General features: G+C 58.4%; 81 protein-coding genes and 1 tRNA gene (1 of these 82 only partly in view). 26 read left to right on the plus strand and 56 right to left on the minus strand.

The window, feature by feature from the left end; genetic code table 11:
- Positions 1–534: the 3' portion of a UDP-N-acetylglucosamine acyltransferase gene (locus E8K88_RS09785; RefSeq protein WP_136406487.1), read on the plus strand. 18 nt of this gene lie to the left of the window's left edge; only the last 534 of its 552 coding nucleotides appear in the window; the start codon falls outside the window, past its left edge; it ends in the stop codon at positions 532–534.
- 367 nt (positions 535–901) lie between these two features.
- Here the strand turns inward: E8K88_RS09785 and E8K88_RS09790 are convergent, their stop codons facing one another.
- The 8 genes from E8K88_RS09790 to E8K88_RS09825 form a co-directional block, all read right to left on the minus strand.
- Positions 902–1,666 (minus strand): IclR family transcriptional regulator, encoded by a 765-nt coding sequence (locus E8K88_RS09790; protein ID WP_136406488.1) that lies wholly within the window; start codon positions 1,664–1,666, stop codon positions 902–904.
- A 287-nt stretch (positions 1,667–1,953) separates the two neighbouring features.
- Positions 1,954–2,919 (minus strand): porin, encoded by a 966-nt coding sequence (locus E8K88_RS09795; protein ID WP_168797298.1) that lies wholly within the window; start codon positions 2,917–2,919, stop codon positions 1,954–1,956.
- Positions 2,920–3,062: 143 nt separating this feature from the next.
- Complete coding sequence (locus tag E8K88_RS09800; protein ID WP_136406490.1) at positions 3,063–4,676, minus strand: GMC family oxidoreductase; 1,614 nt, start codon at positions 4,674–4,676, stop codon at positions 3,063–3,065.
- Between the two features lie 6 nt (positions 4,677–4,682).
- Complete coding sequence (locus E8K88_RS09805) at positions 4,683–5,933, minus strand: mandelate racemase/muconate lactonizing enzyme family protein (RefSeq protein WP_136406491.1); 1,251 nt, start codon at positions 5,931–5,933, stop codon at positions 4,683–4,685.
- Between the two features lie 73 nt (positions 5,934–6,006).
- A complete protein-coding gene (locus E8K88_RS09810) occupies positions 6,007–7,032 on the minus strand; it encodes an MFS transporter (RefSeq protein ID WP_338092873.1) in 1,026 nt (341 codons plus the stop codon).
- Positions 6,954–7,304: a hypothetical protein gene (locus E8K88_RS18330; RefSeq protein ID WP_240754439.1), complete on the minus strand. Its 351-nt coding sequence runs from the start codon at positions 7,302–7,304 to the stop codon at positions 6,954–6,956. The genes E8K88_RS09810 and E8K88_RS18330 overlap by 79 nt, the downstream gene beginning before the upstream one ends.
- A 135-nt stretch (positions 7,305–7,439) precedes the next feature.
- Positions 7,440–8,864 (minus strand): aldehyde dehydrogenase, encoded by a 1,425-nt coding sequence (aldA, locus tag E8K88_RS09815; protein WP_136406492.1) that lies wholly within the window; start codon positions 8,862–8,864, stop codon positions 7,440–7,442.
- A 1,088-nt stretch (positions 8,865–9,952) separates the two neighbouring features.
- Positions 9,953–10,029: transfer RNA gene (locus E8K88_RS09825), tRNA-Ile, on the minus strand.
- A 217-nt stretch (positions 10,030–10,246) separates the two neighbouring features.
- On the opposite strand from E8K88_RS09825, the gene E8K88_RS09830 reads away from it, so the two are divergent.
- Entirely contained in the window at positions 10,247–10,414 is a 168-nt protein-coding gene (locus E8K88_RS09830) for a hypothetical protein (protein WP_205880056.1), read from the plus strand.
- Between the two features lie 241 nt (positions 10,415–10,655).
- Positions 10,656–12,212, plus strand: coding sequence for a fumarate hydratase (locus E8K88_RS09835; protein ID WP_136406493.1), 1,557 nt, complete (start codon positions 10,656–10,658; stop codon positions 12,210–12,212).
- Positions 12,213–12,303: 91 nt separating this feature from the next.
- Here E8K88_RS09835 and E8K88_RS09840 read toward each other — a convergent pair whose 3' ends face one another.
- From E8K88_RS09840 to E8K88_RS09850, 3 genes are all read right to left on the minus strand, one after another.
- Positions 12,304–13,086, minus strand: coding sequence for a hypothetical protein (locus E8K88_RS09840; RefSeq protein ID WP_136406494.1), 783 nt, complete (start codon positions 13,084–13,086; stop codon positions 12,304–12,306).
- 143 nt (positions 13,087–13,229) lie between these two features.
- Positions 13,230–14,726, minus strand: coding sequence for an alkaline phosphatase (locus E8K88_RS09845; protein ID WP_136406495.1), 1,497 nt, complete (start codon positions 14,724–14,726; stop codon positions 13,230–13,232).
- Between the two features lie 28 nt (positions 14,727–14,754).
- Positions 14,755–16,191 carry an alkaline phosphatase gene (locus E8K88_RS09850; protein ID WP_136406496.1) on the minus strand — a complete coding sequence of 479 codons (1,437 nt, stop codon included), beginning with the start codon at positions 16,189–16,191 and terminating at the stop codon, positions 14,755–14,757.
- 377 nt (positions 16,192–16,568) lie between these two features.
- On the opposite strand from E8K88_RS09850, the gene E8K88_RS09855 reads away from it, so the two are divergent.
- On the plus strand, positions 16,569–17,204 hold the full coding sequence (locus tag E8K88_RS09855; RefSeq protein ID WP_168797299.1) for a transglycosylase SLT domain-containing protein: 636 nt from the start codon (positions 16,569–16,571) through the stop codon (positions 17,202–17,204).
- Positions 17,205–17,256: 52 nt separating this feature from the next.
- On the opposite strand, the gene E8K88_RS09860 is transcribed toward E8K88_RS09855, so the two are convergent.
- The 13 genes from E8K88_RS09860 to rplC all read right to left on the minus strand — a co-directional run bounded on the left by E8K88_RS09860 (position 17,257) and on the right by rplC (position 25,510).
- Positions 17,257–18,003 (minus strand): sulfite exporter TauE/SafE family protein, encoded by a 747-nt coding sequence (locus E8K88_RS09860; RefSeq protein WP_136406497.1) that lies wholly within the window; start codon positions 18,001–18,003, stop codon positions 17,257–17,259.
- A 65-nt stretch (positions 18,004–18,068) separates the two neighbouring features.
- Entirely contained in the window at positions 18,069–19,430 is a 1,362-nt protein-coding gene (gene xseA / locus E8K88_RS09865; RefSeq protein WP_136406498.1) for an exodeoxyribonuclease VII large subunit, read from the minus strand.
- Positions 19,431–19,473: 43 nt separating this feature from the next.
- Complete coding sequence (locus E8K88_RS09870; protein WP_136406499.1) at positions 19,474–20,400, minus strand: DMT family transporter; 927 nt, start codon at positions 20,398–20,400, stop codon at positions 19,474–19,476.
- Between the two features lie 219 nt (positions 20,401–20,619).
- On the minus strand, positions 20,620–20,889 hold the full coding sequence (gene rpsQ, locus E8K88_RS09875) for a 30S ribosomal protein S17 (RefSeq protein ID WP_136406500.1): 270 nt from the start codon (positions 20,887–20,889) through the stop codon (positions 20,620–20,622).
- Positions 20,890–20,898: 9 nt separating this feature from the next.
- Positions 20,899–21,135, minus strand: coding sequence for a 50S ribosomal protein L29 (gene rpmC / locus E8K88_RS09880; RefSeq protein ID WP_136406501.1), 237 nt, complete (start codon positions 21,133–21,135; stop codon positions 20,899–20,901).
- 15 nt (positions 21,136–21,150) lie between these two features.
- Positions 21,151–21,567: a 50S ribosomal protein L16 gene (gene rplP, locus E8K88_RS09885; protein ID WP_136406502.1), complete on the minus strand. Its 417-nt coding sequence runs from the start codon at positions 21,565–21,567 to the stop codon at positions 21,151–21,153.
- Positions 21,568–21,569: 2 nt separating this feature from the next.
- Entirely contained in the window at positions 21,570–22,424 is an 855-nt protein-coding gene (gene rpsC / locus E8K88_RS09890; RefSeq protein WP_136406503.1) for a 30S ribosomal protein S3, read from the minus strand.
- Between the two features lie 14 nt (positions 22,425–22,438).
- Complete coding sequence (rplV, locus tag E8K88_RS09895) at positions 22,439–22,771, minus strand: 50S ribosomal protein L22 (RefSeq protein WP_136406504.1); 333 nt, start codon at positions 22,769–22,771, stop codon at positions 22,439–22,441.
- Positions 22,772–22,782: 11 nt separating this feature from the next.
- Entirely contained in the window at positions 22,783–23,058 is a 276-nt protein-coding gene (rpsS, locus tag E8K88_RS09900; RefSeq protein WP_136406505.1) for a 30S ribosomal protein S19, read from the minus strand.
- Positions 23,059–23,070: 12 nt separating this feature from the next.
- The gene (rplB, locus tag E8K88_RS09905; RefSeq protein ID WP_136406506.1) at positions 23,071–23,898 is read right to left on the minus strand and encodes a 50S ribosomal protein L2; all 828 of its coding nucleotides are present in this window, start codon (positions 23,896–23,898) and stop codon (positions 23,071–23,073) included.
- 3 nt (positions 23,899–23,901) lie between these two features.
- Entirely contained in the window at positions 23,902–24,237 is a 336-nt protein-coding gene (rplW, locus tag E8K88_RS09910; RefSeq protein ID WP_136406507.1) for a 50S ribosomal protein L23, read from the minus strand.
- Positions 24,234–24,851 (minus strand): 50S ribosomal protein L4, encoded by a 618-nt coding sequence (gene rplD, locus E8K88_RS09915; RefSeq protein WP_136406508.1) that lies wholly within the window; start codon positions 24,849–24,851, stop codon positions 24,234–24,236. Before rplD ends, rplW begins: the two co-directional genes overlap by 4 nt.
- Positions 24,851–25,510 (minus strand): 50S ribosomal protein L3, encoded by a 660-nt coding sequence (rplC, locus tag E8K88_RS09920; protein WP_136406509.1) that lies wholly within the window; start codon positions 25,508–25,510, stop codon positions 24,851–24,853. Before rplC ends, rplD begins: the two co-directional genes overlap by 1 nt.
- 1,218 nt (positions 25,511–26,728) lie before the next feature.
- Here rplC and E8K88_RS09925 point away from each other — a divergent pair.
- On the plus strand, positions 26,729–27,940 hold the full coding sequence (locus tag E8K88_RS09925) for a FecR family protein (RefSeq protein WP_136406510.1): 1,212 nt from the start codon (positions 26,729–26,731) through the stop codon (positions 27,938–27,940).
- 328 nt (positions 27,941–28,268) lie between these two features.
- Here the strand turns inward: E8K88_RS09925 and dbpA are convergent, their stop codons facing one another.
- The 3 genes from dbpA to E8K88_RS09935 form a co-directional block, all read right to left on the minus strand.
- Positions 28,269–29,681 carry an ATP-dependent RNA helicase DbpA gene (gene dbpA, locus E8K88_RS09930; RefSeq protein WP_136406511.1) on the minus strand — a complete coding sequence of 471 codons (1,413 nt, stop codon included), beginning with the start codon at positions 29,679–29,681 and terminating at the stop codon, positions 28,269–28,271.
- A gap of 149 nt (positions 29,682–29,830) precedes the next feature.
- On the minus strand, positions 29,831–29,992 hold the full coding sequence (locus E8K88_RS18015) for a hypothetical protein (RefSeq protein ID WP_168797300.1): 162 nt from the start codon (positions 29,990–29,992) through the stop codon (positions 29,831–29,833).
- Positions 29,993–30,082: 90 nt separating this feature from the next.
- Positions 30,083–33,259 (minus strand): glycerophosphodiester phosphodiesterase family protein, encoded by a 3,177-nt coding sequence (locus tag E8K88_RS09935; protein WP_136406512.1) that lies wholly within the window; start codon positions 33,257–33,259, stop codon positions 30,083–30,085.
- Between the two features lie 372 nt (positions 33,260–33,631).
- On the opposite strand from E8K88_RS09935, the gene E8K88_RS09940 reads away from it, so the two are divergent.
- Complete coding sequence (locus E8K88_RS09940) at positions 33,632–34,258, plus strand: DNA-3-methyladenine glycosylase I (RefSeq protein ID WP_136406513.1); 627 nt, start codon at positions 33,632–33,634, stop codon at positions 34,256–34,258.
- A 7-nt stretch (positions 34,259–34,265) separates the two neighbouring features.
- Positions 34,266–34,880 (plus strand): hypothetical protein, encoded by a 615-nt coding sequence (locus tag E8K88_RS09945; protein WP_136406514.1) that lies wholly within the window; start codon positions 34,266–34,268, stop codon positions 34,878–34,880.
- On the opposite strand, the gene E8K88_RS09950 is transcribed toward E8K88_RS09945, so the two are convergent.
- The 8 genes from E8K88_RS09950 to cyoA form a co-directional block, all read right to left on the minus strand.
- Positions 34,877–35,884 (minus strand): LLM class flavin-dependent oxidoreductase, encoded by a 1,008-nt coding sequence (locus E8K88_RS09950; RefSeq protein ID WP_136406515.1) that lies wholly within the window; start codon positions 35,882–35,884, stop codon positions 34,877–34,879. The genes E8K88_RS09945 and E8K88_RS09950 overlap by 4 nt on opposite strands.
- Before the next feature lie 180 nt (positions 35,885–36,064).
- On the minus strand, positions 36,065–37,657 hold the full coding sequence (locus tag E8K88_RS09955) for a gamma-glutamyltransferase family protein (RefSeq protein WP_136406516.1): 1,593 nt from the start codon (positions 37,655–37,657) through the stop codon (positions 36,065–36,067).
- Positions 37,658–37,829: 172 nt separating this feature from the next.
- Positions 37,830–38,327 (minus strand): SCO family protein, encoded by a 498-nt coding sequence (locus E8K88_RS09960; protein WP_240754440.1) that lies wholly within the window; start codon positions 38,325–38,327, stop codon positions 37,830–37,832.
- Positions 38,328–38,502: 175 nt separating this feature from the next.
- Positions 38,503–39,426: a heme o synthase gene (cyoE, locus tag E8K88_RS09965; protein ID WP_136406558.1), complete on the minus strand. Its 924-nt coding sequence runs from the start codon at positions 39,424–39,426 to the stop codon at positions 38,503–38,505.
- A gap of 83 nt (positions 39,427–39,509) precedes the next feature.
- Positions 39,510–39,851, minus strand: coding sequence for a cytochrome o ubiquinol oxidase subunit IV (cyoD, locus tag E8K88_RS09970; RefSeq protein WP_136406517.1), 342 nt, complete (start codon positions 39,849–39,851; stop codon positions 39,510–39,512).
- A 2-nt stretch (positions 39,852–39,853) separates the two neighbouring features.
- A complete protein-coding gene (gene cyoC, locus E8K88_RS09975; protein WP_136406518.1) occupies positions 39,854–40,486 on the minus strand; it encodes a cytochrome o ubiquinol oxidase subunit III in 633 nt (210 codons plus the stop codon).
- Between the two features lie 69 nt (positions 40,487–40,555).
- Positions 40,556–42,553: a cytochrome o ubiquinol oxidase subunit I gene (cyoB, locus tag E8K88_RS09980; protein WP_136406519.1), complete on the minus strand. Its 1,998-nt coding sequence runs from the start codon at positions 42,551–42,553 to the stop codon at positions 40,556–40,558.
- A 2-nt stretch (positions 42,554–42,555) separates the two neighbouring features.
- Positions 42,556–43,479, minus strand: coding sequence for a ubiquinol oxidase subunit II (cyoA, locus tag E8K88_RS09985; protein WP_136406520.1), 924 nt, complete (start codon positions 43,477–43,479; stop codon positions 42,556–42,558).
- 119 nt (positions 43,480–43,598) lie between these two features.
- Between cyoA and E8K88_RS09990 the strand changes: the two genes are divergently transcribed.
- Positions 43,599–45,041, plus strand: coding sequence for an aminotransferase-like domain-containing protein (locus E8K88_RS09990; protein WP_240754442.1), 1,443 nt, complete (start codon positions 43,599–43,601; stop codon positions 45,039–45,041).
- Positions 45,042–45,087: 46 nt separating this feature from the next.
- Here E8K88_RS09990 and E8K88_RS09995 read toward each other — a convergent pair whose 3' ends face one another.
- Complete coding sequence (locus E8K88_RS09995) at positions 45,088–45,321, minus strand: hypothetical protein (RefSeq protein WP_205880057.1); 234 nt, start codon at positions 45,319–45,321, stop codon at positions 45,088–45,090.
- Positions 45,322–45,407: 86 nt separating this feature from the next.
- Here E8K88_RS09995 and E8K88_RS10000 point away from each other — a divergent pair, with 86 nt between their 5' ends.
- The gene (locus E8K88_RS10000; protein WP_136406522.1) at positions 45,408–45,695 is read left to right on the plus strand and encodes a hypothetical protein; all 288 of its coding nucleotides are present in this window, start codon (positions 45,408–45,410) and stop codon (positions 45,693–45,695) included.
- A 2-nt stretch (positions 45,696–45,697) separates the two neighbouring features.
- Entirely contained in the window at positions 45,698–46,306 is a 609-nt protein-coding gene (locus tag E8K88_RS10005) for a DUF6436 domain-containing protein (RefSeq protein WP_205880058.1), read from the plus strand.
- A 130-nt stretch (positions 46,307–46,436) separates the two neighbouring features.
- On the opposite strand, the gene E8K88_RS10010 is transcribed toward E8K88_RS10005, so the two are convergent.
- From E8K88_RS10010 to E8K88_RS10025, 4 genes are all read right to left on the minus strand, one after another.
- On the minus strand, positions 46,437–47,318 hold the full coding sequence (locus tag E8K88_RS10010; protein WP_136406523.1) for an SDR family oxidoreductase: 882 nt from the start codon (positions 47,316–47,318) through the stop codon (positions 46,437–46,439).
- 84 nt (positions 47,319–47,402) lie between these two features.
- Positions 47,403–48,710, minus strand: coding sequence for a TRAP transporter large permease (locus E8K88_RS10015; protein ID WP_136406524.1), 1,308 nt, complete (start codon positions 48,708–48,710; stop codon positions 47,403–47,405).
- 13 nt (positions 48,711–48,723) lie between these two features.
- Positions 48,724–49,269, minus strand: coding sequence for a TRAP transporter small permease (locus E8K88_RS10020; RefSeq protein ID WP_136406525.1), 546 nt, complete (start codon positions 49,267–49,269; stop codon positions 48,724–48,726).
- A gap of 54 nt (positions 49,270–49,323) precedes the next feature.
- Entirely contained in the window at positions 49,324–50,487 is a 1,164-nt protein-coding gene (locus tag E8K88_RS10025) for a C4-dicarboxylate TRAP transporter substrate-binding protein (RefSeq protein ID WP_136406526.1), read from the minus strand.
- Positions 50,488–50,886: 399 nt separating this feature from the next.
- On the opposite strand from E8K88_RS10025, the gene E8K88_RS10030 reads away from it, so the two are divergent.
- The gene (locus tag E8K88_RS10030) at positions 50,887–52,071 is read left to right on the plus strand and encodes an acetyl-CoA C-acyltransferase (protein WP_136406527.1); all 1,185 of its coding nucleotides are present in this window, start codon (positions 50,887–50,889) and stop codon (positions 52,069–52,071) included.
- 305 nt (positions 52,072–52,376) lie between these two features.
- Here the strand turns inward: E8K88_RS10030 and E8K88_RS10035 are convergent, their stop codons facing one another.
- The 9 genes from E8K88_RS10035 to bioD all read right to left on the minus strand — a co-directional run bounded on the left by E8K88_RS10035 (position 52,377) and on the right by bioD (position 63,443).
- Entirely contained in the window at positions 52,377–53,954 is a 1,578-nt protein-coding gene (locus tag E8K88_RS10035; RefSeq protein WP_205880059.1) for an acyl-CoA synthetase, read from the minus strand.
- Positions 53,955–54,012: 58 nt separating this feature from the next.
- A complete protein-coding gene (locus tag E8K88_RS10040) occupies positions 54,013–54,792 on the minus strand; it encodes an enoyl-CoA hydratase/isomerase family protein (protein ID WP_136406528.1) in 780 nt (259 codons plus the stop codon).
- A 25-nt stretch (positions 54,793–54,817) separates the two neighbouring features.
- On the minus strand, positions 54,818–56,794 hold the full coding sequence (locus E8K88_RS10045) for an acetyl-CoA carboxylase biotin carboxylase subunit (protein WP_136406529.1): 1,977 nt from the start codon (positions 56,792–56,794) through the stop codon (positions 54,818–54,820).
- Between the two features lie 5 nt (positions 56,795–56,799).
- Positions 56,800–57,957, minus strand: coding sequence for an acyl-CoA dehydrogenase family protein (locus tag E8K88_RS10050; RefSeq protein ID WP_136406530.1), 1,158 nt, complete (start codon positions 57,955–57,957; stop codon positions 56,800–56,802).
- Positions 57,958–57,978: 21 nt separating this feature from the next.
- On the minus strand, positions 57,979–59,598 hold the full coding sequence (locus tag E8K88_RS10055; RefSeq protein ID WP_136406531.1) for an acyl-CoA carboxylase subunit beta: 1,620 nt from the start codon (positions 59,596–59,598) through the stop codon (positions 57,979–57,981).
- Between the two features lie 160 nt (positions 59,599–59,758).
- Positions 59,759–60,622 carry a phosphatidylglycerol lysyltransferase domain-containing protein gene (locus E8K88_RS10060; RefSeq protein ID WP_205880060.1) on the minus strand — a complete coding sequence of 288 codons (864 nt, stop codon included), beginning with the start codon at positions 60,620–60,622 and terminating at the stop codon, positions 59,759–59,761.
- A gap of 45 nt (positions 60,623–60,667) precedes the next feature.
- On the minus strand, positions 60,668–61,465 hold the full coding sequence (locus E8K88_RS10065) for a TIGR03084 family metal-binding protein (RefSeq protein WP_136406533.1): 798 nt from the start codon (positions 61,463–61,465) through the stop codon (positions 60,668–60,670).
- Positions 61,466–61,494: 29 nt separating this feature from the next.
- Positions 61,495–62,667: an acyl-CoA dehydrogenase family protein gene (locus E8K88_RS10070; RefSeq protein WP_136406562.1), complete on the minus strand. Its 1,173-nt coding sequence runs from the start codon at positions 62,665–62,667 to the stop codon at positions 61,495–61,497.
- 80 nt (positions 62,668–62,747) lie between these two features.
- Positions 62,748–63,443: an ATP-dependent dethiobiotin synthetase BioD gene (gene bioD, locus E8K88_RS10075; protein ID WP_168797301.1), complete on the minus strand. Its 696-nt coding sequence runs from the start codon at positions 63,441–63,443 to the stop codon at positions 62,748–62,750.
- 216 nt (positions 63,444–63,659) lie between these two features.
- Here bioD and E8K88_RS10080 point away from each other — a divergent pair, with 216 nt between their 5' ends.
- Positions 63,660–65,456, plus strand: coding sequence for an acyclic terpene utilization AtuA family protein (locus E8K88_RS10080; RefSeq protein WP_136406535.1), 1,797 nt, complete (start codon positions 63,660–63,662; stop codon positions 65,454–65,456).
- A 111-nt stretch (positions 65,457–65,567) separates the two neighbouring features.
- Here the strand turns inward: E8K88_RS10080 and E8K88_RS10085 are convergent, their stop codons facing one another.
- From E8K88_RS10085 to E8K88_RS10095, 3 genes are all read right to left on the minus strand, one after another.
- Complete coding sequence (locus E8K88_RS10085) at positions 65,568–66,416, minus strand: helix-turn-helix domain-containing protein (RefSeq protein ID WP_240754443.1); 849 nt, start codon at positions 66,414–66,416, stop codon at positions 65,568–65,570.
- Positions 66,417–66,647: 231 nt separating this feature from the next.
- A complete protein-coding gene (locus tag E8K88_RS10090) occupies positions 66,648–67,853 on the minus strand; it encodes an acyl-CoA dehydrogenase family protein (protein WP_136406536.1) in 1,206 nt (401 codons plus the stop codon).
- Between the two features lie 246 nt (positions 67,854–68,099).
- On the minus strand, positions 68,100–69,707 hold the full coding sequence (locus tag E8K88_RS10095; protein WP_136406537.1) for an AMP-binding protein: 1,608 nt from the start codon (positions 69,705–69,707) through the stop codon (positions 68,100–68,102).
- Between the two features lie 248 nt (positions 69,708–69,955).
- Between E8K88_RS10095 and E8K88_RS10100 the strand changes: the two genes are divergently transcribed.
- The 11 genes from E8K88_RS10100 (at position 69,956) to E8K88_RS10150 (ending at position 83,115) form a co-directional block, all read left to right on the plus strand.
- Positions 69,956–70,750 carry an enoyl-CoA hydratase/isomerase family protein gene (locus E8K88_RS10100; protein ID WP_136406538.1) on the plus strand — a complete coding sequence of 265 codons (795 nt, stop codon included), beginning with the start codon at positions 69,956–69,958 and terminating at the stop codon, positions 70,748–70,750.
- Positions 70,751–72,094: a C4-dicarboxylate TRAP transporter substrate-binding protein gene (locus tag E8K88_RS10105; RefSeq protein WP_205880061.1), complete on the plus strand. Its 1,344-nt coding sequence runs from the start codon at positions 70,751–70,753 to the stop codon at positions 72,092–72,094.
- Between the two features lie 31 nt (positions 72,095–72,125).
- Positions 72,126–73,787 carry a class I adenylate-forming enzyme family protein gene (locus E8K88_RS10110; protein WP_136406539.1) on the plus strand — a complete coding sequence of 554 codons (1,662 nt, stop codon included), beginning with the start codon at positions 72,126–72,128 and terminating at the stop codon, positions 73,785–73,787.
- Positions 73,788–74,045: 258 nt separating this feature from the next.
- Positions 74,046–75,530 (plus strand): metal-dependent hydrolase family protein, encoded by a 1,485-nt coding sequence (locus E8K88_RS10115; RefSeq protein ID WP_205880062.1) that lies wholly within the window; start codon positions 74,046–74,048, stop codon positions 75,528–75,530.
- A 131-nt stretch (positions 75,531–75,661) separates the two neighbouring features.
- Entirely contained in the window at positions 75,662–76,438 is a 777-nt protein-coding gene (locus tag E8K88_RS10120) for a TSUP family transporter (protein WP_136406540.1), read from the plus strand.
- A 760-nt stretch (positions 76,439–77,198) separates the two neighbouring features.
- On the plus strand, positions 77,199–78,056 hold the full coding sequence (locus E8K88_RS10125; protein ID WP_136406541.1) for an IclR family transcriptional regulator: 858 nt from the start codon (positions 77,199–77,201) through the stop codon (positions 78,054–78,056).
- Complete coding sequence (locus E8K88_RS10130) at positions 78,053–79,204, plus strand: thiolase family protein (RefSeq protein ID WP_136406542.1); 1,152 nt, start codon at positions 78,053–78,055, stop codon at positions 79,202–79,204. The genes E8K88_RS10125 and E8K88_RS10130 overlap by 4 nt, the downstream gene beginning before the upstream one ends.
- A gap of 3 nt (positions 79,205–79,207) precedes the next feature.
- Positions 79,208–79,609: a Zn-ribbon domain-containing OB-fold protein gene (locus tag E8K88_RS10135; RefSeq protein WP_136406543.1), complete on the plus strand. Its 402-nt coding sequence runs from the start codon at positions 79,208–79,210 to the stop codon at positions 79,607–79,609.
- A gap of 55 nt (positions 79,610–79,664) precedes the next feature.
- Positions 79,665–80,651: a Bug family tripartite tricarboxylate transporter substrate binding protein gene (locus E8K88_RS10140; protein WP_136406544.1), complete on the plus strand. Its 987-nt coding sequence runs from the start codon at positions 79,665–79,667 to the stop codon at positions 80,649–80,651.
- A gap of 83 nt (positions 80,652–80,734) precedes the next feature.
- A complete protein-coding gene (locus tag E8K88_RS10145) occupies positions 80,735–82,828 on the plus strand; it encodes an acetate--CoA ligase family protein (RefSeq protein WP_136406545.1) in 2,094 nt (697 codons plus the stop codon).
- 86 nt (positions 82,829–82,914) lie between these two features.
- On the plus strand, positions 82,915–83,115 hold the full coding sequence (locus E8K88_RS10150; RefSeq protein WP_168797302.1) for a transposase: 201 nt from the start codon (positions 82,915–82,917) through the stop codon (positions 83,113–83,115).
- Between the two features lie 463 nt (positions 83,116–83,578).
- Here the strand turns inward: E8K88_RS10150 and E8K88_RS10155 are convergent, their stop codons facing one another.
- The 4 genes from E8K88_RS10155 to E8K88_RS10170 form a co-directional block, all read right to left on the minus strand.
- Positions 83,579–83,839, minus strand: coding sequence for a hypothetical protein (locus E8K88_RS10155; RefSeq protein ID WP_136406547.1), 261 nt, complete (start codon positions 83,837–83,839; stop codon positions 83,579–83,581).
- 41 nt (positions 83,840–83,880) lie between these two features.
- Positions 83,881–84,405 carry an ATPase gene (locus tag E8K88_RS10160; RefSeq protein WP_136406548.1) on the minus strand — a complete coding sequence of 175 codons (525 nt, stop codon included), beginning with the start codon at positions 84,403–84,405 and terminating at the stop codon, positions 83,881–83,883.
- Positions 84,402–85,193, minus strand: a complete 792-nt coding sequence (locus tag E8K88_RS10165) for a type IIL restriction-modification enzyme MmeI (protein WP_338092874.1) — start codon at positions 85,191–85,193, stop codon at positions 84,402–84,404. The genes E8K88_RS10160 and E8K88_RS10165 overlap by 4 nt, the downstream gene beginning before the upstream one ends.
- Positions 85,194–85,825: 632 nt before the next feature.
- Positions 85,826–86,482, minus strand: a complete 657-nt coding sequence (locus tag E8K88_RS10170) for a hypothetical protein (RefSeq protein WP_136406549.1) — start codon at positions 86,480–86,482, stop codon at positions 85,826–85,828.
- A 466-nt stretch (positions 86,483–86,948) separates the two neighbouring features.
- On the opposite strand from E8K88_RS10170, the gene E8K88_RS10175 reads away from it, so the two are divergent.
- The 3 genes from E8K88_RS10175 (at position 86,949) to E8K88_RS10185 (ending at position 88,228) form a co-directional block, all read left to right on the plus strand.
- Positions 86,949–87,221 carry a helix-turn-helix domain-containing protein gene (locus E8K88_RS10175; RefSeq protein WP_136406566.1) on the plus strand — a complete coding sequence of 91 codons (273 nt, stop codon included), beginning with the start codon at positions 86,949–86,951 and terminating at the stop codon, positions 87,219–87,221.
- 433 nt (positions 87,222–87,654) lie between these two features.
- The gene (locus tag E8K88_RS18595; RefSeq protein WP_136406550.1) at positions 87,655–87,894 is read left to right on the plus strand and encodes a type VI secretion system tube protein Hcp; all 240 of its coding nucleotides are present in this window, start codon (positions 87,655–87,657) and stop codon (positions 87,892–87,894) included.
- A complete protein-coding gene (locus E8K88_RS10185) occupies positions 87,818–88,228 on the plus strand; it encodes an Hcp family type VI secretion system effector (RefSeq protein ID WP_136406551.1) in 411 nt (136 codons plus the stop codon). The genes E8K88_RS18595 and E8K88_RS10185 overlap by 77 nt, the downstream gene beginning before the upstream one ends.
- Positions 88,229–88,595 lie beyond the last annotated feature (367 nt).

The following is an 88,595-nucleotide window of genomic DNA, read 5'->3' on the forward strand; positions in this document are numbered from 1 at the left end:
GCTGCACTTTCGCTGGCCATTGGTTTGGCTGGCTGCCAATCCCCCTCAGCCTACGACTTTGCAGTCACCGATGTTCATACAAGCACGCAGAAAATAGATGCGCAACTGGGCACAGTCACTGTCACAATGGACAGCTCAGACAAGCGCGCAGACTTGCCCAAAAGATACCAAGGCGTGGACAGGTACTGGCAAGAATCGCTGCAGGAAGCACTCAAGCGCAGCGCTATTTTTAAAGCAACAGCAGGCCACACCGCCGATCTTCAAGTGACCATTCTTGCGGTTGAATTTCCCTCTTTAGCCGTCGACTTCAAAACCCAGACAATCGCCCGCTATGCGCTGGTTGACAAACGCAGCGGCGCCGTGCTCTTTAGCAAAGAGGTACAGGCCGAAGGCGAAGTGCCATCTGACTACGCATTTATTGGACGCACACGGGCCAGAGAATCGATCAACCGATCTGCGCAAAACAATATCAAGCAGTTCTTGCAGCAGCTAGAAGCCGTAGATATCCGTATGCCTGCAGCGCCCGCGAAATAAAGAAGTTGGTATTTGCCATCGCAGCGACCTGCCTGCATCAATGAGGCAGGCCACAGCCGAAGGCAACACCAGGCTTTTGCGCTGCCATGCGTAGTGCAGTGCCGAACGCGATTGACGTCAGGCACGAACAAATCCAACGTCAGACAGCCAAGCGTAACGCGGCTTTCCTCTGGAGATTCTGCAGTGCAGGACGGCAGTTTCAGAGTGCCGATGAGCCAATCACTTCGTCCCCCTCAGAGACTGGGCTTGGGGTAAAAAGCCAAGCTCAGCTTGGCACCATCCAGCTGTGTTAAATACATGCATCAGGCAATGAGGCGTTGAGTTGCTTGATTGCTACTGCATCGTGCAGCTGCGCGTCATCTCGTCCTCACCCCAAACGCGCTGAAAGCTGCCAGCACGCCTGCACCAGCGGCGTCACATGTGGACGAACGTCCTTGTTGTTAGCGAAAGACACGCTCATGGCCGCTAGCGGCTCGCCACGGCGATTGAGCACTGCGGTGGCCAGCGTATAAAAACCAGGTGCGCCTTCGGTTTGGGTCAGTGCATAACCAACCCGTTTGATGGCAGCCAGCTCTTGCTGCCATGCTTCCAAGCTCAAACCGGCGCTGGTGCCAGGGTGAATGAATTCATCCCAATACAGCTTTTGAACAAACGCCGGTTGCATGCTCATGATGGCTTTGCCCGAGGCGTCTTCATGCAGCATGGAGGTTTGCCCTACGTAGCGCCCATATGCATCTGAAAAAGGCCACACCACGTTGGCCACCACGAGTGCCTTGGAGCCCGCCAGCACACTGAGATTGACGGCCTCGTGCAATTCGTTTTTCAGCACATCGGCAATGGAGTGGAACATCGAGACCACCGGCTGCTGGAAGTACGCAGTCGATGCCATCTGAAACAGCCGCGCCCCGATGCAATACGATTTTTTGCGCTGCAGATCGCGCACCACCAACTCGCGCCTGAGCAAGGTTCCGACAATGCGGTGGCAGGTCGCAGGCGGCATGCCAACGCGGCTGGAAATCTCTGACAGGGTCAAAGGCAGTGTCGATTGCGTTAGTGCTTCCAAAATATCCAGTGCGCCGTCTACTGCGGGCGCTTTGGACTTGTCATCTGGCAATGGGGCAATAGCATTCATCAAGGGATCAGGGTTGCATCGGCCTGGACCGAATCGACGATCTCGAGCAACCCTCACCTACATCAGGATTGCGATCGCAGGGCCATGGACAGTAGTCAGTGGAGCCATAGAACGTGTTGGCACGCCCCAACGCGGTCTGCGCGGAGATCGTCAGCACGTTCTTGGCTGCAACGCAGTTGCAGCCAAGGGTGGCTGGCATGCTAACACGTGAATCTCCATGCTGTGGCATTCATTCACACAACTGCACGGCCGCCTCACCACACCAATGGCAACACAGCCCTATTCCGTCAGAAACTATGGGCCAAGCCTACGCCATAGGCTGTTTTACTGCTGTCGCGGCCCCACAGGTTTTTGCCCTGGTTGCCGACGCTCAAGTACACATTGGTACGCTTGGAGAACGCGTGCACCGCGCTGGCACCAAAGAAGTTCGCTTTGTAATCTTGCTGCCGCCCATAACCGAGCTTGTAGCTCATGCTGCCTACGGTGTACTGTCCGCTCAAGGTGTAGGAGCGGTTTTTATCGCCTTGGGGCAGTTTTTCATGGTCATACGCGGCCATCACCTGCCATGGGCCTATGGCGTATTTGGCCGCCACAAAGGTCACGCGCTTGTCTTCCGGTGTGCGCTCCATGGCTGCCAGCAAGGAGAGCTGGTCGTAGGCATAGCGCAAAGCAACCGACAGGCTGCGGTGTTTGTCATCGACCTGTTTTTGCAGGCCCGCAGACACATAGCCTGTAAAGCCACCGATGGTCGGCGCTTCGTAGTAAATGCCGTTGTTCAAACGTGAGAAACTCACCCCATCCGAGCTGTAGTTTGGATCGGCTGCGGAATTGCCATGCCAGAGATACCATGCCGGAGACGCAATGCCGTCGTAGTTGTACCAAGGGTCAAAATGCCAATCGTTTTGCCACAAGGCCGTCATGGCGCGTCCAAGGCGCACATGGCCAAAGCTGCCCTTTAAACCCACGGTTGATTCAGCACCAAAATAAGACTTGGGGTCTTCGATCTGCCCGTCCTGCAGCTTGAAACGCGAGGCCAATTTAAAGGTCGCAGACAAGCCACCCCCTAAATCTTCCACGCCACTGAAAGCAAACATGCTGCGGCTGATACCGCCCACCTGTGTGCCGCCTTGATAGCCCTTAAAAACGCCGATATCCAAACTGCCCGAGAGCGTCACGCTGGACTGCGCTTGTGCGCTGGCAGCCAGCACCGAAACGCAGGCCAGCAGTGCGATTTTGCTTGCTGTGGTTGTCACAAATGTCTCCTTATTGGTTGTATGTTGTCTTCTTGTGCGCTTTTGCGGCAAAGCGCTGCCCTAGCAGTCATAGACCAGCTATTCAATTGCAATTCGGCTGAGAAAAAAGCGGTCCATGTGTTGACCGCTCAATGGCAACGCAGCTACAGGGCGGAGCTGGCCAACACCATGTCTGCTGCCTTTTCTGCCACCATCATCGTGGGCGCATTGGTATTGCCCGAGGTGATGTTGGGGAACACCGATGCATCGACCACGCGCAACGCCTGCACGCCATGCACCCGCAACTGGCTGTCGACCACGGAATGCTGCGGATCGCTGCCCATCGCGCAAGAGCCGCACAGGTGGTAGATCGAGCCGCTTTGCTCCCGAAAGAATTGCAGCATGCTGGCATCGTCGCTCACGCTGCTGCCAGGACTGGTTTCTTCAGCCGTGACCTGTTGCATGCTGGCAGTCGACATGATGCTGCGCACCAGCTTGCTGCCGGCAATGGCTTCGCTCTGGTCGTGGGCGGTGGCCAAATAGTTCGGGTCGATTGCGGGCGCCTCTTGCACATCCCGGCTTAGCAGTGTGATGCTGCCACGGCTGGTAGGGCGGCTGGGCGCAAAGAAAATCGTGAAGCCCGAATACGGCTGCACACGCGGTGCGCCACCAGACTCCGGCAGCACATAGCTTAGCGAGTTGAAGTACAGCTGCATATTCGGATGCGCAACCGCCTCGCTGGTGCGCACAAAGCCCCCTGCTTTGGCCGTCGTGGCAAACACGCCTTTCTTCTGAAACAAATACTGCAACATGGCCCGCACTTGCTGTGGGCGACTGCGGATATCGTCATTGCTGGTGCTGCGGCTAGCACGGTAATAGTAAGAAGCGCAAAGATGGTCCTGCAAATTCTGACCCACCGCCGGAGCGTGTTGCAGCACCGGAATCTCGTACTGTTGCAACAGCTTGGCATCCCCCACGCCAGACAGCTGCAGCAGCTTCGGTGTTTCCACTGCGCCAGCGCACAGAATCACCTCGCGGCCTGCACGGAATGTTTGGCGGCGGCCATGCACCAGTACCTCCACCCCTACCGCACGCTTATGCGCATCAAACAGCACCCGCTCTGCCAATGCATGGGTTTGCACCACCAGATTGGGGCGTTTTCTCGCAGGGCGCAAATACGCCACACCCGACGAGTCACGCTGGCCGTTGCGGGTGTTGATATCGTAGATGCCCACTCCTTCCATTTGCGGGCCATTGAAGTCGTTGTTGCGCACAAAACCGCGCTCTTCGCAGGCCGCAAAGAAGTTGTCGCAAATGGGGTGCACCGCATCGCGGGTAATGCGAATACGGCCTTTGGCACCATGCCATTGTGTCTCGCCAGCCCAGTGCGACTCCAGCCGTTTAAAGACCGGCAACACATCGCTCCAGCCCCAGCCCGAGTTGCCTGCTGCTGCCCAGTCGTCAAAATCCTGCTGGTGGCCGCGCACATACACCATGGCATTGATGGCGCCAGAGCCTCCCACCACTTTGCCACGCGGCGTGTACACGCGTTGGTTGGCCAGCTCTTTCTGCGCCGTCGTGCGATAGCGCCAGTTGTACTTGGGGTGGTAGAACAGCTGGGCAAAGCCCAAAGGCATACGCAACCAGAAGGAGGTGTCATCAGCACCAGCCTCCAGCAACAGCACGCGGTGCTTGCCAGAAGCACTCAGACGCTCGGCCATAATGCAACCGGCCGAGCCCGCCCCCACGATGATGTAGTCGAACTGTGAAGCGCTCATCTCAACTCACTCTTTATCCGTTGCGTAGCGTGCTTTCCAGCTGTCCGATGGGCCGGCCTTCACATCAAAGGGCTGGCTGGAGACCGTCAAATGCAGGCGGTTGCTGGTGTAGGGCGTATGGGCCTTGACCACATCCATATTCAGCTCCACGCCCAAACCTGGCTCGTTGGAAGGAATGATGTAGCCGTCTTCCCACTGAATAGGTTTTTTGAGAATTTCAGCGTGGAACCCGTCCCAGCGCATGATGCTTTCTTGGATCAGGAAGTTAGGCGATGCCACGCCCACCTGAATGCTGGCAGCCGCGCCAATCGGGCCGTTATAGAGGTGCGGCGCGATTTGCGCATAGTGCACTTCGGCCAGGCTGGCAATTTTCTTGGCTTCCAAAATCCCGCCCACGCGGCCTAAGTTCATCTGCAAAATCGAGGCCGCATTGTTGCGCAGCACGTCAAAGAATTCGTACTTGGTCGTCAAACGCTCACCTGCCGCAACCGGGATGCTGGTGCGTGCAGCCACGCGCGCCATGGCCTCGTTCTGGCCTGGCGGCACGGGCTCTTCAAACCACAGCGGATCGTAAGGTTCGATATAGCGGGCCAAACGAATCGCCGATGAAGGCGTCATCTGGCCATGCGTGCCAAAAATCAGATCGCACTGGGAGCCGACGGCTTCGCGCAAGCGCTTGCAAAACGTCACCGACAGCTCCATCAAGTCCAAACTCAGCTGGTGGCCGCAATATGCGGTGTACGGACCTGCAGGATCGAACTTGATCGCCGTAAAGCCTTGCTTGACATACTCTTGTGCACAGGCGACCGAAATTTCTATGTCTTCGTAATCGTGGCTGTATTCACCGTCGGCTGTTTTAGGGTAGAGGTAGGTGTAGGAGCGCAGGCGCTCATTGACCTTGCCCCCAATGAGTTGGTAGACCGGCTGGTTAGCCGCTTTGCCAATAATGTCCCAGCACGCCATCTCCAAGCCGCTGACCACGCCCATCATGCTCAGATCTGGGCGCTGCGTGAAACCACTCGAGTACGCCTCACGGAAGAATCGCTCGATATGGTGTGGATCGTGGTTTTCCAAATAGCGCTGGTACACATCACTAATTGCCGCCTCCATCACGCTAGGGTGAAAAGATGCTGCATACACCTCGCCAACCCCTTCAATACCGCAGTCGGTTTTGAGCTTCACGAAGATCCAGTAGCGGCCACCAATATAAGGAGGCGGTACGGCAACAACATAGGTTTCAAGAGAGGTAATTTTCATGGCTTTGGCTCGGTGGTATCAGGACAGGGACCACACCCTGTCCGCATTGTTAGACATAGTGCAGCGCTCAGGCTCACTGGCCGGGGAAACGGTAGTTCTCAGTGCGTTTGTGGTAGATCCACACCAACAGACTGCCCAGCAAACAGCAGACGGCGATGTAGACAAAATAAATCTGCGTGCCCAATTGACCTGGGTATCGGTGCGAGATCGCAGAGTGAATCATTGGCAGGAAAATATCGGGCGAGAGACCAATCATCGAGATGATGCCCATGGCCAATCCGGTCACACGTGCAGGCACCTGGCTGCGGTCAATAATGGCCCAGTACAAGCCGTGTACGGAGTAAGTCAGCAAGCCCAGTATCACAATGCATGCTGCCAAAAACCAGGTAGGCACTGAAGAAGGCACCGCAACAAACACGATCCAAACGATGGCAGCTATGACCATGCCCCAGCCCAGCACCTTGGTATTGCCCAAGCGGTCACCCAAAAATCCGCCGCCTATCGCACCAATGGGGCGCATCCACAGCTTGATCAAAGTCAGTTGTCCCGCTACCACCGCCGATGCCGAGAAATGCTCTTGGATATAGCTGGAGAACGAGTAGGTTGCCCACAGCAATTGGTAGCCTGCCAGCACGATCAGGCTGATGAGCCAAATCTCAGGAATTGTGAGCAGCAAGACCACATCCCTCCAGAAGGATGACTTCACACTGGTCGTGCTTTTTTCTTCGGCACTGCTGGCCGAATCGTTAGGCAGCAAGAACGTACAGATCACGCCCAGCGCCAAACAGGTGTACACATAGAAGTTAATCACCGGCCCCAAAGAGCCTTGCGGTGGGCGGCTGGCGTAGTAGGCAAAAATCGCCACCGCCGCCGATGCCAGCACCGCCTCGGTTAAGCCCCGCCCCCCATCAAGAATGCCGAAGAAGCGGCCTTGCTCACGCTCAGTGGCCAGCAGTTTCACCGCCCGCAAAATCGCAGACCAGAAGGTCAGGCCGCCTGCAATGCCCCAGCCAATAAAGATCAGTTGTAAAGAGCCAAAGTCAGGAAAAGTCGCAAACCACATGCCCAACAAGCCCACTGCCCCCAAAGAGAAGCCCACCAACCAGCGCGAGCTGACACGGTCGGCCAGCCACTGGGGATGTAGGTGATCACATAAACAATGCCCAAAATGGTGTATAGCTCGCCCAGCTGGTCGGCAGAAATACCAAACGCCTGCAGCAAGGTCACTTCAAAGTTTTGGCGCAAATACAGCAATGGATACAAAGCGCCCGCAGCCAGCGTGAGCAGGCCCAATTGAAAATAGCGCTGCCATGCACTGGACTGGCTTGGCGCCTGGACACCTTGGTGCCCTTTAGAAATGGTCACTGACATATGTCTCCTGCTTTTCAAAAGCTTGTTGTGCGAAAAATTCTGGCGGCGCGCATCACAGGCGCAGCATCGCCCCACGCGTGCAGTCAGCTGCACGCGTTATGTGTTGTCTTGTCAAGAAAAAACTGCGTAGGTGGCTCAGTAAGAGCCCACCACCAGCCGTGTCTGCGTGAACGCCAGCATGCCGTGCATGCCATCGTCACCGCCTATGCCAGAGCGCTTCCAACCCGCATGAAAGCCTTGGTAAGGGTCATCGGGAATGCGGTTGACATAGCACTCCCCAGCTTCGATTTCGTTGGTCACACGCATGATCGTGCGGTAGTTCTCGCTGTACACCATGGAGGCCAAACCAAACTGGTGGTCGTTGACCATGTCCATGGCCTCATCCAGTGTTTGGTATGTCACCACAGCCAGCACAGGACCAAAAGTTTCTTCCTGCACAATTTCCATGTCTTGACGGCAGTTGGTCAGCAGTGTGGGCGGGTAGAAGAAGCCTTTGCCCTCTGGCACCACACCGCCGCACTCCAAGGTCGCACCATCGTCAATGGCGCGCTCGACCATGCGGTGAATATGCAGACGCGCATTGTTGTGAATCAGCGGTCCCATCCAATCGTGGTTTTTGCTGCGATCGCCCCATTGGCGATTGCGCATGGCCTCGCTCAGCATGGCAATAAACTGCGGCGCCACCGACTCCTGCACGTACACGCGCTCAGCGGCAGTACACAGCTGGCCACAGTTAGATGTTTTGGAGCGCACGATGTCGGCAACCGCCTTGGCAAGATCCGCATCGGGCTCGACGATAACGGGTGTTTTACCGCCCAGCTCCAGCGCGGCCTTGGCAATATTTACTTGCGAATACTCCAGCACCTTGCGCCCTGCCCCCACACTGCCCGTCAACGTAATCATGCCAACCGCAGAGTGCGTGCACACCTGCTCTGCCACTTGGTGGTTCATGGCCACGATATTGATCACCCCGGCGGGAATGCCCGCATCCGCCACCGCCTGCGCAATTTCCAGTGCCGAGCACGGTGTGTAGCTGCTGGGGCGCACAATCACGGTATTGCCAGTAATCAGTGCGGGCGCCAGTTTGCGCATCAAGGTGTACACCGGTGAGTTGAATGGGATCAGGCAAACCACCACCCCAATCGGCTCACGGTAGAGCAGCAAATTTTCGTTGGCGTTGTCACTTGGCACGATCTCACCGGTAATGCGGCGCGCCCACTCGGCGTGGTAGCGCGTCACCTCCGCGGCATACACCACTTCACCGCGTGCATGTTCGGGGCTTTTGCCCGATTCCAAAGCCAGCGCCTTGCCAATGCTGTCGGCACGTGCCACTAGCGCATCAGCCAGTTTGTGCAGGTACTTGCCACGCTCGACAGCAGGCAATTTGCGCCAGAGTTTTTGCGCACCTGCCGCCGCTTGCGTGGCCAGCAATGCATCTTCTGGCGTCACACAATCGACTGTCGCAACCAGCGCTTCCGTGGCTGGATTGAGCACCTCCAAGCGTGACGCTCCTTCGGAAGGTCTGAACTGGTTGTTGATGAAATTTTGATAATGCCGCACTCGTTATTCCTTGTCTGGCTCGCTGATCGAGCTCACTGATCGAAACACGAGTGAATCTTAGGTGTCAATTCCACATTCAGTCAATAAATTTCAAATATATTATTTATATTCCATATATGAAATTAAATAGCGAGAACATCTATAAAAATCAGTGAGAAATTCCCTATCACCTGCAGGACAAAAAACACGCCAACAATCCCCTCGCCAGTCCTTTCATGCTGGCAACAAAGAAAAATCAATCGCATGCTCAAGAAAAAAACGCTAAGCCAATGCATTCATTGGAATTTTTCAGTTTGTCTCTTGTATACCGCATTGAAGACTACACAGAAAAGCAAACCAAGCAGTACGGCATGCCACCTTGGCAACGCATCCAAACGGCGCCAAGCTCTTCCATATATGGAATGATTTGGCAGACAATCGAGCGCTATGGCAGCCAACACGCCAGAACAGCCCTTCACGCAACTAATAGGTGTTTTCCCTTGTTTATGCGTTTTTCGCACAATTGCCCGCTTAAAAAGAGCTGTGGCCATTAAAAAGTCACCTGCTCAGACAATGCCATGCAGTTAAGACCGGTCTGTATTTTTTCTTTGCAAACGCTGGAGATGGCCGCATTCACAATGCGCAGGGCATGACAAAACGGTCATAGCCTGCCGACTTGCGCTTGCAGCAAACAGGCGCCCGGATGAAGTGCTCGGGTTTGAGCGCCGGAATATGGATTTGAAAAAGACAACCGCATGGCTGCACGCCGGCAGAAGTAAAGATGGCCAAGCCCACGTACGTGCGGCAAGCGGGTCAGGCTATTGGCAAACGCACTCTTGGTGCGGCGTGCAAGAACATCGGCATCAAGCAAATACGCCTTCATGACTTGCGCCTCGCCTGGGCCATTTGGCATGCTCAAAATGCCCACAGCTTGTTCTCAAGAAATTGGGCGGCAGGAGTGAGTTCTTAATGGTGAAGAAGCATGCCAACCGAGCACCCTCCCACTTGCCCGGTGACGCAAACACGGTCAAGAATTGGGCAAATTTCGATACGCCAGGTTCTGAAAAGAAAAAAGCGGCCATGTAAGCCGCTGATTTCATTTGTGATTTTGGTAGGCCCAGCAGGGCTCGAACCTGCGACCAAAGGATTATGAGTCCTCTGCTCTAACCAACTGAGCTATAGGCCCAAACTAAGCTGGCAATTATTGCACATGAAACCTGCATCCAATTGTCTTTGCACTACAGTTTCGAAGTCGCAATTGTTTCTTTTTCAAAAACGATCCATTCAAACCTGATGGCTTTATCGGCCCAGCCTGCTTTCCTAGAATGGACTCACACTGCTAGCGCCGCAATGCATTCACTTGTGCGTGCGTCGTTTCCCAAGGACGTGTATACGCGAAGGCCTTGGCCGGTTTTGGCCTGCCCGAAGGTTTGGCTGCGGCAATTGCGTCATGGGATGTCGGTGCAGCGCAAGGCGCGTTGTATTCCGATGACCGCACGCTCTCGCGCTTGATTGGTCGCCCCACTACACCTCTCAAGCAAGCCGTGGCAGACGCGCTGCAAGCGCTATAAACTACCCGCCAGAGCCGCATGAGCCTCGGCTCTTTTCTCCAGGGCGCCATCGGCGCCCTTGTCGGCGCCCTATTGCACACTTGCGGGTTTTGGCGCGCATTGCCTGAGACAAAGGCGCATAACGGCGATAATTGCGCTGCGCTCCGAGTTGTGGCATCGCCAGATGCTTGGGAGTGCAGAGACAGTGTATTAACATGAAGGCACGGCCACTGGCCTGACCCTCACAACAAATCCCCACGCCATGACTACTACTTCCATTCGTCAGGATGACCTGATCGAGTCGATTGCGGCTGCCCTGCAATACATCAGCTACTACCACCCGAGTGACTATATTGAGCATTTGGCCCGTGCCTATGAATGGGAGCAAAGTCCTGCGGCCAAGGATGCGATGGCGCAGATTCTCACCAACTCCAAAATGAGTGCCACTGGCCACCGCCCAATTTGCCAGGACACCGGCATCGTCAACGTGTTCCTCAAAGTGGGCATGGATGTGAAGTGGGACGGCTTCACCATGGGCCTGGAAGACGCGATCAACGAGGGCGTGCGCCGCGGCTACAACAACGCCGACAACCAGTTGCGCGCCTCGGTCGTGAGCGATCCGCAGTTTGCCCGCAAGAACACCAAGGACAACACACCTGCGGTGATTTCGGTGCAAATCGTGCCGGGCAATACCGTTGATGTGACGGTAGCGGCCAAAGGCGGCGGCTCCGAGAACAAATCCAAAATGATCATGATGAATCCCAGCGACAACCTGGTCGACTGGGTGCTCAAAACCGTGCCGACCATGGGCGCGGGCTGGTGCCCGCCAGGCATGTTGGGCATTGGCATTGGCGGCACGGCTGAGAAAGCCGTCTTGCTGGCCAAGGAAAGCCTGATGGAAGACCTGAACATGTACGAGCTGCAGCAAAAATCGGCGCGCGGCGAAAAACTCGACCAAGTCGAAGAGCTGCGCCTGGAGCTCTACCAAAAAGTCAACGCGCTGGGCATTGGCGCGCAAGGCCTGGGCGGCCTGACCACGGTGCTGGATGTGAAGATCAAGATGTACCCAACCCACGCGGCGTCCAAGCCGGTGGCAATGATTCCGAACTGCGCCGCCACGCGCCATGCGCACTTCGTACTCAAGGGCGAAGGCGCGGTGTATTTGGATGCACCATCGCTGGATCTGTGGCCCAAAATCGACTGGGAGCCAGACTACAACAAGAGCAAGAAGGTCAACCTCGACACCCTGACCAAAGAAGAAGTGGCGAGCTGGAAACCGGGCGACACCTTGCTGCTCAACGGCAAGATGCTGACTGGTCGCGATGCCGCGCACAAGCGTATTCAAGACATGCTGGCCAAAGGTGAATCCTTGCCAGTGGACTTTACCAACCGCGTAATTTACTACGTTGGCCCGGTCGACCCGGTGCGTGACGAAGCCGTCGGCCCTGCCGGCCCCACAACGGCGACCCGCATGGACAAGTTCACCGACATGATGTTGGAGCAAACGGGTTTGATCGCCATGGTGGGCAAGGCCGAACGCGGCCCAGTGGCAATCGAAAGCATCAAAAACCACCAAAGCGCCTATTTGATGGCTGTGGGTGGAGCGGCCTACCTGGTCTCCAAAGCGATCAAGACTGCCAAAGTCGTGGGCTTTGAGGATTTGGGCATGGAAGCCATTTACGAGTTTGATGTGGTCGACATGCCAGTGACCGTCGCTGTGGATGCAGGGGGCACCAGCGCCCACATCACCGGCCCTGCGATTTGGCAAGAGAAAATTGCCAAGGGCGAAGCCAAAGTGATGATGCTGACAGAAGTCTGATCAAACACCCTAGGGCTCGTCCCTTAAAGCCCAAAAGCAGCACAGCGCTCCCCAGCCTTGTGCTGCTTTTTTATTGGCCGACTGGCTGAGCTCAATCGAGCAAGTCGGAATAATCGCCTGTTTTGTAATGGCTTAACAAGGTCCAAGGCATCACTTCAGGAGCGTCAATCTCTTCAGCGGTCAGTTGGTAGAACGTGGTGTCATGGGGGCCGCGTTTGAGCACCCGCCGCGGATACTGTTTCTCGATATCCCACGCGACTTCGGTCATGCTTTCATCGGCAAACTTGCGGTAGAGCTGAATTCCATCGCGCGGTTGGCCTACCGGCTGCAAGGCGGTGAGTGAAGACGGCGGAATCACCCAATAGGTCGCCTCCCACGAACCGTTGTAGCCGACATTGCCTTGGTGGGCGGGCTCGACGCTGATGAGCTGCTCCATCTCCTTGATGATCACTTGCACCTCGACCTCGCCAGTGTCGCTACGCTGCACCATGATTGGAGCCTCTTGCGCCAGCGTGTGGGCGTGACCTGCATGCGGGCCCGTATTGGTCGTTCCGCCGTGGCCGTGCGCCAGGCTATCGCGCAAGGCCTGCGGCTGGTCTTTCTCAATCCAAATGCGCTGGCCTTCACGGTACATGATTTTGGTGTAGCTGGCTTCGCGCTGCACGCCATCGCTGCCAATATTCATGGTGCGGTAATTGAGCCGCAGTTGCACATCGGGGGCTGCTTGCAGCGCAGCTTCAGCCTGTGCAGCAGTGGCTGCCGCAGATGCTGCCACCGGTGCATGGCCCCACCATATGGGCATCAGCAAGGCCGCGGCAACAGCGGCTTGCAACACATTAGCGGGGATACGCCAGGGCTGAGTCGCGTTGGTCATGTTCATTTCTCTCATCGGTTCACGGTGGCTGTGCAAACTCTATCAAGAGCTGCGTACAAAGCACAAAAGAGGTGGGCTGCCATAGGCAACCCGCCTCTGTGTTGATTCACACTGAATGTGCCAATATCAATGTGCTGGCATGTTTACAGTCCAGCGGCTGCACGCACTTTCTCAAACACTTTGGTGTTGTCGTAGGTTCCGCGGAAATGTGAGGCACCCGCACCGCCGGCAAACAACATCACGTCACCGCCGCCGTGGGTCTCAGCACCGGGCGCGCCCAAAGGAATACCGACTTCTTGCAGGAAGTTGTCAGCTGTGGTGTCCACATTGGTCAAGTCCTGACGCGATGCTGCGCGGGGCGGTGAAATGAAGGCTTCGCCATCTTCAGCCATAGCGCCTACACCGGCACGACCGCCGTTACCGAACACCAAGGTGGTGTAAGGCTTGCCATCAGCGGCCTTGACCACTTCGCCTGTGCTGTAGTCCTGCACCAAGCCCAAAATCGGATTGCCAATCTTGGTGTAGCCGTTGAACGCGATTGCATGGTCATGGTCGGCAGTGACGACAATCAGCGTATTGGCCAGGCCAGGGTCTTTTTGCTCCATCACGCGCAATGCAGCTTGCACTGCTTCGTCCAGGGCCAGTGTGTCTTCCAGCGCGCGCTTGGCGTTGGTGCCGTGCAAAGCATGGTCGATACGGCCGCCTTCGACCATCAGAAAGAAGCCCTTGTCGTTGCGACTCAAGACATCGAGCGCCTTGGTCGTCATTTCAGACAGGCTTGGCTCATCCAGTCCCATTTTGACGCGGTCAAGCTCATAGGCCATTTCGCTGTTCGCAAACAGGCCCAGCAGCTTGCTGGTGTTGCGCGTATCCAGCGCATTCAATGCCGTGCCAGAGTTCACGTAGGTATAACCATTGCTTTGCATGTCAGCCACCAGGTTGCGTTCATCGCTGCGGCGGCTGTTGGGGTAGACCGACCTGGGCAGGTAATTGCGCCAGCCCCCGCCCAGCATCACATCAATGCCAGCGCCTAAACGGGTGTTGTACTCTGGGTACCCCGGCACAGACTGCTCGGCAATCGTGTTGTAGGCATTGCGGTTGCACACGTGCGCATAAGTTGCCGCAGGCGTGGCATGTCCTACACGGGTGTTGGAGACCACGCCTGTAGAACGGCCCTGACCAATGGCCAGCTCCAGCAGCGTTTCAGCAGCCTGGCCATTGTCCACTGGGCACGTGGAGTCTTCGCCGTTGATGTACTGCGAGCCATCTGGCGCGTAGGCCTGGGTATCGGCTGACATCGAGATGACTTCGTTATTCATCTTCACGCCGGTCATATACGCGGCCATGGAAGGCGCGCTGTCGGTCGTTTGGCCATCGAGCGAGAAAGTTTTGATGCGGCCGGCATAACCCAAGGTTTGCAGTGCCAGTGCAGCGCGCTCGGAAGACTCCAACTTCGCACCAGCGGCAATTTCTTTCTCACCTTTGTAAATGCGTGCGGCAGTGACAGTCACAGGGCCCATGCCATCGCCCAAGAAGAAAATCACGTTCTTGGCAGTTTGCGCGCTGGCTACGCCTGTGGCTGCCAACAAGCCTGCGCCCAGCGCCAAGGCCATGGCTGTTTTATGAAATGGTGTAGTCATGATCGGTATCCTTTGTTGCTGGGGCAGCTCAATTCATTGCAATGGCTTTTTTGATCAGGCCAAACACTTCGTTATTGGTCAAGGTGCCACGGAAGTTCTCGGCACCCATGCCTTTTGCGCCCAGGAAGACGTCGCCACCACCGTGGGTTTCAGAGCCTGACATCGGCACCACAGCTTCTTGCAGGTAGTTCGGGTCTTCCAGCATTTCTGCCGTGATCACGCCGCGCTGGTCCAAACGCTTCAAGCCGTTGCCAAAGCCCAGGATCGTGTAGTTGTTGCCATCAACATCGGTGGAAGCTTTGCCATCGGTGTAGTTGTTCACCAGGCCCAGCACCCCAGGTTTTCCTGGCTCGGTCTTGCCGGTGCGTGCGGCGTAGCCGTTCATTTGCAGCGTGTGGTCGTGGTCAGCGGTTACCACCACCAAGGTATTTTTCAGACCGGGGTCGATCGCTTCGAGTTTGTCCAACGCCAGCTTGACAGCATTGTCAAAAGCGATGGTGTCTTGCAAGGCACGGCGCGCGTTGGTGGCATGCAGAGCATGGTCGATGCGACCGCCTTCAACCATCAGGAAGAAGCCTTTTTTCTGTGCGGCCAGCGCATCAATCGCTTTGCCTGTCATCTCTGCCAATGATGGCTCTTTGGCTGGGTCACGGTCGAGGTCATAGCTCATATCACCGGACGTCATCAACGCCACAATCTTGCTGCCGTCAGTGGGCAGGCTGTCGAATTCGGCACGTGTGGCGGCAAATTTGTAGTTGGCCTTGACCAACTCAGCGGTCAGGTCACGGCCATCGGTGCGGCGACCGCCTTTGTCACTAGGCAGGAAGTTTCGGATACCGCCGCCAATCACGACGTCTACGCCATCCCCCAAGCGGCTATTAAAGCCGGCACCGCCAGGCACCAAAGCGGCAGCGATGGTGTTGTAGGCATCTCGGTGGCAAACGTGGGCGTACGTGGTCGCTGGCGTCGCATGGGTCACACGTGTGGTTGTGACCACACCTGTGCCATAACCTTGGTCTTTCATCAGCTCCAAGATCGTATCCACAGGCGTGCCATTGCCAGTTGGGCATGTTGAATTTTCGTTTTGCACGTAAGCATTGCCTTGCGCGTCTGTGGCACGGGTCTCCGCAGACATCGAGATGACTTCGTTGTTCATCTTCACACCGGTCATGTACGCAGCCATCGAAGGCGCGCTGTCGGTGACCTGGCCATCACGCGAGTAGGTGTGGATGAAAGCAGTCTCCGGCAGCGTATCCATGGTCAACTCACCCTCTTCACCCACAGCGTAAATACGCGCGGCAGTCATGGTCGTGATGCCCATGCCATCCCCCAAAAAGAACACAACGTTCTTCTGTGGCGCAGGCATTGGCACGACAGGAGTCGAGCTATCGTCGTTGCTGCCCCCGCACGCGGCCAAGAAAGCCACTACTCCAGCCATCACTGGATACAATAATTTATGAGTCATGGGTTCTCCAAAAGTTAGCGCTGCCCACACATGCCAACGCCTCGGTGGCGAAGTGTAGAAACTACTTTTGACAGGATCGTGACAAGAAATAAAAACTGCTGGCAGCAGCCTGATGCCTTGCGCGAACTGGCTCTACTGGGCGCAATCAAGCCGCCTGCCACCGTGCGCGTGCAAAAAACCGAGCACCCTCACCAGTTCCAGGCACCAGCGATCTGGCAACACACAAAGAGACACCCACAACGTCAGGGAAGCTTTGCAGGCTCAAAGCCACCGTTTGAGAGTCTGTTTTCCCAGCTGCGCTACACTTTGGCAGCCTGTCTGGGCACCCTCCTGATCACCTCCAACTGCGAACCGGTCACCGGTCTCTTGCTTTGACCATGCCCAACACCAGGCTTTCCACTTCCCCCCAGCGTACGCCACTTCTCTGGCTACTGCTTTGCCTGGCCGCGCTTCTCAGCGGCTGCAGTACAGCGCCGCCGCGCAATCCAGAGGATGTCTGCGCTATTTTTCAGCAATACCCCAGCTGGCACCAAGCTGCCTTGAAAACCCAAATCGAATGGGGTGCGCCGGTGCAGGTGCCAATGGCCATCATCTACCAAGAATCGTCTTTTCGTTCGGATGCCGTGCCGCCCAAGCGCTATCTGCTGGGCTTTATTCCCTGGGGCCGTATCAGCACCGCTTATGGTTATTCGCAGGCCCTGGACAGCACCTGGGGGCAGTACAAGCAAGAGACCGGCAAAAGCTTTGTCAAACGCAGCGATTTTGCCGACTCCATCGATTTCATTGGCTGGTATATGAGCAAGAGTCGCCAGGTCAATGGCACGGCCATGTCAGATGCCTATGGCCAGTATTTGAATTACCACGAAGGCTGGACCGGCTATCGACGCCAGAGTTATCTGAGCAAATCTTGGTTACCGCCCGTTGCCAGAAAAGTCCAAGAAAGGTCCCAGCGCTACGCACAGCAATATGCGCAGTGCCGCGATTCCTTGCCCAAACGTGGCTGGTTCTGGTAGCCGATCAAGCGCAACGCAAGGCAGGCCCAGGTGCGCGTGCACTGCCCCCTTGTCAGTGCAACAGCAAAGGCCACACAGCCGCAATCAACATGGTGATGCCCGATGCGGTCAAAAGCCCCAGCACACATTGCTTGAAACGGCGCTCGCTCAGACCTTTATACAGTTTGCCGCCCATTAGACTGGGAATCAGAATGGCAGGTGCGACCATCGCATACGTCAACCAGACCTCGGCGGTCACCAGGCCCGTTGCGATATAGCTGGCAGTCGTTACCAGCAACAAACTCAGGTTGAAGTTTTGCAATACAGCGCGTTGCGCATCTTTTTCCATGCCAGTCAGCGTGCACCACAGCGAAGGCAAAACGCCCGTCATGCCGCCTAAACCGCCCATCACCCCGCCGAACAAACCGACCAAGGCATCAGCCCAACGCGGCCGGTAGGTGATGCGCGGCAGCAGGGCGGAAAACATCATCAGCGGGCAGACCACCACTAAAAACAGCCCCAGCAGCAGCTTGAACCATTGCATATCTAGCTGTGGCAGCAGATAAATACCCAAAGGCAAACCGAGCAATCCACCCAAGATGAAAGGCGCCAGTGCGCAGGCATTGAAACCACGGCGCACCGTGACTGCGGCAATCAATTGGCCTTGCACTGCCCCCAACACCGCCAAGGCGGCGGCGGCCTGCGGCTCAAGTATCCAGACCCAAAAAGACATCGCGACCATGCCAAAACCAAAGCCCGCGATGCCTTGCACCAGGCCTGCGGCCATTGCTCCCAAGACCACAATCCACCACGCATCCATTTGTTGGCCTCCTGCCTATCGGCGCCCATCGTAGCAGGCTTGGGTCGATCGCACTGCAGCGAATCTCACTCCTTGACATCGAGTACTTGCACACGCAGGCTACCCTTGGCCAGCCGCACATGCAAAGGCTCTATCGGCATCGCCTGCAAGGCATCTCGTACGACTTCGCCAGCCGGGTTGGTGACGATTGCGTAGCCGCGCTCCAATACACGCTGGGGATCGAGCATGCGCAAACGCAACTCGGCTTGTGCCAATTGCTGGCTGTGTTGCTGCACACTTTTTTGCACGCTGCGCGGCGTATTGAGCTGCAGTTGGTCCAGCCTGAATGCTGTGCGCTGTAACTGGCTTTGGGCCGCCAAACGCATGGCATGGGCGTATTGGTCCAAGCGCGATCCATGCCGTGCCAATAAGGCCGAAGGCCTGGACAAGGCCTGCGCTATGCGTTGCAGGCGCTGCTCCTGGCCCAGCAGCTGCCGGTCCATCACCTGCGCCAAACGGTCTTGCCTGTGCGACAACTGCTGGCCCAATTGCTGGGCAGAGGCAGCGACCAACTCGGCCGCAGCCGTGGGCGTGGGCGCTCGCACATCGGCACACCAATCAGCAATCGTCACATCGGTTTCGTGGCCAATGCCTGCAACCAGCGGCACTGGACTTTGCACAATCAAACGGGCCAATTGCGGGTCGTTGAATGCCCATAAATCCTCAATCGAGCCGCCGCCACGGGCCAGCACAATCGTGTCGATCTGCCAATGCGAGCCATCGGCGCGCCGCAGCGTGCCTTGCTCAATGCCTTGGTAGAGTTTCTGTAAGGCTTGGCGCAGCGACGCGGGTGCTTCCTGCCCCTGCACCAAGGCAGGCACAAGCAGCACGGGAACGTGCGGTGCTCTGCGGCGAAAGGCCGTCATGATGTCGTGCCATGCCGCCGCATTCACAGATGTCACCACGGCCACGCCAGCTGGAATGGCTGCCAACGGACGCTTGCGGGCAGAGTCAAACAAGCCCTCTTGCTCCAGCTGTGCTTTAAGACGCAAGAACTGCTCGTACAAATTGCCCTGTCCGGCCAGGCGCAAGGACTCGACCACCAACTGTAAATCGCCTCGCGGCTCATACACCGTCACACGTGCCTGGGCCTGCACCCGATCCCCTTCTTGAATTGGCAGATTGACCAGCGAGGCAGCGCGGCGAAACATCGCACAGCGCAATTGCCCACTGGCGTCTTTGAGTGAGAAATACCAATGTCCGCTTGAGGCCTTGGTCAGTCCACTGATCTCACCCTCAACCGTTACGGTATGAAAACGCGCTTGCAATGCATCGCTGATAGCCAGGCACAAAGCGCCTACAGGCCAGATTTTGGGCGCAATACGTGCGCTAGGCGCAGGCGCTGCCAAGCCCCATGGGCTGGAATTGTTGTTGTCGTGCGAATCCATTGGCTCGGTCATCTTTCGGCGTCTGAGTTACCACCAGCGCACACTATAACGGCAGACCAATCAAGACAATCGCCCCTGCCACCAAGGCAATGCCCCATTTCTCCGGCAGACGCAAACGCTCATGCAGCAGCTTGCGAGAGACCAGATAACCAAACAAGACCTCCACCATGCCCAGTGCACGCACGGCTGCCGCAGTTTGCATCGCATAGGCAGAAAACCACAACAGCGAGGCCATGGCCCCCATCGCCCCTGCCAGCATCGACACCCGCCAACTGCGAAAGCAGGCCATCAGTCCTGCCCGGTCATGCCAGGCCAGCCAGGCCGACATGACTACGCTTTGCAGACTTTGGGCAAACACCACGCCCCATGCGGCAGAAATCCAGGGGCTGACACCCTCCAGATTCACAGCTGCAGCGCGAAAGCCCAAAGTGGCCAATGCAAAGCAGGCACCGCAAACCAAACCGTACAATGATGCCCGCGTCAATGCTTGACGACCTGTCCCTGCCAGCTTATTGGGCGCAGGCCACGCCAGCAGCACGACACCCAAGGTCGCCACCACAGCCGCGACCATGTGGTGCATCACAGGTACCTCGGCCAAGACCACGCTGCTAAAGAGCATCAGCTGCAAGACTTCGGTTTTCGAGAACGTGATAGAGACTGCGAAATTGCCCGCCTGCATCGCCAATAGCAACGCAGCAGTTGCCCCGACTTGGAATACGGCGCCAAACACAATCCAGCCCACATACACGCCACTGAAATGCGGCACGATGGGAGTTGTCTCAGGCACCCAATACAACAGCCCCAAACACAGCAATGCCACGGGCAAACCATACAAAAACCGCACCAGCGTCGCTGGCCAGGTGCCCAAGCCACCGCTGAGGGCGCGCTGCGCCGTATTGCGAATGGTCTGGGCAGCAGCTGCCATGACGACCACAGGAATCCAAATCCACGAAGCACTGAGCCAATCCATTCTCGTCCTTACAAGCACACAACAAGCCAATCTGACAGCTTAACGGGCTTTGTGGAGCTCGGCAGCGCCCATTGAAGCGGGCTGCGCACTCCAATACCGATGACAGCGCTTGGCGGCCAAACCTGCACTGCTCGCACTGCGCCGCCAAAGAGCCCGTGCGGCATCGCCATAAAAAAAAGCCCTGCATAGCAGGGCTTTTTTCAAACTGGCAGGTGTGAATTACACCAGAACAGCTTTTTGTACCAAGCGGGTAGCAACCCAGTTCTTGGTTTTGGAGAGCGGACGGCTCTCGGTGATTTCGATGGTGTCACCCAGCTTGTACTCACCATTCTCATCATGAGCGTGGTATTTGCTGGAGCGCATTACGATCTTGCCGTAGATTGGGTGCTTAACGCGACGCTCAACCAGAACGGTCACAGTTTTCGCACGTTTATCACTGACCACCTTGCCAACCAAGGTGCGCTTGAGGGATTTCTTTTCTTCCGTCATATCGGCCTCTTAGTTGGATTTGCCAGCTTCTTCAGCTTGCTTCTGGGTCAAAATGGTCTTCGCACGAGCGATGTCGCGGCGAGTAGTGCGCAGCACGTTGGTGTTATTCAACTGCTGAGTTGCTACTTGCATGCGCAGACCAAAGTGGGCCTTTTGCAAAGACTTCACTTCATCCTTCAGACCAGCAACGTCTTTGCCACGCAGAACTTCTGCTTTGGATTGCTTTTCAGTCGATTTTTTAGCCATGTGTATCTCCTGAAATTAAGCGCCCAATTGGCGAGCAACGAAAGTGGTGCGCAAAGGCAGTTTGGCAGCAGCCAAACGGAACGCTTCACGAGCCAGTTCTTCAGGCACACCAGTGATTTCATAAATCACTTTACCTGGCTGAATTTCAGCAACGTAGTAGTCTGGGTTACCTTTACCGTTACCCATACGCACTTCAGCTGGTTTTGTGGAAATTGGCTTGTCTGGGAACACACGGATCCAGATACGGCCACCACGCTTGACGTGACGGGTAATAGCACGACGGGCAGACTCGATTTGACGAGCTGTCAGGCGTCCGCGATCAGTAGACTTCAGGCCGTACTCACCGAACGCAACCGTGTTGCCACGGGTTGCGATACCGGTGTTGCGACCTTTTTGCTCTTTGCGGAACTTGCGACGAGCAGGTTGCAGCATGGTTATTCTCCTTGTCCGTCCGCAGCTGTCGCGGGCGCGCTGTCTGCGCGCTTAACGGCGGTAGATGCAGAAGTGGCTTCTGCGGGTTTGTCGCTTCCATCAGCCGGAGCTGCGTTGGAGCCGCGACCACGACGGTCACCACGGCGGTCATCACGACCACCGGCTGGACGACGGCCACGTGGACGACGCTCTTCTTCGCGCGGCTCTGGAGCTGCTGGCAAATCATTGCGACCCAGTGTGTCACCCTTGTAAACCCAGACCTTGACACCAATGATGCCGTAAGTCGTGGAAGCTTCGGATGTTGCGTAGTCGATATCAGCACGCAGAGTGTGCAAAGGCACACGGCCTTCACGGTACCACTCGGTACGGGCAATTTCGATACCGTTCAAACGACCAGCAGACATGATCTTGATACCTTGAGCACCCAGACGCATGGCGTTCTGCATCGCGCGTTTCATCGCGCGGCGGAACATGATGCGTTTTTCCAGCTGCTGGGTGATGCTGTCAGCGATCAGTTGAGCGTCGATTTCAGGCTTGCGCACTTCTTCGATGTTCACTGCCACTGGCACGCCCAAGCGTTTGGTCAGCTCTTTTTTCAGGTTCTCGATGTCTTCGCCTTTTTTGCCGATCACGACACCCGGACGAGCCGAGTAAATGGTGATGCGGGCATTTTTAGCTGGACGCTCGATCAACACGCGGGAGACCTGCGCGTTTTTCAGTTTCTTTTTGAGGTAGCTACGCACCTCAATGTCTTCAGCCAGCATACCGGCGAAGTCACGGTTGTTGGCGTACCAACGGCTGGACCAGTCACGGCTCACCGCCAGGCGGAAACCGGTTGGGTTGATTTTCTGTCCCATAGTTGTCCTCTGGATTAGTTGCCTACGACCACATAAATGTGGGCGGTAGGCTTGCTGATACGGTTACCACGGCCTTTTGCGCGTGCAGTGAAGCGCTTCAGAGTGGTACCTTGCTCGACGTAAATGGTTTTAACACGCAATTCGTCGATATCAGCGCCGTCATTGTGTTCAGCATTGGCAATCGCCGATTCCAGAACTTTCTTGATGATGCCAGCCGCTTTTTTCGGCGTGAATGTCAAGATGTTCAAAGCTTGATCGACTTTTTTGCCACGGATCAGGTCAGCTACCAAGCGGCCTTTGTCTGCGGACAGACGAACGCCACGGAGTACAGCACGAGTTTCAGACATCGGTTTACTCCTTATTTCTTGGCTTTTTTGTCAGCCGGGTGACCTTTGAAGGTGCGAGTCAATGCGAACTCACCCAGCTTGTGGCCAACCATTTGATCAGTTACGTAAACAGGCACATGCTGTTTGCCGTTGTGTACAGCGATCGTCAGACCGATGAAGTCAGGCAACACCATGGAGCGGCGCGACCAGGTTTTCACTGGACGCTTGTCCTTACCAGCCACAGCCTTTTCGACTTTGGCGAGCAGGTGGTGATCCACAAATGGACCTTTTTTGAGTGAACGTGTCATGGCGCCCTACCCTTATTTCTTACGACGCGACACAATGAATGTTTGTGTACGCTTGTTATTACGGGTCCTGTAACCCTTAGTCAGGTTACCCCATGGATCGACTGGGTGACGGCCTTCGCCAGTCTTACCTTCACCACCACCGTGCGGGTGGTCAACCGGGTTCATTACCACACCGCGAACGGTTGGACGGATACCCATGTTGCGTTTCACACCGGCCTTACCCAAACGGCGCAGGCTGTGCTCTTCGTTGGCGACTTCACCAATCGTAGCGCGGCACTCAATGTGCACACGACGCACTTCACCAGAGCGCAGGCGAACCTGAGCGTACACGCCTTCACGTGCCAGCAAAGTAGCCGAAGTACCAGCGGAGCGGGCGATTTGCGCGCCAGCGCCTGCTTGCAATTCGATTGCGTGGATGGTCGAACCCACTGGGATGTTGCGGATTGGCAGTGTGTTGCCGGCTTTGATCGGAGCTTCCGAGCCAGACACGACTGTTGCGCCCACTTCCAGACCACGTGGAGCGATGATGTAGCGACGCTCACCGTCTGCGTAAACCACCAGAGCCAAGTGGGCCGAGCGGTTTGGATCGTATTCGATGCGTTCGATTTTCGCAGCAATACCATCTTTGTCGTTGCGACGGAAGTCAACTACGCGGTAGTGGTGCTTATGACCACCGCCTTTGTGGCGTGTTGTGATGTGGCCGTTGTTGTTACGACCGGCTTTCTGGAATTGTGGCTCCAGCAGAGGGGCGTAACCAGCACCTTTGTGCAGGTGAGCACGGGAAATCTTTACCGCACCACGCTGACCAGGAGTTGTTGGCTTGAGTTTAATGATAGTCATGGTTTACGCAGCCTCCCCAGACAGGTTCAGCTCTTGACCTTCTTTCAGTCGCACATAAGCCTTGCGAACGTGGTCGCGGCGGCCAATGGTGCGGCCAAAACGCTTGGTCTTGCCTTTGACGTTAACAACGGAGACACCGGTCACTTCCACTTTGAACAGCAGTTCAACAGCGGCTTTGATCTCAGCTTTAGTAGCATCGCGCAGGACTTTGAAAGTCACAGCGTTGGATTGCTCGGCCGCAAATGTGGCCTTCTCCGAAACAATTGGAGCTACCAGCACTTGGTACAGACGACCTTCGCTGAATTGACGCTCTTTGGGAGTCGGGTTCACGCGGCTCATGCAAACATCTCCTTGAGCTGTTCAACGGCACCCTTAGTCACCAGCACTTTTTTGAAGTGAACCAGCGACAGCGGATCCACGTAACGTGGCTCGATGACATACACATTTGGCAGGTTGCGCGAGGCCAAGTACAGGTTCTCGTCGATCGTATCAGCGATCACCAGCGCAGATTCCACCTTCATATTTTTCAGAGCTGCAGCAAAACCTTTGGTTTTTGGGCTGTCCAGCTTGATGTCTTCCACGAAAGACAGACGGCCATCAGCCACCAGTTTCGAGAAGATCGAAGCCATACCAACGCGGTACTGCTTCTTGTTGATTTTTTGCGAGAAGTTTTCTTCAGGCAAGTTCGGGAATGCACGACCGCCCCCACGCCAGATTGGCGAGGAAGTCATACCAGCACGGGCGTTGCCTGTACCTTTTTGCTTGAACGGCTTTTTCGTGGAGTGCTTAACTTGCTGACGATCTTTCTGGGCACGTGTGCCTTGGCGAGCGTTGGCCTGATAAGCCACCACCAGCTGATGGATCAGCGATTCGTTGAAGTCACGACCGAACAGTTCTTCAGGAGCGTCAAATGCCGCAGCCTGGCCTTGTTCATTCAGGAGCTCGACTTGCATTATTTCGCTCCCTTCACAGCAGGACGCACAGTCACAAAACCACCTTTAGAGCCTGGAACAGCACCTTTGATCAGCAACAGCTGACGGGCTTCGTCCACGCGAACGATGTCCAGGTTTTGGCTCGTCACAGTCACATCACCCATGTGGCCAGTCATACGCTTGCCAGGGAAAACACGACCAGGATCTTGCGCCATACCGATAGAGCCAGGCACATTGTGCGAGCGGCTGTTACCGTGGGAGGCACGTTGCGAGCTGAAGTTGTGGCGCTTGATGGTGCCGGCGTAGCCTTTACCGATCGAAGTACCTTGCACGTCCACTTTTTGACCAGCTGCGAACAGACCGGCCACTGGAACAGCTGCACCAGCAGCGTATTGGCCAGCAGTTTCTTCAGTCACGCGGAATTCGCGAACGATTTCACCAGCTTCAACACCGGCTTTGGCCAAGTGACCAGCTTGCGGCTTGGTCACACGGGAAGCCTTACGGGAACCAAAAGTTACCTGCAATGCAGTGTAACCATCGTTCTCTTGGGTTTTGACTTGGGTCACGCGGTTGTTAGACACATCCACCACTGTGACAGGAACCGATTCCCCGTCATCAGTAAAGAGGCGCATCATGCCAACTTTACGGCCCAGCAACCCCAGGGAGTTACTCAGACTCATGTTATTACTCCAAAACTCTACACCGCAACCACTGCAATTGGCAGCTGCGTTACCGCACACCCATCCATATTAGCCAGGCACCAGCATGAGAGAAGGTTGATAAAATTTTCTCCGCACACGTGCAGCATGCACACGAGCGAAGCCGGTCATTATCACACATATCCAATGCGCGACGCAAGGCGTCTCTGTGGCATAACCGAGGCTAGTGCTCTGAATTGCCCACAAAATGGCCAAAATAACCAAAAAAAGACACTTCCAATCTGCTTGATGGACACACCAAGCCCCCTCAGCGCTTGCTTTGATTGTCTTTTTCGCCGCTCAACAATCCCTGCGCGCCAACTGGCACTGCAGTGCGCAGCCATTACATCCAAGCCCATCCACATTTAACGTTCACAACTCTGTGGATAACTTGTGGTGGAGCAGAGGATCGCCTTAGCAGCCCCAATGCCATGCTTAAAAAACAAGCACCAGCTTATTCGTAGGCAAGAACTGCGATTTTTCGCGACCTCCTTACCGTGTTGATAAGGAATCCCCGTACAATATAAAACTGAATCTCATTATCGTTTGCACTGCTTTGACGGACAAAGCGCTACACCAGTGTGGCCAGCAAGCGCCCTTGCATTGACAACTTATCAATTGGATCTTGCTGTGATGACTGCCACAACACCGAGCGCATACAGTACGACCGTAAACGCTTGCACTTCTGCCTGCGCCAAGTCATGCACTCAGCCCTTGCAGAAGTGATGGCGCAAGCTAGCAGCACCCGGATGCTGGCGATGGGGCAATATGACCAGCAGAGCGGGAACTGACAATGAACGCCAAGCCGTTGCACGCGCTGCGGATCTACTGCCTGCGATACAGGAAACGATCTGGCACGAGTGGTCTGCGCCCCTACAGCCCCAACGCATTTGCGCGGCCACCCAAATCAGAAATGGCTCAGAAATGGCTCGGCTCGAAACCATGGGTATTGTGTCGCCCAAATGCTAAAAATTGCTCCCTACACCTGTTTGATGGACGGGCCCATGACAAGGTTAACGAGCGCCTAGGGTTATCGGTCACTATGGTCAAACAAAACACTCTGCATGGCAATATGGTGTGTGCCAAACGCCGCCGCTTGATGGATGAACCAATTCGCGTGGTCCTGCATCCACGCAAGCAGTGAACGATTGCCCCATTTCAAAGTCCATTTCGCTTCAGCCTTCGTCGCATTTCCATCCAATGAACCATTCCAAGCAGCCCGATCGGACCGGCTCTGCCAGCCTCGAGGAGCAGGAACGCGTGCAGCGCGAGCTGAACTTGGTACTCGCTCAAGAAAGCCAGGTTGATCTTGCCGCGGCTGACTGGCATAAGCGCCACGTCGCAGGCCTTAGTGCGCAAGAGGCACAGGACTTTGCCCAATGGCGCGCGCAAAGCCCAGCGCATGCAGCCGCCTATGACGACATGGTGCACAGCTACCAGTTACAGCGTGACTTGTCACAGGAAGATACGCCTCGATTGCAAAGCAGCGATGCCCATGCATGGGCGCGCTTTGTGCATGCCTGGCCACCTGAACTGGACACGGACCACGACGCAGCGCAAGCTCCAAGCCACGCATCCAAACCCCGCGCATCGCACCGCAGTGCAACTCCGCAAGGAGCCAGCCGTGGTCGGTACGGCTGGGGCTTGAGGCAGCGCCATGTGCTGGCAGCGGGAGTCTGCAGCGCCCTGTTTGCCCTCGTGGCTTGGCTAGCTTGGCAGGCCTGGAATGCGCCCAGTTACCAGGCCAGCTATGCCACCGTGCAAGACCAACGCCAGGAAATTGCACTGAAAGACGGCAGCCAACTCGTGCTCGACTCCAACACCCACGTCAACGTGGCGCTTTACCGTAACCGGCGTGAACTCCAGTTGCTTGATGGCCAAATACTGCTCGATGTGGCGCCCAATACCCAGCGCCCTTGGCAAGTCCAGGCCGGCTCAGCCACGCTGCGGGTCTTAGGCACCCGTTTTTCTGTACGGCATCGGGCACAAGGAGAAGGCGCAGGCGAGGTCAATGTGCAAGTCGAAGCGGGCATTGTCGAGGTGCATGCGCAGTCAGCGGGCAACGCCACACCAACCACTACCAGGCGCATTTTGCACGCCAAGCAAGGCCTGCAAGTGAGCCCCGCTGGCGTAATGGGCGCAGTGACAGCCTTGCCTGCTGGCGATATTGCGCCTTGGCGCAGCGGCTTGATTCGCTTTAGCAATACGCCGCTGGCACAAGCCCTGGTGGAACTAGAGCGCTATGGCCCCACCAAACTGGCGATCACCGATCCCAAGGTCGCGGCGCTGCCCATTGACGGAATGTACGAGGCCAACCGGCCCGACCGTTTTGCCAAATTACTCACCAACTTGCACCCGGTCCAACTGGTGCCACGCGAAGACGGCCAAATAGAAATTCAGCTGCGCCGCTGAGTCACTGCACGCTTGCACTTTTTACGCGGCCAAATGCTACGCGCCCAAATGCTGCGCATCGGCTGAACCGAATTGCCGACTGCAACCAAACGCCACCGCTGGTGGCCGCATCGTCCGCGATCCGGCTGCCGACGAGCTGCGCGTCTCGGAGCCTGCTCCACACCCAGTGCACCAACCAGGCATTGCAGTTTTTACAGCAGATTCAAGCGACTTGAATGGTCTGGCGCACGCACTGGTAGGTGCAGGTGTTGCTGAGCTGAGTCGAATCGGCTTGAATCGGCTTGGATCGGCTTGGATCGGCAAGCTTGTCGTCCAGCAAGCCTGGGCTTTACAGCAAACGCGCTCGGACGGTTTTGCCTTTGACGCGGCCGTTATTGAGCTTTGTGAGCACTTTGTTCGCAATGGAGCGAGACACCGCCACGTAAGTGGAAAAGTCATTGACGCTGATTTTGCCAACTTGCTCTTTGGCAAAACCAAAATCCCGTGTCATCGCACCCAGCACATCGCCGGCGCGAATCTTCTCTTTACGCCCACCCATGATCTGGATTGTGCGCATTGCGGGCACCAGTGGCTCGCTGGAAGCCGGCGTCAACTCGCTCACTGGATGCCACTCGGACTCGCGGCCTTGCAGCAGCTCAATGCGGCCTACCGAGCCCATCTCCTCCATGCTGGCCAGGCTCAGAGCCAGACCGTCAGCATCACCGCGGCCAGTGCGGCCAATGCGGTGGATATGGACTTCAGGATCGGGCGTGGTGTCGACGTTGATCACCGCCTCCAGATTCGCAATATCCAGGCCGCGCGCAGCAACATCGGTGGCCACCAGCACGCTGCAACTGCGGTTGGAGAACTGCACCAGCACCTCATCGCGCTCACGCTGCTCCAGCTCGCCAAACAAGACCAATGCGCTAAAACCCTGGGCTTGCAACACCTCGGCCAAATCGCGGCATTGCTGTTTGGTATTGCAAAACGCAATGGAAGACTCAGGGCGGAAATGCGCCAGCATTTGCGCCACCACATGCAGGCGCTCGTTTTCCGCGACCTCATACCAGCGCTGCTCAATCTTGTGCGTATTGTGCTGGGCAGCGACTTTGACCAGTTGCGGCTCGCGCATGAACCGCTGTGCCAGCTGTGCAATGCCATCGGGGTAGGTCGCCGAGAACAACAGGGTTTGTCGCTCAGGCGGGCATTGGCTGGCCACTTGGTCGATGTCGGCATAGAACCCCATGTCCAGCATGCGATCGGCTTCGTCGAGCACAAAGGTATTGAGGGCCGACAAATCAATCGCGCCACGCTCCATCAAGTCCATCACGCGTCCGGGCGTGCCCACAATGATGTGGGCGCCATTCTCCAGGCTGGCAATCTGGTTGCGTGCTGGCACGCCACCATACACCGTGACCACTTTGATGTTTTCCTCAGCGCGTGCAAGACGGCGAATCTCTGTGGCAACCTGGTCGGCCAACTCACGCGTCGGGCACAGAACCAGGCTTTGCACAGCAAACCAGCGCGGGTTCAGGCGCGCCAGCAACGCCAGACCAAACGCTGCCGTTTTACCGCTGCCGGTACTGGCCTGGGCAATCACATCCTTGCCCTGCAACGCCAATGGCAGGCTGGCGGCCTGAATAGGGGTCATCTGCAGATAGCCCAGTTTGTGCAAGTTGTCTTGCATGGCCGCGCCAAGCATCAGTTGGCTGAAAGAAGTCGGATCTGCCTTGTTGGCAGCATCAATAGTGGGTGCATTCATACCGCCATTATCTCCTGAGCCGCTCAGCAAGCAACGCCCACTGCCAGTGAATCGCCAGTCGAGCGGCGACCAGCGCCCGCGCAGCAAGGAACAAGAATCACAAGGCGAGGTCGTGGCCACTGCACACAAGCTCCCCAATAGACAGGTTTTTAAAACTCTAATAATCCCCTGCCCCGGCGTTGCTGATGCGTGTGTTGCTGCTGCCCGCTGGCAGCGCCATCGTGCCAATGCGCAGCTGCGGCCTCGACGGCACCCGCATTGACACGCACGGCAATCGCGCGCGCAACAACCAGATCAGTGCCATTTCGCATCAGCCACAATGCCACAGCATCGGCACCCCACAAGCGCACAGCCCCTCTTGGCGCTCACCAAGAGGGGCTGTGCTTATTGCCTACTGAATGTTAAGCGCGCTTGGCAGCCTTCGCGCCTGCAGCATGGCGACGCTGGCGAATGCCCAATGCAGCCAGGGCGGCCGACAGACCCAGCAAGCCCATGACGCCAGTCGTTGGCACTGGTGTGGCGTTGCTAGGCGCAACGGCAGCAGCCACGCCCACACCACCCGGATCACGAATCACGCCATTGGCCAGTAAGTCGTTATCGCCCATCTGACCGTCTTGCAGGCTCAGGCGCACGGTATTGCCCGAAATGCTGGCTCCCGCAAACACATACCAGTGTGGCTCGGCCTGCTCTGGCGTTGGGCCAAACTTGTAGTACTGCGCGCCAGCTGGCAGCGCCGCAGGGTAAGTCAGCACCACATCGGCTGCAGCGCCTTCAGCGCCATCAACCAAGGCAAAACTGACCACACCATAAGGCATGCTCACGCCTTCTGGCAGGCTGCTTGGCTGTTGCAGGGCTGGCGCCTGGGCCGTGTCAAAGCGCCACAAACCGTCGCCGCCACCGCTGGCGCCCAACACCAATTGACCAGTTTGGCCAACTGCGCTCAGATCCAGCGCCACTGGTGCTGCCTCAAACGTGAATTCAATGCGGCAGTTGGCATCCACTGAGTCCAAGGTGTAGCTGCTGAAAGTCGCATCCCACTGGCCAGCAGCGCAAGTGCCGCCTGGCTGCGTTGGCACAATGCGGTAGCCTGGCTGGGCTGTCACACTGCACACCGCGCTATTGGCTTGTTCGCCCGCCACACAGCCCACTTCGCCGCCTTGCGGTGTCGTCACCTCCACATCGACCACAGGGACTGCAGCACCCACTTGCACAGTCAGCGGCGCGCCAAAAATCACATAGTTGTGCTCGCCACTCATCTGGTGGCGGTAGCCTGGCAACAGCGTTGCACTGCCATTGCTGCTAAAGCTCAGGCTGCCATCCTGGCCCACGCTAGGCTCAGTTGTGCCTGACAAATAGACCCAGGTATTGGCGCTGCTCTGGCTGATATTGCCAATCTGCGTGCGCAACTCGACCGGCACGCTGGTGGCGGTGTTCAATGCAATTGGTGCATCCAAAGGCGTGGTCGTCACACTGACCGGAAAGTCCTTGGCCCAGTGCGCATCATCGGTGGTGATACCGTGCATGCCCCAGCTGTAGAGCTGGTAGAAATCATCCTGTTTTCTGAGCGTCCATGGCCAGAAGGTCGTGCCGCGGTGTTTGGCCGCCTCAATAGTGGCGCGCTGCAAACCGCCGTAGTTGGGGTTAAAGGTCGAGGAGTAGCGCTGCGTATCGCTCAAGATGGCATCCAGATCTTGCTCGGGATTGCCAGTATTGGGCGAGCTGGTAAGAAAACCACCAGTAATACCAGGCAACTCAACGCGACCACGGTTGAGCTGGTCGCCCAGGAAGGAAATCATGCCAGACTGGGCCTCTACACCCTGTTCTTCAATCAGCTTTTTAAGGGCCGGCACAATCTTGGGATTGCCACTCTTGAGTTCGATGAAGTGGGTAATCGGCTGGTCTTTGAACTCTTCAAAAAACTCTTGCAGAGTCGGCACTTCATAGCCACTGTCAGTGCGCAGCGCCTTCACTTGCGCCAAGCTCATGCTCTCAATAGGGCCGACGCCATTGGTGGTGCGATCGACTGTGGTGTCATGCATCACCACCAACACATCATCGGTGGTGATGTAGATGTCGTTTTCAATCGCATCTGCGCCAACAGCGGCGGCGGCACGGGCACCTTCCAAGGTGTTCTCATCGGTCGTGCCGGGCATGCCACGGTGGCCCACCACAATCGGTTTGCGCAGCAGAGTGTTTTGCGGCAGCTTGGCCAACACCTCAGCAAACACCGTGCCGTTGGCCGAGACCACACCATTGACGCCGGTCAGCAAGACTTGCGCCGCCTCCACTGGCGTGCTGGCGGCGCTGTCGGCCCAGACAGTCACCAGCAAACGCTGCAGGTGTGCGACTCTGGCCTTGTTCAAAATGCCTTCAGGCAAGATGGCAATCTTGGCGCCAGCCTTGTTGGTCTGGCTGGCTACCTGCAAGACATCGGCATCGGTCTCAAGGCTGCTCAGGGACGGGAAATGCATCGCTGTTCGCGCCGCTGGCAGCGCGCTGCGCGCTGCTTGCAACACCGCGATATCGCTGGAGATCAGCGTCATATCTTTGAGCTCCAGCTTCTCACGCTCAGCCAGTTGCTTCATGGCTGTAATGGTCGCCAGGTCATCCACATACAGCGCGGGAATCGTCACACGGCTCTCGTCGCGCAGAAAAGCCAGCAAAGTGCCTGCGTCTGTGCCAAAGGCATCGCTCAGCTGCAACTCTGGCGTAATGGTGAAGTAGGCATTGCTGGCACGGCTGAGTTGTGCGCCAGCGGCACCGCCCAAGTCCACCAGTGTCGGTGCCATTGAAGCCTGGGTGGGCGGCTCTTGCGCGGCCACCACCGGAATAATCGGCTCAGGCAGCGCCGCAGTTTGCTCTGTCACGGTAATGCGGTCTACACGCATCGTCAGACCTGCCGTTTGCAGGCCAATGCCGCCCTTCGGGTATTGCTCGGACAGGGTGACGTCATGCAGCAGCTCACCATTCAAAAATTGCTGGACACGTTTGCCATGCACAATCACGGTCGCATGGTAGGTCTTGTCAGCACTGATGGCTTCGCTAAAGGGCGTCTTATTCAACACATTCCAGGCTCCGCCATTGCGAAAAGCGAACTCGGTGCCCGATGCCGCTGTTGCATCCCGGCGAATCGCAAACTGGTGGTAAGGCTCACCAGGCAGACTGTTGTCTGCCGCAGATGTGCGGTACATGATGCTGCCCCAGCGGCCATTGTCATTGGACTGGGTAAAGGTGAACTGCACATCAATGCGGTAATTGTCCCGCTCCAGCAAATGTTGCGGCAGCGACACACCGGTCATGCTGTACGAATCGGCCGAGCCATTGATGACCAAAGCGCCGTTTTGCACTGCCACCGAGCCTTTGTTGTTCGCATGAACCACCCAGCCTTGTGGCAGTGCAGTCAAATCGGCAAAGCTCTGGTCCAAGATCACGGCAGCACTTTCTGCCGCCTTGAGCGCAAACACACTGCCAGAAGTACGCACGGCATCGGAGGCACCAAAAGCGTGTGAGAGCGTGGGAGTCACAAAAGCCAGCGCCAGTGTCGCAGCGATGGCAAGAGGGGTTCTGAGCAAAGTCATACAGCGTACCTAGTTGGAAAAGGCCGCAGTATTACCAATTAGCTTTTCAATTTATTGACAGTCTTATGATTAATCCAAGACAGTTTTACGCAGTCAGGCAAGCTCTGCAAATCACCGTCGCTGAGATACTGCGGTGTCAGGATGGGCCGCAAGGCGTCATTTGCAGGCCATAGCCGTCGCCATGGACAAAAAAAAGACCACGCAGCAGATCGCCACAGACCTGTTCATCATCTCCACCCAGCCGCGTTGAAATCTATAAGGATGCAATGCGCGGCAAAAATCGCCTCAGGGCTATTTGCCCGGCGAAGTTTTTTAACAAAGCAGTGTGCCTTTTGGGCTTCAACCCAGAGGGCAAGGCACAATGCCTGCCCAATGACTTATACAGCTGACCCTGCATCCTCTGCCCCACTGCAGCGCTGCGCCTGGTGCGAAAGCGACGCGGCAATGCGCGACTACCATGACCATGAATGGGGCTTTGCAACGCTCGATGACACGGCCTTGTTCGAAAAACTCTGCCTGGAGAGCTTTCAGTCAGGCCTGAGCTGGCGCACGATTTTGAACAAACGCGCTGGCTTTCGTGCGGCCTTCGCCGATTTTGACTTTGCCCAAATAGCCCAATTCACCGCCGCCGATACCGAGCGGCTACTGGCCGATGCGGCGATTGTGCGCCACCGTGGCAAGATCGAGGCCACGCTGAACAACGCCCGGCGTGCTCAAGACATCGTGGCCGAATACGGCAGCCTGGCAGCATTTTTCTGGCCGTTTGCGCCGCGTACAGCCAAGCAGGACAGCACCATCCCATCCGTGACAGCAGAATCCACCGCGCTGTCCAAAGCCTTGAAGCAACGCGGCTGGGCATTCTTTGGGCCAACCACCGCCTACGCGTTCATGCAAGCCAGTGGCATGGTCAATGACCACGCCCCGCATTGCCATGTGCATGCCCAAGCCGAAGCTACCCGCGTGCAAGCACTGGCGCAACAAAGCTGGGCAGCGCGCTGAGACACCGATGCCCGCGCCCACTTCAGCCACCAAAATCCGCCCTGCATCGCCAAACACCTGGCGTACTTGGCGCCTGGCTGCTGCACTACTGGCCCTGCTGCTGGGCACCAGACTGATCGCCGCATTTGCGCAATGGCCTTGGCTGTATTGGCTGCTCGCCTGGCCTGGCACTGTGCAGCATGAAGCCAGCCATTGGCTGGTAGCCTGGGCACTGCAAGGCTCCCCCAGCCAATTCCATGTCTGGCCCGACTGGGGCGCGCTGTGGCGCCACAGCCAAGGCGGCGTGGGCGGCAGCTTTTCTTTGGGGAGCGTGCAGTTCATTCCGAATTGGTACAACAGCGCCAGCGTGGCTTTGGCACCGCTGCTGCTGTGGCCGATCAGCTTGCTGTGGCTCAGCCTGGCCCTACGCGCCCAGCTCTGGGGTCCCCGGCTGCTGTGGCTGTACCTGGCAGCCAGCAGTATCAGCAGTGCCTGGCCTTCGTCAGTCGACTGGCAACTGGCCTGGCAAGCGCCCGGCTCGTGGCCGTTGGCCTTGGGCTTGATCGCCCTTGTGAGCGGCGTGCTGTGGCTATGGTTGCGCCACTGGTGGCAGCGCAGGCCGCCACCCAAGAGCCTGGTTTAAAGCGCAGCGACAGCCTCAGCGGTCAAGCGCAAAGAATGCAAGCGCGCATCCAGCTCAAACACATCGGTGACCACCATCAGCTCATCGGCTTCGGTCTTGGCCATCAATTGCTGCAAGCCTTGCTGCAGCTTCTCTGGCCCGCCAATCACGCCAATGGCCAAAAAGTCCAAAATCGCACGGCGCGAAGGCAAGTCCAGGCTGTCCATAAAGCCTTCAACGGGCGGCTGCATCAGGCCGCGCTGGTTGGTCAAAATACCCAAAATACGCTGGTACGTACTGCTGGCCAAAAACTCGGCTTCTTCATCGGTGGCAGCGGCCACAATCGGCACGCCAATCATCACATGGGGCTTGTCCAAAAACTGCGAGGGTTTGAACAAATCGCGGTACATCTGGATCGCCTGAAGCAAGAAACGCGGCGCAAAATGCGAGGCAAACGCATAAGGCAAGCCCATGTGCGCCGCAAGCTGGGCAGAGTACAGGCTCGAACCCAACAGCCAAATTGGCACATGGCTGCCCGCGCCTGGCGTGGCAATCAAAGGCTGGCCCGGCTTGGGCTCGCCCAGCAGCAGCTGCAATTGCTGCACGTCACGGGGGAAATCCTCTTCGGTCTCAAGCCGGCCACGGCGCAAGGCACGCATCGTCGGCTGGTCGGTCCCTGGCGCGCGGCCCAAGCCCAAATCGATGCGCCCTGGGTAGAGCGCCTCCAAAGTCCCAAAGGCTTCTGCAACCACCAGCGGCGCATGGTTGGGCAGCATGATGCCGCCAGAACCGACGCGAATGTGCTGGGTCTGCCCGGCGACGTGGCCAATCAGCACCGCTGTGGACGAGCTGGCAATGCCGGGCATATTGTGGTGCTCGGCCATCCAGTAGCGCCCAAAGCCCAGTTGCTCGACATGCTGGGCCGTGCGCACCGCTGTTTGAATGGCCTCGGCCACCGTCTGGCCCTGGCGGACGGTGACCAGATCCAGCATCGAGAGTTGGGGTTGTGCAGAGTGTAGGGACATAGGGCGTTGGAGTTATGAATGTCTGAATAAGGGCCTAGCTGCAGCGAGGTGGATGGCACACATCCAGCAGGGCTTGTGCAGGCAGCGTGCTTGAAGGCGTCAATTGAAGCAGAAAAACAAAAAGGCCGCTGTCACGGCCTTTTTGTTTTTGATGTAGGCAATACGCCCCACCGCATGCAATCAATAGGCCACCGCCTGGCCATCGCGGCGATGGTCAGAGCCTGCAACATAGGCCGCTGAGCCGTCCGCCGTCTGCAAACGCTCGACCAGTTGCGCACTGCCAAAATCCAGGTTGTCTTCTGGCATCGTACGCGGCGTGTGGCCCATCGCTTGCAAACCCGCAGCGATCTCGGGCGCCACGCTCGGCTCCAGAATCAACTGGGCGGCATCGTCGATGCGCCAGCGCGGCGCGTCAGAGCAGGCTTGTGGATTCCATTGCTCGACCACCTTGCGCAACACCATTTGCGTATGGCCCTGCGCCTGCATATTGCCGCCCATCACGCCAAAGGCCATCACTGGCTGGCCGTCTTTGCTGAGAAAACCCGGAATGATCGAATGCAAGGGCCGCTTTGCACCCGCCACTTGGTTGACATGGCCGGGCGTGGTGACAAAGCCCGAGCCCCGGTTATGCAGCGCAATGCCGGTGCCCGGTACGACCACGCCCGATCCAAAGCCCCGGTAATTGGACTGGATGAAAGACACCATACGCCCTTCGGCGTCTGCCGCGCACAAGTACACCGTGCCACCCGATTTGGGCGTGCCTGCGACATGCTGGCCAGCGCGCTGTGGATTGATGCTGCGGGCGCGCTCGCGCAGATAGCTCGGATCGAGCAAGTCACTGGCACTGCAACGCATGTGCGCGCCATCGCCCACATGCGTATGCAGGTCGGCAAACGCCAGGCGCATGGCTTCAATTTCCAGGTGCATGCGCTGGGCCGAACCCATTGGCGCGTCTTCATACGGCAGGTTTTCTAATAATCCCAGTGCGATCAAAGCCGCCACGCCCACGCCATTGGGCGGGATTTCATGCACTTGGTGGCCACGGAATGTGGTGGAGATCGGCTGCACCCATTCGCTCTGGTGGGCCGCCAGATCGGCCGCAGTCAGGGCCGCACCATGCTGGGCGGCATGGTCAGCAATCGCCTGGGCCAGGCGGCCTCGGTAGAAAGACTCGCCTTTGCTCAGAGCAATCTCTTCCAAGGTTCTGGCCTGGTCGGCCAACGACCAAATTTCCCCTGCCACTGGCGCGCGGCCATGGGGCATAAAGGCCTCAAAGCCGGGGTGCATGTACAGGTCTTTGGCTGCTTGCTGCCACTGCCTGGCAATGATGGGGCTGACCGGAAAGCCATCACGGGCATGGCGAATCGCGTCAACAAACAAATCCTCAAAGGGCAGCCTGCCGAGTTTTTCAGACAAGGCCGCCCAGGCTGCGACCTGGCCTGGCACGGTGACACTGTCCCAGCCGCGCAGTGGCATCGTCTCCATGCCGGCAAAGCGCGCGCTATGCCATGCCGCGGGCGAGCGGCCTGAGCTGTTCAAGCCATGCAATTGCCCGCCATCCCAGACCAGCGCAAAGGCATCACCACCAATGCCATTCATCACTGGCTCAACCACCGTGAGCGTAATCGCTGCGGCCAGCGCCGCATCAATCGCATTGCCGCCACGTGCAAAAACGGCAGCACCAGCCTGGGCAGCCAATGGCTGGCTGGTTGCGACAATATTGCGGCCCAGCACAGGCGCGCGGCGGGAGGGGAAAGGAAGAGTCCAATGCATCAGGGGTCTGGCTTTCGTGAATAAAAGCGGTGCGTACCGCTTGGGCGATGGCGCCCTCCATGGCATGCGCCATTGGCACCATCTGCGCGAAGCCCCACATCATGCCAAAGTACCCGCGTGTTGTGAATACAACACGTCCATGCCAGCACAGTCGCGGCCCTCAAACATGCCATCACTCACTGAGCAGCTGCCGCACATCGGCAGCCAAATCCTCGACTGCCGCACCATATGGTGAATACAGGCGCAGCTTGCCGTGGCGGTCATAGACATAACCGCCGGCTGAATGGTCCATCGTGTAGTACGCGTCGCTGCCCTCGGCCCCCTCAGAGCCTGCAGTCGCAGGCAGCTCAAGCGGTACTTTCTGGTAGAACACTTTGAACTCGCGCGCCATGCTGCTCAATTGCTCTGGCGAGCCAACCAGGCCGATGGCGCTGGTATCAAAGCTGTCCAGATAAGCGCGCAGAATCTCTGGTGTGTCCCGCTCAGGATCCACAGTGACAAAGATGGCCTGGAAATGCGAGCCCTCAGCGCCCAGCAACTCTTTGACTTGCGCCAGCTCCAGCATCGTCGTCGGACAGACCTCCGGGCATTGCGTAAAACCAAAAAACACATAGCTGACTGGGCCTTGCAAGAGGCTTTGGTCACGCATCACACCAGCCGTATCTGGCATGCGCCAATCGCGGCCATAGCTGGCGCCTGTCACTTCATGGGAGTGGAAGCGGCTAGCTGCAGAAGTCTGTTCACGACAGCCCTGTAGTGCCAGCGCCAACGCAGCCATGCACAAGAGCGCGCTACAGCGCATCCACCTCTGCCAAAGCATCGCAGCACGCATTGTGTGGCCTTTGCTAAATGAGTAGTCCATAGTGGTCCAGCATGAGCGCTGCGAACAAGGCTGTCAAATGCCACAACGACCAGCGGAATGTGCGCTTGGCCAAGGCATCGCTGTAGTGCTGGTGCAAGCGCCAGGCATAAGCACAAAACACTGCGCCGCAAACGCATGCAACGAGGCCATAGCCCAGGCCACTCATGCCTTGCAGCAGTGGCAGCAGGCTGATCGCCCACAGTGCCACGGTGTAAATCAGCACATGGCGGGTCGTATAAGCGCGCCCGTGTGTAACGGGCAGCATTGGCAGTCCAGCGCGGCGGTAGTCTTCCACCCGGTACAGGGCCAGCGCCCAAAAGTGCGGCGGGGTCCAGATGAAGATGATCAGGAACATCAACCAGGCCTCAGGCCCCACCGTGCCCTGCATCGCCGCCCAGCCCAACACCGGCGGCATCGCCCCCGAAGCGCCACCAATCACAATATTTTGCTCTGTCGCACGCTTGAGCCACACGGTATACACCACTGAATAGCCCAGCAAAGTAGCCAACGTCAAGCACGCCGTCAGCGGGTTGATGCACAACCACAGCAAGAGCCCACCTGCTGCTGCCATCAGCAGGCCCACAGTGATGGCCAAACCGCTGGCGACCGTGCCCTGCGCGGTGGGCCGCGCGGCGGTGCGCTGCATGCGCGCATCAATCTGCCGCTCTATCACGCAGTTGAATACCGCCGCCGCAGAAGCGAGCAGCCAGATCCCCCCGGCGGCTATCGCAATCCGCGCCCACTGCTGGGCATTGGGCCAGGCAGGCAGGGCCAGCAGCATGCCGATCAGGGCACAAAACACAATCAATTGCACAACACGGGGCTTGGTGAGCACCCACAAACCGCGCAGTAAGGCGCGCCCGCTCAAATGGCCTGACGCAGGCGTTGGTGCGGCGCGCGCGGGCATAGTTGCAGCGGGTGCGCGGTAGAGTTTGGGCGAATTCATGGCTTGCTTTTAAGATCCTGTGCGGCGGCAGCGGCGCAGCGTGATCACTGGCTCATCATGTGAAAGTGCATGCTCCAGATGATCCAGATCGACAGTGCAACGACGATGAACAAAATCACCAAAGTAAACACAAAGCTGGCCAAGTTCCAGCCGCCTTCAGAGCTGCGGTTCATATGCAGGAAGTACACCAGTTGCACCACAATTTGCGCCACGGCAAAGCCCACCAAAATCAACAAGGTCGTGGGCCTGGGCAGCATAGGCTGCATCACCAGGAAAAACGGAATCACAGTCAAGATGGCGCACAGCACAAAGCCCACCAGATACGACTGGGAGCTGCCATGGCTTTGGCCTGCACGGCTGGTAGCGGTTGAATCGGAAGCTGCCATGGTTAAAACGCTCCAAACAAATACACGAAGGTGAACACACAAATCCAGACCAAATCCAGAAAGTGCCAGAACAGGCTCAAGCACGAGATGCGCGTAATCGCCACGCTCGTGAGCCCTTTGCGGCTGATCTGGTGCATCACCACCGCCATCCACAGCAAACCCACCAGCACATGCAAGCCGTGCGTGCCCACGAGCGCAAAGAACGCCGACAAATACGCACTGCGCGTAGGCCCAGCTCCCACCGACACCAGGTGCTGGAACTCATAGACCTCCATGCCAATAAATACCGCGCCAAATGCAAAGGTGATGCCGAGCCAGCGCAGCACCCCGGCTTTGTCCAGCCGGTGCATGGCCTGCATCGCAAAGCCATAGGTGATGCTGGAGAACAGCAACATGAAGGTCGCAGCCAGAATCAGCGGCAGATTGAACAGCTCCGCGCCGGTCGGCCCGCCCGCATAGGCATTGCTGAGCACCGCGTACGAAGCAAACAAGGTGCCAAACAGCACGCAGTCGGACATCAGGTAAATCCACATGCCCAGCACCTTCATCGAGCCTTGGTCGTGGGCATGGTCGTGGTCGCCATGCGCATCGGCATGCGCTGACGGGTGCTGCGCAGAGTGCGCCAAAGTAGTCATGGTTTTTTCTCCTGGTGCGGGCAGGCGCTGGCCCAAGGCTGCGCCTGCCTGCGTTCTTAAGGCTGGACGTTAATGGCTGTGGGCGAGCTCGGCGGCACGGGCTTTGCGCTCGGCACTGGCCTGCTCGATGCGTGCGACTTCAGCAGCGGGCACGTAGTAATCGACATCTTCGTTATAGGAGCGCACGATGAAAGTCACGATCACGGCCAGCAAGCTGGCAGCAGCCAACCACCAGATATGCCAGATCAAGGCAAAGCACAAGGCCAGAATCCACACATTCACAATGAACGGCACGCCTGTATTGGAGGGCATATGAATCGGTGCGTAATGCTTGGGCGCTGCAGGCAGGCCGTGTTTTTTCGCTTCGTAGAACGCATCCAGACCATCGACCTTGGGCAGCACGGCAAAGTTGTAGAACGGCGGCGGCGAGGCGGTGGCCCACTCCAAGGTGCGGCCATCCCATGGGTCACCGGTCAAGTCCTGGTTGGCCAATTGCTTGCGATTGCGAATGCTGACGGCGATTTGCAGCAGCATCAGCACAATGCCGGCAAAAACAAACAAGGCTCCGACAAACGCCACGTACAAATACGGCTCCCAGGCAGGGTTGTCGTGCTGGTTCAAGCGGCGTGTCATGCCCATGAAACCCAGCATGTACAGCGGCATAAAGGCCAGGTAAAACCCGATCACCCAGCACCAGAACGAATACTTGCCCAGGCGCTCATTGAGCTTGAAGCCAAACACTTTGGGGAACCAGTACACCATGCCGGCGATATAGCCAAACAAGGCGCCACCAATGATGGTGTTGTGAAAGTGCGCAACCAGAAACAGGCTGTTGTGCAGCAAGAAGTCCGCACCTGGAATGGCCAGCAAAACGCCAGTCATGCCGCCAATCGTGAAAGTGACCAAAAAGGCAATCGTCCACAGCATCGGTACGCTGAACTCGACCCGCCCGCCATACATCGTGAACAGCCAAGTGAAAATTTTCACGCCGGTCGGGATGGCAATAATCATCGTCATGATGCCAAAGAAGGCATTGACGCTGGCGCCCGAGCCCATCGTGAAGAAGTGGTGCAACCAGACAATGAAGGACAGCACACCAATGGCCAGGGTCGCGCCCACCATTGACTTGTAGCCAAACAGCTTTTTACGCGAAAAGGTTGCGGTGATTTCAGAGAAAATCCCGAACGCCGGCAGCACCAAGATGTACACCTCAGGATGGCCCCAGGCCCACACCAGGTTCACATACATCATCGGGTTTCCGCCCAAGGTATTGGTGTAGAAATTGAAGTCCAGATAGCGGTCAAGACTCAAAGCACCCAAGGCCACGGTCAGAATCGGGAAGGCTGCAATGATGATGATGCTGGTGACAAACACCGTCCAGGTGAACACCGGCATGCGCATCAAAGTCATACCAGGTGTGCGCATACGCAAGATCGTGACAAACAGGTTGACACCCGTGAGCAAAGTCCCCAAGCCCGAGGCCTGCAGAGCCCAGATGTAGTAATCGACCCCGACCCCAGGACTGAACTCAATACCCGACAGCGGCGGATAGGCCACCCAGCCTGTCATCGCAAACTCACCCACAGCCAAAGACAGCATCATCAGCACTGCGCCGACCACGAAAATCCAGAAGCTGAAGGCATTCAGAAATGGGTACGCCATGTCGCGCGCGCCAATTTGCAGCGGCACGATGATGTTCATCAAACCCACGACAAACGGCGTGGCGACAAAAAAGATCATGATCACACCATGGGCGGTGAAAATCTGGTCGTAATGCTCAGGCGGCAAAAAGCCAGCATTGCCTGGCCCAGCTACCGCCAGCTGCGCGCGCATCATCAAAGCGTCGGCAAAGCCGCGCACCAGCATCACCAATGCAACGACGATGTACATGATGCCGATTTTTTTATGGTCTACGGTCGTGCACCAGTCTCGCCACAGTGGTCCCCACCATTTGAAATAGCTCACAAGCCCAACCAGGGCAATCCCGCCCAAGACCATGGCGATCAACGTCACCACGATGATCGGGTCGTGCGTTGGGATGGCCTCCCACGTCAACTTTCCAAACATGCTTACTCCTTGTGTGCTGCAATGGCCGCAACGGGTGCATTAGGCGCTGGGGCCTGCACGGTCTCGGCCGAGCGCGTGTTCTCACCCACGCCAATAAACTGGTCAATCACGCTTTTGAACAAGTTGGACTGCACGCCACCAAAATGCACGACTGCATGGCCCTGCGAAGGCTGCGCGACTTTCTTGAAGGTCTCGAAATCCAAGCTGATTGGTGCTGTGCGTACCTGGCTGACCCAGCGCTGAAAATCCTGCTCGCTGGTCGCCTTGGCGATGAAATTCATCTGCGAAAAACCATGCCCGCTGTAATTGCCCGACATGCCACGGAACTCACCCTCTTCATTGGCGATCAAGTGCAGCTTGGTGCGCATGCCGGCCATCGCGTAAATCTGCCCACCCAGCTGTGGGATGAAGAACGTATTCATTGTCGAGTTAGAGGTGATGTCAAACACCAGCTGGCGCCCAGCCGGGAAATTCAGCTGGTTCACCGTGGCAATGCCGTAGTCCGGATAGACGAACAACCATTTCCAATCAGTCGCAATCACTTGCACATGCAACGGCTCACCCGCTACATCGAGCGGCCGGTATGGATCGAGCTCATGGGTGGACTTCCAGACAATCGTGGCCAGCGCAATGACGATGAGCAGCGGCACGCCCCAGACCACCACCTCGACCTTGGTCGAGTGGGCCCAATCAGGCCGGTACTCTTCCTTGGTGTTGCTGGCACGAAAACGCCACGGAAACCACAGCGCCATGACAATCGCCGGCACCACCACAATCAGCATCAGGCCAATACAAATAAAAATCAGGTCACGCTGGGCGATGCCCACCGCGCCTTTGGAGTCAAACAACACCCAGTCGCAGCCAGCCAATGCGGCAGCCAGCGCAGCCAGCCCCCCCCAGCGCAGGCCATTCCAGATTGATTTCATCGCGAAGCCTTGTCGAAAAAGAGATCAAATAACAGGTAAGATGGAATGCAGAAAACCATACAAACAAAACCAAAACCATACAAACTGTATCACGATTTCAGACTTGTATGTTTTTTTTAATGCGTACAAAAATCATTGAAACACCTGCATCCATGCCGTTAGACCGCAAACTCAAAAAAGCCAATCACGCCTGGATACGTCCACTGCAAGCCAAAGGCGGCGCCAGATACATACAAATTTCCCAGCAAATCATGGCCGCCATCGACGATGCCGTTTTGCTGCCAGGCGACCGCCTGCCACCGCAGCGCGACTTGGCGCAGCTGTTTGGCGTGGACCTGACCACCGTCACGCGCGCCTTGACCGAGGTGCGCAACGCGGGCTTGCTCGATGCGCATGGCGCAGGCGGCACCTTCATCACCACCAGCAGTGCCAAAGACAATCGCACGGTGGATCTGAGCATGAACATCCCACCGCTGCTGCACGGCAGTGCCTTTGCACAAGCCATGGCACAAGGCCTGCAAGCGACGGTGCCGTTGCTGGGCCAAGGCGACCTGATGAGCTACCACGTCGGCCCCGGCACCAAGGCCGACCGCGAAGCTGCGGCGCTGTGGCTGCGGCCCATGCTGGGTGCGATCGACAGCGACCGCATCGTGATTTGTCCAGGCACGCAGTCGGCGCTAGCCGCATGGTTATTGGCCTATACCGAGCCTGACGACAGCATCGTTGTCGATACGTTGACCTACCCCGGCATGCTGGCCGCCGCCCGTTTGATGCAGCGCAACATCGTGCCGGTAGAAGCCGATGCGCAAGGCATGTGCCCCGATGCTTTGGAGGCGGCCTGCAAAAACCACGCTCCAGCGATGGTGTATCTGGTGCCTACCATCCACAACCCGACCACAGTCACGCTGCCCCAAGAGCGCCGCCAGGCTTTGCTGGCCGTGGCCAGCCGCTACCAGATCCCGATTCTCGAAGACGATCCATACTGGCTGCTTGCAGGCGACGCCCCACCCCCGCTGGCGACCATGCAAAGCGCCAGCAGCAGCCCGGTGTACTACGCATCGACCCTGTCCAAGTATTTGGCACCAGGGCTGCGCACCTCATACATGGTCGTGCCGGCCGCTCAGCCAATTGAGCCTTTGCTGGATGCGCTGCGCTCGATCACGCTGATGGCCCCACAGCCACTGGTTGCGCTGGCCAGCCACTGGATTCGCAGTGGTCTGGCGCAGGAGCTGTTTGAGAAAGCCCGCCAAGAGCTGGTCAAACGCCAGGCGATTGCGCACAGCATCTTGCCCCAGCCGCTGTGGGCACACCCCGGCGGCCTGCATGCGTGGCTGCCGCTATCGACCAAGATCGACCTCTACCGCATCATCCAGACCGCGCAAGAGCAAGGCCTGGGCGTAGCCAATGCCGAAGCCTTTTCCCAGGCCGACACACCGCCCAGCGGCATTCGCATCTCGCTGGGCGGCGCGCCCGATGCGCGTGGCCTGCAAACAGCACTGGAAAAACTCACAGCGATCCTGCGCGACCAACAAGCCCCGCGCGCACCACAAGCGATTGTGTGATCGCAGCTGGCAACTTCACGGCCGCCTGCCGCGGCCAGCTGCGTGATCAGGGCTGATTCGCAGCTTCCTCACACAGCTGCAGTTGCTGGCCGGTTGCCAGCACCAGCAAGGCATTGCCTGTGCGCAATGCATGAGAATTGTCGTAGCGGTAGCGCAGCACGGTCTCGACTGAGCCGTCGACGCGCTGCATGCGGGTAGTCTGGCACTCCACTGATACACAGTCACCCGCTTCGGTGCGCGCCACCACCCAGGTATTGTGCAATTGCATCTGAAATGGCATCGTGCTTTCGGCGCTCCATTTTTGAATATAAACATACAAAACCATTTTGTATGGATTTAATTCTCATTGTATGTGAAAATAATTCCATGCACACTGCTTCTTTCCCCCGCCCTGCGTCTAAAGCCCGCTTCCATACGGTCATGCTGGCCTGCCTGGGCTTCACCATCGCGATGACCGCTGCACTGGTGTATGTCGTCTCACGTCCCCAAACGCCACAAGTCCAAAGCGCCGAACAGCATGCAATCACCATGTGCAGGCAGCGCAGCGAAGACCCTGCGCGCACCGCCATCTACCGCAGCACACACGGCCAGGCCTGCCAGGAAATGGAAAAACAGTACCGGCTGAAATTCGGCCAAGCCCCCGAGGCCTCCTGAGCATGCGGCCCAAGCAAGGCAAGCGGCAGCGGCTGTTTGTGTGCCTGTGCGCACTGGTGATGCTGGCAACCGCTACGGCGCTGTGGCAGTACTTCGGTTTTGGCAACCAAAGCAGCTGGGGCGAGCGGGCCATGGTGTTTGAAGACAGTGCGCTGCAACTGCCGCCTGAGCTGGCAGGCGCCACCGGGCGCATTCGCCTGGTGCATTTCTGGGACCCTGAATGCGCAGGCTGCAACCGCGAAACCAGCGCGCACCTGAGCTACCTGATCAGCATGTACCGGCGTGAGGACATCGACTTCTTCAGCGTGCAAAAGCCCGGCACCAAAGGTCAGCTGCCGGCCTTTTTGCAAGGCAAGCTCACACCACTGGCCCACATCGACGGCATGGCGCACATTCCAGCCAGCCCGTTTGTGGCCATTTGGGACGGCCAAGGCCAACTCGCTTACGCTGGTCCATACAGCCTGGGCATGGTCTGCACTTCCGCCAATAGTTTTGTCGAGCCATTGCTGGAGCGGCTATTCAAGGGCGAAAGCCTGACGCCAACGGGCATTCTGGCAGTGGGCTGCTACTGCCCTTGGGCTGAGCCGCAGACCAGCCAAGCCGGCCATTAAAGCCAGGCCGCAATCAACGCCAACACTTGAGCCGGTTGCTCGCGGTGCGGCACATGCGCGACACTGCCTAGCCCGCCATGAGCGCAGCTAGCCGTGCCAATGCGCCAAGCTCGCCTGCCAGCGCTGCACCTCAGGCCATTGCCGCGTAGCTGGCGCCTGCTGGCATAGGACTGTCTGGATCGACAAAAATATCAACCATCAGCGCGCTGCCTGGATCATTGCGGTAGATATCAAAATGTGTCACCCCCTCCTGCGCTAACACCTCGTCATCCAACACAAACTGGCCGGTGAATTCCTTGGCCGGGCGCTGCAAGATCGCATAGGCGGCATCGGCCATGATCTCGGGCTTGCGCGATTGGCGCAGCATCGCCTCACCACCGAGCGCGAACTCCACGGCGGCGGTGGCCACCGTCGTGCGCGGCCACAACGCATTGCAGGCAATGCCTGCACCGCGCAGCTCCTCAGCCAGCCCCAGCATCACCATCGACATGCCGTATTTCGACATCGTGTAAGGCAAATGCTGGGCAAACCAGTCGGCACGCATCGTCAACGGTGGCGACAGCGCCAAAATGTGCGGATTGGCGCTCCCCCGCAAATACGGAATGCACGCACGCGACGTCACAAAGGTGCCTCGCATATTGATTTGCTGAATCAGGTCAAAGCGCTTGAGGTCAATGTCTTCGGTCGTTGCCAAATGGATCGCCGAAGCATTGTTGATACAAGCATCAATACCGCCAAAGTGCTGCGCGGCCTGAGCAACTGCCGCCAGCACTTGCGCCTCGTCGCGCACATCGACCACCAGCGGCAAGGCCTTGCCGCCGGCCTCCTCAATCGCCTCGGCTGCGGTGTAAATCGTGCCAGCCAATTTGGCGTGTGGCTCGGTGGTCTTGGCGGCAATCACGATATTGGCTCCATCGCGTGCGGCGCGCAGCGCAATCGCCAGGCCAATGCCACGGCTTGCGCCAGTAATGAACAAGGTTTTCCCAGCCAAGGGTGGGTGCTGATCCGTCATTTTTTTCCTATCTATCCATCTCAAAGTCATTGAATCCGAGCACTAGGCACGCTCTGCAAATTTCCCTAAGCGCCTGTTCAAAAGCTATTTGCCCCAGTTCGGCAAAAACAACACCAGATCGGGAAAGAACATCATCAGCGCAAGCAGCACAAAATCGGCCACAATGAACCACACCACGCCTTTGAAAATGCCAGTGGTAGAGATCAGATTACCGACCACGCCCTTGATGACAAACACATTCATGCCTACGGGCGGCGTGATCATGCTGATCTCCAGCAACTTGGTCAGCACCACGCCAAACCAGACCAGGCTCAAATCCGCCGAGCTGATGATTGGCAAGACAATCGGCAAGGTCAGCAACATGCAACCGATCGGCTCAAGAAACAGGCCCAGCAGCAGGTAGATCAACACGATGCCCAGCAGCACCCAGAACATGTCGGCGCTTTGGCCAATGATCAGATCCGACACGTATTCACCAGCGCCCGACAGTGCCAAAAAGCGCTGCAACAGGCTCGCGCCAATGCCGATGATCAGCAAAGCCGTAGTCGTCAGCAAAGTTTCCAAAATCGCATGCTTGAACCGCTGCCAGCTCAAGGAGCCCGCGACAAAGGCGACGACACAAGCCAGAAATGCGCCGATTGCACCGGCTTCGGTGGGCGTGAAAAAACCGCTGAACAGACCACCAAAAATCCCCACCATCACCAGCACAATGGGCCAAATCTCTTTCAATGCCTTGAGCTTGTCTGCCGTCGCAACCTGCTCGCTCACCGATGGGGCCAAAGCTGGATTGAGTTTGACTCGCACGACAATCACAGCGATGTAGCCGACCATGGTCAGCAAGCCAATCGTCACGCCGCCCAAAAACAGCTCTGTGATCGAAGTTTGCGCAATGATGCCGTAAAGAATCATGATGATCGAAGGCGGTATCAGTGCGCCAATGGTGCCACCAGCAGCGACAGTGCCAGTGGCCAACTCGGCACTGTAGCGCTGCTTCATCATCTCCGGCACAGCAATGCGGCCCATCGCTGCCGAGCATGCCACCGACGAGCCGCAAACCGACGAAAAACCCGCGCAACCCAAAACACCAGCGATCGCCAGGCCACCGGGAATACCTGCCAACCACAAACGCGCTGCGCGAAACAGCCCTTCAGTCAGTTGCGCGTGGTAGCAAATAAAACCCAGCAGCAAAAACATGGGCACCGAGCTCAGCACCCAATTGGTCGAGAACTGGTAGGGAATCACGCCCAGCGCCCCCCAGGCGACGTTCCAGCCCATCAAATACCACAGCCCGGTAAACGACACGGTGATCATGCTGACCCCAATCGGCACACGCAGGCCAATCAAGACCAGCAGCAAGCCAATGCCTGTCAAACCCACTTGTACGTCTGTCATGTGTGCAATGTCCTTAAAGAGTCTCAGCTGGTGTGCTGTCGGCGCGCTTGCGCTCGCTGTCCAGACCTGAGGTTTGGCCCGTCAGGTACACGACAAACTTGTAGAGCACAACGACAAACATCAGCAGACAGCCCACTGGCAAAAAGAAGTAGGTCGGCCACACTGCCAGGCTGTCCTCGCCTTGCACGACCGAGGCCTTGATGCCGTATTTGCCCATGGCCTCTTGCCAGGAGCGCACAGCCATCAGCCCAAACACCGCAGCCGACAAGAGCAACATCCAGCCGGCCAGATGTTTTTGCACCAAAGGCGGCAGCCGCTCGGTCAGCACTTCGACCGAGATATGGGCCGACTTTTGCTCGGCAAATGCCAGCGGCATGAACGCGGCAATCGCCATGTAGTAGTAGGAGACGATGGTGATCGTGCCAGGCAGCGGGTAGTTGAAGGCATTGCGGGCAACCACATCCAAGGTGATGTGCAGCATCATGAACGCAATGGCCAGCCCGGCAATGACGGTGACCGAATCGATCAAACGAGACAGCAATCGGCCTATGGCTTGCATGGCGAATCCTTCATAGAAAAAAAGCGCTGGCGGGCAGCCAGCAGGCATTGAACATCACAGGCCATAAGAGCCGGCATCGACTTTGGAGAACACCTCATTCCAGTAGACCTCAGCCAACTCCTCGCGGCTGCCCACGTCCTGCACCAGCAGTACCCATTTCTCCAGTACTGGGCGAAACTGCGCAAGCATTTCGTCGCCGCGTTGCACGCCATGGGTTTTGGCGAAATACTCGACAATGGTTTGCATGTCCTGCCGGGCAAAATCGCGGGTTTTTTGCAACAGCGCAGGATCGGCCTCGTGCACCTTGCCGCCGCGCTGGCGCACTTGCTCAAGGATTTCTTTCTCTCGCTGGTGGTAGACGAACGGGATATAGGCTGGCATCACCGTACCGGCGCGCAGCAACACCTGGCGCTGCTCGGTGCTCAAGCCCTTCCAGACCTTGCTATTGACCTGTGTCACGCCAGTGCCGGCAAAAATGCCTCCCGGCACATCGACAGTGACATCAGACACCGCCTCAATCAGGCCCAAATTGGTCAGCTCAGGAATCGACACCACCACGCAATCGACCACGCCTTGTTTGAGCGCCTCCAAGGCCTCGTTCGAAGACATGGTCACCGGCTGCGCGCCCATTGCCCTGGCCCAGCGCGACCAATGGGAGCCGGCCACACGCAGGCGTTTGCCTTTGAGCTCTTGTTCATTGCGCACCGGCTTATTGCAGTTGAGGTAGTACGGTGAGCTGGCCGCAGGCCCGGTGAAGACCTGATTTTGCTGGGCGAATTCGGCCTGGCATTCAGGGCACTTGGTGAATACGAACTCCGATAGCGCGCCCACATAGGCCATGCCTTCGCGCCCGCGTACGCGCTCATCCATCGTCAACAGCTGCATTGAGGACTCAGCCAGCAAATTGAAGTGCGGATACTCGGCCGGAAAATACGGTGCCAGCAAATAGCCCATATCGGCCATGCCATCGCGCAGCCCGGCAGAGGTCTCGGCAAAATTCAGCAAGGACAGCGGATAGACCCGCACCTTCAAATCGCCCTTGCTCAAGTCTTTCACCGCCGCTGCATACGCCTGCCCGGCCTTGTCCGAATCCGAGCCCGATGGAAAGCCCATCGCATAGCGCAGGTCACGTGCCTCGGCAACACCTGCGCCTAGCAGCAACGCGCCCACTACCGCGCAGGCCGTCAGCCCTTGCCACACCCTTCTGATCAGTTGCATTGCAGTCTCCACAGTGGTTTGGCAGCGGTCGCGCTACCGGTACAGAAATGCGGTGCAAACCCGGTTCAAAGGCCTGCATTTGCCACCCCGCAATGGTTGGGCAGCAGCCGCTGTTTGGTCTTGTGTTTATTAGCTGGCCATGGACGGGTTTTCCCACATCAGCCCATTGCTGCGGCAGGCGGCAACTGGCAACTGAGGGCAAGCGCTTAGAGCATGTTCAAAGTCTCGACGCAGTCGCGCAAGGCACAAAAAAGAGGCAATACAAGACGCCCGCAGTCACCCATGGGACGGGTGAAGAGGCCCGGCGGGGAGATCATGCACACAGACAAAACACCTGTTACAGGGTGCACGCTATCTGCGCCACTCGCCGCTTAAACCCGCCCATTCCTAGGAGTTGCCATGAGAGAAGCCGTCATCGTATCCACTGCCCGCACGCCAATTGGCCGGGCCTATAAGGGCGCGTTCAACCACATCAAATCGCCCAGCCTGATGGCGCATGCGATCGAGCATGCAGTCAGCCGCGCCGGCATTGATGGCGCCGAAATTGACGACGCCGTGATTGGCTCGGTACTGACAGCCGGCACGGCCGGCATGAACCTGGCGCGCAATGCGCTGCTGGCTGCCGGCGTGCCGCAAACCGTGGCTGGCCAAACCATTGACCGCCAATGCGCATCAGGTTTGATGGCGATTGCCACCGCGGCCAAACAAATTGTCTGCGATGGCATGGAGGTAGTGTTGGCTGGTGGCCAGGAAAATATTTCTGCGGTGCAAAACGCGTATATGCAGTGGGTTGCCAAAGAGGCCGATCCCGCCGTGATCGCCAAGGCCCCGCATGCCTATATGCCGATGCTGCAAACAGCCGAGTTTGTGGCCAAAAAATACGGCATCAGCCGCGATGCGCAGGACGAATACGCCCTGCAGTCGCAGCTGCGCACGGCTGCTGCGCAGCAAGCAGGCCGCCTGGATGCAGAAATCGTCGCCATCACCACGCAAATGGCTGTGACCGACAAGGCCAGCGGAGACGTCAGCTTGCAGGAAGTCACGCTCAGCCGTGACGAAGGCAATCGCCCAGATACCACACTGGCCGGCCTGCAAAGCCTCAAGCCGGTACTCGAAGGCGGCGTAATCACCGCCGGCAATGCCAGCCAACTCTCTGATGGCGCCAGCGCCAGCGTGCTGATGGAGCGTGCGCTGGCCGAGAAACGCGGTCTGACACCATTGGGCCTGTACCGCGGCATGGCCGTGGCAGGCTGCGCACCAGAAGAAATGGGCATTGGCCCGGTCTATGCGATCCCTAAGCTGCTCAAACAGCACGGCCTGGGCGTGCAGGACATTGGCCTGTGGGAGTTGAACGAAGCCTTTGCCTGCCAGGCGCTGTACTGCCGCGACCATCTGGGCATTGACCCGGAGCGCTACAACGTCAATGGTGGCGGCATCTCGATTGGCCACCCCTATGGCATGACTGGTGCACGCCTGGTGGGCCATGCACTGATCGAGGGCAAGCGCCGGGGCGTGCAATACGTGGTCGTGACGATGTGCATTGGCGGCGGCATGGGCGCAGCTGGCCTGTTTGAAGTGCTGTAAACACGTATTCTGGTGCTGCAGATAAATCGGTTGCTGCCGGTCGAGCGGCCTTGGCTCAAGCCTTGATCAGCCGCTTGGCGGCGTTCGGCCAGGCATTGGAGCAGGCACTGTTTTGGCCCAGTACTTTGTCAAGCAAGCACCGTGAAGCAGTGGCGCAGTTGCAAGCCGTAAGGCGAGTTAAAACGCAGCGTAACCCGCCATTGTTGATGAAGCAGCCAGCTTGCTTTGTTGCACAAACCGGCAGGTCTCGACCCGCACTACGTCACCAGATCACGTTCAAATGGCAAAGGGCTGCTGGCAGGCCCTCAGCCCTCTCGCAGCTTGTATTTGAGGATTTTGCCCGTGGCATTGCGCGGCAGCGCGTCAACAATGCGCAAGTGCTTGGGAATTTTGTAACGCGCCAAATGCAAGCTGGCAAACTCGCGCAATGCTTCCAACTCCAGTTCAGCACCGGGCTTGAGTGCGACCACGGCCACCACGGCCTCGCCCCATTGCGGATCGGGCACGCCAATCACCGCCACTTCGGACACCGCAGGGTGGCCAAACAGCACACTCTCAACTTCCGCCGGGTAGACGTTTTCGCCGCCGGTGATGACCATGTCTTTGACGCGGTCGCAAATGTAGTAGAAGCCCTGCTCGTCAAAATAGCCGACATCGCCGGTGCGAAACCAGTGCTGGCCATCAATCGCTGCCTGCGTCGCCTCGGCCTGGTTCCAGTAGCCACGCGTGATATTCATGCCGCGCACACAGACCTCACCGCGCTCCTGGGCCACGGTCACCGGCTGCCCTGCACTGTCCATGATGCAGACTTCGGTCAACAGCGGAGGCACACCAACCGAGCCGATCTTGCGGCTCGACCATTCATTGGACAAGGCGGTGGCCATCGCCGCCGTTTCGGTCAGGCCATAGCCTTGCTGCACCAAAATGCCGCGCTCGGCCAGCAAATGCAGCAAGGGCTCTGGGCACGGTGCGCCACCGCACATCACATAGCGCAGCGTGCTGGTATCTGCAGCGGCAAAATCGGCGTGCTGGGTCATGAACAACAGCATCGCCGGCACGGCAAACAAGGTGGTGACGCGGTACTGCGCAATATCACGCAAAGCCGCAGCCGGATCGAAGCTGCGGTGCAAGACCATGTGCGCGCCCTTGAGGAAATTCGTCAGCGCCAGCACATTCAGAGCCCCGATGTGGAACACCGGCGCGCTGGTCAGCAAAACGTCGTCAGGCCGCACGTCCAGCATCACCAATTCGTTCACATGGTTCCACCAGAAGTTGCCCACAGTCAGCATCGCGCCCTTGGGCTTGCCGGTCGTGCCCGAGGTGTACATGATGGCGGCCACATCGTCCTGGTGCAGCGCCACCGCCTGCGCCACCGGTGTGCTGCAGGCCATGGCCTGCGCCAGATCAGGCCAGCGTGCCGCATCACTGGTCTGGCCATGCGCGCACCAATAGCGCTGGCAGACCAGACGCTCGCGCACCGGGTCCAGCACAGCCAGGTGCTCGGCATCGGCCAGCAGCGTGTGCACGCCCGCATCGTTCAGGATGTACTCGAATTCCGGCCCAGTAAGGCGAAAATTCAAAGGCACAAAAATCGCACCCAGTTTGGAGCAGGCAAACAAAGCCACGAAAAACATCGGGTGGTTAAACCCCAGATAGGCCACACGGCTGCCTTTGCCAATGCCACCGGATTGCAAGACCCCCGCCAGCTGGTCGATCTGCAGCAGCATGTCGGCGTAGCTCAAGGTGTGCCCGGCAAAGGTGATGGCCGGGCGCTGGCCATCGCGCGCAGCGCGTTCGGTAAACCATTGGCCCATGCTGATTCTGGGCGCAGGCGCGCCCACGCCCCCAAACCCATCGGCTGGCAGCGACTGTGTGGTGCTCATGTCTTGTCTCCTGTTTTTTTGTAGGCTCCAACCTGCGAGGTTGGCTGTGCTTTAACGCTTAACGGCCAGTCCAGACGGGCTTGCGCCGCTCGTTGAATGCCGCCAGTCCCTCCTTGGCATCCTCGGTCATCGCCAGCAAGGCGATCTGGCTCTCGGTGTAGGCAATCGCCTGGTCAAATGACATGGCCTCGATTGCTCGCATCGCGTATTTGCCGCGCCGAATGGCTGTTGGCGACTTGTCACTCAAGCGGCCGAGCAACCAGTCGACTTTGGCATCCAGCGCGTCGGCTGGCACAACGTGGTTGAGCAAGCCCCACTGCAAGGCCTCTTGCGCGCTCAAAGGCTCGCCGGTCAGCGCCCATTCGCGCATGATGCGCCGGGGCACCAGCTCTTGCAGCAGGCTCAGGACCTGCATCGGAAACACCCCGACCTTGACCTCAGGCAGGCCCAGCACGACATGCTCGGCCGCCACGGCCAGATCGGCCATGCACAGCAAGCCCATGCCACCGGCCATGCACGCGCCATTGAGCCGCGCCACAATAGGCAAAGTGGCGTTGTGCGCATCGCGCATCAGATCCGCATAATCCACGCTGGGTTTGGCAAAGTCAAAACTGAACCCCTTGCCGGGCTGCAAATCGCCGCCGGCGCAAAATGCTTTATCGCCAGCGCCGGTCAACACAATGGCACGAACCTCGTGGTCGGCATGGGCCTGGCGCAAGCCCTCGCGCATCAGCGCGATCACACCAGCGTGCAAGGCATTGCGCTTGTCAGGGCGGTTGATGGTGATCCAGAATGCGCTGCCGCGCTTGTCCAACAAGACTTCAGGGGTATCGCTCATCAGGTGTCTCCTTATAGGGATGCGGTCAACTGACAGCCGCGGCCTCAATCTCGGCCAGCACACGGCGGGCCGTGACCTGCTCACCCACGCCCACGCTGAGGGTGGCGACGCGGCCCGCAACAGCAGCCAGGTGCACATGCTCCATCTTCATGGCCTCCAAGGTGACCAGCGGCTGGCCAGCCTCGACCTGCTCGCCCTCGGCCACCAGCACGGCCACCACGCGGCCATTCATCGACGCACGCACCTTGCCGTCGCCAGCGCTCTCACCCGCACGCTCGGTGGCGCTTCGGGTCAAATCACGCACCGCCAGTGGCTGGCCGGCATAGTGCAGGTACAGCTGCTGGCCTTGGCGCGCGTAGGCCGCGCGCTCGACCACGCCATCGAGCAAGACCCGCACGCCATGCGGGGCCAGCTCCAGCCACTCAATCTGGTGCTGCTGGCCTTGCGACACGACCGTATAGCGCTGTGCGGCCGTTTGGGTCAACTGCACGGTCTGGCGCTGGCCACCGGCCTCCAAGACCAAGCTCACTGGCAGGCGGTGGGCCAGGCGGCGCAGCAAGGGCGCCACCGGCTCGACGGCCGTGGTTTCAAACAGCAAGGCCGCTGCCAATGCCAGCGCACGCTGCTGGGCGGCCTCATCGCGCTGCAGCAGGCTGGCCAACTGCTCGCCCACAAACGCGGTGCTCGCCTGGCCTGCGGCAAACACCGAATCACGCAGGCAAGCACTCAAAAACACCTGATTGGTCGTCACCCCCAGGGCCACGGTCTCACGCAAGCCTTGCAACAAACGGCGCCTGGCCTCGTCGCGGTTGGTGCCGTGGGCAATGATTTTGGCCACCATCGAGTCGTAAAACGGCGGGATCTCTGCGCCGCTGAACAGCGCGTGTTCGACCCGCACCCCACCCGGCTCACGCCACAGTTGCAGGCGGCCGCTTTGCGGCATAAAACCGGCATCGACGTCTTCCGCGCACAGGCGCACTTCAATCGCATGGCCGTGAAAACGCACATCGGCTTGCTGCAGCGGCAAGGGCTCACCAGCGGCCACGCGCAGCTGCAACTCCACCAGATCCAGGCCAGTGATGGCCTCGGTCACCGGGTGCTCAACCTGCAAGCGGGTGTTCATCTCCATGAAGTAGTACTGGCCTTGGCTGTCGAGCAAAAACTCCAAGGTACCTGCGCCTTCGTAGCCAATCGCTTTGACCGCGGCCACGGCGGTGGCGCCCATGCGCTCGCGCAAGGCCGCATCCACGGCTGGCGACGGTGCCTCTTCGACCACTTTTTGGTGGCGGCGCTGCACCGAGCAATCGCGCTCGCCCAGGTGGATGGCATGGCCGTAACGGTCGGCAAAGACCTGGATTTCAATATGGCGCGGCTGTACTATGGCCCGCTCCAGAATCACCTCGGCATCGCCAAAAGCGTTCAGCGCCTCGGACTGCGCGCTGCGCAGCAAGTCGGGGAATTCGCTGGCGCTGCTCACCAGGCGCATGCCGCGCCCGCCGCCGCCTGCTGTGGCCTTGATCATCACCGGAAAGCCAATGCGCTCGGCCTCAGCCAGCAAGCGCTGCGCGCTTTGGTCTGCACCCTGGTAGCCGGGGATGCAGGGCACGCCCGCATCCATCATCAGTTGCTTGGCGCCGGCCTTGTGGCCCATTGCAACAATCGACTCTGGTGAGGGGCCGATAAAAACCAGCCCGGCATCGCGGCAAGCGCGGGCAAAGTCCTGGTTTTCGGCCAGGAAGCCATAGCCTGGGTGGATGGCATCGGCACCGACTTGGCGCGCCGCGTCAATCACCGCGTCAATGCACAAATAGCTTTGCGCTGGCAAAGGCTCGCCAATGCAGACGGCCTGGTCGGCCTCTTGCACATGGCGCGCATGCTGGTCAGCCGTCGAGTACACGGCCACTGTCTGGTAGCCCAGCGCCCGGGCTGAACGGATCACGCGCAGCGCAATCTCACCCCGGTTGGCGATCAGAATTTTGGTAAATGGTGTGGCTTGGGTCATGGTGCTCAAGGGGTGTTCTTAGGGAAGATGCCCATGTTTTTGGACAGGATTTGCAGCATCACTTCGTCCGCGCCGCCGCCAATCGAAGTCAGACGCATGTCGCGGTACAGGCGCGAGATCAGGCTGTCTTTGACATAGCCCATGCCGCCCCAATACTGCAGGCAGCTGTCGGTCACCAGGCGCGCCAAGCGTCCGACTTTGAACTTCGCCACCGTGGCCAGATAGGTTGCATCTTCGCCGCGCACCACCATCTCCACGCCCTTCCAGTTCAGCGCGCGCACGGCCTCGACCTCGGCTTGCAACTCGGCGAGCTTGAAATACACGACTTGCTGGTCCAGTAGCGGCTTGCCAAACACTTGCCTCTCTCGCGTGTAGCCGATGGTGATGTCGATCGCGCGTTGGGCAAACGCGCAGGTGTTCAGCGCCCCCCATAGGCGCTCAAGCTGAAACTGCTCCATCTGGTAGATAAAGCCATGGCCCTCTTGGCCAATGCGGTAGCGCTGCGGCACGCGCACATCGTCAAAGAACAACTGCGCTGTGTCCGAGCTGTCCATGCCAATCTTGCGCAGCTTTTTGGCCACTTCTACGCCCTTGGTTTTCATCGGCACCACAATCAGCGACTTGTTCTTGTGCGCACTGCCTTCGGAGGTATTGGCCAGCACGCAACAAAAATCAGCCTGCGTGCCATTGGTGGTCCACATTTTTCCGCCGTTGATGATGTAGTCGTCGCCGTCTTTGCGCGCCGTCGTGCGGATCGAGGCCACATCCGAACCACTGCCCACCTCGGACACCCCCAGGCAGCCGACGTACTCGCCCGCAATCGCAGGCGCTAAAAATTCAGCGCGCAGCTCGGCGCTGCCGCGATGCGCCAAGGCAGGTGTGCACATATCGGTTTGCACGCCAATGGCCATCGGAATGCCGCCGCAATTGATCTGCGCCAGCTCTTCGGCCAGCACGGCTGCATACGAGTAGTCAAGCCCCATGCCGCCGTCTTCAACAGGCTTATTCAAGCCCAGCAAACCCAGCTGGCCCATTTGCGCAAAGACCTGGTGGGCGGGAAAGATTTCAGCCTCTTCCCACTCATCCACAAAAGGGTTGATTTGTTCGGCAATCCAACGGCGAATGGTCGCGCGCAGTTGTTCATGTTCAGTGGTTAATTGCATAAAAAGAGTCTCCTTGAGGATTTAAGGACGTGCGACCGAGAACTGCATCGCTTGCGGCGTGCGAGCCGCTTCTTCACGACAGATTGCCAGCACATTGGCCAGCACGGCGCGTGTATCACGCGGGTCAATGACGCCGTCATCGAGCAACTGGGCGCTGGTTGTGAACACGCTCATCTGGCTGTCAAAGCGTTCGATGATGTTGCGCTTGAGTGCCTCGATCTTGGCCTCATCGACCTCGCCTTTGCGGCGCATTGCCGCCTCGGTGACGATGGCCATGGTCTGTGCGGCCTGCTCGCCCCCCATCACCGCCGTTTTGGCGTTGGGCCACGAGAAGCAAAAGCGCGGATGAAAGCCTCTCCCGCACATGCCATAGTTGCCCGCACCGAACGAGGCACCGCAATAAATCGTGATCTGCGGCACCGTGGCGTTGGTGACGGCCTGGATCATCTTCGAGCCATGTTTGATGATGCCGCCCTCTTCATAGGCGCGCCCCACCATGAAGCCGGTGGTGTTGTTCAAATACAGAATCGGTGTGCGCGACTGGCAGCAGGCCTGGATGAAATGCGTGGCCTTGGTCGCGCCAGCCGGGTCAATCGGGCCGTTGTTGGTGATCACGCCGACCGGCCAGCCTTCAATTTTCAGGTGGCCGCAGACCGTGGCGCTGCCGTAGTTTTCGCCAAACTCCAGAAATTCGGAGTCATCGGCAATGCGCGCGATCACCTCTTTCATATCGACTGGGCGCTTGTGGTCGCTGGGCATGATGCCCAGCAGCTCTTCGGCGTCATAGCGCGGCGGTAAAAAATGGCGCGGTGCGGTGCTGGCCGACTCACGGCCCCAGTCGATCTGCGCCAGCACCTCGCGGGCAATGCGCAAGGCATCGCGGTCATCCTCGGCCAAATAGTCACCCAGGCCAGAAATGCTCGCATGCATGGCCGCCCCGCCAAGCTCTTCCTCGGTCGCGATCTCGCCGGTTGCAGCTTTGAGCAACGGCGGGCCAGCCAGAAAGGCCCGCGAGCGCCCACGCACCAAGATAATGTAGTCCGACAAACCAGTCTGGTAGGCGCCTCCGGCAGTGGATGAGCCATGCGTGACTGTCACCACCGGCAGCCCTGCAGCCGAGAGGCGCGCGAGGTTGCGAAACGAACTGCCACCATGCACAAAGTCTTCAACACGGTAGGCCATCAGGTTCGCGCCTGCGCTCTCGACCAGTTGCACATAAGGCAGCTTGTTCTCCAGTGCCAGCTCCTGTGCGCGCAGAATTTTGTTCAGGCCCATCGGCTGCAGTGCGCCAGCATCAATGCCCGAATCCGAGGCCAGCACCATGCAGCGCACGCCTGAGACGCAGCCAATGCCAGCGATCACGCCGCCTCCGGGCACGCTTTTGTCCAGATCCGGATTGTCCAGCCCCAGCCCCGCCAGGGTTGACAGCTCCATGAACGGTGCGCCCGGATCAAGCAGCAGCGACAAGCGCTCACGCGGCAGCATTTGCCCGCGTTTTTCAAAACGTTCGCGCGAGGCGGCTGATTTTTGCTGGGTGCGCTCCTCGTACATGCGCACGCGTGCCAGCAAGGCTTGCATGCTGTCACGGTTGCCCTGGAAGGCCTCGCTACTAACCGACAGGTTGGACTCGATGTATGTCATAAGTAAATCGCTGTATGGCTCTGTGTGGCTCTGTGTGGCTCTGTGTGGCTTCTTGAGCCGCACACGCAAGCGCGTTGTGCGGCGGCATGCAGGGCATCGTAGGTCAGGGCTTTGTGCCAGTCTTGCGACAATTGGCTGTGCGCAGCCTGTCCGCCCTGGCTCAGCGGCGGAACAAGCGCCACTTATCGAGCAGCGCGCAAGGCTGGTAGGACTGTTTGGTCTGGCGGAAATTGGCCAGGCCCAGGTCCTGCTCAAAATTGAGCCAGGCCAGATCGGCCGGACCGTGCAGACACAGATGCTGGAACATGTATTGCGCCAGGCCTTTGTAGCGGCTGCGGCTCTTGGCAAAGCGCACGGCGTACACACCAGCGGCCAGCGACTCGGCCAGCACAAAACCGACCGGCTCGCCTTCAATGCAATAACCATAGCCCCAGAGGCCTAAAGCCTGTGCCTGCTGCAAGGCTTCCAAGCAAGGCTGCTCGTCGGCAGCGCCTGCGGCTTTGCCTTTGTCCTGCATCCAGCCAGCCAGCACGGCCTGTGCCTGGCCTGCCCAGTGCGCGCTGTAAGGCACGGCCTCTACGGCATGCTGGCGCAGCAGCTGCCGCACCAGATTGCGCTTTTTGCCCAGGACGCTGCCACGGTAATAGCGAAACTGGTCTGCCGGATACAGGTAGTCAGAATCGTCCCGCTGGGCACGCCAGTGGTACTTGTTGGCATCGAGCTGCTGCACGAGCTGTGCTGGCAGCGGGTACAGGCATTGGTGTTCATCCAGCAAGGCATCTATGACGCCTGGCGGTGCCTGGCTGAGCCGGAACAAGGGCATGGCATGGCGCTGGCCATCGTAGGTCAAGCCGCTGACCACGGGCCATGCGCCGGCTCGGTAGCGGTACGCATGCTCACGCCGAAACAGCCACAAATTGGCGAATGTGTATTCGGCCAGGCACTGCACCCCCCAATCGGCTGTGACAGCCGCGATCAGCTTTCTCAGCTCAGCTGCGTGCGCCAGCACCAATGTCTGGGGCAAGGTCTGAGAAAGCGCTGCGGCGCGCCTGTGAGCCACACAGGCCTTTCAGGCGCGCTTGCGCACACCGGGCGCCGGTCCATCCACGGGTGGGCCGGCAAAACACTGGGCCATGCTGCTCCAGGCCTGGGCCGCTGCGCCCTGCCACTGCAAGCCGGTATCATCGCGGTGGCGGCGCTGCGTGACCAGCAGGCAAAAGTCCTGCGCACTGCCGCGCAACCAATCGGTCTCAGAGGGCTCTCCCCAAGTCCACAGCGTGCCATCCGGTGCTTGCAATTCGATGTACGGCACGGTTTCAGGGACTGGCAATTTCCGGTTCACAAAGGTCCAGCCAAAGGTGCTGACGCCGATGTGCGCAATCGCCCGCAGACGGTGGCTGGCAGGGCGATCTAACTGCATCACATCCCAGATGTCCTGACCGTGCGCCCAGGTCTCCATCAAGCGCGCCGTGGCAAATGACTTCGCGCTCATACTGGGCCCGTACCAGTTCAAGCGCGCTTTGGGATCTTGCTGTGCCAATGCGGCCACCAGGGTTTCAAAATTGCTCTGCCAGGTCGCCAGCAATGCGGGTCCGTCAAGTCCGGCAAAATGGTCGCGGGCGATGGCGCTGATTTCTTTGCCTGTGGCCAGCACCTTGGCCAAGGCTTTCGCCTCGGCGGTAAACTCCTCGGGGGTAGTCACCGACTGCAAGGCCGTCTGGTCAAAGTAGCACAGATGCGCGACTTCATCCCAGGGCGTCCAGCCATAAAAATCGCTGCGCCGCTGCCAATCGGCCGCAGACAATGTGGCGCAGACACGCGCCAAATCGCGGTATTCACCCAGTAAATCGTTGCAGGTCGTTTGCATGTGTGTCCCCTTAGAACGTGTTTACGCTCTTACAAACCAAGCTGCCTAGCGGCCAGGTCCTTCATGATCTCTTCCGAGCCACCGCCAATCATCATCACCTTGACTTCCCGGTAAATACGCTCGCTGACCGTGCCACGCATAAAGCCCATGCCACCCAAAATTTGCACTGCCTGGTCGGCGCACAGCTGCATGGCCTGGGTCGCCAACACCTTGGCCATGCAGGTGCGGGCCACCAATTGATTCTGGTCACCGACGCGCTCGCGCAGCCGCCAGGCCAGGTCATAAATCAGGCTGCGCGCTGCATCAATGCGCGCCAGCATGTCCATCAGCTTGTGGCGGATGACTTGCCGCTCTGAGAGGCTGATGCCAAAGGTCTTGCGCTCACGCGCCCAGGCCCACGCTTCTTCCAGGCAGACTTGCGCATAGACACAGGCCTGCGCAGCCATGCCCAAGCGCTCGGAGTTGAAGTTGTTCATGAATACTTTGAAGCCCTGGTTTTCCTGGCCAATCAGGTTGGCCACCGGCACGCGCACCTGGTCAAAATGCAACTGCGCGGTGTCTGAGGCCCACCAGCCCATTTTTTTGAGTTCTGTGCGCGACAGGCCTGCGGCATCGCCTTCGACCAGCAATGCAGAAATGCCGGCTGCGCCTTTGCTGGCCGGGTCCGTGCGCACGGCCACGGTGATCACATCGGCGCGCATGCCAGAGGTGATGAAGACCTTCTCACCATTGACCACATAGGCATCGCCATCGCGCACTGCCGTGGTTTTCAGCGCTGCGACATCGGAGCCGCCAGAGGGCTCGGTCACGGCCAATGCGGCAATGCGCTCGCCTCGCAGCACCGCCGGGATGATGCGCTCTTTCAACTCGGCACTGCCATGGTGCGCGACCGGCGGCAAGCCAATGCTGTGCGACATCAGCGAGGCGGCAACGCCGCCAGCGCCGCAGCGCGCCAGCTCTTCCATCACAATCAGCTGGTAGAAGATATCGGCTGGCGTGCCGCCATAGATTTCGTCATAGCCGATGCCTAACAGTCCCAATTCAGCGGCTTTGGTGTAGAGCGCGCGCGGGAAGCTGCAGGCCTCGTCCCACTGCGAGGCAAACGGCGTGATCTCGCGGCTGACAAAAGCGCGCACACTGGCGCGAAACGCCGCGTGCTCGGGCGTGAAGTAATGGGGTGCAGAAGAGACATCAAACAACATGGTCAAGCCCTCAAAGCCGCCCGCAAGCAGCGCGTTATCAATCACTGCATTCTAAAAATGCGCCGCGCAAAAGGCTTGTGTCAACTGGCTGATGGCCGCTGCAGTCCCTGTAGCAAACGCAGCCCATCGATATGGGCTGCAGCCTCAACAGGTTGGCTGAGCGCCTGCCATGGGACCGTGCCCAGTAACGGAATCCCTGCATCACCGCGCAGCGGCCTGCAGCCCAACTGCACCCAGCCTGCGACTCGAATTCCCTGGGCGCGGCAGCGCGTGAGCAAGGCACAGAACGCGTGCCATGCAGCCTCACTGTCTTCGCAGACTATGACCACTGGCAGACGCATCCACCTGGCCAGTTCGCGCAATGACAGCTCTGGTGCCAGCAGCGCCTCAGGCTCACCAACGCCATCCACAACCACGGCATCGCTCCAGGTCGCCAGCGCTTGGTAGCTGTCCAGCACATCGCGCAGCGCCACGGGACGCGGCGGCGACGCGCTGGGGTCGGGTGCAGGCACTGTGCACAAGGCCGCAGCGGGAAACGCAAACGAGCTGTGCGCTTTGAGTTGCGCGACACGCTCGCTGTACCAGCGGCCGTTGTGCCACTGTGCATCGCAGGCCACCGGCATCAGCGCGGTGGTACGCAAACCTTGCTGGCGCAAGCAGTGAATCAGTGCCAAGGCCACCCAGTGCACCCCTTGCCCGGCCGCCCCCAACACAAACAAGGAAGCGCAGGCAGGAGCGGCAAGGCGGTCGGCCACAGCGGCAGTGGATGGTGTCACGGGCATCAATCTGCAGATGAGGATTACTGGACAAGCAGCGCGGCCAAGCTGCGCTGCAGGCATGGCCAAACTGTGCGCGCAGCTTGCAGCCAGCGTCTTGCGTCCACTGGCTGGATCAGGACGCACTGGCCAGCGCAAGCCTGTCTTGCCAGCCACTTGCCACAAGCCAAGCGCCACACCCGCTGCTACGCTGGCAGCTATTGCAAGGAGGCATGTATGAGCAGTACGAATGGCAAAGTGGTACGTATCGGTGGCGCATCGGGTTTTTGGGGCGACAGCATGCTGGGTGCACCCCAGCTGGTGAACTCCGGCCAGATTGACTACCTGGTGTTTGACTATCTGGCAGAGACCACGATGGCGATTCTGGCAGCGGCCAGACGCAAAAAACCGGAGATGGGTTATGCGACCGACTTTGTCGACATTGCCATGAAAGCCGTGTTGCCCGAGGTCATGCGCCAGGGCATCAAGGTCGTGGCCAATGCCGGCGGCATCAACCCGCAAGGCTGCGCCGATGCGCTGCAGACACTGGCTGGGTCACTGGGCCTGCAACCACGCATTGCCGTGGTGCTGGGCGACAACATCAGCGCGCAGATGCCACGCTTGCGCGCTGCCGGTGTGCGCGACATGTTCACAGACAAGGCGCTGCCAGAGCAGATTCTCAGCGCCAACGCTTATCTGGGCGGTTTTGCGATTGCCCAGGCCTTGGCCAGTGGTGCCGATATTGTCATTACTGGCCGGGGCGTAGACAGTGCGGCGACGCTGGGTCCGCTGATCCACGAATTCGGCTGGGCGCCAGCGGACTATGACCGCCTATCAGGCGGCAGCCTGGCAGGCCACATCATCGAATGCGGCTGCCAGGCCACCGGCGGCCTGCACACCGATTGGCTCAGCGTGCCCGACTGGCCCAATATCGGCTATCCAATTGTTGAATGCCTGGCCGATGGCAGCTTTACAGTCACCAAACCGACTGGCACAGGCGGCCTGATCGCACGCGCAGCCGTGGCCGAGCAACTGCTGTATGAAATTGGCGACCCAGGCGCGTATCTGCTGCCGGATGTGACCTGTGATTTTCGCTCAGTCAAGATTGAACAGCTCAGCCCCGAGCGCGTGCGTGTCAGCGGCGCGCTGGGGCGTGCTCCAACCGATAGCTACAAGGTCTCGGCCACGCAGCTCGATGGCTGGCGTTGTGCAGGCTCGATGGTCATCATCGGCAGGGATGCGGCAGCCAAGGCGCAGCGCACCGGCGAGGCGGTGATCGCCCGCACCAGTGCGATTCTCAAAACACTAGGCTACGCTCCCTACACCAGTGCCAATATCGCCCTGCTCGGCGCAGAAACCCTGTATGGCCCGCATGCCCGCACCAGCGCTTCGCGGGAGGTCATGGTGCGGATCTCGGTGACCCACCCGGACAAACAGGCGCTAGAGATTTTCGCGCGGGAGATTGCCCCTTCGGGCACCTCATGGTCGCCAGGCACCACCGGCCCCAGCAGCGGCCGCCCCAGTGTGTCGCCCAATATCAAGCCCTTGTCCTTGCTGATACCCAAAGCCGATGTGCCGGTTGAAGTGGTCATTGATGGCGTCAGCCAGAGCGTCTCGGTCGCATCAGGCCATGGCAGCGCCACAGCGCCTGAGCCGTTCATCCCGGCGCCCTGGCCTGACCGCGCTGAATCGACGGTCGACGTACCGCTGGCGCAATTGGCCTGGGCGCGCAGTGGCGACAAGGGCGATATCTCCAATATCGGCGTGGTTGCTCGGGATGCGGCCTGTCTGCCATTGCTGTGGCAGCAACTGACGCCCGAGGCAGTCCACGCGTATTTTGCACACTTGGTGCGGGGCCCGGTTGCGCGTTTTTATCTGCCCGGTATCGCCGCAATAAACATCACGCTGGAGCAAGCACTGGACGGTGGTGGCCCAGCATCCAGCCGCATGGACCCACTGGGCAAGGGCATGGCCCAAATGCTGCTGGATATGCCCATTGCGGTGCCTGCCACGCTGGCCAAAAGCCTGGCTTGATTCACTGCTCGCAGCAGCCGACCTGCCCACAACAAGCAATCAAGCAAAAAGCCTTTGCAAGCCTGACCACCGGCTTGCAAAGGCTTGTTTGACTTGCCTTGAAGGATCTGCTCAACGCATGTAGTGAGGCGTCACCGCCGCGCCAATCACACGCAGTTTGCGCGAACCGGCAAAAATATCCTTGGGCTTGAGGCCATAAACCTGCCTAATCGAATGGCTGAAATGCGTGGAGTCAGGGTAGCCTGCTTCCAAGGCCACATCGGTCAAACTGCTGTTCTGATCGACCACGTAGTGCAGCAAGCTGCGCGCGCGCTTCCAGGTGCGAAAGGTGCGAAACGAGGTGCCGACCTCGCTCTTGAACAGGTGCAAAAAGCGCGAAAAAGACAAATGCACTTGCGCCGCGCAGTCTTGCGCCTGCGCCTGGCCAGAGGGGTTCGTGCGAATGCGCTCGACCACCTGGGCAATGCGCTTGTCCAGCTGCCGCTTGGGCAACTCCATGCCAAACAGCAACTGGTCAAAGTCCAGCATGGGCGCCTGGGATTGCTGGCCGTTGCGCAGCAATGCCTGATGGGCCTGGTGCGCGCGGCTGCGAAAGCCCTCTTGCTCAACCAAGCCGCCGCTGTGTTGCAGCCAGTCAGGCAAGGCCTGCATGTCAACCGACTCGGGCTCAAGCATCGTTGCGGCAATATGGCGCGTCTCACAAGCCACGCGGTGCACGGTGTGCGGCGGCACAACAAACACATGGCCTTCCTGCCAGGCTTGCGAGCCGATTTGCACACGCACTACCCCATCCAGCGCCACATACACCATCGTCGCGCCGTAGTTGCGGGTCGATGGCGTGCCGAGCAAGCCGGCATAAAACACACGGTCAGGGGTTATCCACATCACACGCTCGGCGCTGGTCACACGTTTGGCACCGATCACGTATGGCCGAATTGCATCAATAGGGTCAATACGCATCTTTGTCTCCTGGGGTCATCGAGGACACGCGCTTGGCATGCTCGATCACTCGTTGTTGTGCTGCCTGCCGGATGACTCCGGTCTGACTTTGAGTGTAGCCGCCCCAGCGTGTTTTTCTTGTGTTTAATGGCTGAGGGGTGCTGGGTGAATTACTGGTTTGTACTGAGTCCGCCGCCCAATATCCGCATTAACCATTAGAGGCAATCGCTAGGCAAGCTCGGCAGCGCGTCCTTAGCGGTATTTGCGCAGCTCCAGCTTGCCAATTTGGTTGCGATGCACTTCGTCTGGGCCATCGGCCAGGCGCAGCAAGCGCGCCATGGCATACGCATGGGTCAGGCCAAAATCATTGCTGGTGCCACCACCGCCATGTACCTGGATGGCCCAGTCAACGACCTGGCAGGCCATATTGGGCACTGCCACCTTGATCATCGCAATCTCGGTCTTGGCCTCTTTATTGCCGACCATGTCCATGCGTTCTGCGGCATTCAAAGTCAACAGCCTCGCCTGCTCAATGAGGATACGGGCCTGTGCAATGCGCTCCAGCGTCACGCCTTGCGTGGCCACCGGCTGGCCAAATGCAACCCGATCCAGCGAACGCCGGCACATTTTCTCCAGGGTGCGCTCGGCCAGACCGATCAAACGCATGCAGTGGTGGATACGGCCTGGGCCCAAACGGCCTTGGGCAATTTCAAAACCACGGCCCTCGCCCAGCAGCATATTGGCAGCGGGCACACGCACATTCGTGAACGTGACTTCGGCGGCGCGATCGGGCATGCCATAAAAACCAAATACCGGCAGCGAACGTTTGACCTCAATGCCAGGGCTGTCCATCGGCACCAAAATCATCGATTGCTGGCGGTGGCGATCGGCATTGTCCGGGTCGGACTTGCCCATGAAGATCGCAATCTGGCAACGCGGATCGGTCGCGCCTGTGGTGTACCACTTGTGCCCGTTGATCACGTAGTCGCCGCCATCGCGCTGGATCAGGCTTTCGATATTCGTTGCATCGCTGGAGGCGACCTTGGGCTCGGTCATCGCAAAGCAGGATCGGATCTCGCCAGCCAGCAAGGGTTTTAACCAGCGCGCTTGCTGCTCGGGCGTGCCATAGCGTGCCAGCACCTCCATATTGCCGGTATCGGGGGCAGAGCAATTGAACACTTCTGGCGCCAGCAAGGAGCGCCCCATGATTTCACACAGCGGTGCATACTCCAGATTCGACAGGCCTGGGCCGTGCTCGCTTTCTGGCAAAAACAGATTCCACAGGCCCACCGCTTTGGCCTTGGGCTTGAGCTCTTCAACCACTGGCAAGACGGCCCATGGACCTAGCGTTTCGGCCTCTTGCAAATGGCGTGTCTCGTTGGGGTAGATGTGTTCTTCCATGAATGCCATCAAGCGCTGCTGCAGCTGGAGGACACGCGGCGTAGGGGTAAAAGCCATCTCAGAGCTCCTTGTTGTTGGTCGATGCCTGCTACGCCAAGCGCGCTGTGCCCAAGCCCATCAAAGTCTGGCTCTGTGTTACAGCACGCAAATGGCTAGCCAGAGTGATTACAACCCGCTTGTGCTGCTCTCTCAGTCATGCAAGTCGCAACAGCGGTGCAACTTACAGCCTGTTTACGATCTAAGAGCCTGTTCAACATCTCCGTAAGAGCCAGCAGCTGCCGTTCCCGGCAAGCGGCAAAGCATTCATGTGTTTTTGAAAAACTCACTGAGTTCGCGCCGAATCAGGTGCTTTTGAATCTTGCCTGTGCCGGTGCGTGGGAACTCGGTGGCAATCACAATCGCTTTGGGTACTTTGAAGCCGCCCAGCAATCCTCGGCAATGCGCGAGCAGCTCGGCTTCGTCTGCGCTATGGCCTGCTGCCAGCACCACGCTGGCGATGACCGCCTCGCCCCAGCGTTCGTGCGGCGCGCCAACCACTGCGGCATCGACCACGGCCGGGTGCTGCAGCAAGCAGCGTTCGACCTCAATCGAGGCGACATTCTCGCCACCGGACTTGATCACGTCCTTGTAGCGGTCCTTGAACCAGATCGCGCCGTCTTCGTCCATGTGCGCCACATCGCCGCTGTGGAACCAGCCATGGCGAAAGCTGTTGCGACTCTCGTCTGGCAGGTTCAAATAACCACGCATGCCCTGGGGGCCACGGTAGACAATCTCACCGGTTTCACCACGCGGCAGCAGCTGGCCGTCCTCCCCCATAATGGCCACACGCGTCATGACGGTCGCCGTGCCCCAGGTCGCGGCCTTGCTCCATTGGTGCTCGGGCCGCTGCACACAGGTCGCCGGGGTGAATTCGGTCTGGCCTGAACCCAGAATCACATCGGCATTGGGGAACATGGCGGCAATGGCTTTTTGCCGCTCTGGCGGCATGGGTGCCATCGCATACATTGCGCGCTTGACCGATGCAAAAGTGCGGCCCTGATAGGCTGGGTCATTGAGCCACAGCCCATACATCATTGGCAGCCACACCAGCAAATCAATTTGGTGGGCATCGATCAGCCGCGCGCACGTGGCTGGCTCAAAGCCTTGTGTCAGCACCAGCTTGCCGCCGACGGTCAGGTAGGGCACCGCAACGCTATTGAGCATTGCACAATGGAACAAAGGCAACCCCACCAAGGCTGCAGAATGCTCGGTGCAGCGGTTCATGATGGCGTTCGACAAACTGGCAATCGTCACCGCCAAATGGCTGGTTAGCACGCCTTTGGGATTGGCGGTCGTGCCGCTGGTGTAGAGCAGTTGCACAATGTCTCGGTCACCGACCAGCACCTCCAGCGGCTGGCTGGCGCCTTGGGCGACCAAGGCATTGAAATCCTGCGCCGCATCGATGCCATCGGCGCCGAACCAGAAAGTGCGCTGCAGCTCAGGCAGTGACTCCTGACAAGCTGCCTCGATCAGGCCGCGCAGCATCTGATCGGCCACCAGCACCCGTGCTTTGGCATCGCGCAGGCAAAAGGCGATTTCATGGGCCCGCAAGCTCAGGTTGATCGGCATGCAAATCAGGCCTGCGCGCGCGCAGGCAAAGTAGCACAGCAACATCTCCAGATTGTTGCGCGCAGCCAGCGCAACGATGTCCTGGTGCTGCAAGCCCAGGCCCAGCAACGCATGGCCAAGCTGGTCAACCATGGCATTGAGCTGTGCGTAGGTCACTTGCCGGTCGCCATCTACGATGGCCACACTGTTCGGGTAGACATCGGCAGAGCGCAGCACGATATCACCGACACAAACGCGCTCAATCAGGTTGGTTTCCAACGGGGATATCAGGTGGCTATCGGCATCGGGTGCAGTGGCGCTCATGGGGATTATCTCCTGTGCTGACCGTGGCCCCAACAAGGGCCACCGGATTGAATGCCCCCATGCTAAGGACGGCACCCCAGCCGGTCTTGTGTTTAGTGGCTGGCTAGGCAAACTGCATCAGCACACGCCGCTCCGATTAGTCACAAACCCTCCCCTGGCACAGCCAGTGGACACAAGACGCCCGCGGCCAAGCTCAAGACACTGCAGTCATTCCACGTCCATGCCCCGATCGGGGCAACAAGTACACCATGACCAGTCCTATTCTGCTTCAGATACAAGACCACATTGCTACCTTGTGCTTTAACCGCCCAGAGCAAGCCAATGTGCTGGATGGGGGCACCAGTGCCTGTTTTGCCGAGCGGGTTGAGCAGATCGTGCAGGCGCAGTCCGAAGGCCGCGTGCGTGCCGTGCTGCTGACGGCCAACGGCCCGCATTTTTGCGCTGGCGGCGATATTCGCGCTTTTGCTGCCAGCGACAATATGGCCGCTTTACTAGAGCGTGGCATTCCCCGTTTGCATGCGGCCATCCACCGTCTCAGCACCTTGCCCGCACCCGTTGTCAGTGCTGTACAAGGCTCGCTGGGCGGCGGCGGCATTGGCATTGCCTTGTGCGCCGATCTGGTACTGGCGTCAACATCAATGAAGCTCAGAGGTGGCTATTCGGCCATTGGCCTCAGTCCCGATGTCGGCGTGTCCTGGGCATTAACGCGCCTGGTGGGGCCGATGCGTGCCAAACAAATTCTATTGACCAATGAAGCTTGGGATGCGCAGCGCTGCCTGTCTGCAGGCTTGGTAGCCGAAGTGCATGCAGACGACGCCCTGCTGTCGCGCGCGCAGGCGTTGGTGCGGGCGCTTGCGCAAGGCGCCAGCGGCTCTTTTGCCCGCATCAAAACCCTGATCGACCAAGCCGGCAACAACAGCCTGCACCAACAACTGGCGCTGGAGCATTTGGCGATGGTGGCCAGCGGCGCCAGTGCCGAGGCGCGCGAAGGCGCTTTGGCATTCACCCACAAACGCGCACCGCACTTTCATCCGGGGGGCTGAATGCCATTGCCAGAGTTTGAAGCCCTGTCGGTTGAATTGTCTGATGGCGTCGCCCACAGCGAGACCGCTCGCATGGGCATTGTGTTCGCCCATGGCCGCCACGCCAGCAGCAACGCCTGTGTTCAACGATTGAAAGCCGCCCGCCACAGCCTAGCCGCTGCATTTCCTCCACAACGCCTGATAGGAGACACGCTGATGACACGCCTCAAACAATTTTTTGCCCTCACCGCACTGGCAGTGTGTGCACTGGCCGCCACAAGCGCCACGGCCCAAACCAAGCTGCGCTATGCCGTGGGCTTTCCCTCCGGCGCCGCGCCTGAAGCGGCCCGGGTGTATGCCGATGCGGTCAAGCAGCTGAGCAATAACAGCATCAACGTGCGCGTGTTTGACATGTCTTTGCTCAATTTGGCTGAAATGTCCTCGGGGCTCAAACAAGGTTTGGCCGATATTGGCTATGTGCTCACGCCCTACACCCCGGCCGAGTTCCCGCATTTGAATATGGCCAGCGAGTTGTCGATGTTGCTGGCCCTGGAGGACGACCCCGATGGCCGATCCGGCATGGCATTTGGCGGCGCCATGGCGGAATTTGTCTTCACCGCCTGCCCAGAATGCAATGGTGATTTTGCACGCGAGAACCAGGTGTTTACCGGCGCCGGTGGCAGCTCACCTTATATGCTGCTGTGCACCAAGCCGATGCAAAGCGCTGACGACCTCAAAGGCGCGCGCTTGCGCGCAGGCGGTGCAGCCTGGGCGCGTTGGGCGCGCAAAGTCGAGGCCCAGCCTGTGTCCATGCCTGGCAATGAAATTTTTGAGGCCATGAAGCAAAACGTCGTCGAGTGCACGATCCAGTCTGCACCGGAATTGAGCGGGCTGAACCTGAGCGAGGTGACCACCTCGATCACGCCCAATCTGCCTGGTGGCGCGTTTTCTGGTGCCTCGACCAATATCAACCGCGATGTCTGGCGCAAGCTCAGCGAAGAGCAGCGCCGCAGCCTGCTCAAAGCCGGCGCCTTGATGAACGCTGAGGTGACCTACCGCTATTTCGACTATGCCAAACGCGATGTCGAGGCGGCCGTGGCCAAAGGCGTGCAGTTGCAGCCTGCCGATGCGGCGCTGCTGGCGATCTCACGCGCGGCCATCGAGGCCGATATTCCCAACCTGGCAGCCACCTATGCCAAACAACACAACGTACAGCGCGGCGATGCGCTGATCGAAGCCATGCGCCCGCTGTTGGTCAAATGGACCAAACTGGTCGAGCCGGTTGACAGTGCGCAAACCCTGGCAGATCTGTACTGGAATGAGGTCTACTCCAAGGTCGATGTGAGCCAGCACGGCCTGCAATAAATCCGCAGTTGCTATTTGCCAAAGGACGCCCATGCTTGCACAACGACTTCTATCGCAGGACTGGTACCACCGCACAATCGCGCAGTTGTTCCAGGAAACCTGCCGCCGCAAAGCCGATCACACGGCGCTGGTTTTCGAAGAACAGGCACTCAGCTACGCAGCGCTCTACCACGAGGTCCAATGCCTCGCACACAGCTTGCTGGAGCTGGGAATAGGCCGTGGCGATGTGATCTCCAGCCTGCCCAGCGCCACGCCAGAGTTTGTCAGCCTGTATTTTGCAAGCCTGCAAATCGGCGCCATTGTCAACCCGCTCAATCTGCTCTGGGGCCCGCAAGAGCTGCAAGGGGTGCTGCAGCGCAATGCGCCCAAACTGGTTGTCGCGGTCGACCAACAGGGGCCGCGCGATATACTGGCGCTGCTGCACAGTGCGCTCCCCGACTTGCAGCAACATGCTGGGCGCGTGCATTCGCAGCTGCTGCCCTCGCTACAACACGTTGTCTGTGTACAGCGCAGCAGGCGCAGCGCCAGTGGCTACCTGGACTTTCAAAGCCTGCTTGACCCGGCGCGCAAGGTCGACCAGGCGGCCATGCAGCGCTTGATTGATCAAGGCTCGGCCACAGACATCCAGTTCATGTGCCAGACTTCTGGCACGACCTCACTGTCAAAAACGGCGCTGTGGGACCACCGCCCACCATTGGCCACCGCCCATTTCACCGCGCGCAATTTACGCCTTGTCGAGAGCGACCGCTACATTAACCTCGCGCCGCTCTACCACAACAGCGGCATTCTTGCGCTGACACTGAACCTCGCCTACGCCGGCACAACGCTGTACCTGATGGATGGATTCCAACCGCTTGAAGCCTTGAAAACCATTGACCGCCATGGCTGCACCTGCACATTTGGCTTCGATGCACACTGGCAAGGCATGCGCCGCGTGGCTGACTTCAAGCACTACCGCTTCTCAATCAATAAAGCGATTTTGGCAGGCGAGCCGCGCAGCTACGACCTGGTGCGCAGTATGTGCGTGCCCGGAGCCACGATCAACAACCTCTATGCGCAAACCGAGAACGGCCCGCTGGTCTCGCTGGCCGACCACGACTGCGTCAACGACAGCATCAACAAGTACACGCATGGCAGGCCACTGCCGGGTGTGGAGGTCGTCATCAAGGATATAGAAACCGGCCAGCCTGTTGTACAAGGCCAGCCAGGCGAGATCTGCTACCGCAGCCCGTATTTATTCCGTGGCTACCACCAACAGGCTGCTGAAACACAGCGCGCGTTTGATGCACAAGGCTATTTTCACAGCGGTGACTACGGCCACCTGGACAATGGCTATATCACCTACCTGGGGAGGCTGGGCGGGGTCGTCAAATCGGGTGGCGAAAATGTCTCCACCACCAAGGTTACCAGCCAATTGCTGGAGATTTTCAGTGCGCATTTTGACGATGTCAAAACCCTTGGCGTTGAAGACGCGTACTGGGGCGCCAAGGTCGTCAGCCTGGTGCGCCCCCTCCCAGGCCAAGCCTTGCCTTCGACCACCGAGCTGCGCGAGGTATGCAAGCAGCACATGGCCAGTTACGAGGTGCCACGCCACTTCCTGCTGTGGGAAGGCGATTGGCCAGTCACCGCCGAGGGCAAAATCGACTTCAAACGTTTGCAGCGCCATGCGCAAGAGCATGCGGTCGATGGCTAACGCACAACCACTCTTTGACAAGAGCTGACGCTTCTGCACATGGCCTGCAAGCGCGCTGGCACAATCATCCTGTTTGGTAATGACTGACAGATAAGGGTATGCCTGCAGCCAAAGCTGAGGCAAACTATTGGGAGGCGCTAGTCTGACGCGCAGCGCAGCTGCGGTGTCAGCTTGCCCAAAAAACCATAGAACGCGGTGCCCCAATGAACCACTGCGCCTCTTTGCAGCCCTTCGCAGGCACCTATCTAATTCAATACCATGCCTTCTTCAGATCTCCGCGCACCTTCTCTGCCATGGCGCTTTGGCCGCATGCAGCCTGTGGCTTGCCAATGCTCGTCCCAGTTCTGTCAGGACCTGCACCACCGCGTGATGGCTGATATGTCGCGCCGCTTGTTCCTCGGCGGTTTGCTGGCCACGATGGCGCCGTTTGCACAGGGCCAACAGAGCACGCCAGCGGCAGTGGGAAACGTGCAAGCTGGCGCTGGCACACAGCCTGTGCTGCTGACTAATTTGCGCCTGTTTGATGGCAGCCAGCTGCGGCCTGCCAATAGCGTGAATGTGCTGATAGAAGGCCCATTGGTCAAAGCCTTGCCTGAAACCTCAGCGGCAATCCCTGACGCCATCACCATCGACTGCCAAGGCAAGCTGGTGATGCCCGGCATGATTGATGTCCATTGGCACAGCATGTTGGTGGGGCTGGACCAACTGTCGGCGATGACGGCTGATTTGGGCTACTTGTACCTGGTGGCAGCCCAGCAAGCGCAAAAAACGCTGATGCGCGGCTTTACCACCGTGCGCGATGCCGGCGGACCTGCCTTTGCACTCAAACGCGCGATCGATGAAAAAGTCACCACGGGCCCGCGTATATACCCCAGTGGTGCCATGATTTCGCAGACCGCTGGCCATGGCGATTTTCGTTTTCGCAGCGAAGTGCCGCGCTCAGCCGCTGGCGAACTGAGCATGATCGAGCGCGCTGGCGTGGCGATGATTGCCGATGGCGACACCGAGGTGTTGCGCCGCGTGCGCGAACAGCTGCTGCTGGGTGCCTCGCAAATCAAAATGCTCGCCGGTGGCGGTGTGGCCTCGATGTACGATCCGCTGGACACCAGCCAGTTCACCGAACGCGAATTGCGCTCAGCCGTCGATGCGGCCAGTGACTGGAATACCTATGTGATGGCCCACGTCTATACACCCAAAGGGATTCAGCGCGCCATTCGCTCAGGAGCCCAAAGCATTGAGCACGGCCAGCTCGCCGATGAGGACAGCGTCAAAATGATGCGCGATGAAGGCGTGTGGTGGAGCTTGCAGCCGTTCCTGCAAGACTCGGACAGCAACGTCTACCCCGACGAAGGCCGCAGAAGCAACCAGCTGACAGTCTCCAAAGGCACGGCCAATGCCTACGAGCTGGCGCAGAAATACGCGATCAAAACCGGCTGGGGCACCGATATTTTGTTCAACCCCAAGCTCGCCCATACGCAAGGGCGCCAACTGGCCAAGCTGACCCGTTTTTACGACCCGCTGACCTTGCTTGGGCAAGCCACCAAAAGCAATGGCGAATTGGTGGCGCTGTCCGGTGCGCGCAATCCTTACCCGCATCCGCTGGGCCAGATTCAACCAGGCGCTTACGCCGACTTGCTGGTATTTGATGGCGACCCCAAGCAGAACCTGGACTTCATTGCCGATCCTGACAAGAACCTGTACTTGATCATGAAAGATGGCGTGATTTATAAGAATATGCTCTGAGAGCGCGGCTTTTCCAAGCCAATTGCCTTGCGTCGACACTGAGGCGCTTGTGAACAAGCTGCGCACTCTGGCTGTGACCGAGACAAAGCGCGGCATCTCGCCTACAAGCAACAGAAACAACAAACACCCGCATGCCTCCTGATCCTGGCTTTCCCATCGCGGACATTGCCGCTTTTTTACTGTGTGTGGCGCTGGCTACCGCGATCCAAAACGTCACCGGTTTTGCGTTTGGACTAGTGCTGCTGGGACTGTCGGCAAGCCTGCATATTGCCAGCGTCTCAGACGCGGCCAATGCCGCGATGGTGCTGACCCTGGTCAATGCCGCCGTGTCATTTTCTGGGGGCAGGGCCAGGCCGCCATGGCGGCTGATGCGCCCGGCCTTGCTCGGCAGCGCCGCAGGCGTGGCCATAGGCGTCCTCTCCTTGGCCTGGCTCAGCAGCAATGCGGTCGTGTATTTGCGTGCCCTGCTGGGCATCACCATCATCGCCTGTGCGGCGGCGCTGCTGTGGCACTCTAAACCTCTGCACCAGCTCTCAAAACCAGCGGCCTTTGTACGCACGGGCTTTCTGTCAGGGCTGCTAGGCGGTTTGTTCTCCAGCTCAGGCCCACCGTTGGTCTACCACATGTACCGCCAGCCTCTGAGCCATGAACTGGTGCGCCAGGCACTGCTGCTGGCCTTTGCCTTTAACGCCTGCCTGCGCCTGGTATTTGTGATTCCTGCTGGGCAAATGAGTGCGCATTCGATGGTCTTGGCCGCTTGCGCTATTCCGGTGGTGTTTGGCATCACGCGCTGGCAACTGGGCAGGCCCATTGCGCTGCCGCAAGCGCTGCTGAAAAAAATGGCGGCCGCTTTGCTGGTGCTATCAGGCCTGGGGTTGTTGGTCTCTGCGCTACAAGCGATAGTTTGACAGCGCAGGCAGCGAGCCTGTGCGCAGCCAGTTACAGGCGCTGGCACGATACTGCAATCGCGATGCGCCATAACACCTCCTGCCGCACACCCAATCAGTGCAGCTGCTGGCAGTTACCGGGGTACTGGTGTGCACAGGCAGTGCCTTGCAGGTGCTATGGCACGTGTTGAAAACACTTCGAAGCAAGACCTTGGCCAGCTAGCACAGCGCACGGCCCTGGCATAGCGGCGCACCGCTTTGACAACTTTGTCCTGCGCACTGTTGAGGGCACGCAGTGGATTTCAGCAGCAGCCATGCTGGTTGATGGTACTGCCCACGCACCGCTCATAAAGCCTGCTCATCATCTCCACGCAGTCGGGCTCGCTGCCCGGCGAAGGCTTTAACAAAGCCGTGCTGCACTGTGGGCTCCAACCCGAAAGCGAAGGGCAAGGCACAAAAAACTCATTACTGCTGTGCCTAGGGAGGCTCGGCACGACCGCCTATTGTGGCCCGAGCACGGCCTCAGCCGATCCGTTGCGTTAACTCTCTTGCCCATAGCGACGGCTCTGGCCTTCAAAAACGCCTTGCAGCCCATCTTGATACTGCCCTCTTCCCAGCAACGAGGGTTTGGCCAAGCACCCCTAGCGAAAACGAGATCAGTGCAAGCCCTTAGGAATGGCGCAAAAGGTTTCATGGATTGAAACTAAACCGTTTTTTTTTGATTTTTAAAAACCACTTCCTACACTGGCCAACAGCACCTGGTTCAACTACAGAAACATCCATGCCACTTACCGCAGACCCTGCCGTCTCAAGCCGCCCAGCCAGTCAAGCCAGCCCCTCCTCCGTCACCCGTGCGATGCAGATCTTGCGCGTGATGTCAGAAGGCCGGAATTTGCGCCTCACGGACATAGCCAAAGCCACAGGCTATGACAAGACCACGGTGCTGCGACTGCTTGAAAACCTGATTCAGGAAGGTTTTGTCCAGCGCAACACAGAGAACAAGCAGTTCAGCCTGGGGCCTGAATTGACGCTGCTGGGCGCCGCCGCACTCAAGCGCTTTGACCCGCGCCCCAGCGTGCGCCCCAGCTTGTTGCGCTTGGTCGGCAAGTTTGAAGACAGCGTCGTGCTGTCTATACCGATGGGTCTGGAGTCGTCATGCATTGACCTCGAAGAAGGCAGCTACCCGATTCGCGCCAATTACTTGCGCATCGGCAGCCGGCGCCCGCTGGGAGTCGGTGCAGGCAGTTTGGCCCTGCTCGCCTGGCTGCCAGAAGATGAGAGAGAAGCGGCATTTGAGGCCTTGGCGCCGACCTGGGCCAAGTACCAGGGTATCAGCGTGCCATTGCTCAAGGACTGCATTGCCAGCGCCCAAGAGCGCGGCTACGTGGTGCTGCTCGATGCCGTCGTGCAGCGCATGGGCGGCATTGCCGTGCCGATTTTTGAGCCTAGCGGCAGGCCAGTCGCTGCGCTGAGTATTGCGGCCTTGAGCGAGCGCATCAGCGGCCGCGAAAAAGAACTGGGCCAGGAGCTCATTCGCGAGGCCTTGAAGTGCCAAGTGCGCTGGGCCGACGCCAGTCACCTCAGTGAAAAAGCCGAAAAACACACCACAGCACAGCGCAAAAAAGGCGGTCAGTCATGAGCACAACGGCTTATATTCGTGCGGCAGCGGGCACTGCCTTTGGACGGCATGCCGGTGCCTCGAGTCTGGATTTGATGGCTGCAGCCGCCAGCCAAACGCTGGAGGTCGCACAGCTGGCGCGAGGGCAGATTGACGGCCTGCTGTGCGGCTACTCGACCACCCTGCCGCACCTGATGCTGTCGACGCTGTTTGCCGAACGGTTTGGGCTGCAACCGGCCTATGCGCACAGCATGCAATTGGGTGGCGCAACCGGCGCGGCCATGTTGATGGCTGCGCGTGAATTGGTGATCAGCGGCCGCTGTGAGAATGTGCTGGTGGTGGCTGGAGAAAACCGCCTCAGCGGGCAAAGCAGGGACAGCGCCATACAAACCCTGGCGCAAGTGGGCGACGCCCAGTACGAAGTGCCTTATGGCGCATCGGTGCCCGCTTATTACGCGTTGATGGCCTCTGAATACATGCACCAAACAGGGCTGCAGCGCGAAGATTTGGCCGAATTCGCCGTGCTGATGCGCAGGCATGCGCAAAGCCACAGCGGCGCGCATCTGCGTGACTCCATCTGCATCGAAGATGTGCTGAACAGCAAGCTGATCACCAGCCCCCTGGGCCTGCTCGACTGCTGTCCAATTTCTGACGGGGCGATGGCGATGCTGGTCTCCAAGCACCCCCACCATGCCGGCGCCCGCATCAGCCTACGAGGCGCTGGCCAAGCGCATTTGCACCAGCACCTGACGGCAATGCGTGATGTGATGAACTGCGGCGCGGCAGTCGCTGCCCAAGCGGCCTTGCAACAAGCGGGACTGGGTGTCAGCGACATGCAGTTCCTGGGCATCTACGACTCCTTCACGATCACGCTGGTGATGCTGCTCGAAGAACTGGGCTTTGCTGACCGCGGCCAAGCAGCTGCGGCCTTGCGGGCCGGGGCATTCCAGACCGGCTCCCAGCAGCCACTGAACACCCATGGCGGCCTGCTGTCCTACGGCCATTGTGGTGTGGCCGGCGGCATGGCCCATGTGCTCGAAGCCTGGAGCCAAATGGCCGGTATGGCCGGGGCGCGCCAGCTGCCACAGACACCGTCTTTTGGTTTGATTCATGCAGATGGCGGTGTGATGTCTTCACACGTCAGCCTCGTCTTAAGCCGGGAGGGCTAAACCATGACAAATCCCCCATCCAGTATCCATCCAGTCCCCGCACTGACGCAGCCCTACGAAGAAGGATTGCAAGCCGGTGTCGTGCGCTACCAGGTATGCAACTGCTGCGGCCAGGCCCAGACGCTGGCTCGGTATGCGTGCTTCGCCTGCCAGGCCACAACGCTGCAATGGCAGGACGCCTGCGGCCTTGGCACAGTGCGCGCCGTGACCGAGGTCATCAGGGCGCCATCAGAAGAATTCAAGGCACTGGCGCCCTACACCTTGGTGCTTGTCGAGCTACAGGAAGGCTTTCGCCTCATGGCCCATGGCCAAGCCGGCGTGCGCATTGGCCAGCGCGTGCAATGCACATTTTTCACACTCGCGGGCCGCACGCTGCTGCAATGCATTGCGCACGACAGTGCGTGATGCGTGGGCCGCTCATACCGCTTTGCCATTTCTAACCACAACCAGGAGACACCCGATGACCCTCTCAAGCACTCGACGCCACATGGTGGTTTGGTCCGCGCTTGCGCTATGCGGCTTGTGCACCAGCGCAGTGCACGCTGCTGATGCCTACCCGAATAAGCCCATCCGGCTGGTCGTGCCCTATCCACCGGGCGGACCGACTGACATTGTGGCGCGCGTCATTGCGCAAAAAATGCAGGAAGAAATGGGCCAGACCTGGGTTGTCGACAACCGCCCAGGCGCGGGGGCCAACCTGGGCGCGGAAAACGTCGCACGCAGTCCAGCCGATGGCTACACGCTGCTGGTGGCCACCACCGCCCATGCGATCAACCCTTCGCTGTTTTCGAATCTGAGTTACTCCTTGCAAGAGGACTTTCTGCCTGTCTCCCAGCTGACCAGCGGGGCGCTGGTGATCGTGGCCAACCCCAGCTTGCCGGTCGAAGACGTCAAGGGCCTGATTGCTTTGGCCAAGTCCAAGGAGGGCGGCCTCAATTTCGCCACCTCGGGCAATGGGCAGTCGACGCATTTGGCGGCCGAAATGTTCAATGCGATGGCCGGTGTCAAGATGAACCACATTCCTTACAAGGGCAGCGCCCCGGCGCTGAGCGATGTGGTCGCTGGCCACGCAGATTTGATGTTTGACACCCTGCTGTCTGCGACGCCTTTTATCAAAAGCGGCAAGCTCAAGGCCTTGGCCGTCACCAGCGCCGAGCGCTCAGCCAGTGCACCGGATATTCCAACCATTGCCGAAGCGGGCCTGCCCGGCTATGAGGCGATTGCATGGAACGGCATTCTGGCCCCGGCTGGCACCCCGGCCGAGGTGATTGAGGCGCTCAATGCGGGGCTCAAAAAAGTGCTGCAGAGCGCCGACGTCAAAGACCGGTTTGCCGCCCAGGGCTTTGCGGCAACATGGAACTCACCGGCTGATTACAAGCAATTTTTAAACAATGAAATCAGCACCTGGGCCCAGGTCGTCAAAGACTCTGGCGCTCGCGTCGAGTAAGCGATTTTCTCTGCCTTTGTACCTGCTCTTTTACGGCTGACGTCGCCCGATGGCAGCCGTCTCCTTTCCCGTTTGTAAACGCTATGACCGACCTTTTGCAATCCGCACTCCAACCCCGCTCCGTGGCCATTATTGGGGCTTCCGACAACATCCATAAAATTGGCGGAAGGCCGATTGATTACATGCGCCGCTTTGGCTACCAGGGCAGCATTTACCCGATCAATCCAAGCAAGTCCAGCATCCAAGGACTGCCATGCTATGCAGGCCTGCGCGATTTGCCTGAAGTGCCCGAACTGGCCTTGATTGCCGTGGGTGCGGACAAAGCAGTCGACAGCGTGGCCGCCTGTGCTGACCTGGGCGTGCGCTCAGCAGTCATCATTGCGTCGGGCTTTGGCGAGACTGGTGCGGCAGGCAAAGACATGGAGGCCCATATGCTGCAACGCGCCCAGCGCAGCGGCATGCGTTTGTTTGGCCCCAACACCCAAGGCCTGGCGAATTTTGGCAGCGGCACGATTGCCGGCTTTTCAACGATGTTCACCGAAGTGCCGCCACTGGATGGCCCGATTGGCATCATCAGCCAAAGCGGCGGCATGAGCGCAATGACTTACGGCCTGCTGCGTGGCCAGGGCTTGGGTGTCAGGCATGTGCATGCGACCGGCAACGAAGCCGATGTCACCGTCGGAGAAATGGCCTTGGCCGTCGCGCACGACCCTGACATTCAGCTCTTGCTGCTGTATCTGGAAAACATCGCCAATCCAGACATGCTGGCACAAGCGGCTGCCTACGCCCGCGCACGCGATTTGCCGATAGTCGCTGTCAAAGCTGGCCGCACCCAAGACGGCCAACGTGCCGCCTCCTCGCATACCGGTTCCTTGGCCAACGAAGACCGCACGGTCGATGCCTTTTTCCGCCAGCATGGCATTTGGCGCGCCCAAGACCCGCACGAACAGGTGCGCGCCGCAGGCGCCTACCTCAAAGGCTGGCGGCCAGCGGGCCAGCGCCTGGTGGTGATCAGCAACTCAGGTGCCAGCTGCGTGATGGGGGCTGACACCGCCAGCGACCACCAACTGCCTCTGGCCCAGCTGGCGCCAGCCACACAGCAGGCCCTGGGCGACAAGCTGCCTGGTTTTGCCACGACCGACAACCCCATCGACATCACGGCCGCGCTGCTCAGCAACAGTGGCTTATTTGGCGATGTGCTGCCAGCGATTGCGCAAGACCCGAGCGCAGACCTGATTTTCATCAACATCCCCGTCGCAGGCGCTGGCTACAACGTTGCGCAGTTTGCCAAAGACACCGCAGCATTTGAGCGCCAGACCGGCAAGCCGGTGGCGGTCGCCGCCTGGCAAACCAATATTGCCGAAGTCTTCAAGCAGCACGGGGTGCTGACCTATGCGAACGAACAAGAAGCCATTGGTGTGCTGGCGCAAGTGGCCAAACACCACCAGTTGCTGCAACAGGCAGCTCCAGCCCGGCCCGCGCAGGCAGCGCAATCACCGGCCTTGCTGCCCCCGCACTCTGGGCCATTTTTAAGCGAAGTGCAAAGCCTTGACTTGCTGGCCCAACACGGCATTGCGACCGTCAAAACCCTGCTGTGCACCAGCGCCAGCGAAGTCGCTGATGCGTTTGCCGAGTTGGGCGGTCAGGTCGTCATCAAAGCCTGCTCGGCCGCCATCCCGCACAAATCCGAACATGGCCTGGTCGCGGTCAACGTCCAGGACCAGGCACATGCGATGGCGTTGTTTGAGCAGTTCAGCGCCAAAATGCAAGCCATGGGTGTGCAAGCCGATGGCGTGATTGTGGCGGCCAAACACAAGGGCCAGCATGAGTTCATGGTTGGCGCCAAAATGGACCCGGTGTTTGGCCCTGTCGTGGTGCTGGGCGATGGCGGCAAATATGTCGAAGCGCTGCAAGACTGCGCCGTGCTGATGCCGCCCTTTAGCGTGCAAGAAGCACAGGCTGCGCTGGCGCAATTGCATATTGCGCCCTTATTGGGCGGCGTGCGCGGCGAGCCGGCGCTGGACACCAACGCGCTGTGCGCCATCGCAGAGCAAGTGGGGGCGTTACTAATCGCCGCCAATGGGCGCATTGCCTCGCTTGACCTGAACCCGGTGATGGTCAGCGCCAACGGAGCGGTCGTGGTCGATGCTTTGGTGGAATGCGCGCCTGGAGTTTAGACCCAGTTTGTGAGTCGACCAGGGCTTTATAACCAGGGCTTTATGATAGTTCGCAACCTCCTATTTCAGTTGTAATAGGAGCCCATGTGAACGCAAAACCTTATCCCGAAGAATTCAGGATTGAAGCCGTCAAGCAAATCCTTGAACATGGCCACAGCGTGGCCAATGTCTCACGCCGTATTGGCGTGAGCACCCACAGCCTCTACCAATGGATCACGCTGCAGCAAATGCCCGCAGCACAGCGGCACGCGCAGGTCGACCAAAGCGAAGCGTTGCGCCGGTTATAAGCCGAACTCAAACGGGTCATCGAAAAGCAAGAGATCCTATAAAAGGCGGCGTACTTCGCTCGCCAGTCAGCTTGAAGAGCGAACGTGCGCTTGACGACCGTAGGCATGGCTGGAGTGTGGCGGTGTCTACGGCTACCGCAAGCTGACCATGGGTATGCGCGACTTGGTCAAGAGCTGCAGCTGGCTCCGCATTGCTAGACTGCTGCGCTGCAAAGGCTTCAAAGCACAAAGAGGCTATCGCAAACAACCATATCCCAAAGCAGGTGCACCAGCGATAGTCGTGCCCAATCTGCTGGAGCAGCCATTCACGGTGCAGGCGCCTAACCTGGCCCAGGTCAATGGCATCAGTCTCTCCACTGATGAAGGTTGGCAGCACTTGGCTGTGGTGATTGATTTGTTCTCTTGTCAAGTGGCGGGCTGGGCAACGGGCAGTCGCATCGACACGCAGCTTGCAATGGCTCAGTCATTTGCCAAGCGCTTTCGCTGTGGCTTGAGTCAACTGCGCCAACTCCATCTGTAATTGCTCTCCCTCCAAGCGAACCATTTGGCCACTTTTCATGGTGACGATGGCGGTATGGGTTTGCAAAGCAATTTGACGTGCCGATACAGCAGCACGTTGCATAGCGGCCATCGAAGCTTGCAAATCCGGATTTTTGGCTTGCGCCAATGATCGTTGCTGCCCAGTGTGGGTGTTCTGTAAATAGCCAAGATGGATTGCAGTCATGCTCAGTTCCTTGTCATTTTTATAAGGCGTTTCACCAGTATTCACGCCTTTTCGCCCCAGTCCAGCAACGCGGGGACTTCACCAGTATTATCGTACAGCGCCCAGGCATCGACTTGGGCACGGTAATGCTGCTCAAAATTGCGCCATCCCGCTTCAAAGCGGCGGCGAATCACGTTCAGCGGGATGTTGTGCCCACCTTGGCGTACCCGCTCGGCCACACGGGATACTGCCATGTCCGCATTGGGCAATCGCAAAAAATACATGCTCACGACATAGCCCTGTGCTTGCCATTGCGCTATGTGGCGCATATAGCCCAAGCCAGAGAGCGTGGTCTCAATCGCAAAGCTCACGCCTTGTTTGGCGCATAGCTGCACTTCTTTCAGCATCAAACGCCCTGCCTTGACCGCAGCGGCCTCTGGGGCAAACGGCGAGAGGCCAGCGGCAATCAAATCGGCATTGATGAAACGCGGCACGCCCGCCTCTGCCGGTAAGAAAGAACGGGCAAATGTGGTTTTACCCGCCCCATTGGGGCCTGCGATGATGATGACTTTGGGCTGCGTGCTCATGCATATTCCTCGGGTTCATCTTCTACGGCGATAGCGTTGATTTTGCCTTTAGCTGCGCTGGGGCCATTGCCCAGCGTCATCCCGGTGTACAACGCAATCAGTTTCTTCAGCCGCTCTGTATCGTTTTTGAAGCGGCGACCGATGTAGATGCGCTCCAGCACTTCATCGTTGCGCTCATGGGCATGGCGCAAGTTCTCAGGCATTTGGCCCGGCTCGTACAAATCGGTAATGGTGGCGGGGAAGTGGACTTCCCGTGCCAGCAAAATGTCTTCCGCGCAGCCGGTCAGATCAGCCATGTTCTTTTCGGTGAGCTTGGGAATGGGGAGGGTGTTCCAACCTAGGGTGTTGGCGTAGCGGAAATCGGTTTTCAGCTTGCCGCACACGGTGCCAATCCAGACTAGGTGCAAGCGTGAAGCGATGAGTGCGAGGCTCCAGAGTGGGGCGTCGTAGAGGGCGAAGGTTTCGCTGGCTACAGTCCTGTGCGCATCAGTTAAGCCAGTTGGCAGAAAAGGGCTGTTTTCTGATGATGCACGAGGCATTATGAGTGTGGGCCTTCTTCCTATACGCATCGCCCTCATTTGATGGGCTCGCTCAGCCACGGCGATGTGGATATTATTGGTTTGCAAAACGCCGCCCACGTCAGGGTTGTTGGTCGCGCTGCTTTTGAGGCGCTTGATGGTGGCCTCTTTGTTGCCAAACGCACGCAGGAAGTCGTAGGCGAATGCATCGCTATCAAACGGTTTGGAGGCCTGTTCAGAGACGGCGGCTTCGATTTCTATGGCGTTCATTGGGAGTGTGGCATGGCCAGCAGGACTGTGTTGCTTCGTGCTTTACGGAAGATAAAATGCCCGCTCGGTTCAAACGTCGAAGCGGTATTTCACCCGCTAAAAGTAACGCAGGATGAGTGTCAATATTACCAATTGAATCCACTCTCAGCACGAGTCAAGGTATTTGCAGATAGCTTGTCCAAGGTTCACATGCCAAAAGCCATGCGCAAGAACAGTTATTGATCGTGGCGCTGTGCTAGCTCGCTTCGCTTGCTCGATCTTTGAAGTGGCCTTCGTAGATGGGGACAGCCAGTCGCCCTGAAGGCTGCTGAAATAGCCGCAAGATGGCAGTTTCAAGATTGTTTGGCGCTACCGCAAGGCCGCTCTTACTGCTCCCCCTCAACCGTCTCCAGTGGTCACGCATTCTTCTAGGAACGTGTTTACGACCTTTTTACAGACCGCGTTGATTTAGCCAGAGCATCAGTACTCGCCCGGGGTATTACGTAAAACCCTTTCGCGAAGCACATTCCACTAATCGAAACCTCTTGCAACCGCCAAAATTCGGAATAATCACATACGACCCATTGATTTTATTGGCTATGTTTTTCGAAATAAAGGTTTCGGGAGATTCCCCAACAATGCCGCTCTACGAGTCAGAGCCTCGCCTGAATCACGACAATGCGCCGCACCCTACACGCCAAATACCCACCATCCAACGATCGATAAATACACAGCTTGTGCTGCAAGGCAGCCGAGTCGATTTGGCTTTGAATTAAAAAAGTCACACGAGCGTTGTGCCCGCAAGCCCACACTGCTGGCTCTTGTGGATCGAGCACCAGCAAACTTCGCAGCTTCGGTAAGTCAGATGCGCTGTGCTCGCATTCAACTCCAGTGACCAGCATCCACCGCTTGCCATCTTTTGGCAAAGCCAATTGCACCACAATCACGCCATCCGAAGACAAGCCTTTGAGCAGCGGCGCAGCCAACGCCGGCAAAGGACTATTGAGCGTCTGTGCTTGATAGTACTGTGCCGCATCGTCTAACCACAACTGCCATTGCTGCATCGTCTCAGGCACTGCTGGCTGATTGCTATTTAGCAGCATATGCACACGCTCCAGCAATGACGCACGGATTTGAGCCGCAACGTATGCCGGTACATCATTGACATCAGGGCACAGCAGCCTCCACTGCCCTTGCTCATCCAGATACTCCACCTCTGTATCAAACCGCAGTCCTTTCATGAAACTGTGCTGCAACTGGGGTTTGAATGGGTCATTGATTTGACCGTCTGTAGAACCAAAAAAAGCCATACAGCCTCCTGTTTCATGGATTGATTGTGAGGCCAGCCGCTTAGATGGCGTACTTTGGTCTGGTGCTCGTTGTATCGACCAGCCGCACGCATGCACATTGATCGCTCTGCACGCCCTTGTATGGATCACTGTGTTGCGCTCTTGAATCCCTACTGTCCACAAACCCGCGCGAAAACCAATGCGATGGTCCAAGGAAAACGCTCGCTGCAATGGCGCCCGCCAAGCCCGCTGGTGAAGCTGCGGCTCGACCACCACTGACGTGGCGGCAGCCCCTCCACACCATCAACCAAACTCTGACTAACAGACCAATTGCACTCCGCATTTCACTTGACCTTTCGAAGCATTAAGACAAGCGTCCATGCCGCCACGGCGCAGGCCCTCAAACCGTGAGGAAGGCGCATAAGAAATATAGTTATGTGAAGCATACTCCGTAGATGCAAACACAACATTGAACAATTATGTACGCATGCCTGCCAAACCCCTGCCTCCCAAAAACCTGCCCTCCAGTGATGATCTGCGAGGGATATTGGCATACTGGATACGTCTGCACCGTGTAGAGAAGGGGTGGTCTCAGGAAAGGCTGGCTCTAGAGTGCGAGTTGGATCGCACCTATGTTTCTGCCGTAGAACGCTCACGCTGGAACGTGTCTTTGTCGAACATTGAAAAAATGGCTAATGCACTCAATGTGCAATCTTGGACCTTGTTGGTTCCACCAACAGAGGATGCGAGCAAGCCATAACCCATAAAACCTTGATTGATTGGCACTCCTGAGTGCAATGACTTCGCACTGGATCCAGCCCGGTTGCCATAGGCTTCAATACACCTCTCATCACTCTTCGTGCCAGAGGCTCTAAGCGCCTGTTTACGCTCTAAGCGAGCTGCCCTTTGAACGACAAAGCGCCACTCCGTGCACAACGACTCGGCATTGCAGATACGCTTGTCACGGCACCTGCACCGCTTTGGATTCCGTGCGCATCGCCAAAGCACCATCTCGCCGTGCAACGGACTTACAAAAGGCTAGCTGTGACCATCGCAATGGCAGCCCTCTGCCCCCGCCACCCCAAATTGACCCAGCTTATATTTGCACTTGTTTGCAATACTGCCTTGAGCTTGTAACAAATAAGAGTTCAACTAACAAACTTATTCATTTGTAGTCAACAAGGGAGTAGGCAATGGCATCGTTACAGGACTTTTTTATCAAAATTGACGGCATCAGCGGTGAGTCCAAAGACTCCAAGCATGCAGGCTGGATCGACGTACTGTCGTTCAGCTACGGCGTCTCGCAATCGAGCTCCAGCTTCACCGGCGGTGGCGCGGGCGTAGGTAAAGCCAACTTTGACGCNACTGTCGTTCAGCTACGGCGTCTCGCAATCGAGCTCCAGCTTCACCGGCGGTGGCGCGGGCGTAGGTAAAGCCAACTTTGACGCGCTGGTGTTCGAGCACTACGCAGACAAAGCCACACCAAACCTGATGCAATACTGCGCCTCAGGCAAACACATTGGCGAAGTCAAACTTGAAGCGGCAAAAGTAGGCGATGGCTCGCAGGTATATTTCATCATCACCTTGACCGATGCCATCATCACCCATGCCGGTCCTTCAGGCTCGACCGATGATGCCCGCGTCAAAGAAACGGTAGGCATCTCCTACTCCAAAATCAAAGTCGAAGTCAAAGAGCAAAACGCTAACGGCTCGTTGGGTGCAGCGACCACTGGTGGGTGGGACGTTAAACAAAACGTACAAGCCTAATCGGCTCCTTGATGATTTGATTTGCGAGATTATTCCTAAAGACCAGCAAAACCTGTGGCCGTGGTGCGCTTTGCACATGTGACCTGCATCTTGTAAGGCACAGCCAACAGGACCCGCTGGTCTTTTTTTATGGGGCAAAAACTTGGCGTAGAAATTCTGCGCAACCTAAAACCCCAATCGCCGTGAAGAGAGTGCACCATGAACCGCTTTTTAGTCGCACACACACCGCAGGGGTCAAACCTCTGGGCCTCTCAACTCAAAGGCCATGAGGCGCTCAGTCAGCTCTACCAATTTACTGTCGACTTTAAAAGCCAAGACGCCAACATCGACTGCCAAGCCCTCATCGGCGAAGTCGCCGCCATCGAGA

It is taken from the genome of Lampropedia aestuarii (assembly GCF_004803635.1).
GTDB classification, from domain to species: domain Bacteria; phylum Pseudomonadota; class Gammaproteobacteria; order Burkholderiales; family Burkholderiaceae_C; genus Lampropedia; species Lampropedia aestuarii.

Coding starts and splice junctions, on each gene's coding strand:
- E8K88_RS10080 (WP_136406535.1), top strand. CDS start 63,660: ATGAGCAGTACGAATGGCAAAGTGGTACGTATCGGTGGCGCATCGGGT.
- E8K88_RS10140 (WP_136406544.1), top strand. CDS start 79,665: ATGACCCTCTCAAGCACTCGACGCCACATGGTGGTTTGGTCCGCGCTT.
- xseA (WP_136406498.1), bottom strand. CDS start 19,430: ATGGATTCGCACGACAACAACAATTCCAGCCCATGGGGCTTGGCAGCG.
- E8K88_RS10145 (WP_136406545.1), top strand. CDS start 80,735: ATGACCGACCTTTTGCAATCCGCACTCCAACCCCGCTCCGTGGCCATT.
- E8K88_RS10175 (WP_136406566.1), top strand. CDS start 86,949: ATGCCTGCCAAACCCCTGCCTCCCAAAAACCTGCCCTCCAGTGATGAT.
- E8K88_RS09925 (WP_136406510.1), top strand. CDS start 26,729: ATGAACCATTCCAAGCAGCCCGATCGGACCGGCTCTGCCAGCCTCGAG.
- E8K88_RS09870 (WP_136406499.1), bottom strand. CDS start 20,400: ATGGATTGGCTCAGTGCTTCGTGGATTTGGATTCCTGTGGTCGTCATG.
- E8K88_RS10040 (WP_136406528.1), bottom strand. CDS start 54,792: ATGAGCGATACCCCTGAAGTCTTGTTGGACAAGCGCGGCAGCGCATTC.
- E8K88_RS10155 (WP_136406547.1), bottom strand. CDS start 83,839: ATGACTGCAATCCATCTTGGCTATTTACAGAACACCCACACTGGGCAG.
- E8K88_RS09950 (WP_136406515.1), bottom strand. CDS start 35,884: ATGTCCCTACACTCTGCACAACCCCAACTCTCGATGCTGGATCTGGTC.
- E8K88_RS09935 (WP_136406512.1), bottom strand. CDS start 33,259: ATGACTTTGCTCAGAACCCCTCTTGCCATCGCTGCGACACTGGCGCTG.
- E8K88_RS10135 (WP_136406543.1), top strand. CDS start 79,208: ATGACAAATCCCCCATCCAGTATCCATCCAGTCCCCGCACTGACGCAG.
- E8K88_RS10085 (WP_240754443.1), bottom strand. CDS start 66,416: ATGCGTATTGACCCTATTGATGCAATTCGGCCATACGTGATCGGTGCC.
- rplP (WP_136406502.1), bottom strand. CDS start 21,567: ATGCTGCAACCTGCTCGTCGCAAGTTCCGCAAAGAGCAAAAAGGTCGC.
- E8K88_RS10010 (WP_136406523.1), bottom strand. CDS start 47,318: ATGACGGATCAGCACCCACCCTTGGCTGGGAAAACCTTGTTCATTACT.
- E8K88_RS09955 (WP_136406516.1), bottom strand. CDS start 37,657: ATGCATTGGACTCTTCCTTTCCCCTCCCGCCGCGCGCCTGTGCTGGGC.
- E8K88_RS10070 (WP_136406562.1), bottom strand. CDS start 62,667: ATGTTGTTTGATGTCTCTTCTGCACCCCATTACTTCACGCCCGAGCAC.
- E8K88_RS10000 (WP_136406522.1), top strand. CDS start 45,408: ATGCACACTGCTTCTTTCCCCCGCCCTGCGTCTAAAGCCCGCTTCCAT.
- E8K88_RS10100 (WP_136406538.1), top strand. CDS start 69,956: ATGACCAGTCCTATTCTGCTTCAGATACAAGACCACATTGCTACCTTG.
- E8K88_RS10055 (WP_136406531.1), bottom strand. CDS start 59,598: ATGACATACATCGAGTCCAACCTGTCGGTTAGTAGCGAGGCCTTCCAG.
- E8K88_RS09835 (WP_136406493.1), top strand. CDS start 10,656: ATGACTACTACTTCCATTCGTCAGGATGACCTGATCGAGTCGATTGCG.
- E8K88_RS10130 (WP_136406542.1), top strand. CDS start 78,053: ATGAGCACAACGGCTTATATTCGTGCGGCAGCGGGCACTGCCTTTGGA.
- E8K88_RS09990 (WP_240754442.1), top strand. CDS start 43,599: ATGCGTACAAAAATCATTGAAACACCTGCATCCATGCCGTTAGACCGC.
- rplW (WP_136406507.1), bottom strand. CDS start 24,237: ATGAGCCGCGTGAACCCGACTCCCAAAGAGCGTCAATTCAGCGAAGGT.
- E8K88_RS10030 (WP_136406527.1), top strand. CDS start 50,887: ATGAGAGAAGCCGTCATCGTATCCACTGCCCGCACGCCAATTGGCCGG.
- rpsQ (WP_136406500.1), bottom strand. CDS start 20,889: ATGACGGAAGAAAAGAAATCCCTCAAGCGCACCTTGGTTGGCAAGGTG.
- rplC (WP_136406509.1), bottom strand. CDS start 25,510: ATGAGTCTGAGTAACTCCCTGGGGTTGCTGGGCCGTAAAGTTGGCATG.
- rpsS (WP_136406505.1), bottom strand. CDS start 23,058: ATGACACGTTCACTCAAAAAAGGTCCATTTGTGGATCACCACCTGCTC.
- E8K88_RS10125 (WP_136406541.1), top strand. CDS start 77,199: ATGCCACTTACCGCAGACCCTGCCGTCTCAAGCCGCCCAGCCAGTCAA.
- E8K88_RS10025 (WP_136406526.1), bottom strand. CDS start 50,487: ATGCAACTGATCAGAAGGGTGTGGCAAGGGCTGACGGCCTGCGCGGTA.
- E8K88_RS09940 (WP_136406513.1), top strand. CDS start 33,632: ATGACTTATACAGCTGACCCTGCATCCTCTGCCCCACTGCAGCGCTGC.
- E8K88_RS10090 (WP_136406536.1), bottom strand. CDS start 67,853: ATGGCTTTTACCCCTACGCCGCGTGTCCTCCAGCTGCAGCAGCGCTTG.
- rpmC (WP_136406501.1), bottom strand. CDS start 21,135: ATGGCTAAAAAATCGACTGAAAAGCAATCCAAAGCAGAAGTTCTGCGT.
- rpsC (WP_136406503.1), bottom strand. CDS start 22,424: ATGGGACAGAAAATCAACCCAACCGGTTTCCGCCTGGCGGTGAGCCGT.
- cyoB (WP_136406519.1), bottom strand. CDS start 42,553: ATGTTTGGAAAGTTGACGTGGGAGGCCATCCCAACGCACGACCCGATC.
- E8K88_RS18330 (WP_240754439.1), bottom strand. CDS start 7,304: ATGTCAGTGACCATTTCTAAAGGGCACCAAGGTGTCCAGGCGCCAAGC.
- E8K88_RS10015 (WP_136406524.1), bottom strand. CDS start 48,710: ATGACAGACGTACAAGTGGGTTTGACAGGCATTGGCTTGCTGCTGGTC.
- cyoE (WP_136406558.1), bottom strand. CDS start 39,426: ATGCCCGCGCGCGCCGCACCAACGCCTGCGTCAGGCCATTTGAGCGGG.
- E8K88_RS10160 (WP_136406548.1), bottom strand. CDS start 84,405: ATGAGCACGCAGCCCAAAGTCATCATCATCGCAGGCCCCAATGGGGCG.
- E8K88_RS09840 (WP_136406494.1), bottom strand. CDS start 13,086: ATGACCAACGCGACTCAGCCCTGGCGTATCCCCGCTAATGTGTTGCAA.
- rplV (WP_136406504.1), bottom strand. CDS start 22,771: ATGTCTGAAACTCGTGCTGTACTCCGTGGCGTTCGTCTGTCCGCAGAC.
- rplB (WP_136406506.1), bottom strand. CDS start 23,898: ATGACTATCATTAAACTCAAGCCAACAACTCCTGGTCAGCGTGGTGCG.
- E8K88_RS10035 (WP_205880059.1), bottom strand. CDS start 53,954: ATGAGCACCACACAGTCGCTGCCAGCCGATGGGTTTGGGGGCGTGGGC.
- E8K88_RS10110 (WP_136406539.1), top strand. CDS start 72,126: ATGCTTGCACAACGACTTCTATCGCAGGACTGGTACCACCGCACAATC.
- E8K88_RS09855 (WP_168797299.1), top strand. CDS start 16,569: ATGCCCAACACCAGGCTTTCCACTTCCCCCCAGCGTACGCCACTTCTC.
- E8K88_RS10115 (WP_205880062.1), top strand. CDS start 74,046: ATGCCTTCTTCAGATCTCCGCGCACCTTCTCTGCCATGGCGCTTTGGC.
- E8K88_RS09960 (WP_240754440.1), bottom strand. CDS start 38,327: ATGCCAGATACGGCTGGTGTGATGCGTGACCAAAGCCTCTTGCAAGGC.
- E8K88_RS18015 (WP_168797300.1), bottom strand. CDS start 29,992: ATGCGAAATGGCACTGATCTGGTTGTTGCGCGCGCGATTGCCGTGCGT.
- dbpA (WP_136406511.1), bottom strand. CDS start 29,681: ATGAATGCACCCACTATTGATGCTGCCAACAAGGCAGATCCGACTTCT.
- E8K88_RS10095 (WP_136406537.1), bottom strand. CDS start 69,707: ATGAGCGCCACTGCACCCGATGCCGATAGCCACCTGATATCCCCGTTG.
- cyoC (WP_136406518.1), bottom strand. CDS start 40,486: ATGACTACTTTGGCGCACTCTGCGCAGCACCCGTCAGCGCATGCCGAT.
- E8K88_RS09805 (WP_136406491.1), bottom strand. CDS start 5,933: ATGAAAATTACCTCTCTTGAAACCTATGTTGTTGCCGTACCGCCTCCT.
- E8K88_RS10105 (WP_205880061.1), top strand. CDS start 70,751: ATGCCATTGCCAGAGTTTGAAGCCCTGTCGGTTGAATTGTCTGATGGC.
- cyoD (WP_136406517.1), bottom strand. CDS start 39,851: ATGGCAGCTTCCGATTCAACCGCTACCAGCCGTGCAGGCCAAAGCCAT.
- rplD (WP_136406508.1), bottom strand. CDS start 24,851: ATGCAAGTCGAGCTCCTGAATGAACAAGGCCAGGCTGCGGCATTTGAC.
- E8K88_RS09790 (WP_136406488.1), bottom strand. CDS start 1,666: ATGAATGCTATTGCCCCATTGCCAGATGACAAGTCCAAAGCGCCCGCA.
- E8K88_RS09995 (WP_205880057.1), bottom strand. CDS start 45,321: ATGCCATTTCAGATGCAATTGCACAATACCTGGGTGGTGGCGCGCACC.
- E8K88_RS10165 (WP_338092874.1), bottom strand. CDS start 85,193: ATGAACGCCATAGAAATCGAAGCCGCCGTCTCTGAACAGGCCTCCAAA.
- E8K88_RS09845 (WP_136406495.1), bottom strand. CDS start 14,726: ATGACTACACCATTTCATAAAACAGCCATGGCCTTGGCGCTGGGCGCA.
- E8K88_RS10005 (WP_205880058.1), top strand. CDS start 45,698: ATGCGGCCCAAGCAAGGCAAGCGGCAGCGGCTGTTTGTGTGCCTGTGC.
- cyoA (WP_136406520.1), bottom strand. CDS start 43,479: ATGAAATCAATCTGGAATGGCCTGCGCTGGGGGGGGCTGGCTGCGCTG.
- E8K88_RS10170 (WP_136406549.1), bottom strand. CDS start 86,482: ATGGCTTTTTTTGGTTCTACAGACGGTCAAATCAATGACCCATTCAAA.
- E8K88_RS10050 (WP_136406530.1), bottom strand. CDS start 57,957: ATGCAATTAACCACTGAACATGAACAACTGCGCGCGACCATTCGCCGT.
- E8K88_RS09850 (WP_136406496.1), bottom strand. CDS start 16,191: ATGACTCATAAATTATTGTATCCAGTGATGGCTGGAGTAGTGGCTTTC.
- E8K88_RS09945 (WP_136406514.1), top strand. CDS start 34,266: ATGCCCGCGCCCACTTCAGCCACCAAAATCCGCCCTGCATCGCCAAAC.
- E8K88_RS10020 (WP_136406525.1), bottom strand. CDS start 49,269: ATGCAAGCCATAGGCCGATTGCTGTCTCGTTTGATCGATTCGGTCACC.
- E8K88_RS09800 (WP_136406490.1), bottom strand. CDS start 4,676: ATGAGCGCTTCACAGTTCGACTACATCATCGTGGGGGCGGGCTCGGCC.
- E8K88_RS09860 (WP_136406497.1), bottom strand. CDS start 18,003: ATGGATGCGTGGTGGATTGTGGTCTTGGGAGCAATGGCCGCAGGCCTG.
- E8K88_RS10065 (WP_136406533.1), bottom strand. CDS start 61,465: ATGCAAACGACCTGCAACGATTTACTGGGTGAATACCGCGATTTGGCG.
- E8K88_RS10120 (WP_136406540.1), top strand. CDS start 75,662: ATGCCTCCTGATCCTGGCTTTCCCATCGCGGACATTGCCGCTTTTTTA.
- E8K88_RS10045 (WP_136406529.1), bottom strand. CDS start 56,794: ATGACCCAAGCCACACCATTTACCAAAATTCTGATCGCCAACCGGGGT.